Source organism: Nesterenkonia marinintestina, from assembly GCF_025420485.1.
Classification (GTDB): Bacteria; Actinomycetota; Actinomycetes; order Actinomycetales; family Micrococcaceae; genus Nesterenkonia; species Nesterenkonia marinintestina.
Map to the genome: position 1 here is coordinate 1 of NZ_JAOEFD010000002.1, position 115343 is coordinate 115343.

Here is a 115343-nt window from a genome sequence, read left to right on the forward strand (position 1 = left end):
CCTATTGCAGAGCATGGTTCAAGAGATCGACGGCCGCGCCCACCGACTGTCCAACTTGGACAGTTACTATGCTGGAGCCACCCCGCTGAGCTTCATGAGCCCCGAAGCCCGGGAGGCCCTGTCCAACCGGCTGACCCACATGAGCGCGAACTACTGCCGCCTGGCCGTGACCTCCATCGCCGAGCGGCTGCGAGTAACCGGTTTCACCCGCAACGGAGCCGCCGACCCCGCCCTGTGGGAGACCTGGGCCGCCTGCGATTTGGACCAGCTTTCAGCGACCCTGCACCGGGAGGCCCTGATCCTCGGCTCGGCGTTCGTGATCGTCTGGGCCGATGAGACCGGCCGCCCGTCGATCTCGGTGGAATCTGCTCACCAGATGATCGCCCGCCGTGATCCCGGCACCCGGGCCATCACTGCGGCGGTCAAGAAGTGGGATACGCCCACCGGCACCGAAGCGGTGGTCTACGGCCCGGAGACGATCACCCGGTACACCTCGACGTCCCACGGGGCGACCGCGGCCTCGCAGTTCCGAGTGTCCGAGACCCTGGACAACCCGCTGGGAGTCGTCCCGGTGGTGGAGTTCCGCAACAGTGACCGACTGCTCGACCCCGGGGTCTCCGAGCTGCGCGACCTGATCCCACTCCAGGACTCGCTGAACAAGCTGCTCGCTGACCTGATGGTGGGCTCCGAGAACTACGCCCGCCCGCGCCGCTGGGCCACCGGCATCGAGCTGGAGGAGGACGAGGACGGCGAGGTCACCAACCCCTATCCGGAAGGTGACCGGATGCTGATCTCGGAGGCTCCGGACTCGAAGTTCGGGCAGCTGCCGGCCTCCGACCTCAACAGCTACGAGACCGCGATCCGGTCCATCGTCGCCCAGATCATGGCGGTGTCGTCCCTGCCGGCGCACTACGTAGGAGTGACCGGGAACCAGCCGCCCAGCGCCGACGGGCTCCGGGCCGCTGAGGCGTCCCTGACCGCCCGGTGCGAGGCCCGACAGGCCACGTTCGGACGGGCCTGGGAGAAGGTCATGGACCTCGCCCACGCGGTGGCCACCGGCACCGACCCCGCCGCAGCGAACGTCGGGATCGTCTGGGCCGACCCGGCCACCCGCTCGGCCGCCCAGGAGGCCGACGCCACGGTGAAGCTCTACACCGCCGGCCTGCTGCCGGCCACCACGGCACTGGAGCGTCTGGGCTACACCGAGGACGAGATCACCCGGATCAGGGCACAGCGTCGCGGTGAAGCCCTCGACCGGGCCGGGACCGAGATCGGGGCGGTGATGACCTCGTGAAGCTCTACGAGGACATCGTGGACCGGCTCGGTGCCCAGGCCTCGGCCTCCCTGCTCGGCCTCAACAGCCTCATGGAGGCCGGGACCATCACCCGGGAGGAGTTCATCGACACCGCCGCCACGGTGGTGGACGTGGCCCGACAGCGCGGCACCGCAGCGGGGGAAGCCTACTTCCGGGCCTACGCCGAGCAGGCCACCGGCCGGCCCTACACCCTGGCGGCGACCCTGCCGGAATCCCAGGCCGAGCGGCTCTCCACAGCCCTGGCGACGATCCTCGCGGCCTCCCAAGACACGCACATGCAGTTGGACCGGCTGGCCACCGCGGAACCGATGGAGGCCGCATCGGACGGGTTCCAGCAGGCCATGCAGAGGGAGAAGACCGTCACCGGGTGGACCCGCGGCCTCGACACCGGAGCCTGCCAGCTCTGCACCTGGTGGTGGCGCGAGGGACGGGTCTTCCAGCCCACGCACCGGATGCCCCGGCACACCGGCTGCCGATGCCACCCCGTTCCGCAGATCAACGTCCGAAGCCGGAACTACCAGACCGAAGCCCAGGCACAACGCCTGGCCCGATGAGAGGAGAACCATGACGGAGCAGAACACCACCGAGCAGGAGCAGGCAGGTCAGATCTCAGATCCGACCTCTGAGAAGGGTGTCATTTCAAATGAGACCCCCGAGGAGGATTCGCAGGAGCCCGAGGATGCGCCCGAAACCTTCCCCAGGTCGTACGTCGAGAAGCTGCGCGATGAGAGCGCCCGCTACCGCCAGCGCGCCCAGCAGGCCGACGACTACGCCCAGCGCCTCCACACGGCCCTGACAGCCGCTACCGGACGCCTGGCCGACCCCTCGGACCTGCCGTTCGATCCCGAGCACCTGGAGGACCAGGACGCGCTCACAGCGGCTCTGGACGACCTACTGGCCCGTAAGCCGCACCTGGCGGCTCGGAAGCCCGCGGGGAGCATCGGGCAGGGAGCCGTGACACAGGACACCAGTACCGTGGATCTCGCCGGCCTGCTGCGGGCGGGAGCGGGAGGATGAGCGCACGGGACCGCGTCGCAGACACGCTCTACCAGGCCCTGGAGAAGCTGATCGCCGCTGAGATGGACCATCGGACGCGCAAGGGCTTCGACACCCCGCTGTCGCACGAGTCAGCGATCCGCTACGCCCGGGCCTTCGCACACATCGCCAGGGCTCACCCTGACACGCACGACAACTAGTACCCCTGTGGGGTATCCTGAGAGGGTCGGTCCTGGTGGCCGGCCCTCTCGCAGCTCCTGGTGGGCTGAGGTGACAACAGCAGGTGAGTACTCACTTCTCACCTGAACCTCAACCGCTAGGAGCTTTCCCAATGGTCATGAACCGCGCCGATGCCCCGGAGATCCTGCAGGAGCAGGTCTCCGCTCTCCTCCTGCAGCCCCTGGAGGCCCAGTCCGTCGTCCTCGCAGCCGGCCCCAAGATCTTCGACTCCGCCTCTCCGCTGCGGATCCCCACCCTGGTCGGTTCCGGCACCCCCGCGGTGGTCGGTGAGTCCGAGCAGATCCCCGACGACTACTCCGCCGAGTTCGGAGAGATCCGCCTGATGCCGGAGTCCCGCAAGAGCATCAAGAGCATCGTTCGCTACAGCAACGAGCTGGCCCGCCAGTCCATCGTCGGACTCGACGCGGTGCTGAAGGCCCGGATGGTCAACGACATCTCGCAGATGCTCGACGACCAGCTGCTCGCCGGCGACGGAGCCGATGACTCGATCACCGGCATCCTCCACCAGGACGGCACACAGTCGGCTGACTACGACCCGGCCGAGCCCGACGCCTTTCTCGACGCCCAGGCGCTGCTCTCCGCCGCCGAGGTGACCGCGAACCGGCTGCTGGTCAACGGCACCGACTTCATCACCCTACGGAAGGCCAAGGACTCCACCGGTCGGTACCTGCTGGAGTCCGACCTGACCCGGGATGCCACGTACCGGCTGTTCGGCACCCCGGTCACGGTCTCGAACAAGATCCCGCAGGGCACGGCGATCCTCGCGGACTTCTCGACCGTGGCAGTGGTCCGCGATACCGCGCCGTCGATCAAGATTCTCGACCAGACCTACGCCGCGCACGACCAGCAGGCCATCCGAGTCACCACGAGGTGGGATCTCGGTCTGCTGCGCCCGGAGGCCGTGGTCATCATGGGCGGCGACGGCGGCGAGTGATGAACACCTACGTCGCACTGCCCACCGGGCAGGACGTGGCTGACTTCCTGGGCCAGGGCGGGGAACACACGGGCGTGCCCGACCTGGCCCAGGAGCACGTCCCCATCGTCACCGCAATGGCGAAGGCGTACACCCGCGGCAACGGATTCACCGCCGACGGTGTGGCCGAGGACATCGCCGCGGTCATCACCACCGCCGCAGCACGGCTGGTCGCCAACCCCGAGCAGATCCACTACTCCGTCGGCGCGGTCCGCTACTCGGGCGGGTTCAAGGGCTGGTCCCTGGCCGAGACGATGGTCTTGAATCGCCACCGGAAGCGGGCGCGATGATTTTGAAGGATACGATCACCGTCCGCGTGGCCACCACCACCTATGACCGATGGGGACAGCCGATCACCACCTACGAGGACACCGACCTGCCCGCCCAGGTGTTCCCCGCCGGCACCGAGGATCCCGACCAGCGGCTCTCCCTGGTGCTCACCGGCCGCTACCGGGTCATCATCCCCGCAGCGGCCCCCGAGTTCTCCAACTCCTCCCGAGTGGTCTGGGACGGCGCGGAGATGGAGATCGAGGGCAAGGTCCAGACCCACACCGCAGGAGGACGACCACACCACCGAGAGTTCACCGCCGTCTACCGCGGCGCATAGACCCCCGGGGGGCCTGTTCTGCCAGGTCCGGTGTCTCCCCCGGGACCCGTCGGTTGGGGTTTCCTTCTGCCCCACTCTCATCGGCCGACGGACGAGACCCCCCGTGAACAACGAGCGCGGGGGGTCTCACTCTGTGCAACTGGTAAGCGTTACCAGACGGATCACGAGTAACAGGTGATGCGCAACAATCAGGCCGACCTAGAGGAGTTCGGCTTGGTCGGATTTGAAATCCAGGCAAGACCGGAGGGCCAGCACGGCGGCGGAGACAAGCGCCGTGAGGTGACACCGAATGTGTCACCTGCCGACGAAGTGCCTGCCACCTTGCGCGGGCGCGGGGTCAAGCTGACCGCTCCATCCGGTCGGCCTCCTCGACCAGCACAGCGGCGATCTTGCGGATGTGGTCCGGGCCGCCAGTGACCTGGAACTCGTCGGTGTAGGCGCGGTTCTGCATGATGATCTCCAGCGCCTTGCTGCACGCGGGCGGCGGATCCTGAGGGTGGGAGTCGTAACGAGACCAACGAACCCTGACCTCGATATCCTCTCCCGAGTCTGAGTCACCGAATCTCCCAGGAGCCTCGACATTGCGGGTCCGCTCCTTCGAGAAATGGACACGCTCGAACTTCGCGTCCTCTGAGCAGTCCGGGCCTTCCTCGCACCATTCAGGGTGTCCGGTGTTGCGCTTCCCTAGCTCCAGGATCTCGTGGGGTTCGACGCCCAAGTAGCGGGCAATCTCTTCCAGGTGATCAATGGTGACGGTCATGATTCTCTCCTCAGATAGCGGACCCGGCTGCGCCGGGGCTGGATTCTCTCGGTCCCCATCCCCAATGAAACCCGCCGCCCCCGTCCACGCTCTGCGACATTCGCTCACGACTCCTAGACCCCCCGGAGACCGGAGCGTCGAGAAGCTGTGACCTAGCCCGTAGACGGCCGTCTGAGGCTCCCTGGTCCGGTTCCCCAGGGTTCGGGTGGATATCACCGGCATTCATCGGTTTGAGGCTGAGAATCGAGAAAAGCGCCCGGAGCACTGCTCAACGGGACTACCGCCACAAGCCCAGTCCTGGATAGACTGACCCTGACGGACCGCCCGCGTTGCGGTCCTCCAGACCCCCGAGGATTGCAGTCCTGCGGGGGTCTTCCTATGCGAGAACGATAAGTCGGCGCACACCCACATCTATGCCGAGGTCGAGGAGCAGGTCGTGACCGACGAGATCCTCGGTGAGGAGGTCGAGATCCGTGCGACCCCGATCGAGTACCGCTGGGACTACGGCGACGGAGCCTCACGGACCACCTCCGACTCGGGCGGTCCCCTGCCGGAGACCACGCCCGAAGGCGAACCGGTCAACCCCACGGACGCTGAGACCGAGACCTCCCACGTGTACACCGACACCGGTCGATACCCGGTCACCGTCGAGACGGTGTTCTCGGCCGAGTTCCGCCTCGAGGACGAGGACTGGGTCCAGATCGACGGCACCGCCTCGCTCGAATCCTCACCCGGGGAGGCCGACATCTGGCGAGCCTCGACCCGACACGTCTCAGGCGAATGTGACCACATGGACGAGTGGGGCTGCGACGGGCCGGTCGAGCTGGAGGACGGCGACGAGCCGCCCGAGATATTCCGGGACGACCACTCCGGCGACTGACCGGACCGCGGTGAGTGCGGCTCAGACCTCGCCGAGGGAGGAGACGACGTCGGCGCGACCTTCGGCGAGCCGGTAGGTGACCCCCATGATCGCCACGCGGCCCTCCTGCATCGCGGTGTGCAGGACCCGGGAGCTGTCCACGATCCGGTCGGCCGTCTGCTTCACATGCTCCTCGACGGTGTCGTTGACCGACTCGAACCCGTTGCGACGGGCATGGAGGACCGAGGGCGTGATGCGTTCGACCAGGCTGCGCACATAGCCGGGAGGAGTCGTACCGGAGGCCGTCGCATCGATGGTGGCCTTCACCGCCCCGCAGGAATCGTGACCGAGCACGACGATCAGCGGAGTCTTCAGCTCCTCCACCGAAAACTCCAGAGAGCCGAGCACGGCGTCGTCGATGACCTGTCCTGCGGTGCGGACCACGAAGACGTCTCCCAGACCGACGTCGAAGATGATCTCCGCGGCCAGGCGTGAGTCCGAACAGCCGAAGATCACCGCCATCGGATGCTGCGATTCGGTCAGCGAGCTGCGCCGCTCCGCATTCTGGTTCGGATGGTCGACGTCGCCGCACACGAAGCGTTCGTTGCCGCGTCGCAGGATCTCCCAGACGTCCGCCGGTGCCGGACGCTCCGCGGATCCGGTGTGCTCGCTCATCAGTCCTCCTCGGGGACCTCCGACTCGACGGCGTCCTCGCCGTCCGCGGTGCCGTCCTCGTCGCCGTCGAGTTCCACCTCCTGGCCGATGGACTCGACCAGGGCCTCCATCCCGGAGTCGACCTCCTCCTCGGAGGCGTCGGTGGTGATCACCACAGTAGTACCGTCGACGTCGTTGTCGTCACCCCAGAGCACGAAATAGCGGCGCTCGTCGTCACTCTCGTAGGTCTCGAACTCCATGTCCTCGAATACGGCGGTCCCCGTCGACGCCGCCCCGGACACCTCCGAGCCGACCCAGGTGGGATTGCCCTGATCCGTCTGGGCGAACCCGAAGAACGAGACGTCATCGGTGGTGTAGCCGGCCTCCCAGACCGGCACTCCATGCTCTCCTGAGCTCTCCCAGCGGGCATAGTTCGCAGTCCAGCCGTCGGCGACCTCCGGAGCGATCGGGGTGAACTCCGCGATGCCGGCGGCGAAGTACGCCTCCGAGACGACGTCCTCGTCGCGCGGGTTCTCATCCGGGGTCGGCTCCGGGTTCATCATCAGGAACGCCGCCACGGCCCCGAACGTCACCGCCACGGTGATCACCATCCCCACCAGCGGCTGGCGCAGCCGCTTCGACTGCGCCTCCGTCAGCTGCGGCGTCGGCTGCTCGTCCTCGGCGCGCGCCCGCTCGGACGGTGCGGAGGACGGCCGGTCGACGGGCTCTTCTGACTCAGGGGTACGGGACTCGCTCACCACGACATTGTCGCAGAATGTGCAGCGCCGTTCCGTGCCTGCGACGCCGCCGACGGTGATCGGCAGGGGACCGCGGGCACCTAGAGTGGTGCTGTGGGTGATGCAGACCGAGGAGACCGCCGAACGACAGCTCGGGCCGGCGACGGGCCGGACTGGGGGGTGATCCTGCGGGGTGGGGCGCTCGTCCTCGCCGTGCTGGGAATGGTCTGGATGGCCTTCAACGTCAGCCTGCCGTCCTTGGGCACGCTGCACGCCTGGATCGAGTCCCTCGGATGGGGCGCACGGTTCGGCTTCGTCGGACTCTACGCAGTCGTCGCCATGACACCGATCCCCGTCACGATCATGGCCATCACCGGGGGAGTGCTCTTCGGAGTCGTCGAAGGAAGCATCCTCTCCGTGATCGGAGTCATGATCGGCTGCTGGGGCGCCTATTGGGCGGCTCGGGGTCTCGGCCGCGAGACGGTGTCGAAGCTGATCGGCAGCTACGGCCCACGTGTGGAGAAGCACCTCTCGGCGGCCGGCTTCCAGGCGGTGTACATGCTCCGGCTCCTGCCGGGCCTTCCCTATTGGCCGCTGAACTACGGCGCCGGCGCCTTCGGGGTCGGGCAGCGCGACTTCGTCGTCGCCTCACTCATCGCCTCGGTCCCCGGACAGGCATCACTCGTCGCCGTCGGCGCGTTCGTCTCCGACCCCGACCTGCTCAGCGGGATCATCGTCGCCGCGGCCTGGACTGCGGTGATCGTGATGACCGTCTGGGCCTACCGCGCCTGGCGCGGCACCTCACGGCGTCCGCTGCCGGGATCCCAGCACCGCTGACCGGCTCAGGCGGTTCCGGTGGCCTCCGCCCGCCGCACCACGCGCTCCGCGTGACGGATCAGCGGGGCATCCACCATCGCACCGCGGAACTGGAACGCCCCGCCGTGTCGGGACACCTCGCCGAGCAGGGCGCGGGCGTGCTCCAGCTCCTCCTCAGTCGGAGCATAGGCCTCGCGGATCACCGCGACCTGCGCCGGGTGGATGCACGCCTTGGCGGCGAACCCGCTGCCCACCGCATCGGCGGACTCCGCGGCGAGACCCTCGACGTCGGTGAAGTCCGCACAGATCGCATCGATGCCGACCGCACCGTGTGCGGCGGCGGCGAGCAGGACCCGCGACCGCGCCTGACGGGCCACGTCCCGGTACGTACCGTCGGGGTGCCGTGAGGAGCTGCCGCCGATGGAGGCGATCAGGTCCTCCGCGCCCCACATCAGGGCCGCGGTCGCCGGATGGGCGGCGATCTCTTCGGCCGCGACCACACCGGCGGCCGTCTCGCACAGGGCGAGCACCCCGACTCCCGGCAGCGCACGCGCGACGACGTCGACGTCGGCGGCGGACTCGGCCTTGGCCAGCATCACCCACTTCACCTCGGTCGTGGACAGGACCGCGAGGTCCTCGGAGAACTCCTCCTCCGAGACCGGATTGACCCGCACGATCGTGCGTGCGCGCAGGGCCTCGTCGGTGCCGGCTCCGGCGGTGAGATGCTCGGCGAGGTGCCTGCGTGCCTCAGCCTTGTCGCCCGGCGCGACGGCGTCCTCGAGGTCGAGGATCACCGCATCGGACCGCTCGGCGGCCTTGGCGTAGCGCTCCGGCCGATCCGCCGGGCAGAAGAGCAGCGCGGGACCCAGGTCGAACAGCGGCGCGGCGGCATCGGTCATCGGGTGTCTCCCTTCGGGGCGGCCTCGGACTTCCACAGCATCACATGGCGGACACACTCGGCCACCACCGTGCCGTCCTGATTGCGGCCGATGTGCCGCACGGTCACGATGCCCTGCCCGGGCCGGGACTTCGAGGCGCGCTTCTCGAGGATCTCGGACTCCGAATACAGGGTGTCCCCGTGGTACAGGGGGTGGGGGAACGTCACCGTGTCGAACCCGAGGTTCGCCACGATCGTGCCCTGGGTCAGCTGGGCCACCGATGCGCCGACGATGGTGGCCAGCGTGAACATGGAGTTCACCAGGGGCCGTCCGAAGGGCTGGGCGGCCGACCAGTGCGCATCCAGGTGCAGGGACTGGGTGTTCATCGTCATCGTGGTGAACGAGACGTTGTCCGCCTCCGTCACCGTACGTCCCGGCGCGTGCCGGTAGAGGGTGCCGACCTCGATCTCGTCGAAGTACAGGCCCCGCTGGGCCACGACCCTCGACGGCTGTGCGTCCTCACTCATCGTTCCTCCTCGGCGGTTCGCCCGGCGGACGGGCGTCAGGTTCAGAGCAGCCCGAGGCTGCGTGCGATCAGCATCAGCTGCACCTCGGTGGTGCCCTCGCCGACCTCCAGGATCTTCGAATCACGGTAGTGCCGGGAGACGACGAACTCGTTGATGAATCCGTAGCCTCCGAACACCTGGGTGGCGTCGCGGGCGTTGTCCATCGCGGCCTCACCGGCGATGAGCTTGGCGATCGCCGCCTCGGTCTTGAAGGGCAGCCCCGCGTTCATCTTCGCCGCGGCGTCGTAGTATGCCAGCCGGGCCGAGTGGGCGCGGGCCTGCATGCGGGCGATCTTGAAGGAGATCGCCTGGTTCTTCGCGATGGGAGCCCCGAAGGTCTCCCGCTCCTTGGCGTACCGCACCGACTGGTCCACGCAGCCCTGGGCCGCGCCGGTGGCCAGTGCCGCGATGGCGATGCGCCCCTCATCGAGGATCCCCAGGAAGTTCGCGTAGCCGCGGCCGCGCTCGCCCAGCAGGTTCGCCTCCGGGACCCGCACGTCCTTCAGCGTTAGCGGGTGGGTGTCGGAGGCGTTCCAACCGACCTTGTCGTAGGCCGGCTCGGCGGTGAAGCCCTTGGTGTCGGTGGGCACCAGGATCGTCGAGATCTCCTTCTTGACCGAACCGTCCTCGCGGGTCTGCTCCCCGGTCACCGCGGTGACGGTCACCAGGGTGGAGATGTCGGTGCCGGAGTTGGTGATGAACTCCTTGGTCCCGTTGATCACCCACTGACCGTCCTCGAGGACGGCCTTGGTCCGGGTGCCGCCGGCGTCGGAGCCCGCCTCGGACTCGGTGAGGCCGAATCCGGCCAGCTGCTCGGCGGTGGTCAGCGTCGGCAGCCAGGCCTGCTTCTGCTCCTCGGTGCCGTACCGGTAGATGGGCATCGCGCCCAGGGAGACCCCGGCCTCCAGGGTGATGGCCACCGACTGGTCCACCTTCGCGATCTCCTCCAGGGCCAGGCACAGGTGGAAGTAGTCGCCTCCCTGCCCGCCGTACTCCTCCGGAAACGGAAGGCCGAACAGGCCCATCTCGCCCATCTGGGAGATCACCTCGTACGGGAACGAGTGCTCGCGGTCGTGCCGGGCGGAGACCGGGGCGATCACCTCCTCGGTGAACTCGCGCACCGCCTCCACCAGCGCCTGCTGCTCCTCATCGAGCTGGAACTCTGCTGCCATGGTGATCATGCCTCTCTCTCGTCCGGCCCGTCGGCCTCGTCGGACGTCTCCACCGCGGCCAGCACCTGACCGCGGGTGACCGTCTCACCGACGTCGACGGAGATCCTGGCGACTCCGTCCATCGGTGCGGTGAGCCGGTGCTCCATCTTCATCGCTTCGATCGTGACCAGTCCGTCGCCGGCGCCGACCGCATCACCGGAGGAGGCCTCGACGGCGACGACGGTGCCCGGGAGCGGCGCGGTGACCTCCGGCGCGGCGGTGACCTGCTCGGCCTCGAGCTGTGCCAGACGGCCCAGGGTCTGGGCGCGGCGGTCCAGCACGGTGACCATGCCCGAGAACCCGCTCGACCACGCCCACACCTCGACGCCCTCCGGGCCCTCGGCGCCGCGGGCGAACACGAAGGGTACCGAGACGCCGTCGATGCTCAGCAGCACCCTGCGTCCGACGTCGCCGGGCGCCGTGCTGAGGGGGCCGAGGTCGTCGAGCCGCGCGGAGCCGTCCAGGGTCACCGAGTAGGTGACCGGCGGCTCCTCGCCGGAGGCCGGGAGCCACCGCATCAGGTGCGACGGCGCGGCGGTGCCTCCGGGGCGCCAGCCGTCGTGCCGCCATCCGGTGGGACCGGACCCGGCGCTGCGGGACTGGGTCCCGGAGGCGTCGGTCGAGAACACCCAGCGTGCGGCGGCCTCCGCGAGGCGCTCGTCGGGCGAGGGAGTCGGGAGCCGCGGCACCATCCTGTCGATCATGGTGGTGTCCATCCGTCCGGCGCGCACGTCGGGATCGGCGGTCAGGGTCCGCAGGAAGGACAGGTTCGTCTCTACGCCGAGGACGACGGTCTCGCCGAGGGCGCGGTGGAGTCGGGCGAAGGCCTGCTCCCGGTCCTCGCCCCAGGTGATGACCTTCGCGAGCATCGGGTCGTAGTCGGTGCCGATCACCGTGCCGACCCGCAGCCCCGAGTCCACCCGGACCCCCTCGCCGACGGGCTCGTGCAGGGCGGAGACCGTCCCCGTGCTCGGAAGGAATCCGGCCTCCGGCACCTCGGAGTAGACCCGGGCCTCCACGGAGTGGCCGGTCAGGGTCACCTGGTGCTGGCTCAGCGTCATGGGCAGTCCGGCGGCGATGCGGATCTGCTGCTCGACCAGGTCGACTCCGGTGACCTGCTCGGTGACGGGGTGCTCGACCTGGAGTCGGGTGTTCATCTCCATGAAGTAGAAGCGCTCGGGATCCTCGTCCGAGACGAGGAACTCCACAGTGCCCGCGCCCCGATAGTCCACGCTGCGTGCGGTCTCGCAGGCGGCGGCCCCGATGCGCTCGCGGGTGGCTTCGTCCAGCAGGGACGACGGCGCCTCCTCGACGACCTTCTGGTGCCGCCGCTGCAGCGAGCACTCGCGTTCCCCGAGGTGCACCACGGATCCGTGCGCGTCGGCCAGCACCTGGACCTCGATGTGCCGCGGGGACCGGATGAGCTGTTCGATGAGCAGGGAGTCGTCGCCGAACGACGACGTCGCCACCCGCCGGGCGGTCTTCAGCGTCTCGGGCAGGTCCTCGGGCCGTTCGACGACGTGCATCCCCTTGCCGCCGCCGCCGGCCGAGGGCTTGATGAGCAGCGGGTAGGTCATCCCCTCGACGGCGGCGATCAGGGACTCGTCGTCGAGGTTCGGCTCGGAGACGCCCTCGGCCATCGGGACCCCGGCCTCGGCCACATGGTTCTTCGAGCGGATCTTGTCGCCCATCACTTCGAGGGCGTGCTCATCGGGACCGATGAAGACCAGACCGGCGTTCCGGCAGGCGCGGGCGAACTCCACGTTCTCGGAGAGGAATCCGTAGCCGGGGTGCACCGCGTCGGCGCCGGTCCGTCGGGCCGCGTCGATGACGGCGTCGACGTCCAGATAGGACTCTGCGGCCGCCGCGGGACCCACACAGACGGAGAGGTCGGCCATCCGGACGTGCTTCGCCTCGGCGTCGGCCTCGGAGTGGAGGGCTGCGGCGGTGATGCCCAGTCGGCGAAGGGTGGCGATCACTCGGCAGGCGATCTCACCCCGGTTGGCGACGAGCACGGTCGAGAACAGGGCCGTGCCGGCCGCGTCCTCCGTGGTGGTGTCGGTCGTGTCGGTGCTCATCCGGGATCTCACATCCTGAACAGGCCGAAGCCGGGGTCGGGGAGTTCGGTCCGCGAGCAGGTCTCCAGCGCCATGGCCAGCACCCGCCGAGTGTCGACGGGGTCGATGATCCCGTCGTCCCAGAGCCTCGCGGTCGAGTAGTAGGGCACGCCCTGCTCCTCGTACTTCGCGCGGATGGGCTCCTTGAAGGCCTCCTCATCCTCGGCGGACCACTCCTCGCCCGCGGCTTCGAGCTGGTCGCGGCGCACGGTGGCCAGCACCGAGGAGGCCTGCTGGCCGCCCATCACCGAGATCCGGGCGTTGGGCCACATGAACAGGAAGCGCGGAGAGTAGGCACGCCCGCACATCGAGTAGTTGCCCGCGCCGAAGGAGCCTCCGATGATGACGGTGATCTTCGGGACCCGAGTCGTGGACACCGCGGTGACCATCTTGGCGCCGTTCTTGGCGATGCCTCCGGCCTCGTATTCGCGTCCGACCATGAACCCGGAGATGTTCTGCAGGAACAGCAGCGGGATGCCGCGCTGGTCGCAGAGTTCGATGAAGTGTGCGCCCTTGAGGGAGGACTCGGAGAACAGGATCCCGTTGTTGGCGACGATCCCCACAGGGTGGCCGTCGATGTGGGCGAATCCCGTCACCAGCGTGGTGCCGTAGTCCCGCTTGAACTCGTGGAAGGCGCCGTCGTCGACGATCCGGGCGATGATCTCGTGGACGTCGTAGGGGCGGTTCACATCGGTGGGCACGATGCCGTAGAGCTCCTCCGCCGGGCGGCGGGGCTCCAGCGGCTCGCGCACCGGCCAGGCCCGGGGGGCGGGGTCGGGGAGGGTGGCGACGATGTCGCGCAGGATCTGCAGGGCGTGGTCGTCGTCCTCGGCGATGTGGTCGGCGACTCCCGACTCCGAGGTGTGCACCTTCGCTCCGCCGAGCTCCTCGGCGGTGACGACCTCGCCGGTGGCGCTCTTCACCAGCGGCGGGCCGCCCAGGAAGATCGTGCCCTGGTTGCGGACGATGATCGACTCGTCGCTCATCGCCGGCACGTAGGCGCCTCCCGCGGTGCAGGAGCCGAGGACCGCGGCCAGCTGGGGGATGCCCTTCGCGGAGAGGCGCGACTGGTTGTAGAAGATCCGGCCGAAGTGGTCGCGGTCGGGGAAGACCTCGTCCTGCATGGGCAGGAAGGCTCCGCCGGAGTCGACCAGGTAGAGGCACGGGAGGCGGTTCTCCTCGGCGATCTGCTGGGCGCGCAGGTGCTTCTTCACCGTCATGGGGAAGTAGGTGCCGCCCTTGACCGTGGAGTCGTTGCACACCACCATCACCTGTCGTCCGTGGACCAGCCCGATGCCGGCGATGAGTCCCGCACCCGGGCTGGCGCCGTCGTAGAGGCCGTCGGCGGCCAGGGCGCTGATCTCGAGGAACGGGCTGCCCTCGTCGAGGAGACGCTCCACGCGCTCGCGGGGCAGCAGGCGGCCCCGCTCGATGTGCCGTCGCCGCGACTTCTCGGGGCCTCCGAGGGCGGCCTCGTCGAGCTTGGTGCGCAGTTCGGAGGCCAGCCTGCGGTTGGCCTCGGAGTGGGCGCGGAACTCCTCGGAACGGGTGTCCGCGGCGCCGGAGAGGATCTCCATGGGTCCGGTGTCCTCCGCTGGGTCGATGGGGGCGGGGTCGGTGGTGGGCAGTGTCGGTGGTCGGCGAGGTCGGTGGCCGGTGATGCTGCCGGTGGTGGAACCCGGCCCCGAGTGGGGGGCTGTACGGATCCGTCCCCGCGGCGTAGATTTGAGTTAATCCTCGTTCACTGAAGTCCAACCTAGTGGGGCAGGTCACAGATGTCCAGAGCCGAGACGGCGGGCCGCACCGCACTCGACGCGGCGGATCCGAGGGCGCCCTCCGCGTCCGCCGCCGCCCCGACGCGTCGCCAGGCGGAGAAGGCGCAGCGTCGTCTGGATCTGCTCGCCGCCGCCGGCCGCCTGTTCGGCCGGTACGGCTACAGCGCCGTGGCGCTCGACGAGATCGGCAGCGAGGTCGGAGTCTCCGGACAGGCCATCTATCGGCACTTCGCGGGCAAGCAGGACCTGCTCGGTCAGCTCCTGATCGGCGTCTCCGAGCGGCTGCTCGAGGCCGGACGCGCCATCCGTTCGGAGGAGGGCGACCCCTCGGTGCGGCTGGATCGGCTGATCGCCCACCAGGTCGGCTTCGCGATGGGCAGCCCCGACATCATCCGCATCCAGGATCAGGAGCTGCTGCGGCTGACCGACGGCGACCGGCGCCGGGTGCGTCGGATGCAGCGCGAGTACGTCGACATCTGGTCCGCCGCCCTGCAGCAGCTCCATCCCTGGGCCGGGGTGCTCGAGCTGCGCACCCGCGTCCACGCCGTGTTCGGCCTGATCAACTCCACCGAGCACTCGATGCGGCATCTGCGTGAGGCCGGGCCCGACGAGACGGCCGACAGCGCGCGGCTGCTCGCCGCCATGGCGCGTGCGGCGATCCGCGTCGAGCACAGACCCGTCGAGCACAGCCCCGTCGCGCACAGACCGGACGACCACACATCACCGACAGGAGAGGGATGAGCATGTTCGCAGGCTTCTACGACGAGATCCATGAGGAGTTCCGTGAGGTCGTCCGGGAGTTCGTCGCCCGTGAGGTGACCCCGCACTACCGGCGCTGGGACGCCGAGCATCGGATGGACCGCAGCCTCTGGGAGGCCGCGGCGGAGAACGGGCTGCTCGGCCTCGCCGTCGGGGAGGAGCACGGCGGCATGGGTCTGGACGACTACCGCTACCGCATGGTGATCGATGAGGAGCTCGCCCGGGCCGATGCGCTGGCGGTCGGGCTGGCCTTCCACCTCCATGACGACTGGGTGCTGCCGGCGGTGCTGAGGTTCGGCACCGACGCGCAGAGGGAGACCTGGCTGCCGCGCTTCATGGACGCCTCGTTCATCACGTCGGTCGCCTGGACCGAACCGGGGGCGGGATCGGACCTGCGCGGAGTGCGCACCAAGGCCGTCCGCGACGGTGACGACTACCTGATCAGCGGTCAGAAGACCTTCATCGGCAACGGCATCACCGGCGACGGCGCCCTGGTGCTCGCCCGCACCGACGGCTCGTCCGGCCGCGGCGGCGCCGAGTCCTTCAGCCTGTTCCTGGTCGAGAAGGAGGGGAACCCCGGGTATCGGGCCGGCACCCAGCTGGACAAGATGGGCCTGAAGGCCTCCGACACGGCGGAGCTCTTCTTCGACGAGGTCCGCGTCCCGGCGGAGAACCGGATCGGGGATGAGGGGCAGGGGCTGGCGATGATCACGCAGCTGCTCCCGCAGGGTCGGCTCGCCGTGGCCGCCTCCGCCGCGGTGGTCGCCGGCCAGGTCCTGGAGGAGACCCTCCGGTACGTGAGGGACCGCAGCGCCTTCGACTCGCCGATCACTGAGTACCAGAACACCCGCTTCCGCCTGGCCGAGCAGCAGGTGGCCCTGGAGGCCACCCAGCACTACGTGGCCGAGACGGTCCGCCGGTTCAACGTGGGGGAGCTCGACGTCGTCGCCGCCTCCAAGGCGAAGATGTGGGCCTCGGAGCGCGCCAAGGATGCGGCCGACGTGTGCCTGCAGCTGCACGGCGGCTACGGCTACATCCTGGAGTACCCGGTGGCTCAGGCCTATCTGGCGGTGCGGCTGCTGACCATCTTCGGCGGCACCTCGGAGATCCTGCGCGAGACCGTCGCCGCGGACATGCTGAGCTGACCCGGCGGGCGACCGCAGAGCTGTTGTGAGCCCGGTCACGCAGTGCTAGGTTGAGGGCAGCGCAGTTGAGTTGAGCACCGTTAACTGAAATGGACCTCACCGGCGCGCACCGGCGTCCGCCGACTTCGGAAGGGGAGACCGCAGATGCAGGGACCAGGCGAGCCTCAGCAGGAGATGTCGAGCTCCGGCGAGGCGGGGGGCGGTCGGCTCGCGACCGCCCACGACCACGGGCCCACCGACGTGCCTCTGCTCGAGGAGACGATCCCGGAGAACCTGCGTCGCACCGCCGAGCGGTTCCCGGACCGGGAGTGTCTGGTCGACGTCGGCGCCGGCCGCCGGTGGAGCTACGCCCAGTTCCGTGAGGACGTGCGCCGCTTCGCCGTCGGGCTCCACCGCGCCGGAGTCCGCGCCGGGGATCGGGTCGGCATCTGGGGGCCGAACTCCTGGCACTGGATCCTCACCCAGTACGCCACCGCCGAGATCGGCGCGATCCTGGTCAACATCAATCCCAGCTATCGGCAGCACGAGCTCAACTACGTGCTGGAGCAGTCCGGGACCACGGCGGTGATCTGCTCACGACGGTTCAAGGACCAGGACTACCCGGGGATGCTGGCCCGCGCGCAGCGGGAGGTCGGCGGCGTCGAGCTCGCCGTGATCATGGACAGCCCCGAGTGGTCCGAGCTCACCGGCGCAGAGATCGACGTCGACCTGCTGGCCGAAGTCTCGGCGACGATGTCGCCGCGGGACCCGATCAACATCCAGTACACCTCCGGCACCACAGGCTTCCCGAAGGGTGCGCTGCTGACCCACCGGAACATCCTGAACAACGGCTTCTTCGTCGGTGAGGTCTGCCGGTACACCGAGGCGGACCGCATCTGCGTCCCGGTGCCCTTCTACCACTGCTTCGGCATGGTGATGGGCAACCTGGCGGCGACCACCCACGGAGCCGCCGTCGTCATCCCGGCCCCGGCCTTCGACCCGGAGGCCACCCTGCAGGCCGTGGCCGACGAGGCCTGCACCAGCCTCTACGGGGTGCCGACGATGTTCATCGCCCAACTCAGCCTCGAATCCCGGGACCGGTTCGACCTGAGCACGCTGCGCACCGGGATCATGGCCGGGTCCCCCTGCCCGGAGGAGATCATGCGTCGGGTCATCGGGGAGATGCATATGGAGGAGGTCACCATCTGCTACGGCATGACCGAGACCTCCCCGGTCTCCACCCAGACCCGCACCGACGACTCCCTCGAGCGCCGGGTCAGCACCGTCGGGAGGGTGGGGCCGCACGTCGAGATCCGCATCGTCGACCCGGTCACCGGTGAGACCCTCCCGGTGGAAGAGGACGGAGAGTTCTGCACGCGCGGCTACTCGGTGATGTCGGGCTACTGGAACGACGAGGAGAAGACCGCCGAGGTCATCGACTCCGACGGCTGGATGCACACCGGCGACCTCGCCCGGATGGACGCCGACGGGTACGTCCAGGTCACCGGCCGGCTGAAGGACATGGTCATCCGCGGCGGGGAGAACATCTACCCCAGGGAGATCGAGGAGTTCCTCTACTCCCATCCGGACATCCTCGACGCGCAGGTCATCGGCGTCCCCGACGAGAAGTACGGGGAGGAGCTGATGGTCTGGGTGCGGCTGCGCGGCGGTGCCGAACCGCTGACCGCACGAGGACTGCGGGACTACTGCGAGGGCCGGCTCGCGAAGTACAAGATCCCGCGCTACGTCGTGATCGTCGACGAGCTGCCCACCACCGTCAGCGGGAAGGTCCGTAAGGTCGAGATGCGGGAGCAGGCGGTGGACCTGCTCGCCGACGGGCAGGTCGACGACGTCCGTGCCGGCGGCTGAACGGACGGGGCCGGACGAGCGGCGAACACGCGAACAGAACGAACGAGGAGAAGCGATGGTTCAGCGACACAGCAGTGCGGCGGAGTCCCTGGAGGGACTGCTCTTCGACGGGATGACCCTGGCCGTCGGGGGCTTCGGCCTCTGCGGCATCCCGTCCGACCTGATCGAAGCGGTGCGGGACTCCGGGGTGAAGGACCTGACCATCGCCTCGAACAACATGGGCGTCGACGGAGCGGGCCTCGGGCTCCTCCTGGAGAACGGACAGGTCAGGAAGATCATGGCCTCCTACGTCGGCGAGAACAGGCTCTTCGCGGAGATGTTCCTCGCCGGCGAGGTCGAGGTCGAGTTCAACCCGCAGGGGACCCTCTCTGAGCGGATGCGCGCCGGAGGGGCGGGCATCCCCGGGTTCTTCACCAAGACCGGGGTCGGCACACAGATCGCCGACGGCAAGCAGCACCAGGACTTCGGCGGTGAGACCTACGTGCTCGAGGAGGGCATCGTCGCCGACGTCTCCCTGGTCCACGCCCACACCGCCGACGAGTACGGCAACCTCGTCTACAACCTGACGGCGGGGAACTTCAACCATCTGGCCGCCACCTGCGGCCGGGTCACCGTGGTCGAGGCCGAGAACATCGTCGCGGCCGGGGAGATCCGTCCCGACCAGGTGATGACCCCCTCGGTGTTCGTCCAGCGGCTGGTCCCGGCCTCCGCGCGGCCGAAGCTGATCGAGAAGACCACCACCCGGCCGCGGCCCGCCCCCGCCGGCTTCAGCAGCGAACCCGCCGACGGCGGGTCCGAACCGGCGGAGACCTCGACGGCCGAGACCGAGCGCCCCGAGGTCGGCTGGACCCGTGACGAGATGGCCGCGGTGGCAGCGGCCGAGCTGAACGACGGGGACTACGTCAACCTGGGCATCGGCATCCCCACCCTGGTGGCGAACCACCTGCCCGAGGGTGTGCACATCACCCTGCAGTCCGAGAACGGGATCCTCGGCACCGGACCCTTCCCCTACGAGGGTGAGGAGGACGCCGACCTCATCAACGCCGGCAAGCAGACCGTCACCCTGCTGCCGGGCGCCTCGATCTTCGACTCGGCCACCAGCTTCTCGATGATCCGCGGCGGTCACGTCCAGGCCGCGATCCTCGGAGCCATGGAGGTCACCGACCAGGGAGACCTGGCGAACTGGACGATCCCGGGCAAGCTGGTCAAGGGGATGGGCGGGGCCATGGATCTGGTGGCCGGCACGCCGCGGGTCATCATCGTCATGGACCACACGGCGAAGTCGGGCACACCGAAGATCGTGACCGAGTGCTCCCTGCCCCGCACCGGGGTCGGCGTGGTGGACCGCATCGTGACCAACCTCGCGGTCTTCGACATCGAACCGGTCGACGCCGAGGACCCGACCGGTGGACGCCGGATGGTCCTGCGCCGACTGGCACCGGGTGCCACCGTCGAGTCCGTCCGGGAGGCCACCGAGCCCGAGTTCGAGGTCGACGCCGAGCTGAAGTCGTGACCGTCACACGGGGCCCCTCTCGTCGGTCCGCCCGGATAGGGTGGTGACGACGAGAGGAGTCCTGCGTGTCCGTGCTGCGATCCGACGCCCGCGACGCCGTCGCCGACGTCGTCTTCGACGGTATGACCATCGCTCTTGGGGGCTTCGGCCTCAGCGGCGTCCCCGCCGACCTCATCGACGCCGTCGTCGAGACCGGTGTGAGGGACCTGACCGTGGTCTCGAACGTGATGGGGATCGACGGCGCCGGACCGGGCCTGCTCCTCGAATCCGGCCAGGTCAGCCGCGTGGTCTCCTCCTACGTCGGGGGCAACCGGCTGTTCGCCCAGCTCTACATGGACGGTGAGATCGACGTCGAGCTGACCCCGCAGGGGACCCTCGCCGAGCGTGTCCGTGCCGGTGGCGCCGGGATCCCCGCCTTCTACACCAAGACCGGCGTCGGCACCCTCGCGGCAGAGGGCAAGCGGCAGGAGGTCTTCGACGGGGAGACCTATCTGATGGAGCGCGCCATCGTCTCCGACCTGTCCCTGGTGCGCGCCCACACCGCCGATGAGTGGGGGAACCTGACCTACCGGCTCTCGGCCGAGAACTTCAATCCCCTGGTCGCCACCTGCGGCCGGGTCACCGTGGCCGAGGCCGAGGAGGTCGTCGCCGCCGGGGAGATCGACCCGGACAGGGTGAAGACGCCGTCGGTGTACGTCGACCGGCTCATCCGCTGCATCGACCGGGAGAAGCTCATCGAGCAGCGCACCACACGACCCCGCCCCGCCGAGTCCGCCCGGACGGAGGAGCCCCATGGCCTGGACGCGTGACGAGATGGCGGCGGTGGCCGCCGAGGAGCTGCACGACGGCGACTATGTGACCCTCGGGATCGGGATGCCCACCCTGGTGGCCAACCACATCCCCGAGGGGGTGCGGGTGTGGCTGCACTCCGAGAACGGGGTCATGGGCACCGGTCCCTACCCGTTCGAGGGTGAGGAGGACGCCGACCTCATCAACGCCGGCAAGCAGACCGTCACCGTCGTCCCCGGCGCCGCGACCTTCGACTCCGCACAGAGCTTCGCCATGATCCGCGGCGGACACCTCGACGCGGTGATCCTCGGCGCCATGGAGGTCAGCGAGGACGGGGACCTGGCCAACTGGGCGGTCCCGGGGAAGCTCATCAAGGGGATGGGCGGGGCGATGGACCTGGTGGCGGGCACCGAGAAGGTGGTGGTCATGACCACCCATGTGACCAAGGACGGCGCCCCGAAGATCGTCGACGCCTGCACGCTGCCGCGCACCGGGGTCGGGGTCGTCTCCCGCATCGTCACCGACCTGTGCGTCTTCGACGTCGAGTCGATCACCCATCACGACGGGCGCCGGTGGCGGGGTCTGGTGCTGCGGCGCCTGGCCCCGGGCGTCGACGTGGAGTTCGTCCGAGCGCGGACCGGTGCGGACTTCGTGGTGACCGACGACGTCGCCTGAGCAGGGGCCCATCGGCCGGGCTATCATCGGTAGGTGCGAGCACCTGCGGCGATGAGGCCGCACTCCTGACGGCGAGAGGAACCCCATGGCCCACGAATCGTCCGCCCCGCACGAGGCTGCACAGGACGGCCCAGGCGCCGAGTTCTCGGAGCTCTCGCCCCGCCTGTCTGTGGGGGACGCCGAGCCGGACCGCAACCTCGCCCTCGAGCTCGTCCGGGTCACGGAGGCCGCGGCGATCTCAGGCGGCGCCTGGGTCGGCCACGGGGACAAGAACGCCGCCGACGGTGCCGCCGTCGATGCGATGCGGTCCCTGCTCGACACGGTGAACCTCAACGGCGTGGTCGTGATCGGGGAGGGGGAGAAGGACGAGGCCCCGATGCTCTACAACGGTGAGCGGGTGGGCAACGGCGCCGGACCCGAGGCCGACGTCGCCGTGGACCCGATCGACGGCACCCGTCTGACCGCGCTGGGCTACAACAACGCCCTGTCGGTGCTGGCTGTGGCCGAGCGCGGATCCATGTTCGACCCCTCGGCCGTGTTCTACATGGACAAGCTCGTCACCGGACCCGAGGCGGCCGACATGGTCGACCTGCGGCTGCCGGTCAAGCAGAACCTGCACCTGATCGCCAAGGCCAAGGGCAAGTCCATCAGCCAGCTCTCCGTGGTGGTCCTCGACCGTCCGCGGCACAACGAGCTGGTCGACGAGATCCGTGCCGCCGGCGCGCGCACCCGCTTCATCATGGACGGTGACGTGGCCGGCGGGATCGCGGCCGCCCGTGAGGGCTCGGGGGTCGACGCGCTGATGGGCGTCGGCGGGACGCCGGAGGGCATCGTCACCGCCTGTGCGATCCGGGCCATCGGGGGAGTGATCCAGGGTCGTCTGGCGCCGAGCGACGACGAGGAGCGGCAGGCCGCCCGCGACGCAGGTCACGATCCCGACGCCATCCTGGCCACCGAACAGCTGGTGACCTCGGACAACTGCTACTTCGCGGCCACCGGCATCACCGACGGCGATCTGCTGCGCGGGGTCCGATACCACGGGGAGACCGTGACCACGCAGTCGATGGTCATGCGGGCGAAGTCCGGCACCGTGCGCACCGTCGAGGCGGAGCATCAGGCCCGGAAGTGGAAGTCCTACACCCGCCGCTGACCCTTCCGGCCCGACTGGGCGAGGAACGCCTGGGTGCCGGGCTGAAACCGGGCCGTCACCCCACCGGGGCCGGCGGTGATCAGCGCGGACTCTCCCGGGGCCAGGACGACGGTTCCAGAGCCCGTGGAGGACCCGCCGTCGCCGTGCAGTTCGACGGTCCCGGCGGTGCAGAGCAGCACCGACGCGCGATCAGACGCCAGTCGGGCGGTCCCTCCTTCGCCGTCGTCGGGTGCGTCGAACCGGTCGAGGCGGAACTCCGGACAGTCCGGTCGATAGGACCAGCGGGACACCGGGCCGGCGTCGACCTGCACCGGCGTGCAGCGGGGGACGGGCAGCACGGCACAGTCGGTGACGTCCACGAGCTCCTCGACGTCGACGTGCTTGGCGGTCAGCCCCCCGCGCAGCACGTTGTCCGAACTGGCCATCACCTCCACCCCGACCCCGTGCAGGTAGGAGTGCAGGTTCCCCGCCGGCAGGTACAGCGCCTGGCCGGGGGAGAGCACGACGCGGTTCAGCAGCAGGGCGACGACGACGCCGGGATCCCGGGGGAAGGCGGCGCAGGCCCGCAGGATCGTGTCCGCCGAACCCGGAGTCAGCCCGGGCTCCGTCGGTCCGACCACCTCTGCCAGTGAGGCGGACGCCGCGGCGAATGCGTCACGGTCGTCCTGCAGCACCGTCCGCAGCGCCCGGTCCAGGGCATCATCCGGCTCGCCGTCCGAGGCCCGTGAGAGCGACTCGGCGAGCCGGCCGAGTGCGGCGGCCGCATCGGTGTGCCCGTGCTCGGTGAGCCGCCGCGCCAGAGTCTTCAGGTCCGATGCGGACTGATCGACGGGGCGGAACCCGCACAGGGCGGTGAAGTCCTCCAGGGCGAGGAGCAGCTCCGGCTTGTGGTGTCGGTCTCGATACATGCGCTGCGGCGCGTCGACGGGGACGCCGGCCGCCTCTTCGGCGTCGAACCCGGCCGCGGCCCGCGCCGCCGTCGGATGGGTCTGGATCGACAGCGGGCTCGCCGCGGCCAGGACCTTCAGCAGGAACGGCAGCTCAGCCTGGTCGGCGCTGGGCCCCAGCAGTTCGGGGCGGGCGGCGAACAGCCGGTCCAGCGGGACCGGTTCCCCTGCGGCACCGGAGGGCACCACTGAGGAGGGTGCCGTCGGATGTGCGCCCATCCAGAGTTCGGCCTGCGGGCGTCCGTCGGCGGTCCATCCGAACCGGTCGGCGAAGGCCGTGGGGGACCCCCAGTCGTAGTGCTGGACCGGGTTCCGCATGCGCAGGACCCTCGGCTCAGCGGGGGGAGCACTCATAGTTCCCCTGTGCCGCCTCTTCCAGGATCCGCGTCTCGCCGGCGTCCTGGGCCTGCTGGAGGAACTCGGCGGTCAGCGCCGAGCCGTCGGGCTGGGTGGGCTCGGGGACCTCCTCCTCGATGTTCGGCTCGTCGTCGGCCGGAGCGTCGCGGGTCTGCACGGAGGCGGTCGGAGTGACGGCCGTGCCGGGCAGCATCGTGCCCGCCGTCCCCGCAGCCTGCGGCGCGGTGTCCGATACCTGCGGCGCGGTGTCCGATACCTGCGGCGCGGTGTCCGATACCTGCGGCGCGGTGTCCGATACCTGCGGCGCAGCACCGGCGCCGAACCAGTCGAACCAGCCCGAGCCGCCGTCCTCGGCATCGATGAGCTCGTCGACCCGCCGGTGGACCTCGTCGAAGTCGGGGTAGGTCGAGAACTGGGCCGAGGCGTCGCCGAAGTCCGGGGCCCCGAGCACCAGCCGCTGGGGCTCGTGGTCCTGGGCGTCCACTGCGAGGTCGAGGAACGAGCCCAGCTGATTGCGCGGCAGGTCCGTCTCTACGAGCTGCTCGCCGGCCTGCATGAGATCGGTGAACTTGGTGAGCACGGTCTGTGGGCTGAACTGGGAGATCATCGCCTGCTGGATGCACTGCTGTCGCTGGATCCGGTTGTAGTCCGAGGAGAACTCGCGGGACCGCGCGTAGGCCAGGGCCTGCTCGCCGCTGAGGGTGTATTCGCCGGGGGACAGCCACACGTCGCCCCAGGTGCCGTCCTCCCGCGGTCCGCGGTAGGGCACCCACCCGCCGGACTCGATGTCGACCCCGCCCATGGCGTCGATGAAGTCGCTGAAGCCGTCCATGTCCACCATCACGTAGCCGCGGATGTCGAGTCCGACGCTGCCGGAGACGGCATCCATCATGGCCTCGGCCCCGGGGTCCTCGGCGTCCGGGTAGAGGTCGGTGTGCTCGTCCATCACCTCGGGGTAGAGGAAGTTGATGATGCACTCGTCGCCGCAGCTGTACCCGTCCGGGTAGACGTCCCACAGGGGGGAGCCCTCCCGGAACTGGGCGTTCTGCAGGTTGCGCGGCACCGAGATCATCAGCGACTCGCCGGTGGAGGCGTTGACGCTCATGACGTGGATCGAGTCCGGGCGGACACCCTCGCGCCCCTCACCGGCGTCGGCGCCCAGCACCAGGATGTTGTATCGGCCGTCGACCGCCTCGATCGGCGGACCGGAGGAGAAGATCCCGCCCAGCGAGTCGCGCGACTGGTCGAATATGTGCGCGGCGAAGAGCATCCCGCCGGAGGTCACCACCATCAGCACCGCCAGGACGACGGCGAGCCCCGGGCGCCACGTGCCCTCGAGCAGGTGGAATCGGATCAGACGCATCGTGTCGATCCAGATCAGGACCCACCCGACGGCCAGGACCACGCACACCACTGTCAGCAGTCCCAGCATGAACGGATGGGCGGTCAGGGTCAGCAGCAGCCGGCGCAGGGTGAGCATCAGCACCAGCGCCAGCAGCAGCACGGCCCAGACCCCGAGCGCCACGGCGAGGGCGATGCGTCCCAGTCGGCGCGATCCGGCGACGACCTGGGCCCCGCCGGGCACCAGCAGCGTCAGCAGGAGCAGGATCACCGCGCGACGGCGCCGCTGCGGTTGGGTGGCCCCGGCCGGATCCCGAAGGACGTCCCGGTCGTGGTGCTGACCTCGAGGCTGCAGGTCGGGGACCCCGGCGTGCTGCTGTGCGGTCACCGGCCGCCCCGACTGCGGTAGGCGGACAGGGTCGAGGCCTCGTCGCGCAACGAGGCACCCTTGGCGTGGGCGGACTCCGCCAGCGACTCCTGAAAGGCGGACATCTCGCGCCGCAGCCGTGCCCCGAGCTCATCGCCTCCGGCGGCGAGGGTGCGCACCGCCAGCAGCCCGGCGTTGCGGGCGCCGCCGACCGAGACCGTGGCCACCGGCACTCCGGCCGGCATCTGCACGATCGAGAGCAGCGAGTCCATCCCGTCGAGGTGCTTCAGGGCCACCGGGACGCCGATGACCGGCAGCGGGGTGACCGAGGCCAGCATCCCGGGCAGGTGGGCGGCCCCGCCGGCTCCGGCGATGATGACGCGCAGTCCGCGGTCGTGGGCCTCACGGCCGTACTCGATCATCTCGGCGGCCATGCGGTGGGCCGAGACGACGTCGGCCTCGAAGGGGACGCCGAACTCCTCCAGGGTCTCCGCGGCGGCCCGCATGGTGGGCCAGTCGGAGTTCGACCCCATGACCAGTCCGACCAGGGCGTCCTCGGGTGCGGTGTCAGTCATCGGCGGTCTCCTCCGTCGTCGGGGCCCGGAGCGGGCGGCCTTCGCTGAGCTGATGGGCGACCTCAGCGGCCAGCCGCCGCGCCTCCTCCACAGTCTCATGATCATCTCCGTCATGGACGACGATGCTGATATGTCCGATCTTGCGTCCCGGGCGGGCCTCCTTGCCGTAGAGGTGGACCTTCGCCTGTGGGGCGGTTCGCATCGCCGCGGCCAGCTGGGTGTGGGGTCGGGCCTCGTCACCGCCGAAGACGTTCTTCATCACTGTGGTGCTGCGCGGTCCGGCGACCGGTGCCGTGTCGCCCAGCGGCAGGCCCAGCACGGCCCGCAGATGCTGCTCGAACTGCCCGGTCACCGCGCCGTCGATGGTCCAGTGCCCGGAGTTGTGCGGCCGCATGGCCAGCTCGTTGACGAAGACTCCGCGGCGTTCGCCCTCGGAGACCTCGAAGAGCTCCACGGCCAGCATCCCGGTGACGTCGAGCCGCTCGGCCAGCGTCCGGGCGATCTCGACGGCCCGGTCGAGCAGGTCCTGATCGGAGTGTGCCTCCGGCGCGTCCGGTGCGTCCGGTGCGGCCGGCGCGGTGACCACGTCGCAGACTCCGTCGGTCTGGTCCGATCGGACCACCGGGTAGCTGCGCATCTCGCCGTCCGCCGAGCGGGCCACCTGGGCGGAGAGCTCCCGGGTGAAGGGCACCTTCTCCTCGGCCAGCAGTCCGACGCCCTCCCGGGTGGCCCGGGCGAACCAGTCCTCGGCCTCGTCGACCTGCTCGGCCGAGCCGATCACGCGCACGCCCTTGCCGTCGTAGCCGCCGCGCGAGGTCTTCAGCACCACCGGCCAGCCGACCCCGTCGCCGAACTCGGTGAGCTCGTCGGCGGTGGTCACCTCCCGCCACTGCGGGTTGGGCAGGTCCAGATCCTCGACGGCGGCGCGCATCGTCAGCTTGTTCTGCGCATAGCGCAGCGCGCTCGGTCGGGGGTGCATCTCGGTGCCCGCGGCCTCCAGCGCGGCGAGCACCTCAGCGGGCACGTGCTCATGGTCGAAGGTCACGAGGTCGACCTCGCGTGCGAATGCGGTGACGTCCTCGACGCTGCGATAGTCGCCCACCGTGGTGCGGGGGATGACCTGGGCGGCGGAGCTCAGCCAGGAACCGGCCAGCAGCCGCAGCTCCACACCCAGTGCGGTGGCCGCAGGCGCGGTCATGCGGGCCAGCTGCCCGTCGCCGAGCACTCCGACCCGCGGACGGCCTCGTCGGGGGGCGCCGGGACGCTGGTGGGAGCCCGCAGCGGGCGGGGCTGAGGGGGGCTGTTCGACAGTCACAGTCCCTCATTATGAGACATGGGGCCGGACGAGACCCGTACGAGCGCGCCGCGCGGACCGAATCTCGTCTCCGCCGCACACTCCAGCGGGGTCTCAGGATGTCTCCAGGAACTTCCGTAGACTGGGGGAGGACCGGCGCATGAGCAGCGAGCCGGCTCGACGGTCCACTCCCGCAGTCGTCCACGGAAGCGCCACGTCCATGATCTCCTCCCTCGTCGTGCGGTGCCGCGACCTCGTGCAGAGGCTGTGGCGGGAGCTGGCCAAGTTCGGCGTCGTCGGCGGGCTGGCCTTCGTCATCGACTCGGGGATCTTCATCTGGCTGATCCGCGGCCCCATGGACGACTCGCAGCTGAAGGCCAAGGTGGTCGCCGGCGTCGTCGCCACCCTGTTCTCCTGGGTCGCCAACCGCTACTGGACCTTCCGCCACCGACGGACGCGGGCCAAGACCCGTGAGCTGCTGATGTTCCTGTTCATGAACGCCATCGGGCTGGGCATCCAGACCGGATGCGTGGGCATCAGCAAGTATCTGCTCGGTATGGACTCGGTCACACAGGTGTTCATCGCCGGCAACGTGATCGGCCTGGTGCTGGCCACGGCATTCCGCTTCGTGGCCTATAAGCTGTGGGTCTTCACCGGAGACCACGCCGCCGAGCCCGAGGACCACGGCCCGCACCTGCTCAGCGACCGCGAGCTGCTCACCGGAGAGGTCCCGGTGGTCTCCCCCCATCAGGAGGGGACCGACTCCTCCTCGGCGGTGCGCAGCCACTCCCGGCGCGGCTGACCGGTCTCGTCGGCCCACTCGCCCTGCCAGAGCAGGACCCGGCCGGAGCGCGCCCAGGTGCCGAGCATGACGGCGACGACGTCGTCGTCGGTCCATCGGCGGGCGGTCCACTCCGGGGGCGCGCCCTCCGAGGACCGCGTCGGCGGCGGCTCGGTCTGGGTGATCACGCTGCCCCGGGTCGGGGCCCCCGAGCACTCCGGCAGCGGCGTCGACGGCAGCGGGACGGCCAGCTGGTCCGGCTGCTGGGGGACGTCGGCGGAGACGTCGAGCACCCACCCGGGGATGGGCCGGCCGACGGCGTCCTCGTAGGAGACGTCGCGCAGGCCCGGGGAGAGGGCGGCGAGTTCGGCGCCCCCGAGTGCCTCGGCGTCCTCCCAGCGGTGGGGCGCGTCGGTGACGACCAGCGCAGGCTCCTCACCCTCGGAGTCCTCCAGATCGTCGGGCCCGGTGACCAGGCGCACCCGGCACCCCAGCGCCGAGACGGCCAGCACGGCGGCCGCGGACTTCCAATGGGGTGCGGAGTCCACCAGGACCAGGTCTCCGGGCTCAGGGGACACCTCGTCGTCGAGCAGGCCGATCATCTTCACCGCCCAGTTCTGCAGGACCCGCCCGGAGAGCTCCACCCGGGAGGCGTCGGCCTCGTGGTGGTGCCAGATGACCGCAGGTCCCGGCCGCTCGCCGAGCAGACGGAGCAGCCCGGCATGGTCCTCGGGGGGCGGTGCGGTGTGCGGACTCAGATTCAGCGGCGTCACGACTCTGTGACCTCCTCGCCTCGGGCGGCTGGTCGGGGGACGATCCTCACTTGACGGATGGTGACTTACGCCAGTGTAATTATGGGTGACGACGGGCCGAGCGCCCGGCGAGGGGCCGCGTCGCAGCGGCCCACCCACCATCAGCACGACGAGATCACGCACCATACCCGGGGAGGCCCTTCATGGGGAACGCAGAACGGCTGAGCGACGAGGACCGGGGCTTCGCCCCCGCCGCACACCGTTCCGGCTCCGGAGGTGGACTCGAGGTCCCCGCGGACTGGTTCGTGGACCCGGTGGACCCGTCGTCGCGGGAGCGCGTCGAGCACGGACGTTCCCTCGAGGACCGGGCCACCGCCTTCCTCACCGCGCACGAAGAGGCCGAGAAGGCCTCGGCCCTGCAGGGCCCCTCCGCCCTCAGCGAGGCTCCTTCCCGCCGCGCTGAGCACGAGGCCCCCCAGGACACCACGTGGCTGGGGATCCCCTCCCTGGTGCCTGCGGAGGAGATCGAGGGCGAACTGGCCTGGCAGGTCGACGCCCTGTGCGCCCAGACCGACCCCGAGGCGTTCTTCCCCGAGAAGGGCGGCTCCACCCGCGACGCCAAGAAGGTCTGCGGCGCCTGCACCGTCCGCCAGGAGTGCCTGGACTATGCCCTGTCCAACGACGAGCGCTTCGGCATCTGGGGCGGACTCTCTGAGCGCGAACGACGCAAGCTGCGGAAGCGGGCCGGCTGATCGGCACCGCCGCCGGGCACACGATCGCCGCCGTCGTCCTTCACGACGGCGGCGCTTCAGCTTCCGGAGGCTCTGACTGCGCGGCCACCACCCGGGCTCTGGCCGCCCAGACCCGCGCCCCCGAGGCGGTGATCGACCTCTCGGCTCCGGGTTTCCGAGGCGCGCAGGACCTGTCCCGTTCGCTGCGCTCCGGACTCGTCGAGGACCGCCGTGAAGCGTCCCGGTCCGTGCGCCGCGGCCCGGGCGGTGCTCCCGTCACCGGCCTGTGGCGGACCCTGGAGCGGCGGCTCCCCGACGGTTTCCGCCCCGGCGACTGGCTCTGGATCCTTCCCGCCGGCTCCGTTCCGGCGCCCGACGCCCTGGAGATGCTCGAGGAGCGGCTCTGGACCGTCACCGATGAGGACCGGCACGGGCAGATCAGAGTGGTCGGAGCCAAGCAGCTCCACGCCGACGGCGAGCACAGCACCCCGCAGCGACCGCGGCTGGTGGACGTCGGACTCGCCGTCGCCCGATCCCGCGAGACGCTGAGCACCACCGACCCCTGGGAGCTGGACCAGGGACAGTACGACGGCGCCGACGAGGTCTCCGCGGTGTCGGCCTGCGGGATGCTCGTCGACGTCGCGCTCTTCGCCGACCTCGGCGGCTTCCTCCCGACCCTCGACGAGGAGCACGCCGCCGGAGACTTCGCCCGTCGCGCCCGGGAGGCCGGCGCCCATGTGGTCGTCGCCCCGCGGGCCCGCATCGGGCGCACGGCCCCGCCGCCGCGCGAGGAGGTCCACCGGCTCGGCGGTACGCTGCACCTGCCGCCGGACCAGCGCCGCGGACAGATCCGGCGGCGTCTCACCGAGGCCGCCCCGCTCACCCTGCCGTTCCTCTGGGTCGGCCTGTGGATCGCCGCGTTCCTGCGCCTGATCGGGCTGACCGCGGTGAAGGCGCCGGACGCCGCCCTGCGGCAGTTCGGGGCCTCCGCGTCGGCGCTGCTGGGCCTCGGAGCGATCCACCACTCCCGCCGATCCGCGGCCTGGGGGCGACGCGCCGTGGCCGCACGCGAGGCCTCCGAGTCCGATGCCGAGTCGCCGAAGCAGCGCTCGCGAGAGGCCGCGGCCCGGGTGCGTGAGGGACGTCGCCGTGACGATTCCCTGCGGTGGAGCTCGGCCCGGCTGCGCGATCTGCGACGGCGCATCGCGACCTCAGAGTCCGCGGCGCCCATGCACCAGGGGCTCGGGGTGGCCGGCGGCCGCGCCGACGGGGAGGACAACTACGACGCGCTGCTGGCGGTCGGAGCCGCCGACGGAGAATTCGACGAAATGCCCTCCCGACGCTCCGGGGACCGGCTGCTCCTGCTGCTGACCCTGCTCGGACTCACCGGCGTCGCACTGCTGGCCCACCGGGACCTCCTCACCGCCGAGGCGCTGGTCGGCGGGGCCGCCCTCCCGGTCTCGTCCGGGACCGACGCGGTGTTCGCCCAGTCGGTGAGCTTCGTCTCCGCCGAACGGCTCGGCGAGCTGGCCGCGGCCGACCCGTTCAACCTGGTCCTGCTCGTCCTCTCCGGCCTCACCGGCGGACACGCCTCGACCGCCCTGGTCTGGCTCACCGTCCTCGCCCTGCCGCTGGCCGCGCTGACCTCGTGGTGGGCGGCGAAGCTGTGGACCTCCGCGCCCCTGATGCGGATCGTCGCCGCCCTGCTGTGGACCGCGGTGCCCGCCCTGCATGCGGCGATGGGCGACGGGAGGATCGGTACGATCATCGTGCACATCCTCCTTCCCGTGCTGGTCCTCGCCGCCGTCCGGGCGGTCGGTCCGCGGCCGGCCCACTCCCGCGTCGGTCGGCGCGCCGAACGGGGTCCGGGCTCGGCGTCGACCGGCTCCTGGGAGCACGCGGCGCTCGCGGGGCTCCTGCTCGCGGTGATCACCGCGGCGGCACCGGCCCTGCTGCCCTTCGCACTGGTCGTCGCCGTCGGCGCCGCCGCGACCCTGGGCGGACGGGGGCGTCCCCTGTGGCTGGTGCCGCTGCCCGCGCTCGCGCTCAGCGCACCCATGATCCTCACCGCGGCGGCTTCGGGCGGCAACGTGCTCGCCTCGATCCTCTCCGCCCCGACCCGCCTGACCCCGACCCCGACGGCGCCGCTGTGGCAGCAGCTGCTGGGCCATGACCGCGCCTTCGGACCCGACGCGGGCGTCGGCGGTGCGGCGGCCGGCGGCTGGTTGGCCGAGTACTTCGCAGGCGACTGGTGGGCGCTGCGCCTGGCCCTGGTGATCGGGCTGCCCCTGCTGGTGGTGGCCCTGCTCGGGATCCTCACCGCCGGACGCCGAGACCTGCCCACGGCCACGTCGGCGGCCGTGCTGCTGGGCGCTCTGGGATGGTCGGCGCTGCTGGGCGTGCTGGCCGCCGGAGAGGACGGAGCGCAGGTCGTCGCCGTCGGACTCGGACCCGTGGTGGTGGTCATCGCCTACTGCGTACTCACCGCCGCGGTCTCCTCGCTGGAGCGGCTGCCGCGGGCCCTGCCCCGGGTCGGCGGGGTGATCACGCCGGTCACCGGCACCCTGCTGGTCTTCTCAGTCATCGCATCCCTGGGATTCTGGGCCGCACCGCGGATCATCTCCGACGCCGGCGCCGCGCGGCCGCTGAGCGCGGTGGACGAGATGCCCGCACCGGTGCGCCCCGGCACCGTGCAGCAGGTCCCCGCAACCGCCGCCGACCAGGGTCTGGGTCCCGCGCAGCTGCGCACCCTGGTCCTCGGATCCGACGACGACGGCGTCTACGGCCGGCTCATGGCCGGCGAAGGCAGGAGCCTGGACTCTGCGCGCAGCGCGGTCAGCGGCCGCGGCGCACCGCTGATCGCCGACGCCCGGCTCAGCGACGACGCCCCGTGGACGCGCGAGCCCACCACGGCGGAGGCGCAGCTGGAGCACCTCATCGCGGCCATGGTCACCCCGGGCTCCGGCGACGTCGAGGAGCTGATGGAGGAGCTGGCGGTGGGCTTCGTGGTCATCCCCTCCGCGGCCGAGGGGGAGCTGGTCGACGCGGTGGACACTGCGGCGGGACTCGTCTCCGTCGGCCCCACCGACTACGGACTGTTCTGGCGCGCCGCCGATGACGACGAGGCGGAGCCGGCGTTCGGTCCGGGCCTGGTCGGGGCCGACACCGCATGGGCGCGGATCCTGGACGCCGAGGGGGCCACGGTGGCCCTGCTGCCCAGCGACGCGGGGTCCGTCGAGCTCGATCTCGCCGACGTCAGCGACGGGCAGGGCCGGACCATCGATGAGATCGTCGCCGCGGACGACCTGGTCGAGCCCCTGGTCCTGCAGCTCTCCACGGCGTCGGCGGCCGGGTGGGCCGCCGAGGTCGACGGCGAGGACCTGCGCAGCGATGCCGGGGACTCGTACTGGGCCCAGCGCTTCGTGCTGCCCGCAGATCTGGGCGAGGGCGAGCTCACTGCGGCGCATCGCAGCATGCTGCAGCTGCCGCTGCTGATCGGTGTGGCCGGATTCCTGCTGCTGGTGGTGGCGATGGCCGTGCCGCTGCCCCGCTCGCTGCGCATGCTGCCGGTCGTGCCGGGGGAGAGGGACCGATGAGCGCGAAGAAGGTCAGGAAGCACATCCGGCGGCTGCAGCGCGAGCGCCGCCGATCCGAGCGGTCCGCCCTGCGCGACGAGCGGCGGGAGGCGAAGCTCGAGAAGAAGGCGCGTCGGCGGCATCAGGCCGAACAGGCTGCGGAGGAGAAGGCTGCCGCGGAGCGGGCCGAGGACCGGTCATCCGAGGAGCAGGACGTAGAGGAGGCGGTTGAGGACCCGGTTGAGGAGCCGGCCGAGGAGCCGGCCGAGGCCTCGACCCCCGAGCCCGACGCCGACGGGCCTCCCGAAGAGGAAGGGCCTACCGAGCAGGATGCGGCCGCCGAGACGGACGAGGCCGCCGAGACAGACGCGACCGCCGAAGACGATGAGCGTCCGCGCGCACCGCTCATCGCCGGCGGGGTGAGGGCCGGCGCCGTCGTCGCCGCGGTCGGTGTGCTCGCCGTCGCCGGCGGCTCCCTGGCCCTGGACGTCACCGGCAGCGCCGCACAGCCTCGCGCCGTGGCGCCGGCCGACGTCCCCACCACCGTCACCCAGGCCTCGCTGGTGTGCCCGCCCCTTCCCGGACGACCCGATTCGGTCAGTTCGGAGGGGATGCTCGAGTACCAGGACCGCGACGACTCCGCCGAGGCCTCGGCGCGCAGCATCGTGCTGACCGCCGCGGAGATCGACCGGGCCGGGGTCGAGGCGGAGCTGGGTCTGCTCGGACAGGACGGCTACGAGACCGACGACGAGCTCATCGCTCATGACGCCGATGCCGCGGTCGAGGACCCCGCCGAGACCGACCCCTCGGAATGGCACCATGCGGCAGGCGGACTCGACGGCGAGACCGATGCGCCCGTGCTGCGGATGCTGGCCCAAGACGGCGCCTCCTCGCCGGCCGGTGCCGCCCAGTACCTGTACACCGCGGACTCCGGCCATGTGAGCGGAACGGCGGCCGCGGACTGCCGCGCCCCTCAGCGGAGCCACTGGTTCTTCGGGCCGGAGATCGGCGACGGCGCCGCCTCGCTGCTGACCCTGTCCAACCCCTCCGACCGTCAGGCCACGGTCGAGGTGACGGCCTACGACTCCGACGGGCCCCGCTCCGGGGCCGGAGTGCGCACCCTGGTGGTGCCGGCCGAGACCGTGCGCACCGTCAACATCGCCTCGATCTCCGGGGACGATCCCGTCAACGGGGTCGAGGTCAGGGCTTCGCAGGCGCCCGTGGCCGCGCACCTGCAGTCCTCACGCGCCTCCGACGGCACGGGCCTCGGCACCGAGTTCCTCCCCTCGTCGCAGACCGAGACCCGCCAGCACGTCATCTCCGGGGTCCCCGTGGCCGCCGACTCGGAGGACGAATCCGCGGCGTTCCCCACCGAACTGTGGATCCGCGCCGTCGAGGCCGGTCAGTCCACCGTGGAGGTGCAGGTCTACGGCGAGGACGGCCCCGCGCCGCTGGAGAACGCGTCGGTGTTCACCGTCGAGGGCGGGGAGGTGGACAGCGTCGACCTCTCCGGCCTGGACGCCGGGGTCTACGACCTGGTGGTCACCACCGAGGGACCGAGCGACGTGGCCGTGAAGTCCTACGGCGCGGAGCCGGAGGAGCAGGACCGCATCGACTTCGGCTGGGCCGCGGGGTCGGAGCTCATCCGGGACGGCTACGGGGCCGTCCTGCCCGACGGCGACGACGCGGAGGCCAGCCTGCGGCTCTTCGCACCGGAGGCCGGGGGCGAGGTCGTCTACCGGGTGTTCGGCGCCGACGGGGAGACGTCCTCCCCGCAGACCGTCGAGGTCCCCACCGGTGGGGCGGCGACCCTGAGCGGTGACGACCTCGCGCCCGACGACGTCGAGGACCCCCTGGCCGTGGTCGTGGAGGAGCCCGACGTCGACGTCGTCGGTGCCCTGATGCTCACCGGGGAGGACGGCACCTTCAGCATGCTGCCGGTGCGCGCCCTCGACGACCCGTCCGGCACAGTGCCGGTCCGGCTGATCGACTGAGTCCCTCGGCGGCTCAGACACGGACCGCGAGCGACGGACCGGTCCGAGCGACGCGGGCTACAGTGGTGGACTGTGGATTCTTCACGACGCTGCACGCGCAGCGGCTGCGACAGCCCCGCGGTCGCCACGCTGACCTACAGCTACAGCGACTCGACCATCGTCGTCGGGCCGATGAGCACCTATGCCGAGCCGCACACCTACGACCTGTGCGCTCCGCACGCGGACACCATGAGCGCTCCGCGGGGGTGGGAGGTCCTGCGCCTGGAGTACCCGTCCACGCCGCCGCAGGCTCCCGACGACCTGCTCGCCGTCGCCGACGCGGTGCGCACCCGGGAGAACCCGACAGTGCCCCCGGCGGGCGGCTCGCAGGAGAGCACCGCGCGGGAGAGCCGAGGACGCATCGAGCCGCCCGCCTCCGACGCCGCCCTCACCCGCGGACACCTGCGCCTGCTGCGCGACGACTGAGCCTCACCCACCCGCGCTCGCCGCACTCGCTGCCCCGGCCTGCTCCGCCCCCGCTCGCTCCCACCCCGTTCATCGGGGGAGTGAAACTGGCTCCGACACGCCGCCGGGAGGCCCCAGACTCGCTCCCTCGATGAGGGCGGAGGCCGGGGCTCAGCGAGGGAGCCTGCCTGCTCAGTAGCGGTAGTGCTCGGGCTTGTACGGCCCGGCGACGTCGACGCCGAGGTAGTCGGCCTGCTCCTTGGTCAGCTCCGTGAGCCGGGCGCCCACCGCGTCGAGGTGGAGCCGTGCGACCTTCTCGTCGAGGATCTTGGGCAGCACGTGGACGTCGGTGGAGTACCGGTCCTCACCGGTGTAGCCGCCGGACTTCCCGTACAGCTCGACCTGAGCGATCGTCTGGTTCGCGAAGGAAGAGCTCATCACGAACGACGGGTGCCCGGTGGCGTTGCCGAGGTTCAGCAGCCGCCCCTCGGAGAGCACGATGATCGAGCGGCCCTCAGGGAACACCCACTCGTGGACCTGCGGCTTGATCTCCACCTTCTCCACGCCCTCGACGGCGGCGAGTCCGGCTATGTCGATCTCGTTGTCGAAGTGCCCCACGTTGCCGACGATCGCCTTGTCCTTCATCCGGCGCATCTGGTCGGCGGAGATGATGTCCTTGCCCCCGGTGGTGGTGATGAACAGGTCGGCGGCGTCGACGACGTCGTCGAGCCGGGCCACCTGGTACCCGTCCATGGCCGCCTGCAGAGCGTTGATGGGGTCGATCTCGGTGACGATCACCCGTGAGCCCTGACCGCGCAGCGCCTCGGCCGCGCCCTTGCCCACGTCCCCGTAGCCTGCGACGACGGCGGTCTTTCCGCCCAGCAGGACGTCGGTGGCGCGCATGATGCCGTCGGGCAGCGAGTGTCGGATGCCGTACTTGTTGTCGAACTTCGACTTGGTGACCGAGTCGTTGATGTTGATCGCCGGGAACAGCAGCCCGCCCTCGCGCGAGAGCTGGTAGAGCCTGTTCACCCCGGTGGTGGTCTCTTCGGTGACGCCGCGGATCTGCTCGGCGATCCGGGTCCACCGGGAGGGGTTCTCGGCCAGGGACCTGCGCAGGGTCTCCAGCACGATCCGGTACTCCTCCGGGTCGTCGGCGGTCGGGGAGGGCACCGCGCCCGCGGCCTCGAACTCCACGCCCTTGTGCACCAGCATGGTGGCGTCTCCGCCGTCGTCGAGGATCATGTTCGCGCCGTGGGAGGCGTCCTCGTCGACGCCCGGCCAGTCGAAGATCTTCGCCGCGGCCCACCAGTACTCCTCGAGGGTCTCGTCCTTCCAGGCGAAGACCGGCACGCCCCGGGGGTCCTCGACGGTGCCGTGCGGCCCGACGACGACGGCGGCGGCGGCCTCGTCCTGGGTGGAGAAGATGTTGCATGAGGCCCATCGGACCTCGGCGCCCAGCGCGGTCAGCGTCTCGATGAGCACCGCGGTCTGCACGGTCATGTGCAGGGACCCGGCGATGCGCGCACCGGCCAGCGGCTGCTCGTCGGCGTACTCGTGGCGCAGGGCCATGAGCCCGGGCATCTCGTGCTCGGCCAGCCGGATCTGGTGGCGGCCGGCCTCGTGCAGCGAGATGTCGGCGATGCGGTGCTCGAAGCTCATCGGGGAGCGGCTCCTTCGGGAGGGGAGGTTCCGGGGCGGGCGGCCGATCCGGGACGGTGTCTGAAGGTCCCGGTGCGCCGCGGGCTCAGCCTATCGCGGGACTGAGCGCCCCCTGCGGTGCGGACGTCATACGGCGTCCCGGGCGCGCTCTCCGGGTCGTTCGTGCAGAGCCGCTCGGGAACAGAGCGCCTCAGGAATAGGGCAGCCGGTGCAGTCGGCGGCCGAGTTCGTCTCCGCGCTGCTGGTTCCGGCGCATCCTGCGGTACTCGCGGTTCCGCCGCTCGGCCATCACCGCGACCAGGAAGTCGAAGGAGCTCGACGGCGGAGGCGGCGGGGAGACGTAGGGCCGCAGCTCGGCGGCGAGGTCGTCGGCGGTGCGCTCCAGCACGGACCGGTTCCCGCCCCGGCCGGCGCGCTCGGCGGTGCGCAGCAGCCGGGAGATCCGCATCGCCAGCGGATCCGGGACGCGTCCGACGTCGACCATGTGGGTCCAGGAGGTCATGTGCTGGGGTACCGGCAGCATCATCGGCGGCACCGACGGCTGGCGGGTCAGGATGCCGTAGGTGCCGGCGACCATATCGCCCAGGCGTTTGCCGCGGGGGCTGAGGACGCCGCAGATGAACGCCACGGAGCCGAAGGTCATGAGGATCTCGAACGGTGCGAGCAGCCCGCGGATCAGGGCGTGGCGGAGGCGGATGGTGCCGCCGTCGTCGCGGACGATCCGCACCCCCATGATGAGCCGGCCCAGGGATCGGCCTCGGGACAGCGTCTCCACGGCGACCGGAACGATGACGAACGCGGTCACGAAGGTGGAGAGGATGACGGCGGCCTCCATCGCCGGGTCCCCGGCGATCTGCACCGTGCCGGAGAGCATGCCGAGCAGGAACATCATCACGACCAGAATGGTGAAGTTCACGGCCCAGTCGATGAGGCAGGAGACGCCGCGGCTCAGCACGGTGGCGGTGGGCAGCTCCAGTCGGACGGCCTCGCCGGTGACCACAGTGCTCATGGCCTCACGCTAGCCCATCCGGGCCGCCCGGCACCCGTCGTCTCGGACGTCAGCGTCGTCGCGGACGGTGGTGGAGGTGGACGGTGCCGTCGTCGAAGACCCGATGCTCGACGAGCCGCAGCTCGAGCCGCAGATCCTCGGGCAGCGCGCGGAGCCCGCCTCCCAGGGTCTGTGGGGCGATGAACGTACGGAGGTCGTCGACCATCCCCGCTCGGAGCGCCGGGGCCGCGGTGGTGGGTCCGAAGATCTCCACCTCACCTGCGGCTCCCTCCACGAGGCGCGCCAGGTCGGGGAGGCTGAGCTCGGGCAGCAGTCGGTCATGGTCGGAGACCAGCTGGTCGTGCCGCAGGGTGGAGGAGACGACGATGTGCGGCACCTCGCGCCACAGGTGGGCGAACTCACGCTCCTCGGCGGTCCATGCCTCGCCCTCGGGTTCGGTGTGCCAGTACCGCATCAGGTCGTAGGTGCGTCGGCCCATGATCTCGGCGGAGAGGGCCCGCACCCTCTCGACGTGGTGCCGGAAGACCTCAGGGGTCGGTGCGCCCCACTGGAAGTCGCCGTCGGCGTCGGCGACGAAGCCGTCGAGCGAGACGGTCGTGGTGTAGCTCAGAGTCCCCATGCTGCGGTCTCCCTCCGGTCGATCTCCGGCCCTCGGCCGGGCCGGCGACCTGTGCTCATCCTCCTGCGGTCGGGGGTGTGCCGTCAGGTAGTCTCGGCCGGGTGGACACCGATGCGTTCGTCGCCGTTCATCAGTCGGAGTGGGACCGCCTCGCCGCGCTCTCCGACCGTCGGCGACTGACCGCCGAGGAGGCGGACGAGCTGCTGAGGCTCTACGAGCGGACCTCCACGCATCTGTCGATGGTGCAGGCGGTGGATCCCGGCGGGCCCCTGGCCGCCGGACTCTCCTCCCGGCTCGGACGGGCCCGCACCCAGCTGACCGGGGTGGGGGAGAACGTCTTCGTCTCCGTGGCCTACTTCTTCGCCCAGACCCTCCCGGCCGCGTTCTACCGGATCCGCTGGCTGACCGTGATCGTCGCCGTCGGTTTCCTGATCACGGCGGTCTGGTACGGCCAATGGCTGGCCGGTCACCCCGACGTCGACGTCATCGTCCCGGCCGAGGTCCGTCAGCAGTACGCCGATGAGGACTTCGTCAACTACTACTCCGAGCATCCCGGGTCATCGTTCTCGGCGCAGGTGTGGACGAACAACGCGTGGATCGCCGCGCAGATGGTGGCCTTCGGGGTCACAGGGGTGTGGGTGCCTTACGTCCTGTTCGTCAACGCGTCCGGGGTGGGCATGGCCGGGGGCATCATGCACGAACAGGGCGAGGCCGCGGCGTTCTGGCTGAACATCCTGCCGCACGGCCTCATGGAGCTGACGGCGGTGTTCGTGGCGGCGGCGGCCGGTCTGCGGATCTTCTGGGCCTGGGTCGCTCCGGGTCAGAGCCGCCGGCTGACCTCCCTGGCCCGGGAGGGTCGGCGGCTGATCACCGTGGCCGTCGGCCTGGTGCTGGTGCTGCTGATCTCGGGTCTCGTGGAGGGCTTCGTCACCCCCAGCGAGGTGCTGCCGTCCTGGGCGAAGATCGGCATCGGTGCGCTGGTGCTCGCCGGCTACTGGGCGTATACCCTGATCCTGGGAGGACGTGCCCATCGGGCGGGCGTCACCGGGGACATCGGCCGGTACGACGCCGGAGCCGAGGAGCTGACCGCCTGAGCTGAGCCGTGCGTCACATGTCGATTCCGCGGCACTCCGAGGAATCAGCCGGTCAGAGCAGGCTGTGGTGCGTACCCTCGATGCTGAGAACCTTTGCGTGCTGCGGCAGACGGGAATGGAACCTATGAGTGAGAACGACCACCGCGACCACCACGGGCGTCGGTCGGACGAGGACTTCGAATCGGGCCTCGACTACGGCGCCTTCGCCGAGGACGGTGAGACCTTCCCGGAAGACCGACCGGACGCGGCCCCCGCGCCGGCCAACTCCGACCGCGGTCCGGAGCAGGAGCGCCGGGAGCGCGAGGAGCACGCCGATGAGGACATCGCCGCCGACGACGGCGACATGGTCTTCGACAGGCGGCCCGAGCCCGAGCCCGCTCCCGCCGAGGAGGCGCCGGCGGCGGAGGACCGCCGTGACGACGCCGTCGACGAGGACGGCCTGAGCGACGACCCGGTCTTCGACCAGGACGCCGCTCCGCCGGCCGCCGTCGCCGCCGGATCCGACCGGGAGGAGCGGCTCGACGATCGACCCGACGGTGAGACCTCCGAGGTCGACCGACACGCTGAGGTCGACCGGCACGCCGAGGTCGACCGCGACGCTAAGGCTGAGCGTGGTGACGAGCACGCGCATCACGACGGGGCGACAGATCAGGCTGTGACGACCCCGGTGCCGGCGCCCGTCCCGGTCGGGGAGGGGCTCGAGGACCAGGCGACCCGCCCGATCGACCGGCATCAGGCCGACGGCGACGAGCAGGCCACGCGTCCGATCAGTCGGCACGAGGCCGACGGCGACGGCGACGAGACCCGCGACCTCTCCGCCGTGTCGGCCGAGACCCGGGACCACGGGACGCGCACCGACGACACGCACGACACGTACGACGAGCACGCCCGCGACGACCGTCCCAGGGACGAGCGTCACCGGGAGGACCTCCGTCACGACGAGGTCCGGGACGACCACCGCCGGGACGACGACCACCGCGACCACCACCGCGATGGGGTCCACGCTGAGGACGCGGACCGTCCCGGCTCCGGGCACGGAGTCGGTGCTGCCGGGGCGGCCGGAGCAGCCGGAGCAGCCGGTGCGGCCGGTGCGGCGGCAGGGTCCCGGCGCCGGGACGACGACCCGGTGAGGGACCGGGGGGAGACCCACCACCGCACCGGTGAGGAGATCACCGACCAGGACCTCGATGAGGAGGTCCGCAAGGACAAGCGCGGCGCCTCGCGCTTCCTGCAGGTGCTGCTGGCGATCTTCGTGCCGATCCTGCTCATCGTGGCCGCCGTCCGGATGGTGGCCTCCCCGGTCTTCCTGTGGGCGGCCTACAACCGTCCCGGCTTCCCCGAGGACGACTTCGGGTTCTCCACCGGGGATCGTCTGGTCTACGGGTCCTATGGCTTGGACTACCTCTTCAATGCGGCGAACTCCCGCTACCTGTCCGAGCTCACGGCCGAGGGTGACAGCCTCTTCACCGACGCCGAGGTCAGCCACATGACCGATGTGAAGATCGTGGTGCTCATCGCCATGGCCGTGGGGCTCGTGCTGCTCCTGCTGGCCGTGATCTTCGGCCTGCTGCTGCGCAGGTGGCGTCCCGGCGGCTTCGCCCGCGGCGTGTTCGCCGGCGCCTGGGTCACCATCGGACTGCTGGTGGCGCTCGCCGTCGTCGCGATCCTCGCATGGGAGGCCTTCTTCGACGCCTTCCACCGGGTCTTCTTCGCCGACGGCACCTGGACCTTTGCGGCGGAGGACACCCTGATCCGCCTGTACCCGGAGCAGTTCTGGATCGACGCCGCGATCGTCCTGCTGGCCCTGGTGCTGCTGATCGCGATCATCGCGCTGATCATCACCTGGCCCACCAAGGCGCGCCGGGCACGTCGCCGCCAGCGGCTGGAGGAGGTCTACGCGGTGCGCCGCGAGAAGCTCGTCGACGATCTCAACCGGGACGCGGAGTACTCCGACTCGCACTACGGAGCCGCCCACGACTACGACCGTCCGGCTCATGACCGTCCGGCGCACGACGGACCGGTCCGTGATCGCGCGACGGACGGTCGGTGATGGATGAGATCCTCAGCCTGCTGAAGCGGACTCGACTGCTCAGCGGACTGTTCCTCGTCACGGCCGGGATCACGGTCATCGGCCTGATCCTGGCCGCCTTCGGGCTGCGCACCGCAGGGCTGCTGGTGGTCCTGGTCGCCACACAGGTGCTCATCGCCGGCGGGGTGGTCATCCACTATCGGTCTCTGCTGCTGCGCACTTCGGGCACCGGCTCGCCGGCGGCGGAGGCGGCGCCGGCGGGACCGCGGACGGAGGACATCGTCGCCGCGCTGCGCGGAGAGCTGGACTCGCGCAGCCGGCACGAGCAGGAGCTGACCCGTCTGCTGCGCGAACAGCGCGAGACCACAGCGCAGACCCGCCGCGCACGCTTCGCCGACGAGTTCGCCGACTTCCCGTCGCCGCGGGACTGAGCCACCGGGATGGCCACCGCACCGCAGCGCACCGACGGACGCTACGACGTCGACGTCGTCCAGCTCTCCGACTTCCGGCTGCCCGGGGGCACCACCAGCAGCATCGCCGAAGAGGTCCGCGCCCAGTCCGCGGCCGGCATCACCACCGCCCTGGTCCACACGGCGGGGAACATCACGAACCACCCCCACCCGTGGAGCGCCCACATCCGCGGTGTGCTGGACCTTCCGCATGTGCGTGTGGCCACCCACCGGGACCGCCTCCACACCAAGCTGCTCGTGATCCGCCACCCCACGGTCATCTGGTCCACCATGGCCACCTTCGACCGCATCAGCGCCGACGAGGTCGTCGTGGTGGTCAACCACGCGGCCGTCGACGCCGCCGGAACCCGCCACTACCCGGTGGAGGAGACCGACCGACGGGTGCGCGACCTCTTCGGTCGGGACCCGATCTGGGCGCCCATCGGACCGGTCGTGCGGGGCACCGTGCTCGAACAGACGACCCGTGTGCCGCTGCGGGAGTCGGACTGGGTGAACATCTTCCGGGTGCCCGACGACCTGGGGACCCGCACCGGCTTCCTCGGCGATCGACCCATCATCGGCCGGCACTCCCGCCCCGAGCCGGGCAAGTGGCCCGCCACCCGCCGGGACATCCGTGCCGCCTACCCGGACTCAGAGAAGTACCAGGTCGAGATCCTCGGAGGCGCCTGGGCCGCAGAGAAGATCCTGCGGGGGAGGCCCGAGCACTGGCACGTGGTCCCGTTCGGGGGCGAGGACCCGATGCGGTTCCTGCAGCGGATCGACTTCTGGGTCTACATGCACCACCCGGACCTCAAGGAGGCCTTCGGACGTGCGGCCATGGAGGCCCTGGCCGCCGGCTGCGTGGCCGTCATGCCTCCCTACATGGAGGAGCTCTTCGGCGACGCCGCCCTGTATGCGATGCCGCAGCAGGTCACCGGGATCGTGGACGCCCTGTGGAAGGACCCCGAGAGGTTCCTCGCGCAGTCCCGCCGCGCCCAGGAGTTCGCCCGCTCCTTCACCCCTCAGATGCACATCGAACGGCTCGGGGAGCTCGGCGTCCACGCCCCGAAGACACCGCCTGCGGAGAAGGAGCTCGCCGTGCCCCGACGACTCGACGGACCGACCCTGGTGATCAGCACCCAGGAGGAGGCCGCGGCGACCGCCGCCGCCGTCGTCGACGGTCTGCGCACGCCCCGGCGCGGTGCCGCATGGGTGCGGATCGCCGAACGCCCGACGGCCTCCGGTGGCTCCGCCGCGGCGTCCGACGCCGCATCCGACGCCGCATCCGACTCGGCCGGGGAGGCCCCGACGGTCAGGCCGGACGTCGAGATCTCCTCCCAGGCCGGATTCAACACCCATCATGCGGCCTGGAGCGACTACCTGGGGTCGCGGCTGACGCAGCTGGTGGGCGCGCTTCAGCCGGGGCGCGTCGTCGTCGTCGGCCCGACGGCGGACGATGCGCTGGTCCTCGCCGCACGCCGCGCCGGGACGAGCAGCTTCTGGGTGCGCCCGCCCGGAGCCCGGGAGCTCGACGAGGAGGCGATGACCGCCGCACGGAGCTTCTCACGCACGTTCTCCCCCGAAGAGGCGGAGGACCTGGACACGGTGCTCGAGGGCATCGTCGCCCAGCGATAGCGGCGCCGGACCAGGTCTATCGACGGAACGACAGGAGCATGACAGCGATGCACCACACCGAGGACGAGGCCCCCGTCAGCGCTGGCTCGTGGGCGTCCGGGCTCGAGGCATGGGCCCGCGGACGCTGGTCCGAGCGGATGATCCCCGCGGACCGGACGATGGCGTTCGCGCCCCAGGGCACCGAACGTCCGCGGGCCTTCCGCGACGTGCCGGTGGTGATCCTGGTGATGACCCGAGCCACCGAGCGCCTGCACAGGGCGCTGTTCCGCAGCGTGGAGCTGCTCCGCGAATCGACCTACGGATTCCGGGCGGTGCTCTTCACCGACGACGCCGGCGTCTTCGCGGACGCCGATGTGGACTGGGTACTCGAACACACCGTCTCGGAGGCCGACTGGGCCCAGATCTCGTCGGAGGACTGGCTCAGCTCCGCCGCCGCACACCTGGGATGGGCGCAGCTGCAGTACGGAGCCTCGCTGGTGCTGGCCCCCGAGACTCCGGACCAGGTGCGCGCCGCCGTCGCCCGCCTCGGTGCGGCGTTCCACGCCGCGGAGAAGGTGCGTCGCACGGCGGCGACCATCCTCGAGGACGAGCTCCAGGGTCTCGACGACACCCAGGACCTCTCCTCCCGACGCACGACCTCGGCGCGCGGCTGGTGGGGCAGGCTGGGGACCGGCCGCTCCACGGTGCGTATCGCGCAGTCCGAGGGTGCGCGGATGAAGCTGGTGATCGCCCGGGCCGACCGTTCCGCGGGCCTGCTGATCGGCCCCGGCGGCACGGCCGTCGACGCGTTCCTCGCCGAGGGGCGAGCGGCGGGCTTCTCCACCGTCAGCTTCGACGTCGAGGTGGGCACCGACTCCGCCGTCGTGCAGTCCGGGTTGGAGACCGCGATCCGCGCGGCGGTGGAGACCCTCGGTGCGACCGGCCCCGCCCTGTTCGTCGCCGCGGCCACGTCGAACCCGGACCGGGCTGCGGACCGGGGGCTCGACGGGGTGATCCGGCTGGGCGGAGAGTCCGAGCCCCACGAGCTGACGATGTCCTACGGCTCGGCCGTGGAGTTCGAGGCGGGGAGCGTCGGGGACGTGCTCCGCCGCCTGGTGCGCGTCCACCGCGGGGCGTGACCGGCTCTCAGCGGCCGAGGCCGGCCCCCGAGACCTCCTCCGGAAGCAGCCGGTCGAGGAACTCCTCGATCCTGCCGGCGAGCATCCTCTCCTCCGCACGGATCCGAGGGGACAGGGACATCCCCTCGACGAGGACCTGAGGCTCATCGCCGTCGGCTGACCTGGTAATGACGACATCGACTACGGCCCATCGCAGCTGCGGCACGGCCTGAACAGCCGCATCGGCGAGTTCCGCGGCCCGGCGGAGGTCGCTGTGATCGACGTCGGCGTCCTGCGCGGAGAGGACCGTGAGGACGGCTCCCGTGTGGACGAACAGGCGCAGCCGCGCGCCGGCCGGCGCCTCCTGCACGATCCAGCGCTCCTGCCGATCCCAGTCCACGTCGTCTGCGTCGTCCGCCTCGCCGTCCGCCTCCCCATCGGACTCGCCGTCGGTCTCATCATCGGCCCCCTCGCCACGTCGGTCGTCGATGCCCGCCCCGACCGGACGGGTGCCGCGTCCCGCCCAGGGGGAGCTGTAGGGGGTGGCCAGCAGCGGTCCGCGGAGCTCGGCCGTCTGCAGATCCTGTGCATCTGCGACGACGGCGGCGGGCACCAGCGGGACGCCTTCGTGGAGGAGCAGCCGCCTCAGAGGGCCGAGTCGATCGGCGGTCCGACAGGAGATCGCGAGATCCCGTCCCCCCAGACCGCGGGCGCTGATCGGTGCGGTCCCGCCGTCGGGTGCCGAGAGGGAGCGCAGCCGCGGACCGCGCCGCGAGACGGTGAGGCCCCGATGCTCGGCATAGGCGAACAGGAGCCGCGCCGGAGAGGTCACCTCGCCGTCGACGAACGGCAGGTCCTGCAGTCTGCCGGCCTCGGGATCACCGGTCGGCGGTGCGAGGTCTGAGGTCCACGGCTCGAGGGCCCCGGCCGCATGCTCCTCACGGAGCATCCAGGCATGACCGGCCACGTCTTGGGAGGCCCCCGAGGAGGGGAACGTGGCGCTGCCGTAGCCGGCGCGCGAATTGACCTCTAGCACGTAGACGTCCCCGGTGCCCCGTTCGACCATCAGATCCACTCCGCCCCAGCGCAGCTCCGGGACTGCGGCGACGGCGGCCACGGCGGCGTCGCGGATCCTGCCGTCGGACAGGTGGGACACTTCGGCGATGTCCCCTCCGCTGCTCTGCCCGCCCACGGAGCCGACCGTGACCAGAGCACCGACCGGCGGGACGTCGTCGGCCCGCCACCCCTGGGCCTCGAGCACCGACTCGGCGGTCCGGTCGAGCACGACGTCCATCCCGGCCAGGCTGAAGATGGTGCTCCGGTAGGCGTTCCGCTCGGTCACCAGCTCCTCCACGGTCGATATGCCGTCGCCCCAGACCTGCGGGAGGGTGCGGGCGGTGATGGAGATGCAGTGCTGTGAGGAGGCCATGACCCGCAGCTCGGTCTCGATGTCGACGTGCTGTTCGATCATGATCCGCCGGCTGTGCCGTCGGGCGCGTCGGTAGGCCTCGACGACGGAGTCCTCGTCCCGCAGGTCGGTGCTCACACCGAGGCCCTTCTCCCGGTCGGCGGGTTTCAAGGTCACCGGCAGTCCGATGCGCCGGGCCTTCTCCCAGGCCTGGGCGGGGGAGCGGACCAGGGCGGCGTCGGTGACCGGGACGCCGGCGCGGCGCAGGTGCCGGTTGGTCTGGAACTTGTCGGTCGAGATGCTGGCTCCGAGCTGTGAGCTGTGGGCCAGGTATCCGTCGATGAGGAATCGCCCGGCCGAGGTCGTGGCGACAGCCGCCCTGGCGGAGACCCAGCTGATCTGCGCCCCGGCACGTGCGGCGGCTTCGGCGTTGAGGGACGCGCCCAGATGCCTGCTCGGGGAGAACCGCTCCAGTCCGCGCCGGATGGCCCCGTGGGCGCGGAAGGGTTCGGTCTCGTCGGGGTCCCGCCCGTCGAGGAGCCCGGTCGGCGGCACCGGACGGAACCCCGGCTCCCAGGTGCCCAGCGGCAGGCGCAGGTGGGCGCCGAGCTCGTCCTCGGCGGTGCGGATCTGCGGATCGGCGAAGCTCCAGCCGTTCGGAGACGCTCGACGCAGGCGGTCAAGGAGGCATTCGAGGTCGGTCCCGTCCGTCCCCGTCCCGTCCTCGGCCAGCGGGTACAGGGCAAGCGTCATGCTGCGGCGGTCCGGGGTGCCCGCGACCTCCAGCACAGTCCGCACGTGCCGGGTGTCACCGGGGGTGAGCGCCCAGCGCCGTCGGCTGCGCAGCGCCTGGAGTCCTGTGCCGGGGCCGAGGACGAGATCCGCCTGTTGGTCGAGCAGGTGCTGGATCTGATGGAACCGACCCGGGGTGTGCGGACGTCGGCCCTCGGGCTCGGCAAGGACGATGTTCCACGCCTCAGGGTCGACGGCGACGGTGGGCGGAGGGGTGTCGGGCCCTCCCCAGGCGCGGGGACGATGCACGAGCAGTTCGCCGCCGCCGAGCGTCTCCGGCACCGGGATTCGTGTGGGCACCTGATCCTGCTCGGCCGCGGGGCGCGGCTCGGAGGAGTCGACGACGGCGTCGACGCCGTCGCCGGGAGCGGCCTCGGAAGGTCCGTGGCGGTTCCTGAGCCAGCGGCCCAGCCGCGTGACGAGTCCCGCCGGTCGGTCCGCCCCGTCCTCGAGCTGCGCGAGGGGGCGCTGGGTCAGCAGGACGCGGAACGGCGGCGGCATGACGTCATTATCCCCGACCCGGGCGTTCCGGCGGGGAGTGGTCAGCGGAGGTCACGGGCGCGGACGACGCCGCGGCGCAGGAAGTACTCGCGCGCTCTGGGATCGGTCAGCAGGGGTCGGTGGACCTGCAGCACGTTCATGCCCGAGTTGATGTTGGCCTCTAGGATGACAGGCCCGTCGGGTCCGATGATGATGTCCCATCCGACGTACTCCATGAAGCTCAGCCGGTTGGCCGCATCCAGGATCATCGCTTTGGTGGTCTCCCAGTGAGGGACCTGGGCGCCTTCGAGGGCGGCCCCGGAGTCGGGGTGGTGGGTGTACCAGACCGGTGTGCGGTCCTCGGGGAGCTGGGCGGCCCGGCTGAGCCGTCCGGTCTCGATGTCGATCTCGGCGCTGAGGCCCCCCTGGGTCCAGTTGTCGACGTGGTTGGACTGGGAGGTGCCGATCCGCTGCACGGCGGTGAGGATGAAGGGCTCCCTGCCGCGGGAGAGGTCCGGCATGGTCAGCACGCGGATGGTGTTGGTCGATCGCGGGTTCAGCGCGGCCTGCTCGGGGGCCTGCTCGACGGCGGCCTCGAAGAGCATGGGCCGCTTGCGCCGCTCGATCCAGGCGCGGATGTCGGAGACCTCTGCGGGCTCGCCGTTCATCACATACCCGTCCTCGGTACGGCGGATGGCACGCACCCACCGGCCCTCGGCGCCCTGGGCAGGCTTGATGAAGATGCGGCTGCCCACCTCGATCCGCGAGTCCAGGAACTCCTGCAGGGGGACTCGGTCGTCCTGCGGGAACACATGGACCGCTCCGCGGGAGTAGAGCCCCAGCAGCGGGACGGTGTCGGAGTCCAGGCCCAGCTGGTTCATCAGCAGGAAGAAGCTGAACTTGTTGTCCAGGACCTCCTGCAGGTCCGGGTGGACCATGTATTTGGTGCGCGTGTAGCGCTGCACGTCGGTGATGTAGTCGCGCGGGTCGTTGTGCTCGAGGTCGTAGAGGGTGACCGAGCGGGAGAGGAAGCCGCGGCGCCACCAGGCGGGCCGCCGCTGGTCCCAGGAGGTCTCCCAACGGAACTCCTTCCGCAGGAACTTGCGGTAGTCGTCGGCGTAGCGCTTCACCGCCCGATAGTCCTCGCGCAGCAGACGCGGGTCCTGCCGGCCTCGCCGGGCCAGCTGCCGCGCCTTGCGCGCGACCCGTCGGGTCAGGGACATCGGGGCGGGGTTCTGCTCAGCGGAGGTCACCGGGCCATCGTATCCACTGCCGCTGGGGGCCTCAGACAACGCCGCGCTTCTCGAAGTAGCGGCGGACCCTGGGGTCGGTGAGCAGGGGACGGTGGACCTGCAGGACGTTCATCCCGGAGTTGACGTTGCCTTCGAGGATCACCGGTCCGGTGGGGCTGATGATGATGTCCCAGCCGATGTACTCCAGGAAGTTCAGCCGCTGGGCGGCGTCGAGCACCAGCTTCTTCGTCTCCTCCCAGAAGGGCACCTCCACGCCCTCGATCTGGGAGCCGACGTCGGGGTGGACGGAGAACCATTCCAGCTCGCGGCTCTCCGGCAGCCGGCTGGCCTTTCCGAGTCGGCCGGTCTCGATGTCGATCTCGGCGCTGAGCCCGCCCCGGGTCCAGTTGTCCAGGTGGTTGGACCTGGCGGTCGCGATGCGCTGCACGGCGATGACGATGAACGGCTCCTTGCCCCGGGTGATGTCGGGCATGGTGAGCACGCGGATGGTGTTGGTCGCCTCGGGGTTCAGGGCCGCCTGCGCCTCGGCCTGGGGGACGGCGGCCTCGATCGCCATCGGGCGCGGCCGTCCGCCGAGCCAGCGGCGGACCTCGTCGAACGTCGACGGAACCCCGTCCATGACGAACCCGTCCTCGCCGGTCCGACGGATCGCGCGCACGTGCTTGCCCTCGGCGCCGCGGAAGGGTTTGACGAACACCTTCTGGCCGATCTCCAGACGCTCGGTGAGGAAGTCGGCCAGCGGAATGCGCTCGTCCTCTGGGAAGACGTGGACGTCTCCGCGCGAGTGGATGCCCAGCAGCGGGACGGTGTCGGAGTCCAGGCCCAGCTGGTTCATCAGCAGGAAGAAGGTGAACTTGTTGTGGAGCACGTCCTGCAGGTGGGGGTGCACCATGTGCCGGGTGCGGGTGTAGCGCTGGACGTCGGAGACGTAGTCGCGGGGGTCGTTCTGGTCGAGGCCGTAGAGCGTGGCCGAGCGGGAGAGGAACCCGCGTCCCCACCACAGCGGCTGTCGCTGGCCGAAGGAGGTCTCCCAGCGGAACTCCTTGCGCAGGAACTTCCAGTAGTCCTCGCGGAACCGGCGGCCCCTGCGCAGCGTCCGGCGCCAGTCTCTGCGCTGGGCGTCGGCCCGGAGTGCGGCCTGCTTCGACCGGCGGAGCACTCTTCGTGCCAGGGAGGGTCCTGAGGAGGGGTTCTGAGAGGTGTCCGGCGAGGGGTGCCGCGGGGTTGATGCCATCCGGGTCGAAGCCTCCGGTGCCGGGGATGTGGACTGTTAGGATCCTACCAATCTCGACGTCGTCGTATCCGGAGGAGCCCGCGTGCACCAGGAGCACCGTGTCTGAGCCCACCCGAGTGTGCGGGATGATCGGAGCCGGCGCGGCCGCCCGCGTGCGAGCCATGGCGGAGACCCTGGGTCTGAGCACGGATCCGCAGTCGGGGGACGTCGTCGTGCAGGAGGACGGGCTCTTCGTCGTCGGTGCCGGGATCACCGCTCGCCCGCAGGCCGCGGGCCGCGCCTGGATGTTCAGCACGGCCACCCCCTCGGCCGACCGGCTGGGTCGGACCCCGGTGGAGTGGGAGCAGGCCGCCCGGGAGGTCGACGTCGCCGGACTGGTCCGCGACGAGCAGTCACGGGTGCTCCTGCACGCCTCGGTCTCCGGGGTTCAGCCGCTCTACGTGGAGGTCCACGACGACGTCGTCGTCTTCTCCACCCGCCTGGAGCCGCTGGTCCGCACCGCCTCCGGATCCCTGCGGCCGGACTGGTCGGCGTGGGCCGCAGTGCTCGGCGCGGGGGCCCCGATGGCCGGGCGCACCACGGTCGAGGGAGTGCGCCGGCTGGCGCCGATGCAGGCCGTCGTCGTGGAGCATGGTCGAGCGCGGACGATCAGCGCACCCTGGACGTGGGAGTCTGTGACCCCCGAGGCGGGCCTCGACCGGGAGACCGCGGCGCGACGCGGTCTGACCGACGAGATCGTCGAGGTGCTCAGCAGCGAGGTGGCCGCAGTCGCCGAGCGGCCGCTACAGCCCATGCTCTCCGGCGGCCGCGATTCACGGATGCTGACCGGGCTCGCCGTGCGGGCGAGCGACGCCGACTCTGCACCGGTGACCGCCTGGTCCACCAGCTCCGACATCGGTCACACCTTGGAGGAGCTCACCGGGTCACAGGTGGCCCGCCTGGTCGGGGCCGAGCAGCAGATCGTGTCCGGGCGTCAGGACCGGTTCCCCGAGGACTTCCTCGACTATGCCCGGGCCACCGGGTTCCAGGCCTCCTTCCACGTGTGGCTGATGCCCGTGGCGCGGCGGCTGGCGGCTGAGCCCGGCACGATCCTCGACGGCCTCGGCGGGGGAGTGTTCCTGGGCGGGGGCTTCCCCGACGATGAGCGGCTCCTCGCCGTCGGGTCCACACCTGATGCTCTGGTGGAGAACCGGTTCGCCCGAGCCTGCAAGTACCTGAAGGCGGTGGAGGAGCTGCTGACCGCCGAGGCGGCGCAGGCCGTCGCCGCCCGAGTCTGGGAGGACTTCCGCGGGGTCGCCGAGGCCTACGCCGACCACCCCAACGGCGCCACCCTGACCGCGTACCTGACGCGCACCCTGCCGGGGATCAGCATGGCCCCGGCGGCCGTGCTCGGCTCCTCGCGTCCCACCGCGGTGCCGATCATGTCCGATGCGGTGGTCTCCCGCGCCCTGCGGGTCCCGCACGAGGCCAAGCGCGGCGGCGCCTGGTATCCCGATCTGATGGAGCGGGTCCACCCCGAGTTCCGTCGCATCCCCACCGCCGCGGAGCTGACGCGGAGCCGGCAGCATAAGCGCCGCGGAGCCGCGATCGAGGCCGCCCGATGGTATCGGGACCTGGTCCTCGCCTCACCGGCGGCCGCACTGTTGGGGCCGCAGCTGGGGCAGGGGTCGCCGGAGGACTGGCAGCGGCAGCTGGAGGTCACCGGCGGTCAGCACGTGATCCGCGGACTGGCGCTGCTGGCGCTGTGGTTCGACGAGCACGAAAGTTGCCTGGTCGAGACCGACGTGGCCGCGCTGAGCGGCAGCTGAGGAGGACGTCATGATCACTGCTGAGCCGCTGGCCCTGTCGGTGCTGAAGTCGATGCGGAACCGTGGCCGGGCCGTGACGCTCACCGTCGCCGAGCATGGGACGCTGGACGAGGCCGCGGTGGAGATGCTCATCGACTGCGAGCGCCGCGGCGTGCGCGCGGTGCTCTGGGTGAGCCGGGTCGACGAGCTGGACTCACCGCTGGTCGGGCTGGCCACGCACCTCGCCACGGACGACGCCTCCCTCCTCGCCCGCTGCGTCGAACGCATCGGGGAGGAGCGGGCGATGCTGGTCACCGATCTTCGTCAGGCCGAGGCGAGGGCCGCGGCGGAGAGGCTGCCGCCGGGCGACCGGGGCCCAGCGAGTCGCGCCGAGAAGGCCGTGAGGCGGGCACGGCGGACCGCCCGCCGCGTAGTTCGCGGTCTGTGGCGAAAATCGTGAGTGCCGACAGACGGCAGAGGCGGTTGGAGGAGTAGAGTGTGGTGCTGCGGCTGGTGTGCCGCCGGTACCGCCGAGGTCGTCGATGATGGTGGTCGGCCGGGGGACATACGACTGGAGGAATCTATGGCCGAGAGTACATTCCGTATCCTGCTGTTGGGTGACGTGCACTTCGGGGAGAGCTACCGGAGAAGCGCCAAGATCCTCGCGCAGCGCGGGTACGAAGGCGGGTTGGAGCACCTGAGTCGATTCACAGAAGCTGCCGACAGAGTGATCGCGAATCTGGAGACACCGCTCGTCGATCCGGATGAGCATGCGTCCCCTATGGCGGAGGTGCGGTCGTACCTCCACTGGGGAGACCCGGAGTGGACAATCGCCACACTCAAGGGGCTCGGCGTAGATGCCGTCAGCCTGGCCAACAACCACACTTTGGACCGTGACGTGTCCGGGTTCCTCGCTACGCTGGACGTTTTGGCCGAGAGGAATCTGCCGTACATCGGAGCCGGTCGCACGCGGTCGGAGGCGGATGAACCGTTCGTGATCGACCTCCCCGCTGAGGTCGGGGGAGGACGGATCTCGCTGCAGGCCTCCTACAGCTATCAGCGTTCCAAGGACGAATTTCACTTCTACGCCGGCGAAGACTCACCCGGATGCGCGGCCGTGTCGCCGCGACGAGCTTCGCGTATGACTCTCCCTGACGTCGGTCCTGACGCCCTCCATGTGGCGTTCCCGCATTGGGGACCGACTTACCGCTGGCGGAACGAGCGGCAGGTGCAGACTGCGGAAGCACTCATCGGCAGCGGGTACGACCTCATCGTCGGCCATGGAGCACACTGCCTGCAGGAGTTGGAGAGGATCGACGGTGCCTGGGTCCTCTACGGCATCGGAAACGGACATTTCCAGGCCCCGGGTCGATACGCCCGTGCAGCGGACGAGACCGGGATCCTCCCCTTGAGCCTATGGACGATGCTGGAGGTCACAGCTGACGGGGAAGGCAGTCGGCGAGTTCGACTTCGCCTGTATCCGGTGAAGGCCGACAACAGGGAGACGGACTTCACCCCCGGTCCGGCATCTCCTGAGCAGTTCGACCGGGTTTATGACGAACTCCGGCGCCGCCTGGAAGACTCGGCAGGCGATTCGGCGAATCCCGGTATCGACGCCGACCACGACGACCTCGGTCACCATCTCGTGGTGGAGGCGGGTGTCTGGCCCCCGAATGGGCGGCTATCTCTCAGCTGATGAATCGACCACCGGCCGGATGTGACATAGTATTCGGCGAGCCGTGGGGACGAACGAGCTGAATTGATCCGCTCGACATATGGTTGTAGGAATCGCCACTTCGGCGCAGTGCTAGACCGGAAAGGTGACGACTGGAGATGATAGACGGACCAGAGGGCCACGTGCTGAGGGCCGGAGTTTCGTTGCCGGCCAGGCTCTTGGACGGCTACGAAGTGCATCGGGCGGCCCTGTCGCACGGACTGAATGTGCTGGCCCTGCCACGACAGGTGCTTCTGGTCAGCGAAGAGGATCCTGTGCCGGGAGCCATGTCCTTCACCCACGGGGTTCCGGAGGCATCCGGCCTCTCTGCGGTGACCTTCGCTCAGGACCACCGGTTGTCACGGGCCCTGCTCGAACGCGCTGGTGTGCAGATCCCCAAGGGCGCGTCCTTCTCGTGGAGGAGTATCCAACGAGCAGGACGCTGGGCGACCAGGCTCGGGTATCCTGTGGCCCTGCGCGAAGGAGTGGGTGAGAAACCGGCTCGGTCGGTGAGACATATCAACAGCGATGATGAGCTCCGGAAAGCCTTCAGTGAGCTTCGGCTGCGTGACAAGGCGGATCGGGCCCCTGGAAGCAACCCTCTCGTCGCCGGCTACGCGACGACGAGACTCACATTCACGCTCGACGAGGAGGGCAATGAGGTTGCTCCCCTGCGTTCACGGATGTTGGTGGAGGAGGATCCTGCTGGTCGCGCTCTGCGCGCCTTCGTCGTGGGAGGGAGAGTCGTCGCCGTGGTGGAGCTGGACGACGACCAGACCAGCGGGGTGACGGATGTGACCGGTGACGTCCCGGACGCGGTGGCCGATGTCTTCGTACTTGCCTCAGAGGCCATCCCGGGCCTGGCATGCGCGACCGTCGATGTTCTCTGGTCGGTCGAATCCACAGACCGACCTGTCCTGGTGACCGGTGTCTCCGAGAGGCCTCGTGCGGAGACGTTCGCCGTGGCTGACGACCGGCTCAGCGAGGTCATCGGTTCAGCCGTCTTCGAGTCCCAGGCCTCGAGTTCAAGCCTCACTCTGGGACCGCAGCTCGACGACGTGTCCTGCCGACTTCAGGTGGAAGGCCTGAGGCAGGCCCGTCGGGTGGCTGACATTCTGCCCGAGGTCTTCGCCGAGCACGACGTCGACTTCGTGATTGCGCGCGTCGACGAGGTCACAGGAGACCTCGAAGCGACGGTCGCCGGATCTCCCGGCGTCTTGGCGGCCCTGATCGAGCTCCTCATGGCCGGAGAACTCGCCGACGATAAGGCGGCAGCGATCGAAACTTCGAAGGGACCAGTAAGTGTCTGACGCAGAGAGCACCGGTCAAGGTACTGAATCTCGCCGGACGGGCCGACGTGCCACCATCACCATGGTCCGGTTGGTGAGGTTGCGCCGTCACGAGACCGGACACAGACCCAGCAGAATCTACGCGCAGATCGTGGGAGACCATCCCGAAGGTCGAGTGTCGGGGAACGGTCACGCCGAACTGATGTCGACCGGTGAACATGTCCTGTTGCCCAAAGATGCGTGGGAGACGGGGGAGTCGGTGCTGGGTGCGCTGATCGGTGAGGACATCCTGCTCGGACACGAGCGCGACATCCGTCGCCTGATCGCGAAAGTCATCGATGGCGCGAGCATGTCGGGCGACGACCACACCGACATCGATACGCAGAATGACCCTGACGACTCCACGGAGGAACCGAGCTACGAGGCCCACTATGTGGTGCTGAGGGCCGTGAAGGAAGCCCTATGGGCGTTCTTCGTCGGCCAGCCTGACGAACATGCAGACAATGAGCTCGGAAACCTGTTGAACAGCAGGATGGACCAGGTGTCTCGATACTTCGTCGCCCCGTCACCGGCGGCCCCGCGCTACGAGGGCGAAGCCGCCAACGCATTCGTCGACGCCCCGTTCATCAAACCGCTGCCCAAGGATGGGACGAAGGGCCATCTGCTGGAACGTGAAGCCCTGCGGTACGGCATGTCGAGCACGAGGTATCCGAACGGTGCATTCGTCGTGAAGGACCCGTTGAGTCAGCGGGAGCTGGGCTTCAAGTGGGGTCGAGCGCCTTTGGCAAGCGGTGTGGCTCTGTCCATCTGCAGTTATAAGGAAGCCACTCGTCGCCTCCTCAAGCGTGTTGATGTGCCTGTGCCTCAGGGCCGGGTGTTCTCGGCCGATGACGGCGACTTGGCGTTGGACTATGCAGACCGTATCGGCTACCCCGTAGTCTGCAAGCCTGTGGCAGGACTTCGCGGGATCGGAGTCGTTGCGGACATCGGCAGCCGGGCGGAGCTGGAAGATGCCCTGGAGCTCTATCGGAAGAGCCAGCTCGGCGACGACGACTTCGTCATCGAGGAGCACGTGCCGGGGGAGGACTATCGCATCGTGGTCATCGGCGACCGTGTGGTCGCCGCGGTCGTCAGAGCTCCCGCTTCGGTCACAGGTGATGGAACCCACACCGTTGCAGACCTCATCGAATACAAGAACAGGGCTCGACGGGAGAACCCTCATCTCAGTTCGAGGCCGATCACCTGTGATCCGGCCCTGGAGTACCAGCTGAAGCTGCACGGTCTGACCTACTCGTCGATCCCAGCAGCCGGACACGAGGTCACGCTGGCGAACTCGGCCAACCTGTCGCAAGGCGGAGACAGCTTCGAGGTTGCGAACGAGCTCCATCCCTCGATCAAGGAACTCGCCGTCAAGGCGGTCGGTTCTGTACCTGGCCTCGGCTTCTGCGGCCTGGACATGCTCATCGAGGACCACACGAAACCGGTGTGGGAGCAGACAGTCACTGTGATCGAACTCAATGCTCACGCCGCCATCGGCAGTGCGCAGTACCCGATGTGGGGTACACCGGCGCCGGTGGCGAAAGCACTGTTCGAGGCGACGTGTGAGGATGCCGGCGTAGACCTGCCGATGACTCAGAGCGAAGAGCTCTCGCTCGCCCTGACCATCCGTGGTCGAGTCAAAGGAGTCAAGTATCGAAAGTGGTTCCATCGTCGAGCCTGCGAGTTCGGGTTGGACGGTTATGTGGAGAACAGAGGCAGGAATCGTGTCCAGGCTGTGATCTCGGGAGATGCAGACGCAGTGTCTGCGCTGTGCTACCTGGCTATGCAGGGTCCGGAGAAGGCAATCCCCACCTCCGTGACGGCAATGCCGACGTCGGTCGACGTCGATCCGGGCTTCTCGATCCGGCGGGAGGAAAGCCGAGATACACAGAATAGGATCTCGCCGCTGGTGATACTCAGGCGTGCCGTGTCGGCATTCCTGCGGCGTGGCAAGAGTGTCATCGCATCCTGAGCCGTCTCGACTCGGCTGTGTGCTTCGTGTCGCCTCTCTGGCTAGCGGGTTTCGCGATGTGGCTCTGCTAGCCTTGAGATACGCGTTGGTGAACGGTTCTTGATTACGATCCTTTTCTCAACGTGCTGGAGGGGACAGTAGCATGGAGCACGACGTCAGAGGTGCCGGGGCCGTCACTAAACGCGACGCAGCGGGTATCTTCGCCGCAGTGGTATTCGCCGGATTCCTGTTCGCACCGTTGCGTCACTACGTAGGTGATCTGTCCGACGTCGAGCAGGCCAAGAAGGAGAAGGACTCGTTTCCGTTCTCGACGTATCCGATGTTCACCGCCTACCGCCACGGGTGTCAGTCGATTCCTCATGTTGTGGGTTTCACGTCCGACGGGTCGCGGGTACATCTCGATTATCGTCACTTCGGATCCGGCGGTCTCAACCAAGTGCGGCGGCAGATCAGCCGCGCGATGCGCAGGGGACAGGCGACTCGTGTCGCACAGCGCTATGCCGATGCTCTGCGGCGTCGGGCGCGGTCGCGTGAGAAGGATGTCATCGAAGTCGCTGTGGTACGGAGTCGGTTCATATTCGACGAGTACTTCGGCCACGGAGCTGATGGAGCGACGAATCTGCCCTTCAGGGAGCGTGTCCATGCGACGTGTGTCGTCGGGGGGCAGGCAGTCGGTTTCGATCCGCCGATACGATGGAAATCAAGAGGATTGAGTACTCGACAAGAGTGAAGCTGAACGGGGCCGCGTAGCGCGATCTGACCGTCGCACGGTCCTGGACTGCAGATGAAGAACTGACTGAGTCGCACGGATCGAGGAGACGTCCAGTGGAGAGAACGGCTACGGGGCGACGGACGATAGTACGCGTGGTGGACCACCTTCGTCCCGCGGCATTGCCCATTCGTCCCGCAGTTCCCAGGATCGGCATCGGCGTGTTCTCCGCCGTGTCGAACTTCAAGCGTCGGCGAATGATCCGAAATCTGCATCGGCAGGACAGTGACCGCTTCGCACCTGTGGGCGTGTGCCGGGTGCTGAAGGTCCCCTTACCTCCGAATGTCGCTGACGCCATCTGGGAGGCGGCTCAGGTCACCAACTTCCTGACGACCCTTGGTGTCGGGCATCGGGTCTTCGGACCGCTGAACGTGGCGTTGCAGTGGTGGGCTCTCACCTACCGCCAGTCCTGGGGCATGTTGCACCACAACGACAACATGATGCTCATGCATCAGTGCGTGCTGGGTGTGACGCGCTCTGCGGACGCCTTGTCCGTCGATGCTCTTGTGCGCCATCGTCAGATTGCTCCGACGAACTTCGACCGATCCTATGGTGGAGTCCTCACGGCTATGAACCTGGCGACCGTCGCGGTGTACTTCATCTCCGGCGTCGCCAAAGTGCGCAGCCGGCACGGCTGGAAGTGGGCCGATGGTCAAGTCCTGCGGGATCAGATCGCAGCTGATGCGATTCGCAAGGAGGTGTTCGGATCGAAGCCTCCAACCGCTGCAGGGACACTGTATCGATCGCAGGTCCGCTTCGGCGCCCTATCAGTGATCGCCTTGGCGGTCGAACTTGGTGCTCCCCTCTCACTCGTTCACCGACGGGCCGGACAGGTCTTCTCCGTCGCGGCTTGGGGGATGCATATAGGGATACGCGTAGTGATGGGCATCAAGTTCACCTATAACGTGACGGGCGTGAGCTATCTGCCGTACTGGCCGGTCGGACGCCAGTTGCCTATAGGTTGAGAAACGTCGTCGTGCCTCATCGGGTGCACGATGGTTGACGGTCGAGCGACCATGGTGCTGCGAGTCCGTTCAGGTTGGGTGCCGTTGTCGCGCGTCGGGATTCTTGGCAGGGCTGTTGAGTCAGTCATGAAGGAGATTCGGACCTATGGGAAGACCCCCTTGTCGTCCCGGCCGAGCGGAAGACTCGGATCGTGCTGAGCGTGATCGCTGGCGAGCTTTCGATCGCTGAGGGGGCTCGTCGCGAGAAGGTCAGTGAGCAGTCCATCGGTCGGTGGAAGGCTGAGTTCCTCGAAGGCGGCAGGACCGCGCTGGCGGCCGGCCGCAACGGCCCGTCGAGTCGTGAGGGGCAGCTCGAGGCTGAAGTCGCTGACCTGACCCAGGCCCTCGGTGAGGCTGCGGTCGAGTTGAGGGTGTGGAAGAGGTCCGCGGAGGGCCTGCTGGGCCCTTCGAGGACCTCGAGGTGATCCGGATCGAGTCCGGGATGTCGACCGCGAGGTGGTGCGAGAAGTTCGACATCCCGGAACGGACCTGGCGGCGCTGGCAAGCGCGCGGTCGTGCCGGCGGCCAGGCCAAGGGCCCATGGCCGCAGCCAGCGCGGTGTAGCGCCCGGGACCTGATGCTCAAGCACGCCGCCGCGCATCTGGCGTGGGGTCATCGTAAGATCTGGGCCCTGACCCGGCACGACGGCCACATGGTCTCCGAGGCGACCGTGCTGCGGATCCTGCGCGATGAGGGGCTGTTCCTGCCGGAGAGCTATCAGCGCGAACGGCGCCAGCTCGCCTGCGTGGAGGAAGGCGGCGTTCGCTGATGAGTCGACGAGACCGAACCAGGTCTGGCAGCTGGACTTCTCCGAGTTCGAGACCTCCGGGTTCGAGACCTCCGGCGGCGGGACGTGGCGGATCGCGGGATGTCGGGACTACTGGTCCAAGTATGAGCATCGCTGGCACGTGTCCCCGACGGCGAACCAGTTCGACGCCATCGCCGCGGTCGAGCTCGCGCTGGCCGACTACGAGCAGGTGTTCGGTCATCCGCTCAGCGACCTGTGTGAGGCCGACACCCAAACCGGCGAGATACTGCCGGTGGTGACGATCGTGACCGACAACGGCGGCCCGTTCCGCTCGTTCCGGTTCCAGGCCTTCATCGAGATGCATCCCGAGCTCGCGCACGTGCGCACCAGAGTGAAGTCGCCAGGGCAGAACGGTTCACGCGAGCGCGGGTTCGGCACCCTGAAGTACGAGCGGCTCTACCTCGACGAGATCGACGACGTTTTGATGCTGGCCAAGCACGCCGAGGACTACCGGATCCAGTGCAACGAGCTCAGACCTCACGAAGCACTGTCCTGGAACCGGCCACTGGAGGTGCATCTGGGCCTGGCCGACCCGACCATCCCAACATTTCAAACGACCGAAACCCTGCCAACTTCTTGACGCGGGACAAAGGCAATGGACGGCCTGTTTAAGTCCGCACACTCCCTGCGTTCGCGCCCTCCACGGCCCTACCGGGTTCTTATTGGTGTTGTAGTCGCGCCTGCCGCCTCGGTCGCTTGGTACGCCAACCGCCGTCTCCACGGCTCTCGGGATGATCACCTGTATAGACCACGAGACGCTCCTATGCCGGGCCGCTTACCCGAGAGCCTGAACCCGTGGAGTAGCGGCGAAGAACCCGGGCCGTTTCGACGAAAGGCAACTAGGCCGATGGAAATGAGAGTAGTCTAGAGACACTTCGATGATTGTTGCCGACTGTGTCAATGATGCCCCATGGGGTCTAAGATGCAGTCAGCAGATTTCGTGGACGCACGGTCGTCGTTAACAGGTCCGATGACAGCTCGACTGAACGCATCGAAGTCGCCGGCGATGATTCGGACCTCAGTGGAATAGGCAGGATTACATGTCATCGATTCGACAAGTATTCCTCCCGGTCGGCCTTGTTGGAGCCGGGACCGTCTTACCACTAGGTCCACGGCAGCCCAACGCAATTCAGGGATTGCCCGCACCGCTTTTACTGCCAATCTGCTCGCCTCACGCAGATGTTCCACTTCCAAAGGCCGCGAATCGGAAGGGACCGTCACGACCCAGGCCCTGTGTTGTGTGGCGAGGACTCTCAGGCGTCGGCCTCGGGGACGAGCTTGCACCCACATCTTGCCTGGTAGCGGGGCGGTTTCCAGAGCTTGTTCCTCCGTCAGGACTTGCTTCTCCGGCCCATTCCAGAGTGCCGACACAGGGATCAGGCTAACCGAGTTCACTCGTCCTTTGACGAAACGCTTGAGTTGGCGAGCTGAAGTGATGACTTCAGACCTGGGTCGGGGAACCTGGGCTACGTCCAAGAGCCCGGCAACCCATTCATGTCGTTGCATTACTTTCTGCACGAGGGATCGGTCGGCGGACGTACGTCCATCGGCAGTAACCCAAGTCTCTTGCCCGTGGGGTGCTCGTACTTGCAGAACTCGGCGGTTCCTCTGCTGAATGGCGTAGCCCTGTCGAATCAGTGATTCCGTGAAAAGCCGACTAAAGCTGAGTTCTTCGCTATCGAACGTTTCACCTGTGTCGTGCCAGAGTAACTCCCTTCCATAACTAGGTTCGGCGGTGTCGGGTTCACTGTTCACGGTCGGGAGTGCTGCCGCGTGCCGAAGACGCCAGACTTCCGAGCCGACATCCACAGGTTGCCCGTAAGAGGGAAACACAGCACCTCCGTAATGTGCTTGAGTATTGATCTCTATCACATATGGATTGCCGGTGCCTTTCTCGACGATAATGTCGACCCCACCCCACTCCAATCCAGGAATAGCCGCAATTGCAGATGCTGCAGTGAACTTGATGTCGGGACCAGTGCCCGCCAGGGCTTGATACGGATCAGCTCCAGCGCTGAGCCCGGCAACATTGCGAATCTCGATGTGATCACCCATACCGGGTACAGATTCGAGAGATAATTCCTGCTTCTCCAGGTACCGATCCGTAAGGCTATCAACAGGCATGGGAAGGTTTCGTAGGGCTGGATTCAAACGCCGTTGGAGATTCTTATCGTCGATCAACTGCTTGACTGTAGAGGCGCCATCTCCGATCACATGGGGCGCGACGCGTCCGACCACTGCGACCGCCTGATCAGGGGAAGCCATAACACGGAGCTCCTCCTCGACCTCTATGTGCTCCTGGACGATTATCTGTGAACCATGAGATTGAGCGAAGGTGAAACCTTGCCGGATCTCTTCTTCTCCTATGAGACCGGTAGAAACTCCCTTGCTTTGGTGTCCGCTGCGCGGCTTGATCGTCACCGGACCACCGATCGCATCTGCTGCTAGAATCGCTTTCTCAGCCGAATCGACAAGAAACGTCTTCGGAGTCGGTACGCTGTTAAGTGTTAATAGTTCACCAGTCAGGACTTTATCCTTCACGATGAAGGCACCTAGAGAGGATTCGTGTGCTTGATAATCACAGGCGAGCAGACGCTTGCTGTGAGCTTCGATGAGAGCCAACCGGCCAATCCAGTGAACTGTTCCGCCTTCAGCTTCAGCCGGTATGGACATCATGGAGACACTCAAGGGCTTATCCGAAGCAGCCAGAACCTGGCTCTCCAGAGTTTCATCGGGGGATCTCACGGGCCAGTCACCGGGGTCACCACCATCGAGAGGGGGGTTCAGGCGTGACGGCCTGTCTCCTATGGGCCACGTGCCGAGGTCGAGGGCCAGAAAGTACCCAAGATCGTCCTGGCCCGTGTCCTGAGCAGGATTACTGAATCTCCATGGTCGGACTGTTCGTGCCAGGAGGGTAGCGACCACATGGAAAAAATCACCAGCTGAGACGGGGTGAGGCTGGAATCCAGTTCTCGTGTTATCCGAGTATACTGGGTAGAGCTTAAGCTTTAAGCTCCTCTTGTAATTATTATTGTGAACTTCAAGAAAAGACCAGAAGCTGAATGGAAGAATTCCTCTTCTGTTCTCATAACGCTCCCATTTAGTGTCGGTGTTGGAAAGACCATCGCCGATCCCATACACGACCCATCTCTGTTGCTTGCGGTGAACTTCTCGCAATGTGTGACCGCCGTGCCCGAGGACCAGATCGAAGTCCTTGTTGAGAAGTCGGTGTGCAAGTTGATACTGAATACTATTCTTCCATCTGTAATTGGAGCCCCAGCTGGGGAAAGCCACTTGAAATGAATCGGGTATCGTTGATTCGTTCCTAGCATTAGGGGTGCCAGGAATAGACAAGGGGGAGCATCCTGCAGAGCCGTTTTCTGCATAAAGCTCCGAATCGCTACCTCTTGGAGTAGCGTATTGGGAGAACCCATGAAGGTGGATCTCCCCTCCTCCGACTCGCTCCGGTAACGGCAATCGGAGTGGTACTCGGGCCTCATCGATGGTTCGACCGGCACCGAACCACTCAATACCGGCATCGTCAAGCGCTCGAAATGCTGACTCGATTCCTGCAAAGCCAAGGTCGAGGGCGTGGCTATTTGCGAGGCTGACCGCATCGACGCTGAGGTCGCGGAGTCTATCCGCCGTATTCTTCGGATCAGTCAGTGGCGTCGCGAGATTCGCGACGAATGAATCTGATGCTTCAATGAAAGGGCGCAGATGAACCGTATGGTGCGAGTGTCCGGGCTGCTGTGAAGACTGAGGGAATCCGGTGGTGTAGCTCTCCCCAAAGTGCGAGTCTCCTATAATGAGTGTTCGATGCGATTCCACAGTGTCCCACCTCAGATTCCCGATTTACTGCGAGTTGTCAATCCGGCCCACACGAACCCAGCTGTTACACTTCGGACCCTCAAGCGATTCCACTCAAGGATCCCAGCGTTCGGATCCAGTCTAGACGTGACGATTGCATTTATCCCCAAGGCTCTGCCCGTGGCATTTAACCAACGCTACGTGTAACGGCCTGGGTTTGGTTCCGAGTCTCACGAAGGAGAGCTGGAATATGCCTAGGAAGTTCACCTCTGAGTTCCGGGACCGAGCCGTCCGTATGGTTCTGGACCCTCAAGTTGCTGAAGGCGGCCCCCGCGCGGCCTCGATCCGCGTTGTCACCCAATCTCTGGGCTGTGGGCCCGAGACACTGCGGAACTGGTGCCGCGGAGCCGAGACGGCTGACCACGAACCAGTGGCCAGCATTGGTGAGGCGAGCTTGGAGGAAGGAAACCGCCGGTTACGCCGAGAACTGGCTGAGGCCCGACGGGCCAATGAGATCTTGAAGCAGGCTCCCGCTTTCTTCGCAGCGGAACTCGACGGCCCCACGACGAGATGATCCGGTTCATCGACAAGCACAGGGATCAGTTCGGGGTCGAGGCCATCTGCCGCACTCTGGGTGCGACGCAACGTGGGTTCATCACCTCCCGCGGCTACCGGGCAGCGAAGACCCGTCCAGCCTCTGAGCGTACCCTGCGCGATGCGGTGCTTCTCGAAGAGCTCTGCCGGATCCACGCGGAGAACTACGGGGTTTATGGGTACCGGAAGATATGGCATGCCATGGGCCGAGCCGGCTGGGTCCTCGGCCGGGACCAGGTGGCACGCCTGATGCGGATCGCCGGACTCCACGGCGTACGACGTGGACGCAAACCGGTCACCACCAGGACCTCCACCCCACCGGATCATCGTCCTGACCTGGTGAACCGCCGGTTCACCGCATCAGAGCCTTACCAGTTGTGGGTAGCTGAGATCACCTACGTGCGGATCCCGACCGGGTTCTGCTATGTCGGGTTGATCACCGATGCCTGCCCCCGCAGGATCGTCGGCTGGGCGGTCGCGGCGACTCTTCATACGGAGTCGCTGCCGATGCAGGCCTTAGAGCATGCGCTGCTGAGCACCGATGCGGATCTGCGAGATGGGCGGCTGGTCCATCATTCGGATCGAGGAGTTCAGTCCGTCAGTCTGGCCTACACTGAGACCCTTGCTGATCATGGTGTGACCGCGTCGGTGGGGTCTGCCGGGGGATTCGTATGACAATGCCCTAGCTGAGGCTGTGAACGGCCTCTGCAAGGCGGAGATCATCCACGCCCGCTGGGTCTGGCCCTCTGTGACGGCGGTGGAGATCGCCACCATGGACTGGGTGCAGTGGTGGAACACCAGCCGGCTGCACCAGAGTCTCGACTATCGGACCCCGGCAGAAGTCGAAGCCGAATACCCTCAACACCTGAGGGCCGCACCCGCGGCCATCTAAGCACGGAACCAAACCCAGGCCGTTACACTTCACGGTCTACACCTTGAAGAACTACCCAGCCCTCTGCGAGAAGCTCAAGGTGACCCAGTCCACGGCGCGATCGGGTCCAGTGCCGAGAATGCGCTCGCCGAAAGTGTCAACGCCGCGCTCAAGCGTGAGCTCCTCGAAGGCGCTGCGGCGTTCCCCGACCAGGCCACCGCGTACCGGGCCGTGTACTGGTGGGCGAACCGCTGCAACACCCGCCGACGCCACTCCGCGATCGGTCAGATGACCCCAAACACCTACTAAGCCGCCTACCCGGCGACCACGTCCGCTACCCTCGCCGAAGCGGCATACCCGAACCGACACCGTGTCCATGATCGAGGGCCAAGGCCCAGGGGATGGCGATGGTGCCACGATTCACTGCAGAGGATCACGTCGTGGCTGGAGATGTCGAGGGCTTCTGCCGTCACGTCATCGGACTTTAGCCGGGTGGGGGAGCAGTCAGTGCTGTCTGTCCATGATCGTGGAACTCGATTGGTCCTCCATCGTTAAGGGTGTCGCTGAGCTCCACATCCGACGCATGAGAGAGAATCATCAGTGATCTGACGAGGAGGAACGTATGGACGTCATAACTGGAGGTTCGGACGCGGCATCCCATTGGGCCGAGTCAGGGGGACAGATTCGTGGAAAGGCATTCTTGCCGACGAGCCCGATGAACGTCTACGACGACGACGCGTCGCAAGAGATCATGCGTCAGTGTGTCGAACTCGGACGCGGCGCGGGCACGGCTCTGATCTCTGCAGCCGCCGAGCGTGATGGGGCAGAGGTCAAGTGGGTGGGTTCCAGCTATGCCATAGCCCGGTGCGGCGGCAAGACTGTCCCCATCACGGGGAGCAACTGTACTGAGTCGGTAGTCGCCGCCGCGATCGTACTGGACAAGCAACTGACCAAGGATCTGCTGGAAAAGGCCGGAGTTCTAGTGCCCGCTGGCCGTGAGGTGCGGTCAGAGGAGGCCGCCGTCGCAGCGCAGGCGGAGCTCGGAGTACCTGTGGTCGTTAAACCTCGTTTCGGTGGGATGGGCCGTGGGATCACAGTCAACATCAGCGAGCCTGATGAGCTCAGAGCTGCGTTCCTCAGGGCGCGCAAACACGGACGGCGAGTCCTCGTCGAGACGTACGTCGAGGGCCAGGAGTATCGTTGTCACGCATCACCGGATGAGACGGTTGCAGTGTTTCGCCGTCTCTTGCCGAACGTCAGGGGCGACGGGCACTCCACCATTGCTCAGCTCGTTGAGAAGAAGAACCTCTTGCGAGAGGAGAACCCGACTACACGGGGGCAGGCGATCCCACTCGACGATGTCGCCGCCCAGTACCTTGCTCGTCGGGGACTCAGCCCGGACTCTGTAGTGCCAGCCGGCGAGGTGCTCGTGGTGCGAGACATCAACGGCATTACCAGCGGCGGTGATTCGGAGGAGTGTCTCGACCAGGCGAGCCCGGAGATGCAAGAGGCTGCTGCGGCAGCCGTGGCAGCCATTCCCGGAATGTCGTGGGGTGGAGTCGATATCCTGTGGAATCCTGACAGTCGCCAGGCGGTGGTCATGGAGGTCAATACGAGGGCGGCGATCAACGGTTCGTCCATGCCGGTGTTCGGTACTCCGCGGGATCTCCCCGGAATGGTGTGGCGGCGGCTGCTCGCCAATACGCCAGAGTCTCCCAAGGACGCCCCGGTGACGGCTGAATCGTGTGAGGTGCCGCCGACGTTGCGTCAAGCCACATCGTCCACCTCGGAGGAAGGCCCTCCCCGCCGAGAGCAGATTTCGTTGACGGACCTGCTCAAGCAATGCCGTGCGTTATTCGGGCACAGCCTTGCGCGCCGCGCGCCCCGCGGGGTGTACACCGCGCAGGCTGAGCCCGGTGCTCAGCCGCAGTGGATTGCCGGTAGTCATACCCAGGGCGACTCGGAAATTGCCCGTCGGTTTCTGAGTTCACGTGCGGCGCAGCGCGGCGCTCTGGAGTTCGGCGGCGTGCATACGCCGCCCGCTGCTCTCGTGCGCAAGAGGTCCGATGTGGAGAAGTTCCGTGAATCGCATTCCGGTGAGGACATCGCACTGTTGGCCTCCACTCCACGAGGAAGTTGGGCGGCCGGGTGCGTGATCACTGCGGAGGAACACACGGACCCAGAGGTCCTGCAAGGGCGTCGTGGGTGGTTCGCACAGGTGAGACCTCAAGGCGTCAGAGTGCGGGTCTTCGCCGATACCCAGGGAGTGTCGGCTGTGCTGCAGGCTCCCGGACAGTCGAGTGTTCCACCCGAAAGCCTGCGACGTGCGGGTGAGGTTGCGGTCCACGCCGTGCGTGCCATGCCAGGTCTGCGGTGGGCATGCGTAGAGTTAGTCGTGGTCACCTCACCGGATAAGGAAGAACACGAGGTTTCGGTATTGGTCGAAGGGCTGACCTATCGTCCGACTATGAATCTTGACGATTCTGTGGTTGCGGGTTCTTTGATCGGTCTGGTTCGCATGATCGTCAAGCTTTGAGGACTCTGGTCGTCTGATCAGGTCATCGACCCGGCCGTCGAGTCATCGAGAAGTACTCGTCGATGGGTCTTAGGCGCACCGTTGATCGCAGTCGGGGTGCTATTGGTCCGGTCGAGGAGGGCTACTCAAACGCGCCGCGCCCACTGGGGGCGCGGCGCACCGAGCACGGCGGTGTCGACGTGGTCGTCGGTGACTGTCTTCGAGTGGCCGCGCCGGATGAAGAAGAAGGTGACCCCGATGAGGATCCAGGCTCCCATCGCGACGAAGGAGGGCATTGTCAGCTGCGCCGGCGACCCCGGCGCGAGCAGCAGCACAGTGAAGATCAGGGCGACCACCACGCCCCCGCCTGCGGCCAGCTTCCGTGGAGTTGAGGCCGATCCCTCGACGACCTCGGCCTGGCCTGACCAGCGGAACATGCGGAACGCGCACAGACAGGTGTACGCGAATGCGAAGGTGAAGCCGATGGAGGCCATGTCGACGATCCAGCTCAGGGCAGTGCGTCCGAACCAGGGTGCGATCAGGCAGATCGCCAGCACGAACCAGATCCCCACGCTGGGGGTGCCGTGCTTGGGGTGGACGCGTGCGAACGCGGTGGGGATCATCTGCGCCCGTCCCATGGCCAGAAGCACACGGGAGCCGGCTACGTAGAAGCCGTTCAGCCCGGTGGCGATGCCCATGAAGGCCGCCAGGCACAGCAGGACCAGTCCTATCGGTCCCAGGGCCCCGATGACGACGTCTGCGGTCAGCCAGACCGGTTGAGTGGCCAGTTCGTCCTGCCAGGGGGCGCCCGCCGCTGTGGCGATGATCATCGCCAGGTAGATGCAGGTCGCTGCGATCAGGGACCACACGATGAGGCGGAAGGCCTTCGAAGCGGAGAAGCTGAACTCCTCTGCGGTCTGCGGGATGTTGTCGAAGCCGATGAAGGCCCAGGGTGCGATCGCGACGATGGCCAGCACACCGGCCACTGCTGCCGTGTCGGGTGCGAACAGCGGCTCCATATTGCTCGCCTGTCCCTGAGGTGAGGCGAGCACGCCGATCAGGATCACCGCGACCGCTCCGAGCATCAGGAGGCACATGTAGAACTGCAGTCGGGCGGAGTTCCCACTTCCGACGATGTTCAGCACGGCGAAGAGCACCAGAGCCGCGGTAGCGATCAGCACTTCCCCGAGATAGACGTCCCATTCGGCGATGGAGTAGAGGTAGCCGACCTCGGCGACCTGTGGCACCACCCTCTTGGCCAGCAGCCCCAGAGCGGAGGCGTTCAGCGCCACGATCGAGACGTAGCCCAAGGTCATGAACCAGGCACAGATATAGGCGTGGGTGCGCCCGAAGCCGACCAGGGTGTAGGCGAAGGCTCCGCCGGAGACGGGGAAGACCTTGGCCAGGAACCCGTAGCTGACACCGACGACGATCATCAGTGCCCCACCGATGGCCAGACCCAGCAGTGCTCCCAGGGGGCCGGCGGTGTCCATCCAGTCGGCAGGCAGGACGAAGGCCCCCCAACCGACGGCCGACCCGAGGGCGATCGCCCAGACCCAGTGGGGTCGGAGGTTCTTCGACAGGCGGGTGACCTGGGTGGAGGCTCCACGCGGATCGGAGAGTGATGAGGTCATGTGGCATCCCTTCGGTGCGGTGCGGAGCTGAATCCGCATCCGTCCTCGTCAGCGCCGGGGACTTCTGAGTCCGACGATCTGCTGAGAGAGTACAGCAGGTCGACCATCATGATGCGGCCGCACCCCGGTAGAGTGGTCGGCTGAACGTGGCCGATCGTCGCGCCGGAGGATGCTCGCCGACGAAGCACCCCCGAGAGGTGGACCAGTGACCGAGTCCGAACGCCCGCAGCACGCAGTCATCGTCGGTCAGGGATACGTCGGCCTACCGTTGGCCCAGGCGGCCTGTGCGGCCGGGGTCGCCGTCACCGGCTTCGAGATCTCCGCGGAGCTCGCCGAGCGGCTCAACGCCGGACACTCCCACGTGGACGACCTCTCCGACGAAGACGTCGTGGCGATGATCACGCAGGGATACCGGGCCAGCGCCAACCCGAGCGTGCTCGGTGATGCCGACGTCGTCGTGATCTGCGTGCCGACTCCGCTCAGCGACGAGGGCGGGCCCGATCTGCGGGCGGTCGAAGCCTCGGCTAGGACCATCGCCGAGCACCTCACCTCCTACACCGTCGTCGTCCTGGAGTCCACCACCTACCCGGGTACCACAGACGGTGTGGTCCTCCCCATCCTGGAGACCTCCGGGCTCATCCACGGGGAGGACTTCCTGTTGGCCTACTCGCCCGAACGCGTCGACCCCGGCTCGGCCCACTACGGGATCGTCAACACGCCCAAGCTGGTCGGCGGACTCACCCCCGAGGCCTCTGACGCCGCATCCGCGTTCTACTCGCGGTTCATCGACACCGTGGTGCCCATGGTCGGCACCAAGGAGGCCGAGACCGCGAAGCTGCTGGAGAACACCTACCGGCACGTGAACATCGCCCTGGTCAACGAGATGGCCCGGTTCTGCCACGACCTCGACATCGACATCTGGGAGGTCATCCGCGGAGCCTCGACCAAACCGTTCGGATTCCAGCGGTTCACCCCCGGCCCCGGCGTCGGCGGACACTGCATCCCCATCGACCCGAACTACCTCGGCTTCCAGGTCAAGAAGACCCTGGGCTACCCGTTCCGATTCGTGGAGCTGGCCCAGGAGATCAACCACTCCATGCCGAACTACGTGGTCGAACGGATCGGGGACCTGCTCAACGAGGACGGCAAGGCGCTCAACGGCGCCCGGGTGCTGCTGCTCGGAGTCACCTACAAGCCCGACATCGCCGACCAGCGCGAGTCCCCGGCGGTCCCGGTGGCCGACGGGCTGCGGCTCAAGCGGGCCGACGTCCGCTTCCACGACCCCCACGTGTCCACATGGCACCTCACCGACGAGGACCTGCAGTCCGAGACCGACCTCGACGCCGCGCTGGAGGAGGCCGACGTCGTCGTGTTATTGCAGAACCACCGTAGCTACGACGTCGACGCCGTCGCCGAACGCTCCCGACTGTTCTTCGACACCCGCGGGATCACCGGCCGACGCGAGGACGTCCACCGGCTGTGAGGCCGGACGCGGGACAACGAAGGTGCTTCCCCGGAGGACGAGGGAGTCAGCCTCAGATGGTGACTTCGCCCTTCGGGGTCTGGAACGTCACCGACATGATGCCCGGCGTCCCAGAGGGTGCCACCCACTCGACGTCGACGTCCTCGAACGGGTCACCCGGCGAACAGCCCAACCACTCGGCCACACGGTCGGGGGATCCGGCGATCGACAGCCGCAGCAGCTCGGCCTCCGGCGCCATCGCCTGTGACGGGTGCAGCCCGTCGGTGCCCTCGTCCCATCGCAGCAGGTACGGGACCTGAGGATCGGCGATCAGGCCTTTGATGCCGATCTGATGCCAGGTCAGCTCCGTGCCGTCCGGGAACTTGCGGTTCCCGACCACCGACTGGCGGCCCAAACGCTCCTCGAACGGTGTGAGGTCGTCCACCGTCACGCACCAGCCCATCCAACCGCCCCCGATCAGCGACCGGTTGCGCACCGCCTGGCCGAACGGCGCCTTATCGGCGGACGGGTGGTCCAGCACCTCGACGATCTCCAGGTACTGGCGGTTCGTCAGCGGGATGATCGCATTGCGGGTCCCGAAGCGGGGGTGGATCCCGCCTTTGACGCGCTCGACCCCCAGAGCGTCGACGATTCGGTCGATGGTGGCCTGCATGCCGTCGGGTCCGACGGCGTACGAGACATGGTCCAAGCGCATCATGGGTCTATAGTGACACCGCCCACGGTGCAGACTCGAATCGACCGCCGCCGTCGTCGTCGACCCTGATCAGACGCGACAGGACCCCGGCAACCTGCCGTCCCCGGCGCGCAGGGGCCCTGTTCCGACGCGTATCCTGGTCTGGTGCTCTCCACCGCTCTGCAGCCGAAATGGATCGCGATGCTCGTCGTCGCACTCCTGATGGCGACCGTCTTCGTGGTCATGAGCGCCTGGCAGTTCGGGGAGTCCAGGACCGAGACGGTGACCGACCACGAGATCACCGAGACGCCCGTCCCGCTGACCGAGGCGTTCCAGCCGGAGCGGGCGATGACCGGGCTCGACGCCGACCAGATGGTCACCCTCTCCGGCCGATACCTCGACGACACCGAGGTGTTCGTCTCCGGTCGGATCCAGGGCGACGAGACCGGCTACTGGGTGGCTGGGGCCTTCGCCGTGGACGGGGCCCCCGACGACGAGATCATCCCCATGGTCCGCGGGTGGGTCGCCGACCCCGACGACGCCGGCGAGCTGCCCGAGGGTGAGCTGGAGATCGAGGGCCGGCTCCTGCCTACCGAGGCGCCCCTCTCCGAAGCACGGACCGAACGGCTGGTGTTCCCCACACTGTCGGTCGCCGAGCTGATGAACTACTGGGACGAGCCCTCCTACTCAGGCTTCGTCGTCGCCTTCGACATGACCGCCGACGGGCAGGACGTGCTCACCCCGGAGGACACCGGTCTGCAGGAGGTCTGGGTGGACCCGCAGCCGGAGACCTCCGACATCAACTGGCTGAACCTGTTCTACGCCGTCGAGTGGGTCGTCTTCGCCGGATTCGCGTTCTACCTCTGGTGGCGTCTGGTCAAGGACGCCCACGAACGGAACCTGGAGGAGGCCGAGCTGGACCGCCGGTGGGAGGAGCAGTGGCAGCGGGAGCAGGTCGCCAAGCTGCGTGAACGGCGAGCCGGGGAGGAATCCGGCGTCGCAGGCGAGGACCCGGGCCGGGAGCCGGCTCAGGTGCAGGACCAGGAGGATCGATGAGCCAGAACCCACGGACTCCGGAGGCGTCGGAGCCGACGCAGGAGGAGCTCGCCGCCGTCGGACGGCCGCCGGAGCGCCCCCGACGCCGCCGCTTCCAGGGCACGGCGCAGCAGATCTCGGGATCGCTGACCTTCTACAAGATCTTCGCCTTCATCACCGGCATCATGCTCCTGCTGCTGGTGGCGAAGATGATCATGGACTACGGCTTCGGCCAGGAGATCTACATCGGCGGGACGACGGCCGACGGGGCCGACAACTCGGTGGGCATCCACCCCGACGGCGCCGTCGTCGGCGGACAGGCCGTGTCGTTCTGGGTGGCCGTCGTGCACGGCTGGATCTACGTGGTCTACGTGATCGCCGGATTCCGACTCTGGTACCTCATGAACTGGCGGATCTCCCGTCTGGTGATGATCGTGCTCGGCGGTGTGGTGCCGTTCCTGAGCTTCATCGTCGAGCGGAGGATCGCCGCCGAAGTCCACGGCGAGATGCAGGCCAACCCCGAGGCCGTCCGCCGCTACTGAGCCCCACCGGCCCGCCTCCGTCATCGGGGGAGAGAATCTGGTCGTCCTGCTCGGCGTGTCGCAACAGTTCTCGCTCCTTCGAGGGCGAGGGCCCGGATCAGCCTCATCGGGGGAGTGAACCCGGCGGTTCTGGCCGGCGTGTTGAGGCAGGTCGTGCTCCCTCGATGAAGGCTCCACGACTATCGCTCCACGAGGGGCTCGAGTCTGAGGCTCCTCCGAGCTCACCGTCTGCGGGCAGGCTCAGCCGCCCCAGCCGCGTGAGCGTAATGCCCTCTTGGTCTTCTCCACCGCGGCCTCCGGGCTCGGATGCATATGATCGGCGGTGATCAGCACCTGCAGCCACCCGGCCCCGTCGGTCGATTCGCCCCGCCGGACGTCCTTGCGGACCCTTCGGGGGTCGGAATGCGGTTCGCCGTCGTACTGCACCGACACTTTGTATCTCCGGAAGCCCAGATCGGGGCGGAACAGGATGCGGCCCGACTCGTCCACCACGGGGATGTTGACCTCCGGCTCGGGGAGCCCGGCACGATGGAACGCATAGCGCAGCCGCGTCTCCGGCGGCGAATCCGACCCGATCCGGGACAGCAGCAGCGCCGCACGTGCTGTGCGCACATCACGTGCCCGACCTTTCCGCCGCAGGGCGAGATCCAGTTCCGCCGGGGTCGCCAGCGGCTGCGTCCGACCCTCCCACTCCGGCCACGGGTGCCGGATGGCCCGATCCGCCATCACCAGAGCCTCCACCAGCCTCATCTGTGTCGCGCAGTCGGCCCAGGTCCGCGCCGGGGTCGTCACGCGGACACCCTGCACCTCCATGGTCTGCTCCTCCGGGATCGCGGATCGATGCCCGACGACGACGCCGGGCCGCCGCATCTGACGGCCCGGTCGCGGGGAGGTGATGTGGAACGGTGCCGTTGGGGCGGCGTCCGAGAGCCCATGGATGATTGCCGCGGTACCGTGCGAGACCACGTGCGGGCCCTCAGCAGTGAGCGCCTGCAGGGTGGCCCATTCGGGGGAGGGCGGTCGGAGCCTGAGGATCTCGTCGACCTCCTCCGCCGACGTGGCCCGCGGGAGCGGCAGGTAGAGGCCGTGGGCCAGCCGCAGAGTGGTCCCGGTCTCGGCGTCGCGGCGCAGTCGGCTCTCGGAGAGGCCGTCCCGCAGCAGACGCCGTCGTCGTCGACCCTCGGGGATGCGGGAGGCGTGGGTCAGGGTGCTGTCTGGCGGAGTGCTGTCAGGTGCGGTGAGTGGGATGTCGATCATGCTCATATGGCACGCGAGCCCCTGGGCGATGGCCACCTCGGGCCGCAGGGATGTGGAGATCGGGGGCTCGTCGTCGGGCTGCCGCATCGCTTGTGGCGGATCCCGAGTCGCGAGGACCCGCCGGCACCCCTCCATCTGGGGAGAGAACCTGGGGCCACGGATCAGGGCGATTTCTGCTCCCTCGAGGCATGGGTGGCGAGACTCGACCTTCGGGGGAGAGAACCTGGGGCCACGGATCGGCGAGTCGCCGCAGATTCTGCTCCCTCGACGGTCGAGGGGGCCGGAAGCCCCAGCCCGCGGGGCTCCGGCGACCGACTCCCCATCGCTCCCGGTGCGGCGGCGGCCTCGGCACCTCACAGGCTCCCTTAGGATGGAGCCTGTGACTGAACGCCCTGAAACAGCCGCACAGACCGTGCTCGTCGTCGACTACGGTGCCCAGTACGCCCAGCTGATCGCGCGGCGCGTGCGTGAGGCCCGGGTGTACTCGGAGGTCGTCCCGCATACCCTCTCCGCCGCAGAGATCATCGACCGCCGCCCGGCCGCCGTCATCCTCTCCGGCGGACCCTCCTCGGTGTACGAACCCGGAGCCCCCGCCGTCGAGTCTGAGCTGTTCGAAGCCGGCGTCCCCGTGCTCGGCATCTGCTACGGATTCCAGGCCATGGCCCACGCGCTCGGCGGCGACGTCGCACGCACCGGGGACCGCGAGTACGGCAAGACCGAGGTCACTGCCGAAGGCGCGGTGCGCAGCCTGCTCGAGGGCACCGACGAGGTCCAGACCACCTGGATGTCGCACTCCGACGCCGTGCGCAGCGCGCCGGCCGGGTTCGAGGTCCTCGCATCCTCCGACGGCGCCCCGGTCGCCGCCTTCGCCGACGCCGGCCGCCGCCTGTACGGGGTCCAGTGGCACCCGGAGGTCAGGCACACCCCGCAGGGACAGCGCATCATCGAGAACTTCCTCTACGACGGCGCCGGTCTGACACCGGAGTGGACCACGGGCAACATCGTCGAGGAGCAGGTCGAAGCGATCCGTGCCCAGGTGGGCGACTCCCGGGTCATCTGCGGCCTCTCCGGCGGTGTGGACTCGGCCGTCGCCGCCGCGCTGGTCCAGCGCGCCGTGGGCGACCAGCTGACGTGCGTGTTCATCGACCACGGGCTGCTGCGCGAGGGTGAGGCGGAGCAGGTCGAACGTGACTTCGTCGCCGCCACGGGAGCCCGGCTGCACATCGCCGACGAACGCGGTCGGTTCCTCTCCGCACTCGCCGGGATCACCGACCCGGAGGAGAAGCGCAAGGCCATCGGTCGTGAGTTCATCCGCGCGTTCGAGGCCGCCGAGCATGCCGTGCTCGACCAGGTCGCCGCCGAAGGGGCCCGGGTCGAGTTCCTGGTCCAGGGCACCCTGTACCCCGACGTCGTCGAATCCGGCGGGGGCGAGGGCGCCTCCAACATCAAGTCCCACCACAACGTGGGCGGGCTGCCCGAGGACATGGAGTTCCGACTCGTCGAGCCGCTGCGGTCGCTGTTCAAGGACGAGGTCCGCGCCGTCGGCGCCGAGCTGGGTCTGCCCAAGGAGATCGTCGGCCGCCAGCCGTTCCCCGGACCGGGGCTGGGCATCCGCATCATCGGTGAGGTCACCGAGCACCGCCTGGACATCCTGCGCCGGGCCGATGCGATCGCCCGGGCGGAGCTGACCGCGGCCGGCCTCGACGACGAGGTCTGGCAGATGCCGGTGGTCCTGCTGGCCGACGTCCATTCGGTCGGCGTGCAGGGCGACGGACGCACCTACGGACACCCGGTGGTGCTGCGTCCGGTGAGCTCCGAGGACGCGATGACCGCCGACTGGTCGAGGCTTCCCTACGACCTGCTCGGACGGATCTCCACCCGGATCACCAATGAGGTCGAGGAGATCAACCGGGTCACCCTCGACGTGACGTCGAAGCCCCCGGGCACCATCGAATGGGAATGATCTAGCATCGTCCCACCGGGACACGACCACGCTGGAAGGGCGAGTGTGAGCACAGAGGAGACGACGCCTGGCGGCAGGGCACCCGAGACCGAGTCCCTCGCGGACGACGCGGAGGACAGGGTGCAGGACGCCGCAGAGGAGGGCGCCGAGCCGTCCCCTGCCCTCGAGTCGGATGATGAGGCGGGCGCTGAGCCCGACGAAGAGCCCGACGCAGAGTCCGACGAAGGCCCCGCCGCAGATGCCGAGGCCGAGCCGGAAGCAGAGTCTGACTCTGAGTCTGACCCGGAACCGGGCGAGGCCGACGAGGATCTCATCAGCGCCGCCCAGAACGCGGACCCGCAGGAGTCCGACGACGACGTCGAGCACACTGCGGACCTCTCCGAGGTCGACGCCGAGGCGCTGGTCACCGCCTGGATCGACTCCCTCGGCGCCGGGGCCGAGAACGACTCCCTGCTGCGCTTCACCCCGTCGAAGCACTCCGCCATCGACCTCACCGAGGCCAACTCCTCGGGACTGATGCAGCTGATGGCCGGTCGGAAGACCCGCCTGTCCACCATGCTCATCGACGCCGCCGCATTCGAGACGGCCCGCACTGCGGCCTACGGGATCCGCACCAAGATCCGTGAGCTCTCCGAGGAGCGCGGCATCGACGCCGGACACCTCGCCGTGGGCGTCGCCTCCTGGTCCGAGACCACCGCAGCCGGGGTCGAACAGTTCACCGCCCCGCTGATGCTCGTCCCGGTGACCATCCGCCGGCGCACCGAGTCCGACGACTTCGAGGTCCAGTTCGCCGGCACCGCTCGGCTCAACCCGGCCCTGGCCCGTCACATGGCCCAACGCCACGACCTCAGCCTCGACCCGGACGAGTTCCACGCCGCCGGCTACGCCACCGCCCGCCTCGACCAGCACCGTCCCGCCGAACTGCTCCTGCGCCTGGCCGGTCAGGCCACCGAGACCACAGGCCGCCGCAGCGCCTCACTGGCCTCGCTGCAGGTGTGGCGCCACGTCTACCTCTCCACGTTCGCCGACTTCGCCGACGTCAGCTCCGCGGTCCTGGACACCGGCCACCCGATCCTCGGCGCCCTGGCCTCCCACCTCGACGTGGACCAGAGCGACGCCGAGCAGGCCCAGCGCGAGCTGCCCCCGTCCGACGAACGGGCGCCGAAGGACGAGAAGCTCGTCCTCGACGCCGACGTCGACCAGCAGGAGGTCCTCGACGCCGTCGGCGTCGGCCGCTCCGTCGTCGTCTCCTCGCCCCCCGGCACCGGGCAGATCCAGACCGCGCTCAACGCCGCGGCTTCTCTGGCCTGGGAGGGTCGGCGGGTGCTCGTCGTCGCCGAACGTCCCGGCGCGCTGGAGCAGTTCCGCGCGCGGCTGGGCAGGGCCCGGCTGAGCACCCTGGCCCTTCACGTGCCGGCGTCGGCCTCGCCGGACGACCTGCGTGAGCAGCTTGTCCGCGCGGTCAAGCGCGTCGAGCGGACCGAACCGCCGCGGCTGGCCGCCCTGCACACCCGGCTCACCGAGGCGCGGCACCAGCTCATCGACCACGTCTCCTCCCTGCACCACGTGCGCTCCCGGTGGGAGTGCTCCCCGTACCAGGCGATGCAGGCGCTGGCCGCCCTGACCTCCATCAGTCCGGCCCCGGCCACCCCGGTCCGGCTGAAGCGTTCGGTGCTGGACAACACCGTGGACCGTTCCCCGGTGCAGGTGAAGCTGCGTCGGGCCGCCGAGCTCGGCTCCTTCGACGCCGCCACCCATGCCAGCCCCTGGTACGGGGCCCGGCTGCGCAACCGTCAGGAGACCGACGACGCCATGGAGCTGGTCGGTCGCCTGCGCGGCGAGCTGCCGCGGCTGAAGGGTCTGATGGAGACCGCGGTGGCGCTGACCGGGATCCGGCTGGGGGAGACCTTCTCCGACTGGCACGCCCAGGTGCTGCTCTTCCAGCGCATCCAGGAGTCGCTCGGGGTCTTCAGCCACGACGTCTACACCAAGCCCGTCGACGACCTCATCGCCGCCACCGCACCGGCCTGGTGGCGCCGCGACCACGGAGTCGAGATGTCCTCGATCGCCCGATCGCGCCTGCGCCGGGTCGCCAAGGAGTATGTGCGCCCCGGGGCCCACGTCTCGGACCTGCACGGAGCCCTGGCCGACGTCTCGACGGAGCGCGACGAGTGGCTGCAGTGGGGCGAGGCCGACTCGCTGCCCTCGGTGCCGAAGAACCTGGACCCGCTGGCCCGGGTGATGGGCGAGGTCCAGGCCATGGTCGAGGAGCTCATCGACGGCCTGCGGCTGGCGGACCCCTCCGATCCCCACGACCACAGCCTGATGGACATGCCCGTCGAGCAGATGATCTCCACGGTGGAGGCGCTCTCCGAGGACGCGCGCTCTCTGGAGACCCTGCCCGAGCGCACCCTGCTGGTGGAGCAGCTGCGCGAACAGGGGTTCCGAGACCTGCTCGACGACTTCGCCGCCCGCGGAGTCACCCGGGACCTGATCGACGACGAGCTCGAACTCGCCTGGTGGCAGTCCGCTCTGGAGGCGATGATCTCCGGCGACGACTACCTGGCGATGACCACCGGGGAGAACCTGCGCAGCATCGAGGAGGAGTTCCGCTCCGCCGACGCCGCACACATCGAATCCGGGGCCCAGCGGCTCAACCACGCGCTCGCCTCCCGGTGGAAGGCCGCGGTCGAACAGCACCCCGAGCAGGCCGCGCATCTGCGGGAGCTCATGCGCACCGGAAGCACCGGCGTCGCCGACCTCGGCACCGTGGACCCGGCGCTGACCCAGCCGTTGGCGCCCATCCTGCTCACCTCCCCGCAGGGCCTGTCGGAGCACTTCCCGGCCGACGCCGACGTCGACGCGGTGATCCTACTCGAGGCCGAATCCCTGGCAACGGCCGGCGCGCTGGGTGCGATCTCCCGGGCGCGGCAGGTGGTGGCCTTCGGCGACCCCGTCTCCGGTTCGCCCAAGCCGCTGCAGGTCTCGGCGCCGGCACCGAGCAGCACGGGGGAGCGGCCCCACCGGCTGACGTCGATCCACACCGCACTCTCCCGGGTGCTGCCCCTGCTCCACCTGCGTCGGGTCCACCGCGGCGTCGACCAGGAGCTCACCGGGCTGCTCTCCGAGACCCTCTACCGGGGTGAGCTGCGCCGTCTGCCCGACGCCTCCCAGCTCACGGAGCAGGGCCGTCGGATCACCGTGGACCACGTCGCCGAACAGCCCCCCAAGCCGGGGGCCCGCGACCAGGTCGACTCGCCCACCGGCGAGGTCAACCGGGTGGTCGACATGGTCTTCGAACACATCCGCTCGCGGCGGGACCGGTCGCTGGCGGTGATCACCGGCTCCGAGGCCCACGCCGTGCGGGTGGCCGACGCCGTGCGGCAGGGTCTGCACCACCACGCCTGGGCGCGGCCTTTCTTCGCCCGGCAGGACGACGAGCCGTTCGTCGTGGCGCCGGTGGAGCGGGCCGCCCACATCGTCCGCGACGACGTCGTGCTGTCCCTGGGCTACGGATTCAGCCTCAAGGGGGAGCCGGCCCACCACTTCGGGGCCCTGTCCTCCGACCGCGGCGAGGAGCTCTTCGCGACCGCCGCAACACGGGCCCGGGATCACCTGCGCGTGGTCACCTCCCTGATCCCGCAGGGCCTGGACCTGCGGCGCATCGAGGGCGGTGCGGACCTGTTCATGCGCCTGGTGGACCTGGGACTGCGAGGGGCCGGTAACCCGACCGGTTCGGCCTCGCTGACCGACCCGCTGGTGCTCGACCTCGTCGACCGGATCCGAGCCCGGGGCGGCCGCGTGGAGGACGGATTCCGGGGCACCCTCGACCTGGCCGCCTGCCCGCGCAGGATCACCCCCGAGGTCCCGGTGACCCCGCTGGCGATGGTCTCCGACGGGACCTCGCACTACGCCGAGATGCCGGTCCGCGAGCGGTCCCGGCAGATCCCGGAGGCCTTCGTCCGCCACGGGTGGTCGCACATGGTCCTCTGGACCATCGAGGTCTTCGCCGACCCGGCCGGCTGCACCGAGGTGGTCGCAGAGAAGGTGGGCCTGGGCGCCGGACCGGAGTTCGCCGAGCACGGGCGGATCCCCCTCGGGGGTGTGCCCTCGGAGAAGCCGTCGGGCGGTGGACGTCAGGTGCGCTTCGGCGGGGCCGCCGACGCCCAGGACGAGGACTCGCACCGCCGTTCCAAGCGCTGGTTGACTCCGCGTGAGCGCAACCAGCGCCTGCACTGAGGACGCCCGATGACGACGCCGGAGGGTGAGCGGCCGGTGGACCGGCCCGTCGAGGATCGGATCCCGGAGGATCGGACCTCGCAGGATCGGGGTCGGGGCCGTCGTGGCCGTCGTCGGGCGGTGGCTCCGGCGACCTCGGGGCAGCCCGAGGAGGTCGAGGCACGTCCCTTCGTCCCCGACGTGGGTCCTTACGTTGCGGGGGAGGACGACGACTCCGGCGCGACGCCGCCGTCTCGGGAGCGGTGGTTCCGCGAACAGCGGCCCCCGCACTGGTGAGTCGATCGTCAGCGGCCCGACGACGGGACCGATGAGTCGCCGGCATCCGGGCAGGCCGATGAGTCACCCTCGTTCGTCTCTGCCGAAGTCGTCGAGGACTGCTCGGGCGGCCCAGTACCCAGGCATACCGTGGACGCCGGCCCCGGGAGGGGTCGAGCTCGAGGCGAGATAGAGACACGGGCCCGAACGATGTGCCGAGCGTTGAGGCAGCCGGTGAGGAGAGGCCGTGAGTCCGGGGCGGAGCAGCGACTGGAGGCCGGTCATCGCACCTCCGGCGATGTCGCCGCCGATGAGGTTCGGGTTCCACCGCTCCAGGTCGGCCGGGGTGGTGGCCACTCGGTCGACGATCCTGTCTCGGAACCCCGGAGCGAACCGCTCGATCTGTGCTTCGATCATCGACGTGACGAGCCCCTGTCGGGGCTCTGTGTAGCCGTGGGGAACGTGCGCGTAGGTCCAGACGACGGTGCGACCCTGACCACTGTCGACCACTCGTGTGGGGTCGGCCGCCTGCTGCTGACCCACCATGACGAAAGGCCGGTCCGGCATCCTCCCTGCTGAGGCCAGGGATTCTGCCTGGATCAGTTCGTCGCTGGATCCCACGACGTGGACCGTGGCCGCATCACCGACCCGCGGATCGGTCCACGGGACGGGACCGTCCAAGAGGTAGTCGACCTTGTGGGCTCCCATGCCGTAACGCCAACGACCCAGGCGTGAACGGGTCGTGGATCGCAGGGCCTCGATCGCCGGTCCTCGAAGTCGCAGCACCTGGGCCGGAGTGAGGTTCAGAACGACGGCATCCGCTGCTCCGACGTCACGCAGGTCCTTCACCTCGTGTCCGGTATGGACGGCGCCGCCATGCTCGGTGAGGACATCGATCAGGGCATCGATGATCGCTTGGGACCCTCCTTCGGCGACGGGCCAACCACGGGTCATGGCCAGGGCACCGAACAGGGCTCCGAATGCACCGGTGAGGGGTCGTTGGAGTGGGGTGATCGCGTGCGCCGCGGATCCTGCGAACAGGGCCCGGGCCGGTTCCTCCTGGAAGAGCCCGCCTGTGATCCAAGAGGCCGGTGCCGCGGCGACAGGACCGAAGCCGGCCAGGCGTACGGGGTGGGCAGGCCAGCGCAGGATGGGGGCCAGGAGGTTGGCGAGGTTCTCGTCGATGTGTCGGACCAGACCTTGATGGACGGCGCGCCAACGGACGGCATCACGGCCCAGGTCGAACGCCGTGTTGTCTAGGTCTTGATGGAGGAGCGCAGCCGGGCGACCGGGCAACGGGTGGGCCATCGGGAACTCGGCGTTCACCCATCGGAGGCCGTGGGACGTCAGGTCAAGATCATGGAACGCTGGTGACGCCACACCGAACGGATGCCCAGCGGCGCCGAGGTCTACGACGGTGCCTCCCCCCAGAAGATCTGAGGATGCGGCGGCTCCCCCCGGGTGGGAGTTCTTCTCGTACACGTCGACCTGCCAGCCGTCGCGAGCCAGCAGCGCAGCGGCGGTCAGTCCATTCGGCCCTGAGCCGACGACGGCGACGCGTCCGCGACCTTCTGTGACTACGCCCCGGCTCATGTCAGGCGAGGCCTTCTCCCAGGACGACGGCACGGAAGAAGGCATCGACGTCACCAGCCAAGACGACGTCGTCTGCGGAGAACTCCGGTCTCTGTGCGAGGCCTTCGACCAGAGCCCGCTCCGGCAGTCCCTGATCATTTCGACCCGGCCTGACGACTACGTCGACCGCAGCCCAACGAAGCTCTGGGACTGCTCGTACTGCCTGCACTGCGGCACGTGACGCCGCGTCGAGCGCTGACGTCGGCGATTGCTGACTCTGTCCAGCAGATCCCGTGACGAGCCACGCCTTATTCATCATGGCCAGGACACGGTAGTGGTGACCGCTGGGGACTGCTTGGATCCAGGACCGTTCGTTCAGCGAATCCACGGTGAGTGCTTCGTCGCGTGAAAGGAACCTGGCCTCCTGGCTGCCCCACGCCGTCTCACGGGGCACAAGGGCGACTCTCCCGACGGGTCTGTCCAGGAAGGCGGCGATCCCTCGTGGAGTCTTGATGCTCCGCCCCCGGACCCGTGGGACCCCCGCCAGATCGAAGAGGTTCATGACACGCTCGTGATGTCTGATGAATCTGCGGACAACGGCCCGGTCGGGGGCAGTCAGACCGTGGCTCGTCATCCACGTGCTTTCGCCCTCGGGTGAGGTCACGACCCTGACCCTGCCGCTCTTGCGTGTGATGGTGAATCCTTGGCCGGTGAGGGACGATTCGATGAGGCGAGACATCGCAATCGGTCCTGACTCATCCGGGACGCCGCGCACGAGCGGCAATGCCTCGTTCGCCGCGTGGGCGATCTCGATGTGTGCGTCCGGTCGGGGTGCCGGGGAGGTCGCCGCCTCACGGATCCGCCAGACCTGCCGAGTGACGTCACGCGGTCGTCCGTACGTCGGGAACGCCGCGGAGGAGAACGCGGCCGTCGTGTTGACCTCGATGACGTAGGCCTTGCCGGTCCCCTTCTGAATGATGAGGTCGACCCCGCCCCACCCCAGTCCCGGGACGGTGGCAATGGTCTTCTTCGCCGTTTCTCTGACGTCTTCACCGGTCTCTTCGAGTGCCTGATGGATGTCCGCGCCGACACTGACCCCGCCGACATTTCGCACCTGAACCCGCCGTCCCATCTCCGGCACATGAGACAGAGACATCCCCTGACGCTCCAGATGGCGTCGCGTGAGACCGTCGATAGGAATGGGTGAGGGCCCCAGTGTAGGGTTCAGGGTCCTCTGCATATTCTTGTCCTGGATGAGCTGTTCCACCGTCGAGACTCCGTCCCCGACGACGTGTGGGAAGATTCGGATGTTGACGGCGACGACCTCGTCCGGAGAGGCCATGACCCGCATCTCCTCAGTGCCCTCGATGTACTCCTGCACGATGACATCGCGGCGGTATCGCTGGGCGTAGTCGAACGCCTCACGAATCTCGTCGTCGTCCCGAAGATCGGTGGACACCCCCTGGCTCTTGTGACCGTCGCGCGGTTTGACGACGACCGGACCCGGGAACTCGTGTGCCGCGTCGACCGCCTCCGCAGCCGAGTTGACCAGGCGGGTCCGGGGCGTGGACACCCCCTCGGCTTCCAAGAGCTTCGCGGTGAGGACCTTGTCGCCGACGATCCTCGAACCCATGGCGGATTCGTGCGTCAGGGCACCGGCCACGAGGAACCGTTTCTCTCCGGATTCGACGACGGCGTAGTAGTTCGACAGCCAGTGGATAGTCGCACCGGCTGCCTGCGCACCGAGCCCCAACATCGATGCATTATGGTCTTTGTTCAGGCGAAGCATGTCGTCTTCGAGGGCCGTGTCCGGGCTTCGTAGGGGCCATTCGCTGGGGTCGCCGTCAGCCGTAGGGGACTCGAGGCGTGCCGGCGTCTGCCCCACCGGCCATGCGCCGAGGTCGAGGGCGATGTGCGGCCCCAGTTCGTCGGAAGCTGTCGACCGTGCCGGATTGTCGAATCGCCACGGCCTCATTGGGCGTGCGCTGAGTGCACTGACGATGTCGTCGAATTCAGCCTCAGCAGTGTCAGAGGCGTCCGTGCGCTGACTCAGCCCAGTTGAGGGGTAGAGCTTGAGGGTCAGGCGACGGTTCTGCGCGGAGCCGTCGACCTCGAGCATGGCCAAGAACGAGCAGGGAAGCCTATCTTCCGGGCCGCCCGAACCCTGCTTGTCCTGGTCCGCATCCGTGCCGTCTCCGATACCGTAGACGACCCACCGGCGCCGTTTGCGGTAAACCTCCTGCGCACGCGCCGAACCGTACCCCAACACTAGGTCGTAGTCCTTGTTGAAGAATCGATGCGTCAGCTGGAACTGGTCATCGGTGCGCCACGCGGCACCGCGACCCCACAGCGGCACCGCAACATGCAGGGAGTCGCTGGGAGAGGAGGGGCTGCGGCACTCCGGCACATCGGGAACAGTCAGCGGGACGCATCCCGGCGACTCATCGTCGGCGAACCGACCGCTCCCTTCGTCTGTTCGCCGGTCGCGTTCTGCCGATCCGTGGAACTCGATCGTTCCCCCGCCGACGGCCGTCGGCAGCTCGATGCGCAATGGTGCCAGGGCCTCTGAGAGGGTTCGACCCACCCCGAAATGATCGAGTCGCGCCTCGTCGACGACATCCATGAGCGCACCGACGTCTGAGACGCTCCGGTCCGAGGCGACCACCCCCGTCAGGTTCACCGCATTCAGACCGAGGGCCGTTACTGCACCCCATTCGAAGCCGCTGAGAACGTCTGCCTCTGCTGATTCGTCCTGAGCCTCGACGATCCCCTCCGGCTCGGACAGATTGAGGATGGAGTAGTCAGCGGCTTCGGCGAACCTCTTCAGACGTTCCTGCCCGTCAGGCTGGTCCAACGACTGAATCGAGCCGCTCACAAGCAGGACACGATAGCGCTCAGAATCGCCCACCATGGATAACTCTCTTTCAGCCGTGCGTCAGAGAGGGCTCGTCGCGCTCACGCAGTTCGCCCGTCAGATCTGCCGATCCTACACCTGCAGGCAGGCCGCCGACGGGAATGTGCGTGGCCTGAGATTCAGATTCCCAGATGCTGGTCGAAGGTCATCGGTGGGCGTCCGGTCAGACGGGCGACGTCGCTGCGTCGCTCGAGCTCTCCGGCCGCGATGGCCGTGTACGTCGAGACCCAGGCGTCGAGCTGCCACTGCTGCACCCCGTAGTCCCCTCGAGAGGCGTAGGCCTCCCGCACGCTCTCGCGCCGGTAGGTGATCCGACGCCCTGTGGACGCGGTGAGGGTCCGGGCGATCTGGCCGAGGGAGAGGGCCTCAGGACCGGCCAACTCGTAGGTCTGCTCGACGTGATCGCGCGGGGTGCGCAGCACGGCGGCGGCCGAGGCGGCGACGTCGGAGTGGGAGACGGCGGCGACCCTCCCCTCACCCGCAGGGCCCCGGATGATCCCGTCCTGCCCGGCCATGGCTTCGAGCAGGGCGAAGTAGAAGTTGTCCCGGAGGATGGTCCATGCCATGCCGGAGTTTCGCAGGTGCTCCTCGGTGCGGAAGTGGGTCCGCGCGAACGTGAAGGTGGCCCGGGGCGAGGCGCCGGTGAAGGACAGGTAGACCATATGCGGCACCTGAGCGTCGGCGGCGGCGTCGATGAACGTCAGGTGCTCCCGCAGACGGTCCGGAGACTCGGCGGCGGAGACCATGAACAGCACGTCTACACCGCGCAACGCCTCCAGTGCGGCATCGGTGTCGGAGTATGAGGCCGTACGGACCTCGATGGGCGGGCCGTCCTCCGCCGCGCGTTCGGGCAGCGGATCCAGACGCGAGGGATCTCGGACGATGAGTCGCAGCCGGTGGCCCTCGGCGTCCAGACGCCGGGCCACCCGACCCCCGACGGCTCCTGTCGCTCCGGTGATCCCGATCAGAGGAAGACGCTCGCCCATGTCATGCTCCTTCCGCATGAGCAGCAGGTTCGGCCTCCTCCCCAAGGCTGGGGCCGAGGAACCGCAGGAGCGGCCCGTTCCACAGAGCCTGCCTGGGGCTGAGCATAGCGCCTCCGGATCGCCCATGCTCGGGTCATGTCATCCACCGACTCATCACCCCGGATCGCGCCAGGTGCCTCTGATGCTGAGGCCCTGACGCATCGGGGTGATCGATCCGGTGCCGAGTCGCGTCGTGTGCGTCGACGCCGCGGTGAGCTGATGGCCGCCGCCGTCGGTGGAGGAGACCTGGGCGAACCCAGGGAGCAGGTGCCGGACCGCACGCCGGACCGTGCCCCGGACCGTGTCTCGGACGACCTCGCACCGCCGCGCGGGCGGGGACGTCGGCGGGCTCCTGAGCGGACCCGCAGGCGTTCGACCTCCGGTCGGCGGCCGAGGAACCGGCGTCTGGTCGGTTCTCCGCTGCGGCTGTGGGTGCGCCGTCTGCGGATTCCGCTGGTGGTCGGGATGATGATCTGCGCCGGCGCCGTGGGGGCGCTGGCCGTGGCCGAGGACCCGCAGGAGTCGGTGGTCGTGCTGCAGGTGACCTCGGCGGTCGCCGCGGGGGAGGAGGTCTCCTCCCGCGACGTCGAGCGGATCGAGGTGGACCGAGAGTCTGTGGCTCAGGATGCGCTGACCGATGCGCAGGAGCTCCTCGACCGGCGGACGGCGGTGCCGTTGGCGCCGGGGGCCGTGGTCGCGGAGTCTCATCTGGTCGGCTCCGGGCTGCTCCGGGGACAGCCCTCCGGAACGGTGGCGGTGCCGGTGCGCGCCGGTGATGCGGGTCTGGTGTCCATGCTCCGCCCCGGTCAGCTGGTCGATGTGGTCTCCTCCAGCGACGGAGAGGGGCGTCAGGCCGATGCGGCGACCCTGGCGGAGTCCGCCGTCGTGCTGTGGACCCCGACCGGGGAGGACGACTCCTGGCTGGCGTCCTCGGCCGACGCGGGGGACGTGGTCATCGTCGCCGTCGACGCCGAGACTGCGGAGGAGATCGCCCGGGCGGCCCACCGCGGCCGGCTGCACCTCAGCCTCGTCGGATGAGCCGGGTCAGTCGGTTGATTCAGGTGAGCGGGCGGTTCAGTCGGAGGATCCCGCGCCGGACGAGCCTGCGCCGGAGGACGACGAGCCGCCCGACGCCGACCCTGCCGAGGCCTTCTCCGACGAGGAGCCGCCCGACGAGCCGGAGTCCGAGGAGCTCGAGGAGCCCGAGTCGCTCGTCGACCCGGCCGAGTCCGAGGACCCGGATGACCCCGTGGACGCACCGGCGCGGGAGTCGTTGCGGTAGAAGCCCGAACCCTTGAAGCTCACACCCACCGCACCGAACTTCTTCCGCAGCCGCCCCTCACAGGTGGGGCAGACGGTGAGCGAGTCGTCGCTGAAGGACTGGTGGATGTCGAAGCTGTGTCCGCAGTCCTTGCACGCGTAGGCGTAGGTGGGCATCGGAGGGTCCTCAGGGTCCGTAGGAGCAGGTGGCCGCGGTCGCGGCGGCGGCGGCGCGTCAGGCGCCGGTCGATTCTATCCCGTCCTCGGTCAGGATTCGGTCGACCCTCAGATCATGCGATTCGACGGGGAATGCTCCGATCGGGAGGACCTCCTCGGAGTGCACTGCGGCCCAGAGCTCCGGCGGGGCTGAGGCGAGGTGCTCGAGCCCGGCTACGAATCGGTCGTAGTAGCCCCCTCCCTGCCCCAGGCGGGCGCCGTCGGCATCGACGGCCAGGGCCGGCACCAGCAGCACCGTCCGAGCTCCTCCGCGGTCGAGGCGAGCCGCAAGGTCCGTCGGTGCGCCGACCGGCTCGTCCACCGGGGCGTGTGCGCTGCGGACGGTCTCGCCGTGGGGGGACCACTCCACCCATTCCAGCTCGCGTGCCGCCCCGCCCAGGATCCGCGGCACCAGGACCTCCCCGCCGCGGGCCAGATGGGCGGCCATCGCCGGTCGGAGGTCCGGTTCGCCCGGCATGGCCAGGTAACCGACCACGAGCGACGACTCGGAGACGCGTGCGAGCAGGTGCTCGGCCAGAGCGTCGGCCCGTCGGGCCACCGTCTCGGGTGTGAGGTGCGCACGTGCCGATCGGATCCGGGCACGGACCTCCGACTTGCCCGCCGGCCGGTCGGCCGCGGGGGTCTCCTGGGGGGTGCTCATACGTCGGTCTCCGTCGTCCGAAGGCGGAGTCGGCGGGGGAATCCCACGCTCCTCGCCCTCACAGTACCGGGCATCCGCCGTGCCTTGTCATCGCCCGGGTCGGCTCATTAGATTGAGGAGATGACCACGTATGCAGTGACAAATCCCGCCACCGGTGAGGTGGAGCGGGAGTTCCCGACCGCGACGGACGAGCAGATCGGCCAGGCCCTCGACGCCGCAGGCCGCGCACTCGAGGGATGGGCGGCCACCCCGCCCGCCGAGCGTGCCCAGCTGCTCAGCCGGGTGGCCGACATATACGAGCGGCGAGCCGACGAGCTGGCCGCCATCATCACCCGCGAGATGGGCAAGCCGAAGAAGCAGGCCCTGGCGGAGATGCAGATCGTCGTCTCGATCTACCGGTACTACGCCGAGCACGGCGAGGAGTACCTGGCCGACGAGGAGGTGCCGGTGGCCCGCGGCGGTCGTGCCGTGGTCCGCAATGAGCCCTACGGCGTGCTCCTGGGGATCATGCCGTGGAACTTCCCCTACTACCAGGTGGCCCGGTTCGCCGCGCCGAACCTGATGATCGGCAACACCATCCTCCTGAAGCACGCCCCGCAGTGCCCGGAGTCGGCCGAGGCCATGGAGGAGATCTTCCGCGAGGCCGGCCTGCCGGAGGGCGCGTACGTGAACGTCTACGCCTCCAACGAGCAGGTCGCCGAGCAGATCATCCCTGACCGCAGGGTCCAGGGGGTCTCCCTGACCGGCTCCGAGCGGGCTGGAACGGCCGTCGCCGAGGTCGCCGGCCGGAATCTGAAGAAGATCGTCCTGGAGCTTGGCGGCAACGACCCGTTCATCGTCCTGGACCGCGACATCGTGCCGAAGGCGGTCAAGCAGGCGGTGTTCTCCCGCATGGGCAACGCCGGCCAGGCCTGCAACGCGGCCAAGCGGATCATCGTGCTCGACGAGTTCTACGACGACTTCGTCGAGAAGCTCGAAGAGGCGGTCCGCGGCGTGGAGCTCGGCGACCCGAGCTCGGAGGACACCTTCATGGGTCCGATGTCATCGGAGCGCGCGGCGGAGGACCTGGACGCCCAGGTCCAGGACGCCGTCTCCCACGGTGCGAAGGTCCACTCCGGCGGTCGCCGGGCCGACCGCCCCGGCGCCTGGTACGAGCCGACGATGCTCACCGGTCTCACCGAGGAGATGCGGGCCTACCGTGAGGAGCTCTTCGGCCCGGTGGCGATGGTCTACCGGGTGGCCGACGAGGACGCCGCCGTCGCCCTGGCCAACGACTCCGAGTACGGGCTCTCGGCCTCGGTGCACTCCTCCGACGTCGCCCGCGCCGAGCGGGTCGCCGACCAGCTCGAGACCGGAATGGTCTACCTCAACGAGGGCTCCGGAACCGCGGCCGAGCTGCCCTTCGGCGGAGTGAAGCGCTCCGGCATCGGCCGGGAGCTGGGCCGCTACGGCATGGAGGAGTTCGTCAACAAGCGCCTGGTCAAGTTCGCCAAGGACAGCTGACCGACCCGCACATACAGCGCCCCCGACCCATCGAGGGAGAGATTCTCGTCCCGCGCCACGGCGTGTCGGGGCGAGTTTCTCTCCCTCGACTTGTGTGTTGGGGCTTCGACTCATCGAGGGAGTGATTCTGGCCCCGGCTCTCGGCGAGTCGGAGCCATTTTCGCTCCCTCGATGAGTGTGTCGGGGGAGAGGCGGGGTCGGGGCGGGGGAACCTCGGATCAGCGACGGGCGACGGCGGCGTCGTACAGCGCCCTCGTCGCCGCACCGTGCTCGGAGGCCACGGCCTTCGCCGCATCCTTCAGGCGCTCGCCGGAGGCCTCCCGCTCCAGCACCAGCCCGACGAGCTCCTCCTCGCTCAGTCCACGGGAGGGCTCAGCGCGGGCGAGGACCAGCACCACTTCGCCGCGTACCGGATCCTCCTCGGCCCCGCGGGCCAGAGCGCCCAGGGTGCCGCGCCGGATCTCCTCATGCTTCTTCGTCAGCTCCCGGCACACCGCCGCAGCTCGGTCCGCGCCCAGACGGTCCGCGAACTCCCGCAGCGTGGCCGCGGTCCGGTGCGGCGATTCGAACAGCACGGTCGTCCACTCCTCGCCGGCCAGCCGTTCGACGAGCCGGCTCCGCTCAGCCCCGCGCCGTGGGAGGAAACCGGCGAAGGTGAAGCGGTCCGAGGCCAGCCCGGAGAGCGCCAGGGCGGTCACGACGGCCGAGGCCCCCGGTGCGGCGGTGACCTCGACCCCGGCCTCGACCGCGGCCCCCATCAGACGGAAGCCCGGGTCCGAGACTCCCGGCATGCCGGCGTCGGAGACCACCAGCACCCTGGCCCCGTCGGCGGCACGCTCGACGACCTCGGCCGCACGGGTCGCCTCATTGTGCTCGTGCAGGCTCACCAGACGCGCCCGGTGGCGCACTCCCAGGGCCCGGCACAGCTGCAGCGTCCGGCGCGTGTCCTCGCAGGCGATGATCTCGGCGGTGCGCAGCAGCGCCCGCAGCCGGTCGGTGGCGTCGGAGAGGTTCCCGATCGGTGTGGCCGCCAGCACGATCGGCGCATCCCAGAGGCCCTGCGGCTCCGAGGCCCCGGCGTCGGAGTCCCGCCGCGCATCCGTGTGCTCCACCGCTGACCTCGCCCCTCGCCGACACCTTCGGCAAGTAGCATACCCACGATGACCAGGAGCCAGACCGCCGCACCGGCCCGACCCGACGACGACGTCGCGGCCCGCCGCCGAGACCTCGAACACCGGCTCCACGCCGTGCCGTTCCGCCCCGGCATCTGGGGGTGGATCGTGCCGCTGGCGGTCACGGTGCTGGCCGGCATCCTGCGCGTGCGGGACCTCAGCTTCCCGCACCGGCTGATCTTCGACGAGACCTACTACGCCAAGGACGCCTACGCCCTGCTGCTGGCCGGGGTCGAGCTCGAATGGCCGGACGAGGCCGACGAGGACTTCCTCGACGGCGACCCCCGGCCGCGGATGACCGGTGACTACGTGGTCCACCCACCGTTGGGCAAGTGGCTCATCGCCCTCGGCATGCGGCTGGCCGGGGAGGACACCGCCGTCGGCTGGAGGATCTCCGCCGCAGCGGCCGGGGCGCTCGGAGTGCTGCTCGTGGCCCTGATCGCCCAACGCATGTTCCGCTCGGTGCTGCTCGGCGGGGTGGCCGGGACGCTGAGCGCGGTGGACGGACACCACCTGGTGATGAGCCGGGTGGCGCTGCTGGACATCTTCCTCCTGGTGTTCGTGCTGGCGGCGTTCGGCGCCCTGCTGGCCGACAGGTACCGCACCCGTCGCATCCTCGCCGCACGGACGGCGGCGGCACAGCAGGCATCGACGGCGCGTGCCCGGAGGGGCGACGACGTCGGCCGGGGGCCGCTCGTCCTGTTCCGTCCCTGGCTGTTCCTCGCCGCCGTCCTCCTCGGCGCCTCGGTGGCCGTGAAGCTCTCGGGCCTGGCCTTCCTCGCCGTCTTCGGAGTGCTGTTCCTGTGCTGGGAGGCCCAGGCCCGCCGACAGCTCGGAGTGCGGCGCTGGTTCACCGTCTCGATGCTGCGCGACGGCGCCTGGGCGGCGGCCACCGTGCTGCCGCTGGCCGCACTGACCTACCTGGCCTCATGGACCGGCTGGCTGCGCTCGAGCATCGGGTATGCGCGGACCTGGGCCGCCGAGAATCCCGCTGAGGGCGCCGCCGCACTGGTCCCGGACTGGCTGCGTTCGCTGTGGCACTATCACGCGATGTCCACCGACTTCCATCAGGGACTGGACTCCGGCCACGACTACGCCTCCACCGCCTGGACCTGGCCCTTCATGGGACGCCCGGTGTCCTTCCACTACCAGTCCTTCGAGGCCGGGGAGGAGGGCTGCACGGCCGACCGCTGCTCCTCGGCCATCCTCGATCTCGCCAACCCGATCCTCTGGTGGGCCGGCACGGTCGCCCTGCTGGCGGTGCTGATCCTCTGGGCGGGCCGCCGCGACTGGCGGTACGGAGCGATCCTCGCCGGCGTCGTCGGCGGATTCGCGGTGTGGCTGCTCTTCCCCGACCGCACCATGTTCTTCTTCTACACGATCGCCTACCACCCGTTCGTGGTCCTCGCCGTGGTCGCCGTGCTCGGCCTGCTGCTGCGGGTCGGCACCGGAGGCACCGACTCCGCCGGCCGGCCCCGCACCGCGCGGGAGGTCGACGGCGCCCGCCGGCGCAACACCGTGCTCGTCCTGGGCTTCGTGCTGGTGGTCACCGCAGTGTCGGTGTACTTCTGGCCGATCTGGACCGGGGAGCTGATCGACTACGACGACTGGCGCCGACGCATGTGGCTGCCGTCCTGGGTCTGAGCCTGTCCGTGAGCCCATCCGTGAAGCTGTCTCCGAGCGTGCCGGTGTCTATATAGTGGCCGGGTGACTTCCGCCGCACCCCACATCACCGAGGCCTCGACCGCGCAGTTCTGCTCCCTCGACGAGGACTCGAACGTCACCGACGGGCTGCTGAGCCTCGTCGACCGCGACCCCCGCCGCCCGGTGTACGCAGTGCCCACCGGTGCCGGGGGCTGGATGGACGTGACCGCCTCCCGGTTCCTGACCCGGGTGCGCTCCGTGGCCCGCGGCCTGATCGGCCTCGGCATCGCGCCGGGCGACCGCGTCGCGGTGATGTCGCCGACCTGCTACTCCTGGGCCGTCATCGACCAGGCCGTGTGGTTCGCCGGCGGCATCTCCGTGCCGATCTATGAGACCAGCTCGGTCAGCCAGGTGGTCCACATCCTCACCGACTCCGGCGCCTCGCTCGCCATGGCCGGCACCGAGGCGATCGCGGAGACCATGGAGCGGGCCGTGGCCGAGGCCGGCGTCGAGGTGCCGGTGCACGGCATCGGCGACGACCTGGCCCTGGCCGCGCTGGCCGCACAGGGCCGGTCCGTGGACGACGAGCAGCTCGAGTCCGCCCGCACCGCCTCCGGGCTCGACGACGTCGCCACCCTGGTCTACACCTCCGGTACCACCGGCGTCCCCAGCGGTGCGCGGATCACCCACCGCAACCTCGCCGAGGGCGGAGCCAACATCGTGGAGTTCGCCGCCGAGATCCTCGGCGGCCCGGACTCGCGCACCCTGCTGTTCCTTCCGCTGGCCCACGTGCTCGCCCGTGCGGTCCAGCTGATGTGCCTGCACGCCGGAGTGCAGGTCGCCCATTCGCCCTCCACGGCCACCCTGCCCGAGGACCTCGCCTCCTTCCGCCCGACCTGGCTGCTCGGCGTGCCCCGGGTCTTCGAGAAGGTCTACCAGGGAGCCTCCGCCAAGGCCCACGCCCAGAGGAAGGGCCGGATCTTCGACGCCGCCCGGGACACCGCCGTCGCCTACTCCCGGGCGCTGGACGCGGCCGCCTCCGGTCGCGGCGAGGGGCCCTCGCGGATGCTGCGGGCCAAGCGGGCCGTGTTCTCCCGGCTGGTCTACTCCAAGCTGCGGGCGGGCCTCGGCGGACGCGCGGAGTTCATGATCTCCGGGGCCTCCGCACTCGACCCCGAGATCGCCCACTTCTTCACCGGCGCCGGCGTCCCCGTCCAGGAGGGCTACGGGCTCACCGAGTCCACCGCCCCGGCCACGCTGAACATCCCCGGATCGACGCGCATCGGATCGGTAGGACTGCCGGTGCCCGGGACCACCGTGCGCCTGGCCGAGGACGGCGAGGTGCTGCTGCGCGGCCCGGTGATCTTCGACGGCTACCACGCCGCCGAGGCACGCACCGAGGCCGCCTTCGACCGGGACGGCTTCTTCCGCACCGGGGACCTCGGCGCCCTCGACGACGACGGCTTCCTCACCATCACCGGGCGGAAGAAGGAGCTCATCGTCACCGGCGGCGGCAAGAACGTGCACCCCACCCCGCTGGAGGAGCTCGTCCGCCGGGAGCCGCTGGTCTCGCAGGTGATCGTCGTCGGCGATGGCCAGCCGTTCGTCGGCGCCCTGGTCACCCTGGACCCCGAGGCGCTCTCCGCCTGGTCCCGTCTCGAGGGTCGGGCTGAGATGAGCCTCGCCGAGGCCTGCGTCGACGATCAGGTCCGCGCGAAGATCCAGCAGGCGGTGGATGCGGCCAACTCGACCGTGTCCCGGGCCGAATCGGTGCGTCGGTTCACCATCCTGGACGCCGAGCTCACCGAGGACTCCGGGCACATGACCGCGTCGATGAAGCTGCGCCGGCACCAGGTGCTGGCGGACTTCTCCTCCGCAGTCGACGGGCTCTACGCGAGGTGAGCATGGATCCGCAGCGGCCGACGATCGTCCCGGGGGAGACTCCCGCCGCCTATGTGCCGTGCCCTCATCCCGAGGACGCCGATCACGACAGCGTCGCCGGTGCCGGAGCGGGGGCCGGAGCGGGGGCCGGAGCGGGGCCCGACGGGCCGGTGCGGGACTCCCGGGAGGAGAAGTCCCGGCGGAGGCGCCGCCTCGAGTATCCGCCGGCGCCCGAGCCGCTTCCCGTGCCGGTGATAGACAACCATGCGCATCTGGACTTCCGCGACGGCATGCTCACCGTGGAGGTGGCCGAAGCCCTTGCTGTGGCCGAAGCGGTCGGCGTCAGCGGTGTGATCGGCGTCGGATATGACGTGGCCTCCTCAGAGTTCTCCGTGCGCGCCGCACAGGAGCATCGGCGGATGAAGGCCGCCGTCGCCCTGCACCCCAACGAGGCCCCGCAGCTGGTCGCCGACGGAGGCTTCGAGGATGCGTTCGCCCGCATCGTGGAGCTCAGCGCCGAGGACCAGGTCGTCGCCGTGGGGGAGAGCGGGATGGACCGCTTCCGGACCGGCGAGGAGGGGATGGCCGCCCAGCGCGAGAGCTTCGCCCGGCACATCGAACTCGCCGTCGACCGCGGGCTGGCGCTGCAGATCCACGACCGGGACGCCCACGACGACGTCGTCGCCGGATTGGACGACGCCCCGCGCATCCCCGAATCGGTCGTGTTCCACTGCTTCTCCGGCGACGCCGAGCTGGCACGGATCTGCAACGACAACGGCTGGTTCATGTCCTTCGCCGGAACCGTGACGTTCAACAACGCCGCGGGTCTGCGGGAGGCGCTCGCGATCGCCGACCCCCGCCTGATCCTGGTCGAGACGGACACCCCGTTCCTCACCCCACACCCCTACCGCGGCCGCCCCAACGCCCCCTACCTGATCCCACAGACCCTGCGGTTCATGGCCGAACACCGTGACACCACTGTGGAGTCCCTGGGGCAGCAGGTCATGTACAACACCGTCCAGGCCTATGGGAGCTGGACGTGAGTGCGATGCCCGAGCTGCTCTCCGCGGCTCACATCCGCGCGCTGGCGGACCGGCTCGGAGTGCACCCGACCAAGCAGTGGGGCCAGAACTTCGTGATCGACCCGAACACGATCCGTCGGATCGTCGGACTCGCCGAACTCACCGGGCGGGAGCATGTCCTCGAAGTCGGCCCGGGGCTGGGCTCGCTGACCCTCGGCCTTCTGGATGAGGCCGCGCAGGTCACCGCGGTGGAGATCGATCCGACCCTGGCCGATCAGCTGCCCGAGACCGTGGCCGGCTTCCGACCGGAGTCGGCCGAGCGGCTCACCGTGCTGCAGGCGGATGCGCTGAGGGTCGGCGGCGAGGAGCTCGGGGCTCCGGAGGTGCTGGTGGCGAACCTGCCCTACAACGTGGCGGTGCCGGTGGTGCTGCACCTGCTCCAGCAGCTTCCCGGGCTGGACCGCGGGCTGGTCATGGTCCAGGAGGAGGTCGCCGACCGTCTGGTCGCAGGCCCGGGGTCCAAGGTCTATGGGGTCCCCTCGGTGAAGGCCGCCTGGGACACCACGATGCGCAAGGCCGGGGTCGTGGGCCGGCGGGTGTTCTGGCCGGAGCCGCGCATCTCCTCGGGCCTGGTCCGCTTCGACCGCCGGGAGACCGCCGCCGATCGGCTGGGAGCTGAGGTCACCCGCACCCAGGTCTTCGCCGTGGTGGACTCCGCGTTCGCCCAGCGTCGCAAGACCCTGCGCGCTGCGCTTTCCGGACTCGCCGGCGGCGGGGAGGCCGCCGAGCAGGCGCTGCGGCGGGCCGGGGTCGACCCGCAGGCCCGCGGAGAGACCCTCACGGTGGAGGACTACACCCGGATCGCCGCCGCGCTGGCCGACCGGCCCTAGGTCACGGCGAGTCCACCATGTGCCGCGCGCCGTCACGGTAGATCAGGGCGTGGTCGTCGGGGAGCAGCACCAGCGGGAAGTCGGCGTCGTAGGTCTCCACGACCTTTCCGATGACGGCGGCCGGATACGGAGCCAGATTGCCGTCGGCGTGGGGGACGACGACGTCGCCGACGAGCCCCAGACCGGTGAGGTCCGTGAGCTCCGGCACCTGACCGGGATCGTCCATCAGCGAGATCGGCTCGGTGCTGGGACCGGCCACCACCGCCCCGGCGCTGGCGCCGATGTAGGGCAGCCCGCCCCGCACCGCCTCGAGCAGCACCTGGTCCGCACCCGAGGAGCGCAGCGCATGGAGCAGCACGAAGGTGTGGCCTCCGGCGACGTAGACGGCGTCGACCTCGTCGAGCACGGCCAGCAGGTCCTCCGGGGTCAGGCGCCCCGCGGTCACATCGCGGAGCTCGTAGCCCAGGCCGGCGAGCTGTTCCCGCTCGTCGGAGACGAAGGCCTCCTCGGTGAAGGGCGCGGCGGCGTCGTCGACGTAGGCGATCCGCACCGGTGATCCGGCATCGGGCAGGGACTCCTCGAGGAAGGCGGGCACCGCGCCGACCCCGACGGAGAGCAGAAGAACGTCCATGTCAGCACTCTACGCCCGAGGTGAGACATCCGTGCGTCGGCCGGCCGGAGGGCCCGGATCCCGAGACAGCGTGGGAGGTGTCACAGGCCCGCGATAGAGTCGGAACCGAGCCGCCGACCCGGCTCATGGAGGAGCACCGCAGGATGAGGGACAGCGAGTTCTTCGGCTACGTCACCGCCGTGGCGCCGGGGAAGGTGAACATGGGCCTGCGCGTCGGCCCGCCGCGCGAGGACGGGTACCACTCCGTGGCCACCCTCTACCTGGCGGTCTCGCTGCACGAGGAGGTCACCGCCTCACCCCGCGACGACGGCGCGGTGACCGTCACCCTGTCGGAGCGGTCGGCGTTCCGAGAGACCGAGTTCCGGGATCGGGACTCGGGGGAGGTCGTCGCCGTGCCGGTGCCCGTCGACGAGCAGAATCTCGCCCACCGTGCGGCCACCCTGCTGCGCTCACGCCTGGGCCACACCCGGGGTGTGGACCTCACCATCACCAAGAACGTGCCGATCGCCGGGGGCATGGGCGGCGGATCCGCCGACGCGGCGGCGACCCTGGTGGCCTGCTCCGCGCTCTGGGACGCCGGCCTCTCCAAGGAGCAGCTCGCGGAGCTCGGGGCCGAGCTGGGCGCCGATGTGCCGTTCGCGATCCTGGGAGGTGCCGCCGTCGGGCAGGGCGTCGGCGACGACCTCTCGCCGCTGCTGGCCCGCGGCGAGCTGCACCTGGTGATCGTCCCCGCCACCACGGGGCTCTCCACCCCGGAGGTCTACGGCCTGCTGGACTCTATGCGCGAGGAGGCCGGTGTGGAGGCCGAGCCGCCCGAGCTGGATCAGGACCTCATCCGCGCGGTCTGCACCGGTGACGTCGAGACCGCCGCGATGCTCATGGCCAACGACATGCAGGCCCCCGCCGTGTCCATGCTCCCGGTGCTCGACGACATGATGGACGTCGGCATGGTCGAGGGCGCGATGCAGGGGATGGTCTCCGGATCCGGGCCGACGGTGATGTTCCTCGCCCGGGACGCCGAGGCCGCCGCCGCGCTCGCGGCACGGCTGGAGGAGCGCACCTCCGCCTGGGCCATCCCGGTCTCCGGGCCGGCTCAGGGGGCCCGGCTGCTCACCCACCGTCCGGGGGAGACTCCGCTGCGCGGCTGAGGACCTGCTCGATGAGTCGGGGGAACGCCTGCGGCGCGTCGACGGCGATGTCATGCCCGCAGGTGTCGACGATCTCGTGCTCGGCGTCCGGCAGAACGTTCGCCGCTCGTTCGGTGGGGCGGTGATGGGCCAGGTCGTCCTGCCCGCAGGCCACCACTGCGGGAGCGGTGATCAGGGGCAGGTCGTCGCGGATGTCGGCGCCGGTGGCGTCCCCGAGGATCCTGGCGATGCGCTGACGGTCCACCGTCTCGGAGGAGCTGAGACCACCGACGGGGTTGGGGTTGAGGATCTTGTGGGCCATGTAGGTCCGCACCGGCGTCGGATGCAGCACCGGCGCCCACAGCAGCACGGCGCGCGGCCGGTCCGGGCAGCGGGCGGCGAATCGGGCCGCCACCAGGCACCCCAGCGAGACTCCGACGAGGACGGGCCGGCGGACCTGCGCCTCGTCCAATCGACGTCGCAGCGCGTCGGCCGCGGCATCGACGTCTAGATCGCCCTCGACGAGCTCGCTGAGCGTCACCGAGAGGGCGGGGGCGGGCGCCATCTCGTCGACCACGTCCCGCCATGCCGCCGCACTGAGTCCGGGTCCGATGAGGCACACGATCTGAGGATCCATGGTGTCCACTCTGTCACACAGGTCACACCGGCCCGTCGGTCGGTCGTGGGGGCGCGGACGCGGTTCGTGGCGCGGACGTGTCCTGCGATAGGTGTTAACCCATGGCACATCTGCTCGGAGCCGAAGGGCTCTCCATCACCTTCGGCACCCGCACGGTCCTGGACGACGTCACCCTCGGCATCGACGCCGGCGATCGCATCGGCATCGTCGGACGCAACGGAGACGGCAAGTCCACGCTGATGCGCCTGCTGGCCAAGCACGCCGACCCTGATGCGGGTCGGGTCACCTGGCGCAACGACGTCGCCGTCGGGTTCCTCGACCAGTCCGACGTGCTCGACGGAGCCCTGAGCGTCCGCCGGGCCGTGGTCGGGGACCTCGCCGAGCACGAGTGGGCCTCGGATCCGAAGATGCGCGACATCGCCTCCGGGCTGCTCGGCGGTCTGGACTGGGAACGGCCCGTCCGGGCGCTCTCCGGCGGCCAGCGGCGACGGGTGGCCCTGGCCCGGCTGCTGATGTCCGACGACGACGTGCTCATGCTCGACGAGCCGACCAACCACCTCGACGTCGAGGGGGTGGCCTGGCTCGCCGATCATCTGAAGCGCCGATGGCGTGCCGACGACGGCGCCTTCCTGGTCGTCACCCACGACCGCTGGTTCCTCGACGAGGTCTGCAGCCTGACCTGGGAGGTCCACGACGCGACCGTCGACGCCTTCGACGGCGGCTACGCCGCATACACGCTGGCCCGCGCCGAACGCGACCGTGCGGCCGCTGTGGAGGAGCAGAAGCGCCAGCAGCTGGTGAAGAAGGAGCTCGCCTGGCTGCGCCGCGGCGCCCCTGCGCGCACGTCGAAGCCCAAGTTCCGCATCGATGCCGCGAACGCGCTGATCAACGACGTCCCCGAGCCCCGCGACACCCTCCGGCTGCAGAAGATGGCCACCGCCCGACTGGGCAAGGACGTGCTGGACCTCGAGGACGTCTCGCTGACCGTCGACGTCGCCGACGTGGAGGCCGAGTCGCGGGATGAGAAGGTCATCTTCGACCACGTGACCTACCGGCTGGCGCCGGGGGAGCGGGTCGGCGTCGTCGGGGTCAACGGCGCCGGAAAGTCGACTCTGCTGAAGCTCCTCGACGACCAGATCGCCCCCGACGCCGGACGGGTACGGCGGGGGAAGACCGTGCGGACCGCCATCCTGTCCCAGGAGGTCGGAGAGCTCGAGTCCCGGGCCCACCTGCGTGTCCACGAGGTGATGACCGAGGAGAAGTCGCTCTTCGACGTCGGCGGCCGGGAGCTCACCGCCGGGCAGCTGCTCGAGACCCTCGGCTTCCCCCGGTCGCGGCAGTGGACTCCGGTCGGCGACCTCTCCGGCGGCGAACGTCGACGGCTGCAGCTGCTCAGGCTGCTCACCGGGGAGCCGAACGTGCTCATGCTCGACGAGCCCACCAACGACCTCGACACCGACACCCTCGCCGCGGTGGAGGACCTGCTCGACGGGTGGCCCGGCACGCTGATCGTCGTCAGCCACGACCGGTACCTGCTCGAGCGCGTCACCGATCACCAGCTCGCCCTGCTCGGCGACGGTGCCCTGCGGAACCTGCCCGGCGGCGTCGAGCAGTACCTGGAGATCCGCTCCGGGCGCGAAGCGGCTCCGGGACCGACGGCGAAGACCTATCACCGAGCCTCGGCCGGGACGACAGCGGCGTCGCCGTCGTCGTCGGCTGCGGGTGCGGGTGACTCTGAGGTCAGCGAGGCGGAGAAGCGGCAGGCGCGGAAGCAGATGTCCCGGGTGGAGAAGCAGATGGAGCGGCTGTCCGAACGGCAGACGGCGCTGCACGAGCAGATGGCCGAGGCCGGGCAGGCTGTGGACACCGAGCGGCTCGCCGGGCTGCAGTCCGAGCTGAGCGAGGTCGAGACCGAACTGACTCAGCTCGAAGAGGTCTGGCTCTCCGCAGGCGAACTCGCCGACTCCTGAATCTCAGCCCGCTGCCCCCTCATCGAGGGAGCGAAACCGGCCCCGACACGCCGGGTGGGAGCACGAGATTCTCTCCCTCGATGAGGGTGTCCGGACCGCGGCGGTTAGACTGAGCGCCCGTGGGAGATGTGTTCGCCGGGCGCTACGAACTCGTCGACCCGCTCGGTGAGGGCGGGGTCGGCACAGTCTGGCGCGCCTGGGACCGACGGCGCAGCCGCTACTGCGCGGTCAAGGTCCTCCGTCAGGTCGACGCCGCCTCCCTGCTGCGCTTCATCCGCGAACAGAGCCTGCGACTCGAGCATCCCCACGTCCTCGCCCCCACCGGGTGGGCCGGAGAGGACGACAAGGTCCTCTTCGCGATGCCCATGGTGCGGGGCGGGTCCGTGGCCACCCTCGTCGGGGACTTCGGCCCCCTGCCCGTCCGGCTCGCCGCCGTCCTGCTCGACCAGCTGCTCAGCGCACTGGAGTCCATCCACTCCGAGGGCGTGGTCCACCGCGACGTGAAGCCGGCGAACCTCCTGCTCGACGCCACCGGCACCGGCCGCCCACACCTGTGGCTCGGCGACTTCGGCATCGCGGCGGGCATCGACGAGCCCCGCCTCACCCAGGGTCCCTACGCCCTGGGCACGCCGGGGTACCTCGCGCCCGAGGTGCGGCGTCAGGGCTGGCACCCCGACCCGCGCGCAGACCTCTACTCCGCGGGGATGAGCGCCCTCGAGATGCTCACCGGCGCGCCTCCGGAGGACGACGTCGACGTCGCCGAGGCGCTCGCGGCCGCACCGCGCGCCGACCCCGTGCCCGAGGCACTGGTCGAGATCGTCGCCGCATTGGCCGAGCCGTCGCTGCGCGCGCGGATCGGCGTCGCCGAGGACGCCCGAGGCCGACTGGCCGAGTCCGGTCTGCTGGCCGCGGCATCGTCGGATGACGACGACGGCTTCGGTGAGGTGGAGTTCTTCGACCACATCCCCCCGCTCCCTGAGGGGTGGACGCCGGAGGGCCCGGCCACGGGCCCCGCCGAGTCCGGGCCCACAAGGTCGGCCGCGCCGCCGCTGGTCCCCTCCCCGCAGAACGGTCCGCCCACAGGCGGGACCGGCGTCGGCCCGGCGGCCCCGCCGCCGACCCGCCACCAGGGGACTCCCCACAGCCCCTGGACTCCCGGACCGCAGCCCCAGACCCCGGCACCGCGCGCCCGCTCGTCGAAGCTGACGGCGACCGCCCTGGCGATGATGCTGACCGGACTGCTGATGCTGCTGCTGATGCTCCTGCTGCTGGCCTGACGGTCTCACCGGCGACGAGCCGCGATGAGCAGCCCGCCTCCGGAGATCAGCAGCAGCGATCCGACGACGCCGATCACCGCGATCGTGACCGGATGCTCGGCGAAGCCCCGCATCGCTGCGAGGGGGCCGCCGCCTGAGGACCCGGAGCCGGGCACCTCCGGCTCCTGATCCTCGGGGTACTCCGGCGCGCCCTCGCCCGCCTCGCCGAAGGTCTGCAGCGTCAGCTGCGCCTCGAGCTCCAAGTCCTGGTGGTCCTCGGACGGCGGGACGTGGATCACCAGATAGTGGTCGCCGGCGACGGAGCTGCCCCCAGGGGTGAACTCCGTCCGCTCGGCCCAGCGCACCTCGGCGGTGGAGGCGCGGACTTCGGTGCCGAATCCTGAGGTGAGGAATCCGGTGCCGTTCGCCAGGCGGCCGAACAGGGGATCCAGCACCGAGAGCTGCACGGTGTCCATCGCCCGCCAGGCGTCCTGATCCTCCTCTGACGGCTCCGGGAAGTACGTCTCGGCCTGGAGGCGCTGACCCCAGTCCAACGGCACCCGGAAGACCCTGACCTGGCCCGGGGCCAAAGTGACCCGATAGGTCCCACCCGGTTCGAGCTCCGCGGCCTCGGCGAAGGACGTGCCGCCGTCGACCTCCTCGGCCCCTGCCACGTCGCGCCCGATGTCCTCCCAGTCGGGGGTGCCGTCCTCGGGCTCGGGCAGATCGTCGGCGTCGGTCGGGGTGGGCTCTTCGAACACGACGATCTCCGCCGGCCGCCCCGCGGCCTGGAGACCCTCGGAGGAGGAACCCTGTTCGAGCTCCACCGTGAGGACCAGCTCCTCCTCATCGTCGCAGCCCTCGGTCTGGCCGGGCACGCTCACCAGGTGGGCGGAGCTCACCGCTCCGGGAGCGGGGCCGGCCCCGGAGGAGAGGACGTCGTAGGCGCAGGAGGTGCCGTCCCAGGTGCTCAGGGTGGCGGTGATGACGTCGAACTCGTCGTCGGCGTCGAGGGGATAGCGGGTCATCACTCCCACATGCAGGGACGAGTCGACGGCCTCCCGGGGGATCCGATAGTGCAGAGTGCCCTCGGTGAGGGTGTCGAGGTAGCGTCCGTCCACGGCCAGCTCGGCGGCGTCGCCGGGCGACCCGCCGCCGGAGACCTCATCGCCGGAGAACTCGAAGCCGTCCGCGTCGGGGCCGCCGTCGGCGGCATGGGCGAGGTCGGCAGGTAGGCTCACCAGGCCCGCCAGGGCCAGCGCGGTGCCTACCGCGCGGGCGCGCCGCCTCAGCCTCATCCCAGCACCTTCCCCCCGGCTCATGGACCCATCGCCCCGGATGCTCGCCGGTGCCGTCCCCGGCCGAGGGCGGCACAGCTGGATGCAGTCTAGCGCCCGCCCTGCCGAGCCTGTGGAGGACCACTGGTGACGAGCGGGGACTCGGGTAGAATTCGCAACAGCGAATCACTCGTGCGGAAGAGGAGGAACGATGCCGGTTCAGGAGAACCTCGACGCTCAGCGTCAGGCGTACGGCGAACCGCTCTCGGAGATCTTCGGGCGGCTCCGGGCGGCCTTCGGGCTGAACCAGGCGGGCCTGGCCGGCGTGCTGGGGCTGTCGGCGCCCATGCTCTCCCAGCTCAACAGCGGCCAGCGGGTCAAGATCGGCAATCCTGCGGTGCTGCAGCGGGTCCAGGCGCTGAGCGAGCTGGCCGACCAGCTGGCCGAGGGCACCGTGCAGCAGCAGGACGTCGCCTCCCGGCTGGAGGAGATCCGCACCTCCAGCGGCCAGTTCACGCGCAGCACCTCCACCGCACTGGGAGCCTCGGGCGACGACGCCGTCGTCGCCGGGATGCGCAACCTGCTGCGGGCGGTGGCCTCGGGCGCCGAGCTCAGCCGCGCCGCGGCCAGACTCGAGGCCGACCACCCCGACCTGGCGGAGGTGCTGAGGCTCTACGGCACCGGTCCGGCGGGGCCGGCGGCCGCCCACTTCGCACGGCATCGCAGCCTCTTCTGAGGCTGATCGTCGCCGCTGCGAACGTCTGCGGTCGACTGCGTCAGGCCGACCGCGTCAGGCCGAGGACTCGGCCTCTGACGCACGGAAGGAGGGGCGGAGCGCCCCGTTCGTCGCGCTCCGCCCCTCCGGTCCGTATCGGTCCGCCCCGAGGCTGACCCATCCCTGAGTGATCAGACGTTCGACGCCCACGGGTCGTCGGAGCGGGAGTCCTCGGAGTCGTCAGACTTGTCCGAGTCGTCAGAGTCGTCAGAGTCGCCTGAGTCGCCGGTGTCCGAGTCGTCCAGATCGCCGTCCTCCGGAGAGGTGCCGGGCATGCCCAGACCGTCGTCCAGGTCCTCCTCGTCGATGCCCTCGTCCTCGAACCAGTCGTCGGTCTGACCGCTGCGCTCGGCCTCGTCGACCACCCAGCTGGGCACCTCGATCGGACCGACCTCGTCGAACTCGGAGAACTGGGCCTCGATGGTCATCGCGTCTGAGCCCCAGACGGTCTCGGACTCGATGCCGAAGTCGAAGCTGGTCATGTGCATGGAGTCGGCGTCGACGACGACCTCGATCTCCATCTCGGTGTCGGCCTGGCGGTAGCCCTCCCAGGTCAGGGAGAAGGTCTCCTCGAAGGCCTCGAACACCTCGCGGTCGTCGCCGCTGTACCGCAGGGTGTACTGCGGCGAGCTCTTCGTGCCGGTGCGGGTGAGCTCGAACTCGTCCTCGACGGTCTCCAGGTCGTCCACGAGGGCCAGATAGCCGGGCGCCTCCTCGTCGCCGCTCAGATCCGGGGAGGGCGTCTCGTACCAGCCGTAGGCGTTGTCGTTGGCGAAGGCCCGCTCGCCGTCGGAGTAGATCTGGACGGACTCGTACTGCCCGTCGCCGCTGACGTCCGCCCGGTAGTGCCCGTCGCTGAAGTCTGCGGCGCCCTCGCCGGTCATGGTGGCCGTGTAGCTGTGGCTGCGGTATTCGGCGTCGACGTCGATGGTGAGGCTGAGCTCGGTGTGCAGATCCTCCAGCTCCTCCGCAGTCTCGGCGACCTCGCCGAGCACGTCGGGGGCGGTGTCGACGGGCGGTGCGTCCTTCGCCAGGGCGGCGGGGCTGCACAGCGCCGTGCCGATCAGCGCGGCGGCGGCGGTGGAGACAGCGGTGGCGGTGGTGGCGGTGGTGGTGCGTCGCATGGTCCTGCTCCTTCTTCTCGGTGATCGAGCGACCTTTCATCGGCTTCGCTAGTGCAAATATAGAAGCTTGCGATAGCAAATGCAACCCCTGTGTTCGACGTCGTGTCGGTGAGTCGGTGCCGGGGGCTCCCTCACCCGCACGCAGGAGGCCCCGGACCGCCGCATGGGGCGGTCCGGGGCCTCCTGATCCGACGATGCCGCCGCACAGTGCGGCGGTCACCGGGCATCAGTCGTCGGAGTCGCTCGGATCCTCGGAGTCGCTCGGGTCCTCAGGCTCGCGCGTCTGCTCATCCGCGCGGTCCGGGAAGAGCAGCTCCTCGCCCGACGGACGCTGGGGCTCGCCCTCCCCGGAATCCCCGAAGGTCTGGACCGTGAGGCGGTACGGGACGGGGAAGGAGTCCCCGCTGTCGGTCTGGTCCGCGGCCACCACGAGGTAGTACTCGCCGTCGATCGAGCTCGAGGAGATGTGCTCCGTGAACGAGTGGCGGTTGTTCCACCGCACCTCAGGCGTCATCGCCTGCAGGTCGGTGTCCATGGTGGAGAACAGCGATCCGAAGTCCGAGCCCGCGACGCCCTTCATCGGGGACATCAGCGTCAGGCCCACGGTGCTCACGTCCTGGACCCGCTCACGCAGCGCGCCGCCGGACTGGGGGAAGAAGGCTTCGGCCTGGAGGCGCTCACCCCACTCCACCGGTACCCGGAAGACCAGCGTCTCGCCGGGCAGGATGTCCCCGTCGTAGGTGGTGCCGGGCTCCAGCAGCGGGGCGTCGTTGAACGAGGATCCGCCGACGACGTCCTCCGCTCCGGCCGGGTCGCGACCCATGTCCTCCCAGGAGTGGGTCTCGCGCTCGACCGCCGGCTCCAGCGAGTCGGCGTCCTCGGCCTCGGGCTCCTCGGCGATGAGCAGCTCGAAGGCCTGGTCCACGGTCTGCGGGTCTTCGATGAAGTCGTCGAGCTCGACGGCGAGCACCAGCTCGTCGTCCTCGGTGCACGGGTCTTCGTCGTCGGTCGACTCGGGGTCGTAGGCGGCCGTGGCCTGCATGGTGCGCAGGAAGTTGCGCGTGGACATGGACTGTCCCACCATCCGGCTCTGGGCGCAGACGTCGCCGTCCCAGGTCTCGATGCGCACCTCGACCCAGTCCGAGTTCTCCGGGTCGTTGTGCGTGGTCAGGCCCACGTGCAGGGAGGAGCGGTCCATCTCCCGCGGGATCCGATAGTGCAGGGTGTCCTCGGAGAACTCGTCGATGTACTGGGTCCCGGACTCCAGGGTCGGAGCGTCGCCCCAGTTCGCCGCACCGGTGACCTGCTCGCCGCTGAGCGTGAACGGCTGGAAGGCCCGCTTCGAGACGCGCTCCAGCGCGTGGTCGAGCGATTCGGCGTCGGCGGCGTCGTAGTACTCTCCGTCCCCGGCCGCGGCGATGCACTGCAGCTGCTCGCGCGCTTCGTCCTCCACCTCGTACCCCACGGTGTGGATGGTCAGGTCGATCCCGTGCGAGGCCAGCGTCTCCGCGACCTCGCAGGGGTCCGGCGCACAGTTGTCCTCTCCGTCGGAGACGAGCACGATGGTCCGGCGCCCGTCCTCGCCCAGATCCTCGGCGGCCTCCTCCAGGGCATGCGCCAAGGGGGTCCGGCCGCCGACGGCGTCGTAGGAGTCGATGGCCTCTGTGAGCTCGTCGCGGTTGTCGCCGCCGATCGGCACGACCAGCTCGGAGTCCTCGCAGGCGCCCGAGGCGTCGGGGTCGGTGATCTCCGAGGAGAAGACGCGCAGTCCGACCTCGTCCTCGTCGTCGAGGCCGTCGACCACGCCGTGCAGCGCGTCCCGGGCCGCCTCGATGCGGGTGGTGCCCCCGGTGTCCGACTCGTCCATCGATCCCGAGGCGTCCATGACCAGCAGCAGCTGCGAGTCCTCGAGATCCGCGGCCCCCGCCGAGTCCCCGTCGTCTTCGGAGCCGGCGTCGTCCTCGTCGGTCTCGTCCTCATCGGCGTCGTCCTCATCGGCGTCGTCGGCATCCTGGGCGTCGTCGCCGGACTCGTCCTCATCGTCGGAGCCGTCCTCCGAGCCGCCGTCCTCCGAGTCGTCCTCGCCAGGCTCGTCCTCAGGCTCGTCTTCAGCCTCCTCCTCGGTCTGTCCGACGTCCTGCTCCTCCTCGGAGCCCTCGTCGGCCCCGTCGGCGGAGCCGTCCTGCGGGAGGCATCCGGCGGTGGCGGCGGTGAGCACGGCGATGAGTCCGAGCGCGTACGCCCGGGATCTCGGAGCGACGGTGCGACCCGGGTCGGTGATGGTGCGAGCGGTGATCCGTTCCATGATGTGCTCCTCAGCAGCGGTCCGACGACCTCATCCGCCGGACACAAAGTGTTTGCATCTGCAACTCTAGACCGATGTGGAGCGACCCGGCAAGAGACATGCCGCCGGACGGGCCTGACTGATGTGAACTGAGCGATGCAGTCATGGGAGGATGAGCGCCGACGCCGTGATCACCTGCGGCGTCGCTCCGCCCTGGTGTAATGGCAGCACGCCGGCCTTTGGAGCCGTGCAGTATAGGTTCGAATCCTATGGGCGGAACCGTGTGGGGCATCGGAGTCCGGCATCGCCGGTGGTGCTCAGTCGGCTCTCACGGAGTCGGCGAGCCGTTTCGGTGGGGGTGCAGGCCGTTGCGCAGTCCCCACACCACCGCCTGGCTGCGCCGATCCACCCCGATCTTCCGATACGCGGAGCGGATGTAGGTCTTGACCGAGTTGATGCTGAGGAAGCATCCGCGGGCGATCTGCTCATTGGTGAAGCCCTGAGCGATCAGCGACAGGACCTCCGACTCCCGAGGTGAGAGCCCATGGGTGCGCCCCGGCCAGTCGACCATGGACGCCGCCTCCTGCGCGGGGCGCGGGGCGGTCACCTGTTCACCGCGATGGATCCGGACCAGTGCGTCGGTCAGCTCCTCGGCGGAGAGCTCCTTGGACAGGCAGCTGTCGGCCCCCAGGGCCAGCACCTCCCGGATCTGGTCCGGCAGGAGGCCCCAGGTGAAGACGACGACCCGGCCCCATCGCGGGTCGGCCGCCAGCGAGGCGACGTCGTCGAACTGCCGCGGACCGGCGGCGAAGGCGTCGTAGAGCACCAGGTCCACGGCCTCCGATGGTCCGAGCTCCGTGTCGGTCTCGACCACGCTGAGCCGCCCGTCCCGCTCGACGGCGCGTGCGATCCCCTCCACCACGATCGGATGGTCGTTGACGACGGCGAGGGTGATCACGGAGCACTCTGAGGTCACGGACATGGGGTCAGGATACGTGGCCCTCCTGTGCGTGCCGCGCGCGGGGCCCGCTCAGAGGACTGCTCGATACAGCTGCTCGTGCAGATGGGCGATGCGCTGGCGCTGCGCCGTGCGGTGCAGACGACCGGCCTGCCAGACGGTTCCCGCCGCCAGCTCGTCCGAGACGTGGTCCAGGACGGACTCGACGTCGTCGGCATACGGGGCTCCGTCGTCGTCGCGGCGATGGGTGAGCACCCCGGGACGCTGCTGCCGGTAGTAGCCGAGATCAGGGGCCAGCACACGGGTGCCCACGTCGTGGCAGGCCTCGATCATGCGACAGTGCGTGCCGAATCGGTGGGGGAGCACGCAGAGGTCCGCACCGCGCAGCCGCTCCCAGCCGGCGACCTCGGTCTCCGGCCGGTGGGCGTCGATCCTCACGTGCGGGGATCGGGCCAGCCGCGGCAGTGCGGCGGTGACGCCGCGGGCCTCGCCGACGCCGAACGGCTCCAGAGCGTCCTCGACCACGCTGATGTGCAGATCCATGCCCCGGCGGGCCGTCGCCGCCTCGAGGATCTCGAGCATCGGGAGCGGGTCGATCTGGGCGGAGAGGTCCTCCAGCGGCACGGTGACCGTGGGCCGCTTCCGGTCCGGGCGCGGTCGTCCGAGCTGATCCAGGGGAAGGACGTGGGGGTGGGGGATGACCTCGGCCTCGCGTCCCCAGCGTTCGCGGATCTGGACGGCAGCCCCCGGGGTGAGGGTGATCAGCCGGGCCGCGGCGGGGACGACGACCTCCAGGGCCTCCTCGAAGGCCCCCGGGCCGAACCGGCGGAGACCGCGCAGCTCATGCAGGGTCACCACCAAGGGCCTGCCCCGCTCCTCGAGGTTGGCCACCAGGCGTCGCAGCCGTGCGGGGGAGACCTGCTGCGCACCGAGGTGGAGGTGGTACAGGTCGAAGTCCTCGGGGTCGGCCTCGACCCAGGACGGATGCCCCGAGACGGGGTCGGTGTGCGGCGGCACCGGAGGCACGACGCGGGTGAAGGCCGAAGAGTCGGCGGCGCCGTCGCCCCAGGCCATCAGCCCGACGTTGTGTGCGGCGCAGACGTCGTCGTGCGGCGCTGAGACGATCTTCAGGGCGGTTCGCCTCCTCGGGCGGAACGTGGGAGCGGCCCTGCGCCGGTGGGCGGAGGGAGGGTATCGCCTCAGTACACCCTTCGGCGCCGCACCGGTGATACACCCCTACGGGTGGGAAGTCCTCACACTTCTCCAGGGTGCACTCAGGTTCCTCCCAGCTCCACCGGATCGGCCGCTGCTAGGTTCCCCGCGTGCCGACACGGGATCATCGACTGGACCGGGCCAAGGGCGTACTGATACTCCTCGTCGTCCTGGGCCATGTCATGGCCGCCGTCTCGCCCTGGGAGTCGGACCTGCTGCGGGTGCTCCAGACGGCCATCTACTCCTTCCACATGCCTGCCTTCGTCTTCCTCGCGGGCGTCACGGCGAAGTCCGACCGGCTGGCCGACCGCATCTGCGTGCTGCTGGTCCTGCTGGGCACCGCACTGCCGCTCTACCACTGGTGGATGAGCCTGCTCGGACTCGACCCCGACTTCGACTTCCTGGTGCCGTACTGGATCACCTGGTTCCTGCTGGCGATGGTGTGGTGGATGCTCAGCGTCCCCCTGATCGAACGGCTGCCGCGGACCATGATCGCCGTCTCCGTCGCCGCGGCCCTGTTCGGCGGACTCATCCCCGTCTACGACTATGAGCTCGCCGTGGCCCGCACCCTGTCGTTCTGGCCGTTCTTCGTCATCGGCAAGGTCTGCGGCCCCCGGATCCTCGCGTGGGCCGGCGCCCGGAGCACCTCCGAGCGGCTGGGCCTCACCGCCGCCGCGGCGGTCCCCATCGGAGTGTTCTACGCACTCGACGTCGACAAGCTGTGGTTCTACGGGGTGCGCGGATTCGAATGGCTCGACGTGGGCCTGGGCGAGGGGCTCGGCATGCGGGCGGTGATCGGTCTCAGCGCGGCCCTGACCACGCTGGCCGTCCTGACCTGGATCTCCGACCGCCCGGGGCATCTCGCGGTCGTCGGCCGCCGGTCCCTGGCGGTGTACCTGCTGCACGGCTTCATGATCCGCCTGCTCAACCTGGTGCTGCACGACAGCCTGGACACGTTCCCCTCGGCGGTCATGCTGCTGATCTGTCTGGCTCTGGCCGTCGGGATCACCGCGCTGTTCGCCGCGGCCCCCTTCGACCGGGGGATCCGACGCTACGGCGAAGCGGTCTCCGGGGCGCTGCTGCGCCCGTTCGCCCGACTCCGGCGCACCCCCCGTTAGGATTGAGGCGACCTCCGTCCCCCATGCAGGAGCACCGAACCCCGTGAGCCACCACGACAGCCCCGCCGAGAGCCCTGCCGAGAGCCCTGCCGAGAGCCCTGCCGAGACGGCCGACGGGACCGTCGCCGAGACCCGGCCCGCCGCGGTCATCGTCCTGGCCGCCGGCGCCGGCACGCGCATGAAGTCTGAGACCCCGAAGATCATGCACCCCATCGGCGGGCTCTCCATGATCGGTCACGCCCTGGCCGCGGCGAAGGGGCTGGCCCCCGACCACCTGGTGGCCGTGGTGCGCCACCAGCGGGACAAGGTCGCCGAGCACATCGTCTCCCTCGACGACGAGGTGCTCCTCGCCGACCAGGATGAGGTGCCCGGCACCGGTCGCGCCGTCGAGTGCGGCCTCGAGGCGCTCGCCGCCGCCGGGGACGCTCCGGAGTCCGGCACCGTGGTGGTCACCTACGGCGACGTCCCGCTGCTGACCACCGAGATGCTCGACGAGCTGGTCCGCCGCCATGAGACGGAGGCCAACGCCGTGACGGTCCTGACCACGGTGCTCGACGACGCCGCCGCCTACGGGCGCGTGCTGCGGGCCGAGGACGGATCGGTCACCGGGATCGTCGAGTTCAAGGACGCCACCGCCGAGCAGCGCGGGATCCGGGAGATCAACTCCGGGATCTACGCCTTCGACGCCGGAGTGCTCACCCGGGCGCTGGCGCAGGTCACCACGGACAACGCACAGGGCGAGAAGTACCTCACCGACGTGCTCTCCCTGGCCCGCGCCGAAGGAGGTCGGGTGGCCGCGGTGGTCACCGAGGACCGCTGGCAGGTCGAGGGGGCCAACGACCGCGTGCAGATGCAGGCCCTCGGCGCCGAGCTCAACCGACGCGTCGTCGAGGCCCATATGCGCGGCGGCACCACGGTGATCGACCCGGCCACCACCTGGATCGACGCCTCGGTCACCCTGGAGCCGGACACCACCGTGCTGCCGGGCACCCAGCTGCACGGGGCCACCCACATCGGCCGCGGCGCCGTCGTCGGCCCCGACACCACGCTGACCGACGTCGTCGTCGGCGAAGGCGCCACCGTGACACGCACCCACGGCACCGGCGCGCAGATCGGCGACGGGTCCGCCGTCGGACCGTTCACCTACCTCCGCCCCGGCACCCAGCTGGGCCCGGAGGGCAAGATCGGCGCGTTCTACGAGACCAAGAACGTGAGCATCGGCCGGGGCTCGAAGCTCTCCCACCTCGGCTACGCCGGAGACGCCGAGATCGGCGAGCAGACCAACATCGGCTGCGGAAACATCACGGCCAACTACGACGGCGAGCGCAAGCACCGCACGGTCATCGGAAGCCACGTGCGGACCTCCTCGAACACCGTCTTCGTCGCCCCCGTGGAGGTCGGCGACGGCGCCTACACCGGCGCCGGCGCAGTGATCCGCAAGGACGTGCCGGCCGGCGCCCTGGGCCTCAGCGTCGCCCCGCAGCGCAACTCCGAGGGCTGGGTCGAGCAGCGCCGCCCGGACTCCGCGGCCGCCGAAGCGGCGCGACGCGCAGGCTCGGCGGACGAGTAGAATCCCGATAGGCTTCCGGGCCGTCGCGCCCGCCGGGGGCGCGGGTCCGCATAGGACACAGCAGAGAGGGAGTACCAGGATGGACGAGATCACGCTCAAGGGCGAGAAGACCCTGGTGATCGCTTCGGGGCGTGCGCACCCCGAGCTCGCCGAGGAGATCGCCCAGGAGCTCGGCACCGAGCTGCTGCCGATCAACGCCTACGACTTCGCCAACGGGGAGATGTACGTCCGCTCCGGCGAGTCGGTCCGAGGCAAGGACGTCTTCCTCCTGCAGTCCCACCCGTACCCGCTGAACAACTGGCTCATGGAGCAGCTCATCATGGTCGACTCCATGAAGCGCGCCTCGGCCAAGCGGATCACGGTGGTCTCTCCGTTCTACCCCTATGCCCGACAGGACAAGAAGGGCCGCGGACGTGAGCCGATCTCGGCCCGACTGGTCGCCGACCTCTACCAGACCGCGGGCGCGGACCGGATCATGAGCGTGGACCTGCACACCGCCCAGATCCAGGGCTTCTTCGACGGTCCGGTCGACCACCTCTTCGCGATCCCGCTGCTGGCCGACCACATCCGCGCACAGGTCGCCGACGACGAGATCACCGTGGTCTCCCCGGACACCGGGCGCGTGCGGGTCGCCGAGCAGTGGGCCGAGCGCCTGGGCGGGGCTCCGCTGGCCTTCGTCCACAAGTCCCGGGACCTGACCAAGCCGAACAAGGCGGTCTCGAAGCAGGTCGTCGGCGAGATCGAGGGACGCACCTGCGTGCTCATCGACGACATGATCGACACCGGCGGCACCATCGCAGGCGCGGTCAAGGTGCTGAAGGACGCCGGGGCGAAGGACGTCATCATCGCCGCCACCCACCCGGTCTTCTCCGACCCGGCGGCCGAGCGTCTGGCCGCCTGCGGCGCACGCGAGGTCGTGGTCACCAACACCCTGCCGATCCCCGAGGAGAAGCGCTTCGACTCGCTGACCGTGCTCTCCATCGCCCCGATCCTCGCCAAGGCCATCAAGGAGGTCTTCGCCGACGGTTCGGTGACCTCCCTGTTCGACGGCCACGCCTGAGTCCTGCTCCGCGGAGCCTCACCCTCGACCGAGAGCCGTCACGATCAGGGCGAGCAGCCCCAGGATCAGAGTGAGACCCCCGAGGGTGCCGCCCACCGCGATCAGGGTCACAGCGAGTCTGTCCGGGATCGGCACGGCCGAACGGACCGGATCCCGCGGGTCCACGACGACGTCGACGGTCTGCCCGACGGATCGGTCCTCGCTCCGTGCCGACCTCCGGCCCCGGGGATGCGGCATGTGCTCGCCGTCGCGGGGCTCAGACTCCCAGGTCCGTCCGTACAGCTCATACCTGACCACGGGGTGGTGGGCCCAGCTGGTGTCCACGGCGCGGCGCCGCACCCCGACGACGACCGCGCGCACAGGCACCCCGCCGCGGATCAGCCGGTCCCGCGCCCGTCGCCGTCTCAGACCCACGACCACCATGGACCCGAACACCGTCAGGGTCACGAGGAGCCCCAGCAGGGGCGGCACGACGCTCATGGACAGCATTCTGCCCGGTGACGGGTCCGGCGGCCCGTAGGCTCCGGGGTCCCCCTCCTCAGCCGAAGAGCTCGTCCAGCAGCGGGGCGACGTCCTCAGGCTTCTCGGTCGGAGCCTGGTGCGAGGCTCCGGCGATGACCACCGCCGTGCACTGCGGCACACGCTCGGCGATCATGCGGGCGTCCTCGACCGTGGTGACCGCATCGTGCTCGCCGGCCAGCGCCAGCACCGGGATCCGGATCTCGGAGAGCCGCGCCCGGAGGTCGAACCGCCCGATGGCCTCGCACAGCGACGCGTAGGTCTCGTCGTCGGTCGCCCGCAGCGACGCCGCCAGCGACTCCCCGACCTCCGGGTGAACCTCGAGGAACTCGGGGGCGAACCAGCGCTGCATCGACCCGTCCACCATGGCGGAGGTGCCCTGCGACCGGACGGTCGCGGCACGCTCGGTCCAGGCGTCGGACTCGCCGATCTTGGCCGCCGAGCAGACCACCGCCACGCGGTCGAAGAGGTCGCTGTGGTCCAGCGCCAGCTGCAGCGCGACCGATCCGCCGACGGAGATCCCGGCGAAGTGCACCGGAAGGTCCTCCAGGCCGGACTCCGCCAGCGCCGGACGGACCGCCTCGGCCACCCCGCGCGCCAGGTCGTCGAGGGTGGCCTGCTCCTCGCGCCAGACCGGTGAGACGCCGTGTCCGGGGAGGTCCGCGGCGATCAGGTGGGAGTCCGATGCCATGTGCCGCGCGGCGACCGCCCAGGTCCCGGCGACGTCGGTGCCCATGCCGGGCAGCAGCACCACCACCCGCGCGGGGGCTTCGGGAGCCCGGAGGGTGGTCAGGGTCAGTGCGGGGGTGCTCATGGCGCGGATGCCTCCTGGGACGGGACGAGGTGCGTACCTGTGCATGATAGAGTGACCGACTGTGCCCAGGCGAGGGAGCGTCATGACCCCAGCGGTCTCCGACGGCTCCGTGATCGACGAGGCGGACGAGCGGCGGAGCCCATCGGCTCCGGACCGGATCAGGCGGCGGAGCGCCGCGTCCGGAGACGCTCGCACTCGTGGTCGGCCTGCGCTGCAACCATAGGTCAGACCAACGAAGGACACATCCCATGTCGGACAAGATCCACATCCAGGCGCTGAAGCGCACCGAGTTCGGCAAGGGCGCGGCCCGTCAGGCCCGCCGCGCCGGCCGCATCCCCGCCGTCGTCTACGGCCACGGTGAGGACCCCGTCCACATCCTGCTGCCCGAGCACCAGACCACCCTGGCGGTCCGCAACCCCAACGCCCTGATCACCCTGGACATCGAGGGCGACGACCAGCTGGTCATCCCCAAGGACATCCAGCGCGACCCGATCCGGCGCAGCGTCGATCACCTCGACCTGCTGACCGTGCGCCGCGGCGAGAAGATCGTCGTCGACGTCTCCGTCGAGGTCGTCGGTGAGCCGGCCGCCGGGTTCGAGCACTTCCTGGAGCAGGCCACCGTCTCCGTCGAGGCGGAGGCCACCGACCTGCCGGAGACCATCGTCGTGGACATCACCGACCGCGACGAGAACGCCC

The 115343-nt window shown here is 69.3% G+C and carries 96 protein-coding genes, 1 tRNA gene and 3 pseudogenes (1 of these 100 running past the window's edge); 61 read left to right on the forward strand and 39 right to left on the reverse strand.

Annotated elements, in window-relative coordinates:
- Nucleotides 1-13 precede the first annotated feature (13 nt).
- The 7 genes from N7E59_RS02250 to N7E59_RS02280 all read left to right on the forward strand — a co-directional run bounded on the left by N7E59_RS02250 (nucleotide 14) and on the right by N7E59_RS02280 (nucleotide 4131).
- On the forward strand, nucleotides 14-1294 hold the full coding sequence (locus N7E59_RS02250) for a phage portal protein (RefSeq protein WP_261623291.1): 1281 nt from the start codon (nucleotides 14-16) through the stop codon (nucleotides 1292-1294).
- Nucleotides 1291-1869 carry a VG15 protein gene (locus N7E59_RS02255; RefSeq protein WP_261623292.1) on the forward strand — a complete coding sequence of 193 codons (579 nt, stop codon included), beginning with the start codon at nucleotides 1291-1293 and terminating at the stop codon, nucleotides 1867-1869. The genes N7E59_RS02250 and N7E59_RS02255 overlap by 4 nt, the downstream gene beginning before the upstream one ends.
- Nucleotides 1870-1879: 10 nt before the next feature.
- Nucleotides 1880-2332: a hypothetical protein gene (locus tag N7E59_RS02260; protein ID WP_261623293.1), complete on the forward strand. Its 453-nt coding sequence runs from the start codon at nucleotides 1880-1882 to the stop codon at nucleotides 2330-2332.
- On the forward strand, nucleotides 2329-2511 hold the full coding sequence (locus tag N7E59_RS02265; RefSeq protein WP_261623294.1) for a hypothetical protein: 183 nt from the start codon (nucleotides 2329-2331) through the stop codon (nucleotides 2509-2511). Before N7E59_RS02260 ends, N7E59_RS02265 begins: the two co-directional genes overlap by 4 nt.
- A 131-nt stretch (nucleotides 2512-2642) precedes the next feature.
- Nucleotides 2643-3485 (forward strand): phage major capsid protein, encoded by an 843-nt coding sequence (locus N7E59_RS02270; protein WP_261623295.1) that lies wholly within the window; start codon nucleotides 2643-2645, stop codon nucleotides 3483-3485.
- A complete protein-coding gene (locus N7E59_RS02275) occupies nucleotides 3485-3814 on the forward strand; it encodes a hypothetical protein (protein WP_261623296.1) in 330 nt (109 codons plus the stop codon). Before N7E59_RS02270 ends, N7E59_RS02275 begins: the two co-directional genes overlap by 1 nt.
- Nucleotides 3815-3840: 26 nt before the next feature.
- Entirely contained in the window at nucleotides 3841-4131 is a 291-nt protein-coding gene (locus tag N7E59_RS02280; RefSeq protein ID WP_261623297.1) for a hypothetical protein, read from the forward strand.
- A 337-nt stretch (nucleotides 4132-4468) separates the two neighbouring features.
- Here N7E59_RS02280 and N7E59_RS02285 read toward each other — a convergent pair whose 3' ends face one another.
- Entirely contained in the window at nucleotides 4469-4891 is a 423-nt protein-coding gene (locus tag N7E59_RS02285) for a DUF6907 domain-containing protein (RefSeq protein WP_261623298.1), read from the reverse strand.
- Nucleotides 4892-5327: 436 nt separating this feature from the next.
- On the opposite strand from N7E59_RS02285, the gene N7E59_RS02290 reads away from it, so the two are divergent.
- Nucleotides 5328-5771 (forward strand): hypothetical protein, encoded by a 444-nt coding sequence (locus N7E59_RS02290; protein WP_261623299.1) that lies wholly within the window; start codon nucleotides 5328-5330, stop codon nucleotides 5769-5771.
- A gap of 21 nt (nucleotides 5772-5792) precedes the next feature.
- Here the strand turns inward: N7E59_RS02290 and N7E59_RS02295 are convergent, their stop codons facing one another.
- Together N7E59_RS02295 and N7E59_RS02300 are read right to left on the reverse strand one after the other, a co-directional pair.
- Nucleotides 5793-6425: a carbonic anhydrase gene (locus tag N7E59_RS02295; protein WP_261623300.1), complete on the reverse strand. Its 633-nt coding sequence runs from the start codon at nucleotides 6423-6425 to the stop codon at nucleotides 5793-5795.
- On the reverse strand, nucleotides 6425-7162 hold the full coding sequence (locus N7E59_RS02300; protein WP_261623301.1) for a DUF4245 domain-containing protein: 738 nt from the start codon (nucleotides 7160-7162) through the stop codon (nucleotides 6425-6427). The genes N7E59_RS02295 and N7E59_RS02300 overlap by 1 nt, the downstream gene beginning before the upstream one ends.
- Nucleotides 7163-7255: 93 nt before the next feature.
- On the opposite strand from N7E59_RS02300, the gene N7E59_RS02305 reads away from it, so the two are divergent.
- Complete coding sequence (locus N7E59_RS02305) at nucleotides 7256-7978, forward strand: TVP38/TMEM64 family protein (protein WP_261623302.1); 723 nt, start codon at nucleotides 7256-7258, stop codon at nucleotides 7976-7978.
- A 5-nt stretch (nucleotides 7979-7983) separates the two neighbouring features.
- On the opposite strand, the gene N7E59_RS02310 is transcribed toward N7E59_RS02305, so the two are convergent.
- Genes N7E59_RS02310 through N7E59_RS02330 form a run of 5 tightly spaced genes read right to left on the reverse strand, consistent with a single transcriptional unit; the run spans nucleotide 7984 to nucleotide 14306 of the window.
- Complete coding sequence (locus N7E59_RS02310) at nucleotides 7984-8856, reverse strand: HpcH/HpaI aldolase/citrate lyase family protein (RefSeq protein ID WP_261623303.1); 873 nt, start codon at nucleotides 8854-8856, stop codon at nucleotides 7984-7986.
- Complete coding sequence (locus tag N7E59_RS02315) at nucleotides 8853-9362, reverse strand: MaoC family dehydratase (protein ID WP_261623304.1); 510 nt, start codon at nucleotides 9360-9362, stop codon at nucleotides 8853-8855. Before N7E59_RS02315 ends, N7E59_RS02310 begins: the two co-directional genes overlap by 4 nt.
- 41 nt (nucleotides 9363-9403) lie before the next feature.
- Complete coding sequence (locus tag N7E59_RS02320) at nucleotides 9404-10582, reverse strand: acyl-CoA dehydrogenase family protein (RefSeq protein WP_261623305.1); 1179 nt, start codon at nucleotides 10580-10582, stop codon at nucleotides 9404-9406.
- Entirely contained in the window at nucleotides 10579-12690 is a 2112-nt protein-coding gene (locus N7E59_RS02325; RefSeq protein WP_261623306.1) for an ATP-binding protein, read from the reverse strand. The genes N7E59_RS02320 and N7E59_RS02325 overlap by 4 nt, the downstream gene beginning before the upstream one ends.
- Nucleotides 12691-12698: 8 nt before the next feature.
- A complete protein-coding gene (locus tag N7E59_RS02330; protein ID WP_261623307.1) occupies nucleotides 12699-14306 on the reverse strand; it encodes a carboxyl transferase domain-containing protein in 1608 nt (535 codons plus the stop codon).
- A gap of 198 nt (nucleotides 14307-14504) precedes the next feature.
- Between N7E59_RS02330 and N7E59_RS02335 the strand changes: the two genes are divergently transcribed.
- From N7E59_RS02335 to glpX, 8 genes and pseudogenes are all read left to right on the forward strand, one after another.
- Nucleotides 14505-15245, forward strand: a complete 741-nt coding sequence (locus tag N7E59_RS02335) for a TetR/AcrR family transcriptional regulator (protein ID WP_261623308.1) — start codon at nucleotides 14505-14507, stop codon at nucleotides 15243-15245.
- Between the two features lie 2 nt (nucleotides 15246-15247).
- On the forward strand, nucleotides 15248-16408 hold the full coding sequence (locus N7E59_RS02340) for an acyl-CoA dehydrogenase family protein (RefSeq protein WP_261623496.1): 1161 nt from the start codon (nucleotides 15248-15250) through the stop codon (nucleotides 16406-16408).
- A 174-nt stretch (nucleotides 16409-16582) separates the two neighbouring features.
- Nucleotides 16583-18256, forward strand: a complete 1674-nt coding sequence (locus N7E59_RS02345; protein ID WP_261623497.1) for an AMP-binding protein — start codon at nucleotides 16583-16585, stop codon at nucleotides 18254-18256.
- Nucleotides 18257-18311: 55 nt separating this feature from the next.
- Nucleotides 18312-18950: pseudogene (locus N7E59_RS02350) on the forward strand (CoA transferase subunit A); the annotation flags it as partial.
- 165 nt (nucleotides 18951-19115) lie between these two features.
- On the forward strand, nucleotides 19116-19769 hold the full coding sequence (locus N7E59_RS02355; protein WP_390904994.1) for a 3-oxoacid CoA-transferase subunit B: 654 nt from the start codon (nucleotides 19116-19118) through the stop codon (nucleotides 19767-19769).
- A 65-nt stretch (nucleotides 19770-19834) separates the two neighbouring features.
- Complete coding sequence (locus N7E59_RS02360) at nucleotides 19835-20578, forward strand: CoA transferase subunit A (RefSeq protein WP_261623309.1); 744 nt, start codon at nucleotides 19835-19837, stop codon at nucleotides 20576-20578.
- Nucleotides 20562-21233, forward strand: coding sequence for a 3-oxoacid CoA-transferase subunit B (locus N7E59_RS02365; protein ID WP_261623310.1), 672 nt, complete (start codon nucleotides 20562-20564; stop codon nucleotides 21231-21233). Before N7E59_RS02360 ends, N7E59_RS02365 begins: the two co-directional genes overlap by 17 nt.
- 85 nt (nucleotides 21234-21318) lie before the next feature.
- Nucleotides 21319-22383 carry a class II fructose-bisphosphatase gene (glpX, locus tag N7E59_RS02370; RefSeq protein WP_261623311.1) on the forward strand — a complete coding sequence of 355 codons (1065 nt, stop codon included), beginning with the start codon at nucleotides 21319-21321 and terminating at the stop codon, nucleotides 22381-22383.
- Here the strand turns inward: glpX and manA are convergent.
- The 4 genes from manA to N7E59_RS02390 are packed head-to-tail and all read right to left on the reverse strand — an operon-like array spanning nucleotide 22368 to nucleotide 27168.
- On the reverse strand, nucleotides 22368-23648 hold the full coding sequence (gene manA, locus N7E59_RS02375) for a mannose-6-phosphate isomerase, class I (protein ID WP_261623312.1): 1281 nt from the start codon (nucleotides 23646-23648) through the stop codon (nucleotides 22368-22370). The two genes, glpX and manA, sit on opposite strands and share 16 nt — an antisense overlap.
- Before the next feature lie 16 nt (nucleotides 23649-23664).
- The gene (locus N7E59_RS02380; protein WP_261623313.1) at nucleotides 23665-25416 is read right to left on the reverse strand and encodes an LCP family protein; all 1752 of its coding nucleotides are present in this window, start codon (nucleotides 25414-25416) and stop codon (nucleotides 23665-23667) included.
- Nucleotides 25413-25970: a 5-(carboxyamino)imidazole ribonucleotide mutase gene (purE, locus tag N7E59_RS02385; RefSeq protein WP_261623314.1), complete on the reverse strand. Its 558-nt coding sequence runs from the start codon at nucleotides 25968-25970 to the stop codon at nucleotides 25413-25415. The genes N7E59_RS02380 and purE overlap by 4 nt, the downstream gene beginning before the upstream one ends.
- Nucleotides 25963-27168 (reverse strand): 5-(carboxyamino)imidazole ribonucleotide synthase, encoded by a 1206-nt coding sequence (locus N7E59_RS02390; RefSeq protein WP_390904995.1) that lies wholly within the window; start codon nucleotides 27166-27168, stop codon nucleotides 25963-25965. Before N7E59_RS02390 ends, purE begins: the two co-directional genes overlap by 8 nt.
- Nucleotides 27169-27424: 256 nt before the next feature.
- Here N7E59_RS02390 and N7E59_RS02395 point away from each other — a divergent pair, with 256 nt between their 5' ends.
- Nucleotides 27425-28066, forward strand: a complete 642-nt coding sequence (locus N7E59_RS02395; protein WP_390904991.1) for a GtrA family protein — start codon at nucleotides 27425-27427, stop codon at nucleotides 28064-28066.
- On the opposite strand, the gene N7E59_RS02400 is transcribed toward N7E59_RS02395, so the two are convergent.
- Entirely contained in the window at nucleotides 28012-28818 is an 807-nt protein-coding gene (locus N7E59_RS02400) for a TIGR03089 family protein (RefSeq protein ID WP_261623316.1), read from the reverse strand. The two genes, N7E59_RS02395 and N7E59_RS02400, sit on opposite strands and share 55 nt — an antisense overlap.
- 182 nt (nucleotides 28819-29000) lie before the next feature.
- On the opposite strand from N7E59_RS02400, the gene N7E59_RS02405 reads away from it, so the two are divergent.
- The 4 genes from N7E59_RS02405 to N7E59_RS02420 all read left to right on the forward strand — a co-directional run bounded on the left by N7E59_RS02405 (nucleotide 29001) and on the right by N7E59_RS02420 (nucleotide 35562).
- Entirely contained in the window at nucleotides 29001-29549 is a 549-nt protein-coding gene (locus N7E59_RS02405; protein ID WP_261623317.1) for a WhiB family transcriptional regulator, read from the forward strand.
- Nucleotides 29550-29677: 128 nt separating this feature from the next.
- The gene (locus tag N7E59_RS02410) at nucleotides 29678-33124 is read left to right on the forward strand and encodes a glycosyltransferase family 2 protein (RefSeq protein WP_261623318.1); all 3447 of its coding nucleotides are present in this window, start codon (nucleotides 29678-29680) and stop codon (nucleotides 33122-33124) included.
- A complete protein-coding gene (locus N7E59_RS02415) occupies nucleotides 33121-35097 on the forward strand; it encodes a DUF5719 family protein (RefSeq protein WP_261623319.1) in 1977 nt (658 codons plus the stop codon). The genes N7E59_RS02410 and N7E59_RS02415 overlap by 4 nt, the downstream gene beginning before the upstream one ends.
- A gap of 72 nt (nucleotides 35098-35169) precedes the next feature.
- Nucleotides 35170-35562: a DUF3499 domain-containing protein gene (locus tag N7E59_RS02420; protein ID WP_261623320.1), complete on the forward strand. Its 393-nt coding sequence runs from the start codon at nucleotides 35170-35172 to the stop codon at nucleotides 35560-35562.
- A gap of 171 nt (nucleotides 35563-35733) precedes the next feature.
- Here the strand turns inward: N7E59_RS02420 and ahcY are convergent, their stop codons facing one another.
- From ahcY to N7E59_RS02435, 3 genes are all read right to left on the reverse strand, one after another.
- On the reverse strand, nucleotides 35734-37203 hold the full coding sequence (gene ahcY, locus N7E59_RS02425; protein WP_261623321.1) for an adenosylhomocysteinase: 1470 nt from the start codon (nucleotides 37201-37203) through the stop codon (nucleotides 35734-35736).
- A gap of 190 nt (nucleotides 37204-37393) precedes the next feature.
- Nucleotides 37394-38212: an RDD family protein gene (locus tag N7E59_RS02430; protein ID WP_261623322.1), complete on the reverse strand. Its 819-nt coding sequence runs from the start codon at nucleotides 38210-38212 to the stop codon at nucleotides 37394-37396.
- A gap of 49 nt (nucleotides 38213-38261) precedes the next feature.
- Nucleotides 38262-38831, reverse strand: coding sequence for a dihydrofolate reductase family protein (locus N7E59_RS02435; RefSeq protein ID WP_261623323.1), 570 nt, complete (start codon nucleotides 38829-38831; stop codon nucleotides 38262-38264).
- 101 nt (nucleotides 38832-38932) lie between these two features.
- Between N7E59_RS02435 and N7E59_RS02440 the strand changes: the two genes are divergently transcribed.
- The 5 genes from N7E59_RS02440 to N7E59_RS02460 all read left to right on the forward strand — a co-directional run bounded on the left by N7E59_RS02440 (nucleotide 38933) and on the right by N7E59_RS02460 (nucleotide 45156).
- Entirely contained in the window at nucleotides 38933-39925 is a 993-nt protein-coding gene (locus tag N7E59_RS02440) for a stage II sporulation protein M (protein WP_261623324.1), read from the forward strand.
- Between the two features lie 124 nt (nucleotides 39926-40049).
- Nucleotides 40050-41975, forward strand: a complete 1926-nt coding sequence (locus N7E59_RS02445) for a TIGR01906 family membrane protein (RefSeq protein WP_261623325.1) — start codon at nucleotides 40050-40052, stop codon at nucleotides 41973-41975.
- Complete coding sequence (locus tag N7E59_RS02450; protein WP_261623326.1) at nucleotides 41975-42385, forward strand: hypothetical protein; 411 nt, start codon at nucleotides 41975-41977, stop codon at nucleotides 42383-42385. The genes N7E59_RS02445 and N7E59_RS02450 overlap by 1 nt, the downstream gene beginning before the upstream one ends.
- Before the next feature lie 9 nt (nucleotides 42386-42394).
- A complete protein-coding gene (locus N7E59_RS02455) occupies nucleotides 42395-44038 on the forward strand; it encodes a glycosyltransferase (protein WP_261623327.1) in 1644 nt (547 codons plus the stop codon).
- A 38-nt stretch (nucleotides 44039-44076) separates the two neighbouring features.
- Entirely contained in the window at nucleotides 44077-45156 is a 1080-nt protein-coding gene (locus tag N7E59_RS02460) for a hypothetical protein (protein ID WP_261623328.1), read from the forward strand.
- 7 nt (nucleotides 45157-45163) lie between these two features.
- Here the strand turns inward: N7E59_RS02460 and N7E59_RS02465 are convergent, their stop codons facing one another.
- The 3 genes from N7E59_RS02465 to N7E59_RS02475 are packed head-to-tail and all read right to left on the reverse strand — an operon-like array spanning nucleotide 45164 to nucleotide 50302.
- The gene (locus N7E59_RS02465; RefSeq protein WP_261623329.1) at nucleotides 45164-47836 is read right to left on the reverse strand and encodes an ATP-binding protein; all 2673 of its coding nucleotides are present in this window, start codon (nucleotides 47834-47836) and stop codon (nucleotides 45164-45166) included.
- A 41-nt stretch (nucleotides 47837-47877) separates the two neighbouring features.
- Nucleotides 47878-49068: a sugar-transfer associated ATP-grasp domain-containing protein gene (locus N7E59_RS02470; protein ID WP_261623330.1), complete on the reverse strand. Its 1191-nt coding sequence runs from the start codon at nucleotides 49066-49068 to the stop codon at nucleotides 47878-47880.
- A 31-nt stretch (nucleotides 49069-49099) separates the two neighbouring features.
- A complete protein-coding gene (locus N7E59_RS02475) occupies nucleotides 49100-50302 on the reverse strand; it encodes a sugar-transfer associated ATP-grasp domain-containing protein (protein ID WP_261623331.1) in 1203 nt (400 codons plus the stop codon).
- 98 nt (nucleotides 50303-50400) lie between these two features.
- On the opposite strand from N7E59_RS02475, the gene N7E59_RS02480 reads away from it, so the two are divergent.
- From N7E59_RS02480 to N7E59_RS02525, 10 genes are all read left to right on the forward strand, one after another.
- Nucleotides 50401-52110, forward strand: coding sequence for an asparagine synthase-related protein (locus tag N7E59_RS02480; RefSeq protein ID WP_261623332.1), 1710 nt, complete (start codon nucleotides 50401-50403; stop codon nucleotides 52108-52110).
- 10 nt (nucleotides 52111-52120) lie between these two features.
- A complete protein-coding gene (locus N7E59_RS02485; RefSeq protein WP_261623333.1) occupies nucleotides 52121-52549 on the forward strand; it encodes a hypothetical protein in 429 nt (142 codons plus the stop codon).
- Between the two features lie 123 nt (nucleotides 52550-52672).
- A complete protein-coding gene (locus N7E59_RS02490; protein ID WP_261623334.1) occupies nucleotides 52673-53785 on the forward strand; it encodes a CapA family protein in 1113 nt (370 codons plus the stop codon).
- Between the two features lie 305 nt (nucleotides 53786-54090).
- Nucleotides 54091-55113: a hypothetical protein gene (locus tag N7E59_RS02495; RefSeq protein WP_261623335.1), complete on the forward strand. Its 1023-nt coding sequence runs from the start codon at nucleotides 54091-54093 to the stop codon at nucleotides 55111-55113.
- A gap of 130 nt (nucleotides 55114-55243) precedes the next feature.
- Nucleotides 55244-57103: an acylphosphatase gene (locus tag N7E59_RS02500; protein WP_261623336.1), complete on the forward strand. Its 1860-nt coding sequence runs from the start codon at nucleotides 55244-55246 to the stop codon at nucleotides 57101-57103.
- 142 nt (nucleotides 57104-57245) lie between these two features.
- Nucleotides 57246-57833 (forward strand): hypothetical protein, encoded by a 588-nt coding sequence (locus N7E59_RS02505; protein ID WP_261623337.1) that lies wholly within the window; start codon nucleotides 57246-57248, stop codon nucleotides 57831-57833.
- Nucleotides 57834-57967: 134 nt separating this feature from the next.
- Entirely contained in the window at nucleotides 57968-58837 is an 870-nt protein-coding gene (locus N7E59_RS02510; protein ID WP_261623338.1) for a hypothetical protein, read from the forward strand.
- Nucleotides 58838-59028: 191 nt separating this feature from the next.
- The gene (locus N7E59_RS02515) at nucleotides 59029-59301 is read left to right on the forward strand and encodes a helix-turn-helix domain-containing protein (RefSeq protein ID WP_261623339.1); all 273 of its coding nucleotides are present in this window, start codon (nucleotides 59029-59031) and stop codon (nucleotides 59299-59301) included.
- On the forward strand, nucleotides 59298-59645 hold the full coding sequence (locus N7E59_RS02520) for an IS3 family transposase (RefSeq protein ID WP_261623340.1): 348 nt from the start codon (nucleotides 59298-59300) through the stop codon (nucleotides 59643-59645). The genes N7E59_RS02515 and N7E59_RS02520 overlap by 4 nt, the downstream gene beginning before the upstream one ends.
- Nucleotides 59646-59784: 139 nt before the next feature.
- Nucleotides 59785-60264: an integrase core domain-containing protein gene (locus N7E59_RS02525; protein ID WP_261623341.1), complete on the forward strand. Its 480-nt coding sequence runs from the start codon at nucleotides 59785-59787 to the stop codon at nucleotides 60262-60264.
- 317 nt (nucleotides 60265-60581) lie between these two features.
- Here N7E59_RS02525 and N7E59_RS02530 read toward each other — a convergent pair whose 3' ends face one another.
- Together N7E59_RS02530 and N7E59_RS11885 are read right to left on the reverse strand one after the other, a co-directional pair.
- A complete protein-coding gene (locus N7E59_RS02530; RefSeq protein WP_261623342.1) occupies nucleotides 60582-62429 on the reverse strand; it encodes a hypothetical protein in 1848 nt (615 codons plus the stop codon).
- Between the two features lie 426 nt (nucleotides 62430-62855).
- Nucleotides 62856-63515: pseudogene (locus tag N7E59_RS11885) on the reverse strand (CapA family protein); the annotation flags it as partial.
- Between the two features lie 229 nt (nucleotides 63516-63744).
- On the opposite strand from N7E59_RS11885, the pseudogene N7E59_RS02540 reads away from it, so the two are divergent.
- From N7E59_RS02540 to N7E59_RS02545, 3 genes and pseudogenes are all read left to right on the forward strand, one after another.
- Nucleotides 63745-64980, forward strand: a pseudogene (locus tag N7E59_RS02540) (IS3 family transposase).
- 99 nt (nucleotides 64981-65079) lie between these two features.
- On the forward strand, nucleotides 65080-65268 hold the full coding sequence (locus N7E59_RS11890) for an integrase core domain-containing protein (RefSeq protein ID WP_390904996.1): 189 nt from the start codon (nucleotides 65080-65082) through the stop codon (nucleotides 65266-65268).
- A gap of 406 nt (nucleotides 65269-65674) precedes the next feature.
- Nucleotides 65675-67495 carry an ATP-binding protein gene (locus N7E59_RS02545; RefSeq protein WP_261623344.1) on the forward strand — a complete coding sequence of 607 codons (1821 nt, stop codon included), beginning with the start codon at nucleotides 65675-65677 and terminating at the stop codon, nucleotides 67493-67495.
- Nucleotides 67496-67620: 125 nt separating this feature from the next.
- Here N7E59_RS02545 and N7E59_RS02550 read toward each other — a convergent pair whose 3' ends face one another.
- A complete protein-coding gene (locus tag N7E59_RS02550; RefSeq protein ID WP_261623345.1) occupies nucleotides 67621-69108 on the reverse strand; it encodes an APC family permease in 1488 nt (495 codons plus the stop codon).
- Nucleotides 69109-69313: 205 nt separating this feature from the next.
- Between N7E59_RS02550 and N7E59_RS02555 the strand changes: the two genes are divergently transcribed.
- Nucleotides 69314-70591, forward strand: coding sequence for a nucleotide sugar dehydrogenase (locus tag N7E59_RS02555; RefSeq protein WP_261623346.1), 1278 nt, complete (start codon nucleotides 69314-69316; stop codon nucleotides 70589-70591).
- Nucleotides 70592-70643: 52 nt separating this feature from the next.
- Here N7E59_RS02555 and N7E59_RS02560 read toward each other — a convergent pair whose 3' ends face one another.
- The gene (locus N7E59_RS02560) at nucleotides 70644-71288 is read right to left on the reverse strand and encodes a VOC family protein (RefSeq protein WP_261623347.1); all 645 of its coding nucleotides are present in this window, start codon (nucleotides 71286-71288) and stop codon (nucleotides 70644-70646) included.
- Between the two features lie 141 nt (nucleotides 71289-71429).
- On the opposite strand from N7E59_RS02560, the gene N7E59_RS02565 reads away from it, so the two are divergent.
- Nucleotides 71430-72320 carry an SURF1 family protein gene (locus N7E59_RS02565; protein ID WP_261623348.1) on the forward strand — a complete coding sequence of 297 codons (891 nt, stop codon included), beginning with the start codon at nucleotides 71430-71432 and terminating at the stop codon, nucleotides 72318-72320.
- Complete coding sequence (locus tag N7E59_RS02570) at nucleotides 72317-72841, forward strand: DUF3817 domain-containing protein (protein ID WP_261623349.1); 525 nt, start codon at nucleotides 72317-72319, stop codon at nucleotides 72839-72841. Before N7E59_RS02565 ends, N7E59_RS02570 begins: the two co-directional genes overlap by 4 nt.
- A gap of 240 nt (nucleotides 72842-73081) precedes the next feature.
- On the opposite strand, the gene N7E59_RS02575 is transcribed toward N7E59_RS02570, so the two are convergent.
- Nucleotides 73082-74185 carry a hypothetical protein gene (locus N7E59_RS02575; protein WP_261623350.1) on the reverse strand — a complete coding sequence of 368 codons (1104 nt, stop codon included), beginning with the start codon at nucleotides 74183-74185 and terminating at the stop codon, nucleotides 73082-73084.
- 283 nt (nucleotides 74186-74468) lie between these two features.
- On the opposite strand from N7E59_RS02575, the gene guaA reads away from it, so the two are divergent.
- The 3 genes from guaA to N7E59_RS02590 are packed head-to-tail and all read left to right on the forward strand — an operon-like array spanning nucleotide 74469 to nucleotide 80576.
- Entirely contained in the window at nucleotides 74469-76061 is a 1593-nt protein-coding gene (gene guaA / locus N7E59_RS02580; RefSeq protein ID WP_261623351.1) for a glutamine-hydrolyzing GMP synthase, read from the forward strand.
- A 45-nt stretch (nucleotides 76062-76106) separates the two neighbouring features.
- Nucleotides 76107-80300, forward strand: coding sequence for a DUF4011 domain-containing protein (locus N7E59_RS02585; protein ID WP_261623352.1), 4194 nt, complete (start codon nucleotides 76107-76109; stop codon nucleotides 80298-80300).
- Nucleotides 80301-80309: 9 nt separating this feature from the next.
- Nucleotides 80310-80576, forward strand: a complete 267-nt coding sequence (locus N7E59_RS02590) for a hypothetical protein (RefSeq protein WP_261623353.1) — start codon at nucleotides 80310-80312, stop codon at nucleotides 80574-80576.
- A 63-nt stretch (nucleotides 80577-80639) separates the two neighbouring features.
- Here N7E59_RS02590 and N7E59_RS02595 read toward each other — a convergent pair whose 3' ends face one another.
- From N7E59_RS02595 to N7E59_RS02605, 3 genes are all read right to left on the reverse strand, one after another.
- Nucleotides 80640-82193, reverse strand: a complete 1554-nt coding sequence (locus N7E59_RS02595; protein WP_315942973.1) for a phytoene desaturase family protein — start codon at nucleotides 82191-82193, stop codon at nucleotides 80640-80642.
- Entirely contained in the window at nucleotides 82150-84981 is a 2832-nt protein-coding gene (locus N7E59_RS02600) for an ATP-grasp domain-containing protein (RefSeq protein WP_261623354.1), read from the reverse strand. The genes N7E59_RS02595 and N7E59_RS02600 overlap by 44 nt, the downstream gene beginning before the upstream one ends.
- A gap of 179 nt (nucleotides 84982-85160) precedes the next feature.
- Nucleotides 85161-86027 carry an SDR family oxidoreductase gene (locus tag N7E59_RS02605; RefSeq protein ID WP_261623355.1) on the reverse strand — a complete coding sequence of 289 codons (867 nt, stop codon included), beginning with the start codon at nucleotides 86025-86027 and terminating at the stop codon, nucleotides 85161-85163.
- A gap of 258 nt (nucleotides 86028-86285) precedes the next feature.
- Between N7E59_RS02605 and N7E59_RS02610 the strand changes: the two genes are divergently transcribed.
- A complete protein-coding gene (locus N7E59_RS02610; protein WP_261623356.1) occupies nucleotides 86286-87104 on the forward strand; it encodes an RcpC/CpaB family pilus assembly protein in 819 nt (272 codons plus the stop codon).
- A gap of 36 nt (nucleotides 87105-87140) precedes the next feature.
- On the opposite strand, the gene N7E59_RS02615 is transcribed toward N7E59_RS02610, so the two are convergent.
- The gene (locus tag N7E59_RS02615) at nucleotides 87141-87503 is read right to left on the reverse strand and encodes an FmdB family zinc ribbon protein (RefSeq protein ID WP_261623357.1); all 363 of its coding nucleotides are present in this window, start codon (nucleotides 87501-87503) and stop codon (nucleotides 87141-87143) included.
- A gap of 58 nt (nucleotides 87504-87561) precedes the next feature.
- Nucleotides 87562-88203 (reverse strand): 5-formyltetrahydrofolate cyclo-ligase, encoded by a 642-nt coding sequence (locus N7E59_RS02620; protein WP_261623358.1) that lies wholly within the window; start codon nucleotides 88201-88203, stop codon nucleotides 87562-87564.
- Nucleotides 88204-88323: 120 nt separating this feature from the next.
- Between N7E59_RS02620 and N7E59_RS02625 the strand changes: the two genes are divergently transcribed.
- A complete protein-coding gene (locus N7E59_RS02625; protein ID WP_261623359.1) occupies nucleotides 88324-89706 on the forward strand; it encodes an NAD-dependent succinate-semialdehyde dehydrogenase in 1383 nt (460 codons plus the stop codon).
- A gap of 218 nt (nucleotides 89707-89924) precedes the next feature.
- Here the strand turns inward: N7E59_RS02625 and rsmI are convergent, their stop codons facing one another.
- Nucleotides 89925-90818: a 16S rRNA (cytidine(1402)-2'-O)-methyltransferase gene (rsmI, locus tag N7E59_RS02630; protein ID WP_261623360.1), complete on the reverse strand. Its 894-nt coding sequence runs from the start codon at nucleotides 90816-90818 to the stop codon at nucleotides 89925-89927.
- Nucleotides 90819-90866: 48 nt separating this feature from the next.
- Between rsmI and N7E59_RS02635 the strand changes: the two genes are divergently transcribed.
- From N7E59_RS02635 to rsmA, 4 genes are all read left to right on the forward strand, one after another.
- Entirely contained in the window at nucleotides 90867-92522 is a 1656-nt protein-coding gene (locus N7E59_RS02635) for a dolichyl-phosphate-mannose--protein mannosyltransferase (protein ID WP_261623361.1), read from the forward strand.
- A 63-nt stretch (nucleotides 92523-92585) separates the two neighbouring features.
- On the forward strand, nucleotides 92586-94424 hold the full coding sequence (locus tag N7E59_RS02640) for an AMP-dependent synthetase/ligase (protein WP_261623362.1): 1839 nt from the start codon (nucleotides 92586-92588) through the stop codon (nucleotides 94422-94424).
- Nucleotides 94425-94426: 2 nt separating this feature from the next.
- A complete protein-coding gene (locus N7E59_RS02645) occupies nucleotides 94427-95446 on the forward strand; it encodes a TatD family hydrolase (RefSeq protein WP_261623363.1) in 1020 nt (339 codons plus the stop codon).
- Nucleotides 95447-95451: 5 nt separating this feature from the next.
- Nucleotides 95452-96315 carry a 16S rRNA (adenine(1518)-N(6)/adenine(1519)-N(6))-dimethyltransferase RsmA gene (gene rsmA, locus N7E59_RS02650; protein WP_261623501.1) on the forward strand — a complete coding sequence of 288 codons (864 nt, stop codon included), beginning with the start codon at nucleotides 95452-95454 and terminating at the stop codon, nucleotides 96313-96315.
- A 1-nt stretch (nucleotide 96316) separates the two neighbouring features.
- On the opposite strand, the gene N7E59_RS02655 is transcribed toward rsmA, so the two are convergent.
- Nucleotides 96317-96946 (reverse strand): Type 1 glutamine amidotransferase-like domain-containing protein, encoded by a 630-nt coding sequence (locus N7E59_RS02655; protein ID WP_261623364.1) that lies wholly within the window; start codon nucleotides 96944-96946, stop codon nucleotides 96317-96319.
- A gap of 143 nt (nucleotides 96947-97089) precedes the next feature.
- Between N7E59_RS02655 and N7E59_RS02660 the strand changes: the two genes are divergently transcribed.
- Nucleotides 97090-98094, forward strand: coding sequence for a 4-(cytidine 5'-diphospho)-2-C-methyl-D-erythritol kinase (locus N7E59_RS02660; RefSeq protein ID WP_261623365.1), 1005 nt, complete (start codon nucleotides 97090-97092; stop codon nucleotides 98092-98094).
- Here the strand turns inward: N7E59_RS02660 and N7E59_RS02665 are convergent.
- Complete coding sequence (locus N7E59_RS02665; RefSeq protein ID WP_261623366.1) at nucleotides 98057-98710, reverse strand: alpha/beta fold hydrolase; 654 nt, start codon at nucleotides 98708-98710, stop codon at nucleotides 98057-98059. The genes N7E59_RS02660 and N7E59_RS02665 overlap by 38 nt on opposite strands.
- A gap of 101 nt (nucleotides 98711-98811) precedes the next feature.
- On the opposite strand from N7E59_RS02665, the gene N7E59_RS02670 reads away from it, so the two are divergent.
- A complete protein-coding gene (locus N7E59_RS02670) occupies nucleotides 98812-100680 on the forward strand; it encodes an ABC-F family ATP-binding cassette domain-containing protein (RefSeq protein WP_261623367.1) in 1869 nt (622 codons plus the stop codon).
- A gap of 119 nt (nucleotides 100681-100799) precedes the next feature.
- Nucleotides 100800-101957 (forward strand): serine/threonine-protein kinase, encoded by a 1158-nt coding sequence (locus tag N7E59_RS02675; RefSeq protein ID WP_261623368.1) that lies wholly within the window; start codon nucleotides 100800-100802, stop codon nucleotides 101955-101957.
- A 5-nt stretch (nucleotides 101958-101962) separates the two neighbouring features.
- On the opposite strand, the gene N7E59_RS02680 is transcribed toward N7E59_RS02675, so the two are convergent.
- A complete protein-coding gene (locus tag N7E59_RS02680) occupies nucleotides 101963-103234 on the reverse strand; it encodes a hypothetical protein (protein WP_261623369.1) in 1272 nt (423 codons plus the stop codon).
- Nucleotides 103235-103424: 190 nt separating this feature from the next.
- Here N7E59_RS02680 and N7E59_RS02685 point away from each other — a divergent pair, with 190 nt between their 5' ends.
- Nucleotides 103425-103949 carry a DNA-binding protein gene (locus N7E59_RS02685; RefSeq protein ID WP_261623370.1) on the forward strand — a complete coding sequence of 175 codons (525 nt, stop codon included), beginning with the start codon at nucleotides 103425-103427 and terminating at the stop codon, nucleotides 103947-103949.
- Nucleotides 103950-104119: 170 nt separating this feature from the next.
- On the opposite strand, the gene N7E59_RS02690 is transcribed toward N7E59_RS02685, so the two are convergent.
- Together N7E59_RS02690 and N7E59_RS02695 are read right to left on the reverse strand one after the other, a co-directional pair.
- Nucleotides 104120-105112 carry a DUF6612 family protein gene (locus N7E59_RS02690; RefSeq protein WP_261623371.1) on the reverse strand — a complete coding sequence of 331 codons (993 nt, stop codon included), beginning with the start codon at nucleotides 105110-105112 and terminating at the stop codon, nucleotides 104120-104122.
- Nucleotides 105113-105338: 226 nt separating this feature from the next.
- The gene (locus N7E59_RS02695) at nucleotides 105339-107417 is read right to left on the reverse strand and encodes a vWA domain-containing protein (protein ID WP_261623372.1); all 2079 of its coding nucleotides are present in this window, start codon (nucleotides 107415-107417) and stop codon (nucleotides 105339-105341) included.
- Nucleotides 107418-107603: 186 nt separating this feature from the next.
- On the opposite strand from N7E59_RS02695, the gene N7E59_RS02700 reads away from it, so the two are divergent.
- A tRNA-Gln gene (locus N7E59_RS02700) sits at nucleotides 107604-107675 on the forward strand.
- A gap of 49 nt (nucleotides 107676-107724) precedes the next feature.
- Here the strand turns inward: N7E59_RS02700 and N7E59_RS02705 are convergent.
- Nucleotides 107725-108378: a response regulator transcription factor gene (locus N7E59_RS02705; RefSeq protein WP_261623373.1), complete on the reverse strand. Its 654-nt coding sequence runs from the start codon at nucleotides 108376-108378 to the stop codon at nucleotides 107725-107727.
- A 48-nt stretch (nucleotides 108379-108426) separates the two neighbouring features.
- Nucleotides 108427-109428 (reverse strand): glycosyltransferase family 1 protein, encoded by a 1002-nt coding sequence (locus N7E59_RS02710; protein ID WP_261623374.1) that lies wholly within the window; start codon nucleotides 109426-109428, stop codon nucleotides 108427-108429.
- 248 nt (nucleotides 109429-109676) lie between these two features.
- Between N7E59_RS02710 and N7E59_RS02715 the strand changes: the two genes are divergently transcribed.
- The 3 genes from N7E59_RS02715 to N7E59_RS02725 all read left to right on the forward strand — a co-directional run bounded on the left by N7E59_RS02715 (nucleotide 109677) and on the right by N7E59_RS02725 (nucleotide 113314).
- Nucleotides 109677-110684, forward strand: a complete 1008-nt coding sequence (locus N7E59_RS02715) for an acyltransferase family protein (protein WP_261623375.1) — start codon at nucleotides 109677-109679, stop codon at nucleotides 110682-110684.
- Nucleotides 110685-110727: 43 nt separating this feature from the next.
- Nucleotides 110728-112254: a bifunctional UDP-N-acetylglucosamine diphosphorylase/glucosamine-1-phosphate N-acetyltransferase GlmU gene (gene glmU / locus N7E59_RS02720; RefSeq protein WP_261623376.1), complete on the forward strand. Its 1527-nt coding sequence runs from the start codon at nucleotides 110728-110730 to the stop codon at nucleotides 112252-112254.
- 79 nt (nucleotides 112255-112333) lie between these two features.
- Nucleotides 112334-113314, forward strand: a complete 981-nt coding sequence (locus N7E59_RS02725; protein WP_261623377.1) for a ribose-phosphate diphosphokinase — start codon at nucleotides 112334-112336, stop codon at nucleotides 113312-113314.
- Between the two features lie 18 nt (nucleotides 113315-113332).
- Here the strand turns inward: N7E59_RS02725 and N7E59_RS02730 are convergent, their stop codons facing one another.
- Together N7E59_RS02730 and N7E59_RS02735 are read right to left on the reverse strand one after the other, a co-directional pair.
- The gene (locus tag N7E59_RS02730; protein WP_261623378.1) at nucleotides 113333-113794 is read right to left on the reverse strand and encodes a DUF3592 domain-containing protein; all 462 of its coding nucleotides are present in this window, start codon (nucleotides 113792-113794) and stop codon (nucleotides 113333-113335) included.
- A gap of 58 nt (nucleotides 113795-113852) precedes the next feature.
- Nucleotides 113853-114647 (reverse strand): alpha/beta fold hydrolase, encoded by a 795-nt coding sequence (locus N7E59_RS02735; protein ID WP_261623379.1) that lies wholly within the window; start codon nucleotides 114645-114647, stop codon nucleotides 113853-113855.
- A 248-nt stretch (nucleotides 114648-114895) separates the two neighbouring features.
- Here N7E59_RS02735 and N7E59_RS02740 point away from each other — a divergent pair, with 248 nt between their 5' ends.
- A protein-coding gene (locus N7E59_RS02740; protein ID WP_261623380.1) for a 50S ribosomal protein L25/general stress protein Ctc crosses the window boundary here: on the forward strand, nucleotides 114896-115343 show its 5' portion. It continues 218 nt past the right edge of the window; the window shows 448 of its 666 coding nt (coding positions 1-448); the start codon lies at nucleotides 114896-114898; its stop codon lies off the right edge, out of view.

Bases quoted from the DNA above. Each gene is read 5' to 3' on its own strand.
- N7E59_RS02250 (WP_261623291.1), top strand. From the start codon at position 14: ATGGTTCAAGAGATCGACGGCCGCGCCCACCGACTGTCCAACTTGGAC.
- N7E59_RS02260 (WP_261623293.1), top strand. From the start codon at position 1,880: ATGACGGAGCAGAACACCACCGAGCAGGAGCAGGCAGGTCAGATCTCA.
- N7E59_RS02265 (WP_261623294.1), top strand. From the start codon at position 2,329: ATGAGCGCACGGGACCGCGTCGCAGACACGCTCTACCAGGCCCTGGAG.
- N7E59_RS02270 (WP_261623295.1), top strand. From the start codon at position 2,643: ATGGTCATGAACCGCGCCGATGCCCCGGAGATCCTGCAGGAGCAGGTC.
- N7E59_RS02275 (WP_261623296.1), top strand. From the start codon at position 3,485: ATGAACACCTACGTCGCACTGCCCACCGGGCAGGACGTGGCTGACTTC.
- N7E59_RS02285 (WP_261623298.1), bottom strand. From the start codon at position 4,891: ATGACCGTCACCATTGATCACCTGGAAGAGATTGCCCGCTACTTGGGC.
- N7E59_RS02295 (WP_261623300.1), bottom strand. From the start codon at position 6,425: ATGAGCGAGCACACCGGATCCGCGGAGCGTCCGGCACCGGCGGACGTC.
- N7E59_RS02310 (WP_261623303.1), bottom strand. From the start codon at position 8,856: ATGACCGATGCCGCCGCGCCGCTGTTCGACCTGGGTCCCGCGCTGCTC.
- N7E59_RS02315 (WP_261623304.1), bottom strand. From the start codon at position 9,362: ATGAGTGAGGACGCACAGCCGTCGAGGGTCGTGGCCCAGCGGGGCCTG.
- N7E59_RS02320 (WP_261623305.1), bottom strand. From the start codon at position 10,582: ATGATCACCATGGCAGCAGAGTTCCAGCTCGATGAGGAGCAGCAGGCG.
- N7E59_RS02325 (WP_261623306.1), bottom strand. From the start codon at position 12,690: ATGAGCACCGACACGACCGACACCACCACGGAGGACGCGGCCGGCACG.
- N7E59_RS02330 (WP_261623307.1), bottom strand. From the start codon at position 14,306: ATGGAGATCCTCTCCGGCGCCGCGGACACCCGTTCCGAGGAGTTCCGC.
- N7E59_RS02335 (WP_261623308.1), top strand. From the start codon at position 14,505: ATGTCCAGAGCCGAGACGGCGGGCCGCACCGCACTCGACGCGGCGGAT.
- N7E59_RS02340 (WP_261623496.1), top strand. From the start codon at position 15,248: ATGTTCGCAGGCTTCTACGACGAGATCCATGAGGAGTTCCGTGAGGTC.
- N7E59_RS02345 (WP_261623497.1), top strand. From the start codon at position 16,583: ATGTCGAGCTCCGGCGAGGCGGGGGGCGGTCGGCTCGCGACCGCCCAC.
- N7E59_RS02355 (WP_390904994.1), top strand. From the start codon at position 19,116: ATGGCCGCGGTGGCAGCGGCCGAGCTGAACGACGGGGACTACGTCAAC.
- N7E59_RS02365 (WP_261623310.1), top strand. From the start codon at position 20,562: ATGGCCTGGACGCGTGACGAGATGGCGGCGGTGGCCGCCGAGGAGCTG.
- glpX (WP_261623311.1), top strand. From the start codon at position 21,319: ATGGCCCACGAATCGTCCGCCCCGCACGAGGCTGCACAGGACGGCCCA.
- manA (WP_261623312.1), bottom strand. From the start codon at position 23,648: ATGCGGAACCCGGTCCAGCACTACGACTGGGGGTCCCCCACGGCCTTC.
- purE (WP_261623314.1), bottom strand. From the start codon at position 25,970: ATGACTGACACCGCACCCGAGGACGCCCTGGTCGGACTGGTCATGGGG.
- N7E59_RS02390 (WP_390904995.1), bottom strand. From the start codon at position 27,168: ATGACCGCGCCTGCGGCCACCGCACTGGGTGTGGAGCTGCGGCTGCTG.
- N7E59_RS02395 (WP_390904991.1), top strand. From the start codon at position 27,425: ATGAGCAGCGAGCCGGCTCGACGGTCCACTCCCGCAGTCGTCCACGGA.
- N7E59_RS02405 (WP_261623317.1), top strand. From the start codon at position 29,001: ATGGGGAACGCAGAACGGCTGAGCGACGAGGACCGGGGCTTCGCCCCC.
- N7E59_RS02415 (WP_261623319.1), top strand. From the start codon at position 33,121: ATGAGCGCGAAGAAGGTCAGGAAGCACATCCGGCGGCTGCAGCGCGAG.
- ahcY (WP_261623321.1), bottom strand. From the start codon at position 37,203: ATGAGCTTCGAGCACCGCATCGCCGACATCTCGCTGCACGAGGCCGGC.
- N7E59_RS02430 (WP_261623322.1), bottom strand. From the start codon at position 38,212: ATGAGCACTGTGGTCACCGGCGAGGCCGTCCGACTGGAGCTGCCCACC.
- N7E59_RS02435 (WP_261623323.1), bottom strand. From the start codon at position 38,831: ATGGGGACTCTGAGCTACACCACGACCGTCTCGCTCGACGGCTTCGTC.
- N7E59_RS02445 (WP_261623325.1), top strand. From the start codon at position 40,050: ATGAGTGAGAACGACCACCGCGACCACCACGGGCGTCGGTCGGACGAG.
- N7E59_RS02450 (WP_261623326.1), top strand. From the start codon at position 41,975: ATGGATGAGATCCTCAGCCTGCTGAAGCGGACTCGACTGCTCAGCGGA.
- N7E59_RS02455 (WP_261623327.1), top strand. From the start codon at position 42,395: ATGGCCACCGCACCGCAGCGCACCGACGGACGCTACGACGTCGACGTC.
- N7E59_RS02460 (WP_261623328.1), top strand. From the start codon at position 44,077: ATGACAGCGATGCACCACACCGAGGACGAGGCCCCCGTCAGCGCTGGC.
- N7E59_RS02465 (WP_261623329.1), bottom strand. From the start codon at position 47,836: ATGCCGCCGCCGTTCCGCGTCCTGCTGACCCAGCGCCCCCTCGCGCAG.
- N7E59_RS02475 (WP_261623331.1), bottom strand. From the start codon at position 50,302: ATGGCATCAACCCCGCGGCACCCCTCGCCGGACACCTCTCAGAACCCC.
- N7E59_RS02485 (WP_261623333.1), top strand. From the start codon at position 52,121: ATGATCACTGCTGAGCCGCTGGCCCTGTCGGTGCTGAAGTCGATGCGG.
- N7E59_RS02490 (WP_261623334.1), top strand. From the start codon at position 52,673: ATGGCCGAGAGTACATTCCGTATCCTGCTGTTGGGTGACGTGCACTTC.
- N7E59_RS02495 (WP_261623335.1), top strand. From the start codon at position 54,091: ATGTCCTTCACCCACGGGGTTCCGGAGGCATCCGGCCTCTCTGCGGTG.
- N7E59_RS02505 (WP_261623337.1), top strand. From the start codon at position 57,246: ATGGAGCACGACGTCAGAGGTGCCGGGGCCGTCACTAAACGCGACGCA.
- N7E59_RS02545 (WP_261623344.1), top strand. From the start codon at position 65,675: ATGAACGTCTACGACGACGACGCGTCGCAAGAGATCATGCGTCAGTGT.
- N7E59_RS02550 (WP_261623345.1), bottom strand. From the start codon at position 69,108: ATGACCTCATCACTCTCCGATCCGCGTGGAGCCTCCACCCAGGTCACC.
- N7E59_RS02560 (WP_261623347.1), bottom strand. From the start codon at position 71,288: ATGATGCGCTTGGACCATGTCTCGTACGCCGTCGGACCCGACGGCATG.
- N7E59_RS02570 (WP_261623349.1), top strand. From the start codon at position 72,317: ATGAGCCAGAACCCACGGACTCCGGAGGCGTCGGAGCCGACGCAGGAG.
- N7E59_RS02575 (WP_261623350.1), bottom strand. From the start codon at position 74,185: ATGCGGCAGCCCGACGACGAGCCCCCGATCTCCACATCCCTGCGGCCC.
- guaA (WP_261623351.1), top strand. From the start codon at position 74,469: ATGGAGCCTGTGACTGAACGCCCTGAAACAGCCGCACAGACCGTGCTC.
- N7E59_RS02590 (WP_261623353.1), top strand. From the start codon at position 80,310: ATGACGACGCCGGAGGGTGAGCGGCCGGTGGACCGGCCCGTCGAGGAT.
- N7E59_RS02595 (WP_315942973.1), bottom strand. From the start codon at position 82,193: ATGCCTTCTTCCGTGCCGTCGTCCTGGGAGAAGGCCTCGCCTGACATG.
- N7E59_RS02605 (WP_261623355.1), bottom strand. From the start codon at position 86,027: ATGGGCGAGCGTCTTCCTCTGATCGGGATCACCGGAGCGACAGGAGCC.
- N7E59_RS02610 (WP_261623356.1), top strand. From the start codon at position 86,286: ATGGCCGCCGCCGTCGGTGGAGGAGACCTGGGCGAACCCAGGGAGCAG.
- N7E59_RS02615 (WP_261623357.1), bottom strand. From the start codon at position 87,503: ATGCCCACCTACGCCTACGCGTGCAAGGACTGCGGACACAGCTTCGAC.
- N7E59_RS02620 (WP_261623358.1), bottom strand. From the start codon at position 88,203: ATGAGCACCCCCCAGGAGACCCCCGCGGCCGACCGGCCGGCGGGCAAG.
- N7E59_RS02625 (WP_261623359.1), top strand. From the start codon at position 88,324: ATGACCACGTATGCAGTGACAAATCCCGCCACCGGTGAGGTGGAGCGG.
- N7E59_RS02635 (WP_261623361.1), top strand. From the start codon at position 90,867: ATGACCAGGAGCCAGACCGCCGCACCGGCCCGACCCGACGACGACGTC.
- N7E59_RS02645 (WP_261623363.1), top strand. From the start codon at position 94,427: ATGGATCCGCAGCGGCCGACGATCGTCCCGGGGGAGACTCCCGCCGCC.
- rsmA (WP_261623501.1), top strand. From the start codon at position 95,452: ATGCCCGAGCTGCTCTCCGCGGCTCACATCCGCGCGCTGGCGGACCGG.
- N7E59_RS02655 (WP_261623364.1), bottom strand. From the start codon at position 96,946: ATGGACGTTCTTCTGCTCTCCGTCGGGGTCGGCGCGGTGCCCGCCTTC.
- N7E59_RS02660 (WP_261623365.1), top strand. From the start codon at position 97,090: ATGAGGGACAGCGAGTTCTTCGGCTACGTCACCGCCGTGGCGCCGGGG.
- N7E59_RS02665 (WP_261623366.1), bottom strand. From the start codon at position 98,710: ATGGATCCTCAGATCGTGTGCCTCATCGGACCCGGACTCAGTGCGGCG.
- N7E59_RS02670 (WP_261623367.1), top strand. From the start codon at position 98,812: ATGGCACATCTGCTCGGAGCCGAAGGGCTCTCCATCACCTTCGGCACC.
- N7E59_RS02680 (WP_261623369.1), bottom strand. From the start codon at position 103,234: ATGAGGCTGAGGCGGCGCGCCCGCGCGGTAGGCACCGCGCTGGCCCTG.
- N7E59_RS02685 (WP_261623370.1), top strand. From the start codon at position 103,425: ATGCCGGTTCAGGAGAACCTCGACGCTCAGCGTCAGGCGTACGGCGAA.
- N7E59_RS02690 (WP_261623371.1), bottom strand. From the start codon at position 105,112: ATGCGACGCACCACCACCGCCACCACCGCCACCGCTGTCTCCACCGCC.
- N7E59_RS02695 (WP_261623372.1), bottom strand. From the start codon at position 107,417: ATGGAACGGATCACCGCTCGCACCATCACCGACCCGGGTCGCACCGTC.
- N7E59_RS02705 (WP_261623373.1), bottom strand. From the start codon at position 108,378: ATGTCCGTGACCTCAGAGTGCTCCGTGATCACCCTCGCCGTCGTCAAC.
- N7E59_RS02710 (WP_261623374.1), bottom strand. From the start codon at position 109,428: ATGGCCTGGGGCGACGGCGCCGCCGACTCTTCGGCCTTCACCCGCGTC.
- N7E59_RS02725 (WP_261623377.1), top strand. From the start codon at position 112,334: ATGGACGAGATCACGCTCAAGGGCGAGAAGACCCTGGTGATCGCTTCG.
- N7E59_RS02730 (WP_261623378.1), bottom strand. From the start codon at position 113,794: ATGAGCGTCGTGCCGCCCCTGCTGGGGCTCCTCGTGACCCTGACGGTG.
- N7E59_RS02735 (WP_261623379.1), bottom strand. From the start codon at position 114,647: ATGAGCACCCCCGCACTGACCCTGACCACCCTCCGGGCTCCCGAAGCC.